Raw genomic sequence first — 113,273 nt, forward strand, 5'->3', positions numbered from 1 at the left:
AGAAGTAGCCGGTGCCGTAAGCGTCGCAGACGCGAACATATTCAACCGGTTCCGGTTCGGCAGCAACGATAGCGTCAGCAGCCTGAGCACCGGAAACTACTGCGAGAGCAGCAGCGGAGCCGAGAAGAAGGCTCTTGATGTTCATAAATGACCTCCAATTCAAAGTTTCGATCGGGTTTGGGATCTTTCGCTGAGCAGCGTTCCCTGCCCCATCCCCGTGTTTCAAGAAGTGGACGATCAGTCGCCCTTGCTTCCGACGCTGAAAATACAAGACGGAAGCCGTCACGCAATCACCAACTTACTCGGATGGGGGATTTGAGGGAGCCTTCCCGACATTCTGTTGCTGAAAGGACACAAGTCGGGCAACCGGCCTCGATTTCCTTTATGCTTTGTTAAGAAAACCCTGATTTTGCGGAGGCTTAGGTTCGGTCAACAAAGAATTGGACATGCGCTTTGCGACACATTCGTGACACTTTTTCGACAAAATGCGGCTCTTGTGGGGGATTCATGATTACAGGAAGCGTAACCGAACGTGCACCAATCCAGCTTTCGCCACTTGCCGGGCGTGAGGGCGGGAGGTGATTCCCGCAGACGATTCTCTCACTTGAGGCAGAGAGATTTTTCTCGTTCGCCCGGCCAAAGGCATAGCCGACTATGAGAACATGATTCCCTGCCGGAAACCAAAGATCGACGCATGCTCAGGAAATCACAATGGCGGAGAAGATGGGATTCGAACCCACGATACGCTTTTGACGTATACTCCCTTAGCAGGGGAGCGCCTTCGACCACTCGGCCACCTCTCCGGTGCGGCCTAACTATGGCGACCGGTCTGTGAATGCAAGGGTTTTTTGAGTTTTCACCAGAAGAAATGCAGCGAGCGGCAATTCGGCTGGTTGCGCAAACAGACCTCGCCTCCGGCCGAGATCCGCGGAGTTTGATCGCGCTTCGTTCTCTTCGATGAAGAGGCCGATCTCAGACGAGCAGGCTCTTGAGGTCAGCAGAAGGGTCGGCGAGAATCGATTTGTCGGGGTTGGTCCCGGATTCCAGCAGTTTTTTGCCGGTCACATAGGCTTTCGCGTCGTTGATGGCATCGACGGCGATCAGCACGCCTTCCCTGAAGTACCAGACCGAATGGGCGCCTTCGCGGGTGCCGGGACGCAGCAACGTCTCGTCATAACCGAGATTGAAGCCGGCAATCTGCAGCTTGACGTCATACTGGTCGGACCAGAACCACGGCTTCGGCGCATAAGGCTCATTGCCGCCGGCGATGACGGCTGCCGCTGCTTCGGCCTGGTCGACGGCGTTCTGCACCGATTCGAGCCTGATGCGGCCGCCCTGCCAGGGAAGTGCGGCGCAATCGCCGGCCGCAAAGATCGCCGGATCGGAGGTGCGGGCGAATTCGTCGACGACAATGCCGTTGGCGACTTCGAGGCCGGCTTCCTTGGCAAGCTGATCGTTCGGCGCGACGCCGATGCCGACGACGGCGAAATCGATGTCGATAACCGATCCGTCGGAAAGTGCGGCACCGGTGACGCGGCCATCCTTGCCAATCAGATGCTTGAGCCCTGTCTTCTCGCGGATCACCACGTCATGTGTCTCGTGAATCCCGCGCATGATGTCGGCGGTCTCCTTCGCCGCGACGCGCTGCAGGATGCGGTCGGCCATTTCGATGACGGTGACTTCCAGGCCGCGATGGCGGGCAACGGCCGCTGCCTCGAGACCGATATAACCGCCGCCGATGATGAGGACGCGGCGACCGGGGCGCATCTCGTCAGCAAGCAGATCGGCATCGCGCTTGTCGCGAGCGACATAGACGCCTTCGAGATCGCCGCCGATTGCGGCCGGGAGCCGGCGCGGCGTCGAGCCGGTGGTCAGCGCCAGCGTGCCGTAATCGAGAACAGAGCCGTCCTGCAGCAGAACCTGCTTGCTGTCCGGCTTGATCTGCTCGGCCCAGGTCGAAAGGCGAAGATCGACATCATTGTCCGCATACCAGTGCTCGGCGCGAAACAGCAGGCGGTCGAAGACCATTTCACCGAGCAGGTATTTTTTCGAAAGCGGCGGGCGTTGATAGGGAGCGACGTCCTCGGCGCCGAGGAGGGTGATCGGGCGCGTATCCTTCAACGCACGCAGCTTGGCCGCCAATGCGAAACCGGCTTGTCCCGCGCCGATGATCACCAGTCTATCCGTCACGATCTCACTCCTGAAGCTGCGCCCGACACCCACGCCAAGGCCTGTCCCCTAAAGCGCCGCGCATCTTTCAGACACGCAAAGGACGCTGTCGCATTTTGAGTTTCTGCATAATCCCTGAAATCGATCCCGATTTCAGGGATTATGCAGTAGCCCGTGCGCCGTCAACGGAAAGCGGCCTCTTACATTCAGCCGATCTCGATCCAGCGGCGCTCGTGGAAGGATTGTGCCATGGCATGCACCGACTTCTCTATCCTGAGACCGTCTTCGAATGTCACGATCGACGACGGCTCGCCTGATATTGCCCGGATCAGCTCACGGCATTCGATGATCTTCAGATCGTTGAAGCCGAGGCCGTGGCCTGGTGCCGGAATGAACCGATCATAAGGCCGATGGGCGGGTGCCGCCAGTATCTTGCGGAAGCCCTGTTCGGAGCCGCGGCCGTCGGCCTGATAGAGCTCGAATTCGTTCATGCGCTCCTGGTCGTAGACGATCGAGCCTTTCGAGCCGAAAATCTGCAGGGCGATGCGGCCCTTGCGACCCCAGGCGGCGCGATTCGCCATCAGCACGGCGGAGATGCCGCCGCCAAGCCGCATCAGCACGTTGGCGCCATCGTGGTTTTCGACGGCACGGCGACCACCCTCGCTCAGCGGGCGATCGGCATAGGGCCTCACCATATCCGTTATGACGGCCTCGACATGGCCGAAGAGATACCAGAGCAACGACAGCGGGTGCACGGCGAAATCATCGAGCGCGCCGTAGCCGGCGGAAAGCTCGCTCTTCCAATAAAAGAAGACATCGGGATCGGCCATGAAGTCCTCATCCATCTCGACGCGGATATGATTGACCGTGCCGATGGCGCCCTCGCCAATCAGCGTTCTGATATGCCGCATGACGGGATTCTGGATGTAATTATAGCCAAGGGCGGCAACCTTGCCGGATCGCTTCGCCGTTTCCAGCATGCGCTCGGCATCGGCATAGGCCGGCGCCATCGGTTTTTCGCACCAGACATGCTTGCCGGCCTCGAGGGCTGCAATCGCCATCTCGGGATGAAACTGATTGGGCGTGGTGACGGAGACCACGTCGACCTGGGGGTCGGCGATCAGCGCCCGCCAGTCGGCCGTCGCCTTCTCGAAACCGAATTCACCGGCACGAGTCTCAGCAAGCTCGGCATTGGCTTCGGCCAGATGCACAAGACGCGGACGCTCGACATCGCCGAACACCGTCTTTACTGCATTCCACGCCAGCGCATGGCACTTGCCCATATAACCGGTGCCGATCAAACCGATGCCGAGTGGCTTCATTTCCGTCTCCTCCAAAGCTGTGCGCGGATTTTTGGAATATTTGGATCATTTTGACAAGGACCTGCTCGCAGGCATTTCTGCGCCCTTCCCGAGAAGATTGTCTAAAAGCCTTCAATTACAGGGGGTTAAAAACAATTAGCCGTGTCGTTTGAAATCGTTTATGTTCGATAATATGGAATGTTTGTTTCATCTCGTGAGCCGTAAGCATGGATAACGATCCCCAGAGGCACGCGCGTGTGCCGCGCGATTTCGAAAGCCTGCGCAGCACCATCATCGAGCGCAAGGCGAATATGCCGAAGCGGCTGGCGCAGGTCGCCGCCTTCGCGCTCGGCAATCCCGACGAAATCGCCTTCGGAACGACGGCGAGCATCGCGGCCGCCTCCGACGTCCAGCCCTCGACGCTGGTGCGCTTGGCGCATCATCTGGGTTATGGAGGCTTTTCCGACCTGCAGAGCATCTTTCGCGAAAGATTGCGGGACCGGACGCTGAGCTACGAAGAGCGCCTCGTCACGCTCGAGCAATCGAACGGTGACGATGAGGACGCCAATCTGCTCTCCGGCTTCATTGCCGCGGCAAACCAGTCGGTCAACCGGCTGGCGGCGACGGTCCAGAGCGATACTTTCACCAAAGCGGTGAATATCCTTGCTAACGCCGAGACGATCTATCTGATCGCCAAACGACGCTCCTACCCTTTGACGGCGCACATGACCTACGCTTTTTCCAAGCTCAACATTCGCCACCAGATCGTCGCCTCGCCGAACGGCGTCGACCCTGAGATGGTGCAGTTCGCAACACCGAAGGATGCGGCGATCGCGGCGAGCTTTTCGCCTTATGCGGCCGACAGCCTCAACCAGAGCCAAGAGCTTGCCGACCGCGGCGTTCCCGTCATCGCGATCACCGATTCGGCCTTTTCGCCGCTTGCCGCCTGCGCCACGCACTGGTTCGAGGTGGCGGAGGCCGATTTCGCCGGCTTCCGCTCGCTTTCGGCCTCGATGGCGCTCACGATGGCACTGCCGGTTGCAATCGCCGAGCGGCGGCGCAAGCGTCAGCAGTCAAAACCTGTAAAAGGCAAAATGGAATAAACATTCCGAATTGACAAAATATCGGAACCGATGTTTCATTATTGAAAATTCGCAGGCACTGGAAGCCGCGCAAAATCTAGCGGGAGGACATCATGGTACAATCGAATCCGGGTTCACAGCCGGAGCCGGCGCTTGATGTGATCACCATCGGCCGTTCCTCGGTCGATCTTTACGGCCAGCAGATCGGTTCGCGGCTGGAGGATATCGGCTCCTTCGCCAAGTCGGTCGGCGGCTGCCCAGCCAATATCGCCATCGGCACGGCTCGGCTCGGCCTCAAATCCGGCCTCATCACCCGCGTCGGCGACGAGCAGATGGGACGCTTCATCCGCGAGCAGTCGGCGCGCGAAGGTGTGGCGACAGACGGCATCGTCACCGACAAGGAGCGGCTGACGGCGCTGGTGCTGCTGGCGGTCGAGGCCGAGGGCGTGTCGCCGATGATCTTCTATCGGTCGGATTGCGCCGACATGGCGCTCGATGAAGGCGATATCGACGAGGATTTCATCAGATCCTCGCGCGCCGTTCTCGTTTCCGGTACGCATTTCTCGCGGCCGAATACGGAGGCTGCGCAGCGCAAGGCGATCCGCATCGCCAAGGCGAACGGCCGCAAGGTGATCTTCGACATCGATTACCGGCCGAACCTCTGGGGCCTTGCCGGCCATGCGGAAGGCTTCGAGCGCTACGTGAAATCCGACCGGGTCTCCTCGAAGATGCAGAAGACCCTGCCGGATTGCGACCTCATCGTCGGCACCGAAGAGGAAATCCTGATCGCTTCCGGCGCCGACGACGTGCTCGGCGCGCTGAAGGAGATCCGTCGGCTGTCGCCGGCGACGATCGTGCTCAAGCGCGGCGCCATGGGCTGTATCGTCTATGACGGGCCGATCGCCGACGATCTCGAAGCCGGCATCATCGGCCAGGGTTTCCCGATCGAGGTCTTCAACGTGCTGGGCGCCGGCGATGCCTTCATGTCCGGCTTCCTGCGCGGCTTTCTGCGCGACGAGCCGCTGAAGACCTGTGCCACCTGGGCCAATGCCTGCGGCGCCTTCGCCGTCTCCCGCCTGCTCTGCTCGCCGGAATATCCGACCTGGGCAGAACTCGACTTCTTCCTGACGACCGGCAGCAAACACCGGGCGCTGCGCAAGGACGAGGCGCTCAACCATATCCACTGGGCATCGACCCGGCGCGGCGAAATCCCGCTTTTGATGGCGCTGGCGATCGACCACCGTTCGCAGCTCGTCAGCGTCGCCGATGAGCTCGGCGTCGGCCATGAGAAAATCGTCGCCTTCAAACGGCTGGCGGTGGCGGCAGCGGCGCGGGTTTCGAACGGCCGCGACGGCTACGGCATGCTGATCGACGAACGCTTCGGCCGCGACGCCTTCTTCGATGCGGCGACGAAGAATTTCTCCTGGATCGGCCGGCCGGTGGAATTGCCAGGCTCGAAGCCGCTGCGCTTCGAATTCAGCCAGGATATCGGCTCGCAGCTTGTGGAATGGCCGCTCGGCCATTGCATCAAGTGCCTGTGTTTCTATCATCCTGATGATCCGGCTGACTTGAAGACCGAGCAGCAGGAGAAGCTGCGGACGCTGTTCGAGGCCGCCCGCAAGGTCGGCCGCGAGCTGCTGGTGGAGATCATCGCCGGCAAGAACGGGCCGCTCACCGACGATACGATCGCGACCGCGCTGGAGGAGCTCTATGCGCTCGGCATCAAGCCGGACTGGTGGAAACTGGAGCCGCAAGCATCCAGCGAAGCCTGGAAGAAGATCGATGCAGTGATCGCCAAAAATGATCCATGGTGCCGCGGTATCGTGCTCCTGGGGCTCGAGGCGCCCGCCGACGAACTGATCTCCTGCTTCGAGGCGACGCTGGCAGCGCCCTCCGTGAAAGGCTTTGCCGTCGGGCGGACGATCTTTGCCGATCCGGCGCGCGCCTGGCTTTCAGGCGAAATGAATGATGAGGAAGCGATCGCCGATATGGCCGGCCGTTTCCGACACCTGACAGAAGCGTGGTTGAAGACCCGCGGGCATCAGTAGGAATCGAAATAAGACCCCTCCCCAACCCCTCCCCACAAGGGGGGGGACTTAACTTGGGGCACCCGCCTCACGCCATGAGCGAGCGTCCCTTCGGACGAGACGTTGCGGCGAGAGTGTGGAGAGCCCGGCAGGTTAGCCCCTCCCCTTGTGGAGAGGAGTTGGGGAGGGGAAAACAGATAGAGAGTCAAAAGTCCGGGAGGACCCGATGGGCAAGACGATACGGTTGACGATGGCGCAGGCCGTCGCGCATTTCTTGAAAGTACAGATGACGATCGTCGACGGCAAGAAAGTGCCGATCTTCGGCGGCGTCTGGGCGATCTTCGGTCACGGCAACGTCGCCGGCATCGGCGAGGCGCTCTATCAGGTGCGCGAGGAATTGACCACCTATCGCGCCCACAACGAGCAGGGTATGGCGCATGCCGCGATCGCCTATGCCAAGGCGAATTTCCGCACGCGCTTCATGGCCTGCACGAGTTCGATCGGCCCCGGGGCGCTGAACATGGTGACGGCCGCCGGCGTGGCGCATGTCAATCGTATTCCCGTTCTCTTCCTGCCGGGCGACGTCTTCGCCAACCGCGCGCCGGATCCGGTGCTGCAGCAGATCGAGGATTTCGGCGACGGCACGGTCTCGGCCAATGATGCCTTCCGTTCGGTTTCGCGCTATTTCGACCGCATCACCCGACCAGAGCAGATCATCTCGGCGCTGAAGCGCGCCATGCAGGTCCTGACCGATCCCCTGGATTGCGGCCCGGTGACATTGTCGCTCTGCCAGGACGTTCAGGCAGAAGCCTTCGATTATCCGGAAAGCCTGTTCGATGAAAAAGTCTGGACGACCCGCCGGCCGCAGCCGGATGCGGACGAGCTGGCGAATGCCATTGCGCTGATCAAGGCGTCGCAGAAGCCGGTGATCGTTGCCGGCGGCGGCGTGCTTTATTCGCAGGCGACGAAGGAGCTTGCCGCCTTTGCCGAGGCCCATGACCTTCCCGTCGTCGTCACCCAGGCCGGCAAGTCGGCGATCAACGAGACCCATCCGCTGGCACTCGGCTCGGTCGGCGTCACCGGCACGTCGGCGGCGAATGCGATCGCGGAGGAAACGGACCTGGTCATCGCTGTCGGCACGCGCTGCCAGGATTTCACCACCGGCTCCTGGGCGCTGTTCAAGAACGACAACCTCAGGATGATCGGGCTCAATATCGCCGCCTATGACGCGGTGAAGCACGACAGCCATCCGCTGGTGACTGACGCCCGCGAAGGGCTGAAGGCACTGTCGGCAGGGCTTTCGGGCTGGAAGGCGCCGGCAGCCCTCGTCGAGAAGGCGGCTGCGGAGAAGAAAGTCTGGATGGAGGCCGCCGACAGGGCGATGGCGACGACCAATGCCGCCCTGCCCTCCGATGCGCAGGTGATCGGCGCGGTGACGCGCACGCTCGGCGGCGAGAATACGACGGTGCTTTGTGCTGCAGGCGGCCTTCCCGGCGAATTGCACAAGCTTTGGCCGGCGACGGCGCCGGGCAGCTATCACATGGAATACGGCTTTTCCTGCATGGGCTATGAGATTGCCGGCGGGCTGGGCGCCAAGATGGCGCATCCGGAACGGGATGTCGTCGTCATGGTCGGCGACGGTTCCTACATGATGATGAATTCCGAGCTAGCGACCTCGGTCATGCTTGGCCTCAAGCTCAATATCGTCGTGCTCGACAATCGCGGTTATGGCTGCATCAACCGGCTGCAGATGGGAACCGGCGGCGCCAACTTCAACAATTTGCTCAAGGACTCCTATTACGAGGTGATGCCGCAGATCGACTTCCGCGCGCATGCCGAAAGCATGGGCGCCATCGCCGTCAAGGTCGCCTCAATCGCCGAGCTGGAGCAGGCGATCGCCGACTCGAAGAAAAACGACCGCACCTCGGTCTTCGTCATCGACACCGATCCGCTTGTTACCACGGAGGCCGGCGGCCACTGGTGGGATGTCGCGGTGCCTGAGGTCAGCCCGCGCGAACAGGTCAACGAAGCGCGCAAGGGCTATGTCGAAGCACGCGCCGCCCAGCGCATCGGCTAATCTATCGCTATCATTTCTCGGAAGAGCGTCCCGGCTCTTCCGCAATGCTTTTAAGGAGAATGTTGATGAAGGCCAAACTCGGCATGTCGCCCATCGCCTGGTGGAACGACGATCTTCCTGAGCTCAGCGACGATGTGTCCCTGGAGGAATGCCTGCGGCAATCACGCGGTGCCGGCTTTACCGGCATGGAAAAGGGCCGCCGCTTCCCCGACGATCCCGAGGTGATGCTGCCCATCCTTCGCGCCGCCGACGTCACGCTGTGCGGCGGTTGGTTCTCGGGCACGCTTGTTGACGAGGAGCTTGCTGCCAACAAGGACCGCATCGCGCCGATGATCGAACTGTTCAAGGCCGTCGCCGCGCCCTGCATCGTTTATGGCGAAGTCGGCCGTTCCATCCAGGGCGACCGCTCCAAGCCGCTCGCGACCAAGCCGCGTCTTTCCGATGACGAGATGAAGGCTTATGCGCACCGCGTCACCCAATTCGGAGAATGGTGCGCCGAGCAGGGCATGCCGCTCTCCTACCACCATCACATGGCCGCCGTGGTCGAAACCGAGCCGGAACTCGACGCCTTCATGCGCCATTCGGGCGAAGGCATCCCGCTGCTGCTCGATGCAGGGCATTTGGCCTTTGCCGGCGGCGACGTGCTGCGCGCCATCGAAAACCACCACGCCCGCATCAACCATGTTCACGTCAAGGATATCCGCAAGCCGGTGGTGGATGGGCTGGATCGCAGCCGGCAGTCCTTCCTCGATGCAGTGGCGCTTGGCGCCTTCACGGTGCCGGGCGACGGCTCGCTCGATTTCGGCGCCATCGTCCAGCGGCTGGCCGATCACGGCTATGAAGGCTGGTTCGTCGTCGAAGCCGAACAGGATCCACGCAAAGCCCCGCCGCAGAAAATGGCCGAGATCGGTCACGCCGAGTTGATGCGCGTCATGACGGCTGCTGGCTATACCGTGGAAACGGAAGGCTTCCCCAAGGGATCATAAAGCCTGGTTGTCCGGAGCCTCCTCCCACAAGCGGCGCGCCTTTTCGGGCCGCTGGAGCAAGAAGCCCCCTCATCCGCCCTCCGGGCACCTTCCCGGTGAGGAGAAGAGGAACAGAAACGGCGCGGCATGTCCCCTCTCCCCTCGGGGAGAAGGTGGCAGCAGCCGGATGAAGGGTCTGCACCCGCCAATTTACGAGGAAAAACACCAATGCCAAATCTCAAGGTGAAACCGTCCGGCACCCACGGCCGCGTCACGCATGTCACCCCGGAAAATGCCGGTTGGACTTATGTCGGCTTCGATCTGCATCGAATGAAGCCGGGCGAGACCGTTTCGGGAGAGACGGGCGATCGGGAAGTCTGCCTCGTCTGGGTGACCGGCAAGGGCAAGGCGTCCGCCGGCACAAAGGATTTCGGCACGCTCGGCGGCCGGATGAACCCGTTCGAAGGCGCACCGCATGCGCTCTACATCCCGATGGAATCGACATGGTCGGTGACGGCGGAGACCGATCTGGAGCTCGCAGTCTGCTCCGCACCCGGCGGCGGCACCTATCAGGCGAAGGCGATCCCGCCCGGCACGCACCCGCAGGTGACACGCGGCAAGGGCACGAATGTGCGCTACGTCAACAATATCATGCCGGAGGACGACAGTTCGGCGCATTCGCTGCTGGTCGTCGAGGTGATCACGCCGGGCGGCCATACCTCCTCCTACCCGCCGCACAAGCACGACCAGGATGACCTGCCGAACGAGAGTTTCCTGGAAGAGACCTATTACCATCGGCTCAACCCGCCGCAGGGCTTCGCTTTCCAGCGCGTCTATACCGACGATCGTTCGCTCGACGAAGCGATGGCGCTCGAGGACGGCGATGTGACGCTGGTGCCGAAGGGCTACCACCCCTGTGCCGCCTGCCATGGTTACGATCTCTACTACCTCAACGTCATGGCCGGCCCGCAGCGGATCTGGAAGTTCCACAATGCCGCCGAGCATGAGTGGCTGATGAAGGCGTGAAGGCTTCTTCAGATCGCTAAATAATCTGACAGCGCGAAACTGCCGCTGATGGTTCACTGCCTCCATCCAAACACGGATGGAGGATCACCATGCACAGCTCGAATTTCACGATACCGGCGCGAAATATTCGCTCTTCGCGCTCTATACGGCCCGGCCTTTTTCTTGCGATCATCACCGCTGCCCACTGGCTGGCACGCAAGGTGAGCGAACGACGCAACCTGAATGCGTTGATGGAACTTTCCGATGAGCAGCTGAAGGATATCGGCCTTTCCAGGGGGCAGACGGAAAGCGACGTCCACGTCTATAGTCGCTACTGAAACGTCAGCGTGATACCATGCCCTACAGCGTAGCGCGTCTTTTCAGACGCGCGAAGAACGTCGTAGCATTTTGAACCGCTGCATAATTCTTTCAATCGATCCCGATTTAGGGAATTATGCGGTCGGTCGCCTCGTCGGGCGGCCGTCTGACCCGGAACACGCAATGTCGCAGTTTTCAACAGCGCCGCTCCTGAAAACGAAGACGGTCACCATTCGTGACATCGTCTGCAATGGCGAGTGCCGTCACAAAAGCGACGAGGAATGCGCCCACAGGACGAGCCTCGTCTATCCCTATCGCGGCGTCTTCATGCGGCATGTCGGTCGCAATGATACGGTGGCCGAAGCCAATCAGGTCTTGTTCTTCAATACCGGCCAGGGATATCGGATCAGCCATCCCATCGAGGGCGGCGACGCCTGCATCGATCTGGCAATCGACGAATCCATGCTCGAAGAGCTTACGCCGAAGGAGCAGGTGCAGCCCGGCCCGCCCTTTGCCTTCCGCCGCCAGCGCCGGCGGATCGATCCGCGCGCGCAGGCCCTGGTCGCTCTCCTGCGTCATGGTCTCAGCCGCAACGTCGCCGAGACGCTGGAGGCGGAAATATTGGCGCTGACGCTGGTGCGCCGTTCGCTCGGCGAGCGCACATCGCATGCGGCGGGTGCCAGTGCCGGCCGGCAGAAACTCGTCGACCGGGCAAAGCTGGTGCTTTCCTCCGATCTCGCGCGGCGCTGGACGCTTTCGGAAATCGCCGCCGAAGTGGGCGTCTCGCCCGTTTATCTCACCCAGGTCTTCCAGCAGGTCGAGGCGACGCCGCTCTATCGCTACCAGCTGCGGCTGCGGCTTGCCCGCGCGCTCGATCTGCTCGGCCAGTATGAGGATCTGACGGCGCTCGGTCTTGATCTCGGCTTTTCCAGCCACAGCCATTTCAGCGCTTCCTTCAAGCAGTCTTTCGGGCAGACTCCAGCCGAATTCCAACGCGCGGCGCAGCTGCGGCGCAGGTAGAAGTCGTCATCGATCGCTAAAGATTTCGACAGCGGCAACGCGGTCATCGATGTCTTATGAGCCTGTCCCGATTGTGGGACGATCAACTGGAGGATCACCAGATGAAGAAGACCACGTGCGCTGCCTGCGACTGCGAACTCGGCGCGGAGATCATCACCGTCAAGCTCGGCGGCAAGACTGTCGAGGTCTGCTGCCAGGAATGCGCCGAGGCGCTGAATGAGGCGGAAGCCGCGACATCGGCCGCTTCGAGCAGCAAGGAATAGACGACATCAGGCAAAAGCCGCGCTCCCCGCGCGGCTTTTCCGTCTATATCTTTGTATTGCGCAATTCCGGACGCAAAACCGCTGCGCACTTTGCTGGAATTGCTTCAGACGGGCAGAAGCCCGTAATGCCAGCCGCGGCGTTTTGCATTCTGCGACAGCACCAGGAAGGCAAGGATGAACATGCCTGCCTCGGCAAAGACCGGCACCATCCAGATCCCCTGCTCGCCGAAGACGAAGGGCAGCAGGAAGGTGAGCGGCAGGGTGAGCAGATAGGGCCGCGACAGGCCGAAGATCGCCGCGCGCGGCGCATCGCCGATCGACTGGAAATAGGATGACAGGATCAGCATCTGCCCGAAGAGAAAATAGGCGCCGATCGTCCAGGTCAGAATTCGCCTGACCTCGGCGATGATCGCCGGATCGGCGACGAAGACGGCGCCGAGACGGCCAGCCAGCAATTCGACGGTGATCTCCACCAGAGTGCAATAGACGAGTGCTGCGAGCATGGCGATCTGCAGGCTGCGGCCGACGCGGAGCCCGAGGCCGGCGCCGTGATTGTTGCCGGCGACCGTCTGCAGCGCGATGCTGAGGCCAAGCAGCGGCAGATAGGTGAAGGTCATGATCCTCGTGATGATGCCGTAGGCGGCCACCGTCGCGACGTAGTCATGCGTGCTCCAGAGCGAGATGTTGATCAGAATGGCGGCCGAGGCCAGCGATATGCCGATGAAGCCGAGGCTCATGGGCGCGCCGAAGGCGACGATGCCGCGCCATTCGGCAAGAGCCAACCCTCGGGAAGGCCTCAGTGCCGCCGGCCGACGCCAGCGATAGGCGAGCACGGCCGCAAGACAGACGAATTGCGATGCGATGGAGCCGGCTGCCGAACCGAGCACACCCCAATGCATCACCGCCATGAACAGCCAGTTGGCGAGGATGTTGAGCAGCGAGGCCGACAGCGTCACCAGCGTCATGAAACCAATCTTGCCTTCGCAGCGCAATCCGTCGAGATGCAGCGACAGGAAGAAGCTGACCGGCGCACAGGCGATCATCGCGCCCATGAACAGCATGGCGCCATGGGCAACAGTGGCATTGCCGGCGGCACCGGCATCGATGATCTGCCGGCCTATCGCCCAGTAGACCAGATTGAGGACGAGGATAACGGCGAGCGCCAGCGCATGCGCGCCGGCAAACACCCGACGCGCGCCATCGCGATTGCCGGCGCCGAGCCGGCGGGCGAGGATGCTCGCCATGCCGTTGGAGACCAGCGATTGCAAGGCGATCAACAACATCAGCCCGGGGAAAATCAGGCTGACGGCGGAAAGCGCGTCCGGGCCGACATAGGCACCGAGGAAGTAGGCGTCGACGACGGTGAACAGGCCGTTGACGGTGGTGATCGCGACGATCGGCGCCGCCGTCCTGATGAAGACGCCCGGCAGCCAGCCGGTGAGAAAGGCATTGCCTTCGGAAAGATCGGTCATGGAGAAATCCGTGCGATAGGAGGCAGGCCCGATCCGGCTTAAAAGTCATGCGGATCCGGACGGCCTCAAAAGGACAAAAACAATCTAGAGATCGAGCACCAGATGCGGCACGCCGTTCGAGGTCTTCCTCGGCGACACGCCGTCGGCATCGATCTGCGCGTTCACACGCCGGCGAAAGGCCGAAAAGCTCTCGAAGGTGACGACATCCACCGGTTCGTCGAAATGGATGGTGATCCTGTGGAGATCGCCGCCCGGCAGGGCCGAAAGCGCCAGAACCTCACCGGTGAACGGTTGGTTGAGATAACGGCCGCGAATATGCGCGCCGACGAAGAGCGGCGTCTTCGTGCTAGCATTGGGCTTTGCCGCAAGGGCTGCGAGCGTGTTCCAATCGCGCGCGCCGTGCTGGCGGGCAATCATTTCCAGGGCCGCGCTGTGGGTGAGCGGGGTGCCGCGATCGTTCATCGCTTGGCGCAGCCGCTTGGCCTGGGCCTTCAATTCGTCAATGGCAGGATAGGTCGTCGTCATGGAGTGAGCCTTCGCAAGGCATGCTCTTCGACTGCAGATGGGAGCTCGCATTGCCGCCAGTCAGCATGCACAAGGGGCCGTGACCATGATTGCGAGGGCTTCACCATGGATTTTCATCCGCGAGCGGCCGGTGCCTCGAACCGACCCTGTGTATGCGCGAACGCCGCCGACATGTCAAGAATGGCGCATGTGCACCAGGAATGAGCAAAGTTGGGGCAAATCTGCACGAAATCGGTGCGATTTTCCCGCAGATTTCACAGAAGCATTCAATCTTAGCGATGTTCTTCAGCAAGTGTCAGCATTCTTCCGCTAATATCCTGTCGTATAACAAGCGGAGGCTAAAAAGGGCCTTTCAGATGCACCTCGACACAGAACACCCCAAGCCGGAACGTGCTTACAGGGAATTCAATCTCGACAGGCCCGGCAACATCATCTTCGTCGGCCATCACCTCAGCACCGGGACGCAGGTGCGCTGCCTGATCCGCACCATCACGCTCGCAGGCGCATTGCTCGAAGTCAGCCCGAACCTGGAAATGCCGAGCCATTTCTTCCTCGAAATCCTTGGCATCCATGACGAGATCGGTGCGACCGTGGTCAAGCGCGAAGGCGAATTGGTGACGATCAGCTTCAACATGCTGATCAATCCGGAATTCCTGCACCACGTGTTACGACTGAACTTCGAAAGCTGAGGTTTTTCCCGATCCGTGAATCATCGGGGCGCGGCACCTTTGTTTCGCCGCCCCGTCTTGCGGCGAGACGCACGATTGCCGGAACAGCCCAGAGAAATCCGCGCCATTCCGGACGATCGAGCGGATCGGCCAAGGGATCGCGGCGGATCCGGCGATTGCGGATTTCGATTTCCCTGAAGAGAACAACCCAGTTGAGATCCATTGCTTCATCCTCCATCTATTGTTGGAGCAATTGAGCTAAGTCTTCGCACCCTTCCGATGTAGAGGCGCGGGGGAAAGGGGGTTTTCATCCATGAAAGATGCCAGCTGGGACGACCTGCAACTTTTCTTCCATGTTGCGACCGGCGGCGGGCTTTCTGCGGCGGCGGTGCGTACCGGGCTCAGCGCGCCGACGATCGGCCGGCGCATGCTGGCGCTCGAAAGGGTGACGGGCCGATCGCTGTTCAGCCGCGGTCCCACCGGTTATCTGCTGGCCAAGGACGGGCAGGAGCTGCTCGATCGCGTGCGGCTGATGCAGGATGCGGCGCGTGCGATCTCCGACTGGCGCGGCGAGGTGCTGACGCTGCCGATCGTCTCGACGGCCGCCGACAGCTGGACCTCGCGCTTCGTCGCCGATCATCTGGCCAGCGTCTGGACGCCGAAGGACGGCTTCCGCATGTGCTACAAGACCTGCGATACGAGCGTCGATTTCACCTATCGCGAGGCGCATATCGCCGTTCGCCACAGCCGGCCGGACAGCGGCAACGTCGCGATCCGCCGTTCGGTCAAGGTGGCGCATGCGGCTTATCAGGCGGCCGGTAATGACGAGGCCAACTGCAACTGGATCTCGCTCGGCACCGATAGCGCCATCACGCCGGCCGACAAATGGACTTTCGAACAGCCGGATTCCTGGATCACCAGTTGGACGAACACGCCGCATATGCTGTTTTACCTGATCCGCGGCGGCGCCGGCCGCGGGGTTCTTCCCTGTTTCATCGGCGATCAGGAGCGCAGGCTCGTCCGCGCCGGGCCCGTGATCGACGAGCTGACTTACGAGATGTGGATCGTTGCGCATGACGACGAACGGCAACGGCCGGAGGTCAGGATTGTGATCGACCGCCTGGCGGCGCTCTTTGCCGATCATGAGGAGCTGTTTGCCGGGCAGAGATCATCGGCATGACACGAAAACGCGGGCCTCTCGACCCGCGTTTCCTCAGGGTGCCGCTAGAGCGGTAACCGCTCTATCCTTCTGTTTCTACGCAATTCCGGACGGAAAACCGCTTCACACTTTTCCTGGAATTGCTCCAACGGCTCAGGCGGCGAGATGCCGCTCGATCTCGTCGACCGGCATATTGGTATAGTCCTTCGCCACTTCCGCGGTGATCATCGCCTGCGTATCGGCGCGGAGTGCGGGCCGCAGGGCGCCAAGCGCCTTCGGCGGTGCAACGAGGACGATGCGACGGGCATTCTTTTCCTGCACCAACTCGTCGAGCTTCTCCGCCACATGTTTCAGAAATTCGACTTCGGCCTGATCCTGCCAACTGGTCTCCTCGACAGCGCTGCCGCTGAGTCCGTCTGCAGCATGGGTTCGGCCAGGCTTATCGGCGCCAATCTCGCGATCCGGCGCGCTCGGCTGCGTCAGGGTTTCCAGCACCTTCAGGTTCACCAGTTGGGCATCGCCGGCATTCTGCATGATCAGAGCCTTGGCTCCATCGCAGACCACGACCCATGATTCCCAAGGGATTTTGACATCAGTCATCTTCAACTCCTCGCTGTCGTCATTCGAAGCGCGCCGTGCTTCATCGATCAAGGCACAACGCTCGGCCATTGAAAGAGTTCGGGAAAATTGCGCCGAAATCGAACGGGGCGGCGATCCGGCCGGCCTTTGCTGCGTAGAAAGGCCAAGTTCGGGAGATTGACGATGAAGACATCACTGCTCGCCTATGCCGGCACCTTTCTCACCCTTCTCATCTGCGACGGGATATGGCTCGGCCTCATCGCCCGCAACTTCTATCGCGACCAGTTGGGAGCGCTGATGCTGCCTTCACCCAATCTGGCGGTCGCCGCTCTGTTCTACCTGTTCTTCGCCGTCGCGGTGGTTGTGCTTGCCGTGCTGCCGGCGCTGTCGGCGGGCTCGATTGCCACCGCGTTTCTTCATGGTGCCATTCTGGGACTGGCGGCCTATGGCACTTATGACATCACCAATCTCGCCACGCTTCGCAACTGGCCACTCGCCATGAGCCTGGTCGACATGGCCTGGGGCACGCTGCTGACGGCGCTGACCGCCGCCGGCGGATATCTCGCCGTCAGATTTTTCGGCTGAAACGGGAGCCTCCTGTATCATTCCTTAAACCGGAATGGAATTCAGGAATTATGCAGCAGTTCAAACCGTTACAGTATGCTTTGCGGCTCTCGAAAAGACGGCGCCGCTGTAGGAGATGAAAGCCGCGTCCCAATAATGAACATCTGGGCGTCCCGCTTGGGAACAAAATTTGAACTCGTTAAAATTGTAATTTTATATTTGACGAATGTGCAAAACATTCATGTGACCTTGGTTGGAGCAAGACCCCAGCTTGAATGAAATCAAGACCCAAAATGTGCCCTGTCTGACGGAGAATGTGAATGACTATGCTCCGCGCTACACACCTTGCCACGGTCAAGTCCGCTGTCTACGACCTGCGCTGGGAAGAATTCAGCGTCAAACGGCCAGCCCGCATCGTCGCCGTCCGGCCGTGCCTCACAGGCGTCTCCATGCGAAGCGCCGAGATCATCGATATCTCCCAGGGCGGCGCCACCTTCATCGTCTCGACCACAGCCGGTCTGCCGAAGCATTATTATCTCAACATTCTCGGCCTCGCCTATCGCATCGGATGTGCCGAGGTCTATCGCCATAAGGAACGCATCGGGGTGCGGTTCATCAACATCATGGACCCCGAGGTTCTGCGCCGCGTCGTGCGCACCGATTTCCTTGTCGGCAACATGGAAGCAATCGCCGCCCGACGCGCGCCGATCTTCCGCGCGTGAACCGGCCCATAACAGGCTTATTGCAGAAATAATCTTGCTTGCGTTGGCCGTGCCCGGGCCTATTGTTGCGCCGATTGTCAATATGTCCGGGAAACTGCCTTCGCATGTCCGCCTTTTCGCGCTTCACACCTCTTGCCAGCGCCCTGCCCTCAACAGTTCCCTTCGTCGGTCCCGAGGCCATCGAGCGCCAGCGGGGACTTGCCGTTTCGGCGCGCATCGGCGCCAATGAGAACGGCTTCGGCCCCGCGCCTTCCGTGTTTGCCGCGATGCGCGAGGAGGCCGGCAATATCTGGAAATACAATGATCCGGAGAATTTCGCGCTCAGGGAAGCGCTTGCCGCCCATCTCGGCGTCTCGGCCGCCAATATCGCTATCGGCAGCGGCATCGACGAATTGCTCGGCCAGATCGTCCGGCTGGTGATCGAACCGGGGGCGCCCGTCGTCACCTCTCTCGGCGCTTATCCAACCTTCAACTTCCATGTCGCCGGTTTCGGCGGCCGGCTGGTGACCGTTCCCTACGCAAACGACCGCGAGGATCTCGACGGTCTGCTCGATGCCGTAAAGCGCGAGAACGCACCGCTCATCTATTTCGCCAATCCTGACAATCCGATGGGAAGCTGGTGGGATGCCGACAGCATCGTCGCTTTCGCCCGGGCGCTGCCCGAGACGACGCTGATGGTGCTCGACGAGGCCTACAGCGAGACGGGACCGGCAGATTCGCTGCCGTCGATCTCTTCGCTCATCGACCTGCCGAACGTCGTTCGCACCCGCACCTTCTCCAAGGCCTACGGACTTGCCGGCTCGCGCACCGGCTACGCGATCTCGACCGCAGGCACGGCGCAGGCCTTCGACAAGATCCGCAACCATTTCGGCATGAACCGGCTGGCGACGGCAGCAGCGCTCGCGGCGCTGAAGGACCAGGTCTATCTCGTCGAGGTGGTCGGGAAAATCCATGCGGCGCGGGAGCGGATCGGCGCCATCGCCCGGGCGAACGGCCTCGTCCCCCTGCCCTCGGCAACAAATTTCGTGGCGATCGACACAGGGCGCGACGGCACTTATGCGCGGTCGATCGTCGACGGCCTGATAGAGCACGGCGTCTTCATCCGCATGCCTGGTGTGGCGCCCCTCAACCGCTGCATCCGCATCAGCGTCGGGCCGGAGGCGGATATGGCGCTGCTCGAACAGGCTCTGCCGCAGGTTCTGAAAAAGATCGGCCGATAAACGGAAGAACCGCGGCCGGTGGAGGAAATCCGGTCGCGGTTCTCTTCTCCCGGCGTCGGCCCCGTCCAAGGCGCCCCGCCAGCCCCCTCTTTTTGAGGTTGTTATTGCTGTTCTTGTCGAATTCCTGATCGGAGACGGTGTTAGAGCGGTTCAGCTTTTCACGAAAACGCAGAATCGCTCTAACTTTTTGTTTTTACGCGATTCCCGGCAAAAGCGCTTCGCGCTTTGCCCTGGGAAACCGCTTCGCACTTTTCCTGGAATTGCTCTAGTGAACCGTCATCCACTCGCGGGCGGCGCGCAGCGCTGCCACGAGCTGCATCTTGTCCATGGCGGCGGCCACGTCGGCACGAAGCTCGGCGGCGCGATCGTTGCCCTTGATTGCGGCGATGTTCAGCCATTTGTGGGCTGCGACGAGATCGACTTCGCAGCCGCGGCCGGTCGCATACATCAGACCCATTTCACAGAAGACATCGGCGCTGTTGTCGCCACCCATGGTGGCCGTTTCAGCATTGTGCATTTCAAAGCGTGCCATCGGTTTTATCCCTGTTAGCCTGTTTATGACTTACCCTGTTTTACCTCTGGGCCTTGCCGTCTATCGCGGCTTGCGGCCCTTGCGGTCCGGCGGGTTTGCCCCGCTCGTTTGATGGCTTCACTATGCCAAGCGGCCTTCAAAAAACGCCTAAAATGCATGATTAATTCTAGACAAACAAAGTGCAAATGCTTGGTAAATTTGGATTTTTGTTAAACATCAGATTCCTTGCGAATTAAGGATTTTCGCTCGAAGTTTACGAAAGATTCAGATTTGAAAATAAACGGATCATTCATCATGAAATCAGCAGGCGATATCTTTACAAGCTCGCCGCATGGCTTTTTTCTCCCCTTTCACCCGATCCGCAGAACAGCGATCGGCTTATTTACCTTTACGTTCGCGTCAGTTATTTTCGCGACGATCAAGGCCATCATGGAGGAAAAGATGATCCGCAGCTTCGTTCTCGCCAGCATTATTGCAGTGATCGCGGGTATCGCGCATGCCGAGGAGCCGATCGTCGGCAACTGGAAGACGGCCGCCGGCGATACGGCGGTGATCGCATCCTGCGGCGGCAGTTATTGCGTGACGCTGAAGACCGGCAAATATGCCGGCCGAAAGATCGGCACGCTTGCGGGAACCGGCGGCAGCTATGCCGGTGAGATCACCGACCCGGCCGCCGAGAAGACCTATAGCGGCGCAGGCAAGGTTTCCGGCAATTCGCTGAGGATGCAGGGCTGTGTGATGAAGGTCCTCTGCAAGTCGCAGACCTGGACGCGGCTCTGAGGCCATAGGGCGCCTGCGCAACGATCTCAAATGCAGAAGCATGCCGACGACGCGGCGGCATGCTTCGAAGCCCCTTGCGGCCACTCCTCCGCTACGCCATCCGGCGAAGTCGAATGGTGTCGAACTCCCCCGGCGAACCATTCCTCATCCTCTTCGCAACCTGGCCGAGCCTGTCCGGCAAGCTGAACGGCGGATGAACCGGTATCTCAGCACTCGTTCAGCCGTCGCATGCCAAAACTCTTCTCACGATAGAGTTGCGTATCGGGGACAAGGGGATGAACATCTATATTCTGGCAAGACGCTTTAGCATCATCACGCTGTTTGCGGCGATCTTCGCGATCACGTTTTCGGCAGTCGTGGTGCATAATGGCGGCGGCGGCGCACAGTCGCATTTCGGGGCAAGCTACACCTGCCTGGAGAGAAACGGTACCTTCTGCGCGCCTACGGTGCGGTGACTAAAGCGCATCGTGCGATGCGCTTTAAGTCTTTGGTTTATGCATGTCGTTATCCCAAAACGGCTGCGCACTTTTGGGCGACAGGCATTCGCACCAGACAGGCAAGAGGATAAAAAATCGGAATCCGCCGGCGCGCGTCGTTTGCTTGTCAAAAACAACTCTCTATAATGCGTCATGAACAAACGAATCTCCCCTTTGTCGCCCCTCGACATATCCTCTCCACCACCTTTCCAGCCGCAGAGCTTTGATGATCCCGCCAAGGCCGTCGAGACGCTGACGGCGCTTTACGAGCGCAATACCGCGTTCCTCATCCAGAGCTTCGCCGAACTTGCGCAGGGCGCTCCGATCTCCTCCCGCTACCGCGCTTTCTATCCGCAGGTCAGCATCGAGACGACAAGTTTCGGCCATGTCGATTCGCGGCTTTCCTATGGTCATGTCACGGCACCCGGCATCTATACGACGACTGTCACCCGTCCGAAGCTCTTCAAGCATTACCTGAACGAGCAGCTGGCGCTCTTGATGAAGAGCCATAATATTCCTGTCATCGTCTCGGAATCGACGACGCCGATCCCCTTGCACTTCGCCTTTGGCGAAGGTGCTCATGTGGAAGCATCGACCAACGCATTCGTCGACATTCCGATGCGCGATATCTTCGACACGCCCGACCTCAACACCACCGACGACGAGATCGCCAATGGCGAATATATCCCGCCGCCGGGAGAGCCCTCGCCGCTCGCGCCGTTCACCGCGCAACGCATCGACTATTCGCTCGCCCGATTGTCGCATTATACGGCGACGCATGCCGAGCATTTCCAGAATTTCGTGCTGTTTACGAACTACCAGTTCTATATCGACGAATTCTGCAGCTGGGCGCGCAAGCTGATGGCGGAGGACAGCGACGGCTATACCGCCTTCGTCGAGCCCGGCAATGTCGTCACCCTTCCCGGCTCGAACGCGCCGGAAACGGATGCTGCCCTCGCCCGCCTGCCGCAGATGCCGGCCTATCATCTGAAGAAGAAGGGCCATGCCGGGATCACCATGATCAATATCGGCGTCGGCCCCTCCAACGCCAAGACGATCACCGACCACGTCGCGGTTCTGCGCCCGCATGCCTGGCTGATGCTCGGCCACTGCGCCGGTCTTCGCAACAGTCAGCGGCTCGGTGATTATGTTCTCGCCCATGCCTATATGCGCGAGGATCATGTTCTCGACGACGACCTGCCGATCTGGGTGCCGATCCCGGCGCTGGCCGAAGTGCAGGTGGCGCTGGAAGCCGCCGTTGCCGAAATCACCGGCTATGAGGGTTTCGAGCTGAAGCGCATCATGCGCACCGGAACCGTCGGCACGATCGATAATCGCAACTGGGAACTGCGCGACCAGCGCGGGCCGGTGAAGCGGCTCTCCCAGGCGCGCGCAATCGCGCTCGACATGGAATCGGCAACGATTGCCGCCAACGGCTTCCGCTTCCGCGTGCCCTATGGCACGCTGCTCTGCGTCTCCGACAAGCCGCTGCACGGCGAATTGAAACTGCCGGGCATGGCGACGGCCTTCTACCGCACGCAGGTCAACCAGCATCTGCAGATCGGCATCCGCGCCGTCCAGAAGCTTGCCGCCATGCCGAAGGAAGCGCTGCATTCACGCAAGCTGCGCAGCTTCTTCGAAACGGCGTTTCAATAAGATATCAGGCGCGGCCCGGCCTTGTCCGCCCGGCCGCGCACTGTTCTCAAGCGCTTGCGGCAAGCTGCAGCGCTTCGATCAGGCCCGCAAACGCCGCCAGCACGATCACAGTCCTCACCAGTACCTTTATCACCTCGGCATTCTCAACCGGCGGCATCGTGCGTGCGCCCCGTGTGACGATCAGATGTGCTATTCCGATTTCAAACATGCTCATTGCTCCATCTCCTCGATGTTGTCAGATGAAGCCTTGTCGAGCGCTGCCTCGGCCTTTCGACATTGCGATCGACGAAAAGATATTTTTCTTCCCTGTCGAAAAGCGCCTAGGCTGTTCGTCCAAGGGCTGTGAAAGCACAGCACGGAGGACAAGGAATGAAATATCTTTGCCAGGTCTGGTTCGACGGCACGGTGCTGTCGGCCATGTCGCAGGAAGAGAAGAACAAGCTCGATCGGGATTCGCTCGCCTATGACCGCGATCTTGCCGACAGCGGTCATATGATCGTTGCCCAGGCGCTGCAGGCGCCGCAATCGGCGGTCACGGTTCGTGTGCGCGGTGGCGAGATGTCGGTCACCGACGGTCCCTTTATCGAGACGAAGGAGGCGCTTGGCGGCTTCATTCTGATCGACGCCAAGGACCTCAATGACGCGATCCGCGTTGCGGCCGGCATTCCGCTAGCAAAGCTTGGCGCGATCGAGGTTCGCCCCATCCATGAATTCGGCTGAGGAGGTGACGCCATGAAGTTTCTGGGCCAGATCTGGTTCGATACCGAAAAGAGCAAGCGGGTTACGCCAGAGGAATGGGAGGCCGTCACCCAAGAATGCATCGTCAGCGACGACAGCTGGCGCGAAAGCGGCCATATGTTGAGCGCGCTGGCGCTCTACGAGCCGGAGCAGGCCGTGACGCTCAGGGTTCGCAATAGCACCGTTGCCGCGACGGACGGTCCTTTCGCCGAAATCAAGGAGCACCTCGGCGGCTTCGTTGTGATCGAGGCCAGGGATATGGAGGAAGCGAAGGCGATCATTTCCACCTTCCCGATCCTCAAATATGCATCGATCGAAATCCGGCCCGCCTATTCGATCAAGGATGGGAGATAGCCATGCGCTTCGTCTGCCTCATCTATAATTCCGCCGATACGGACGGCACACTCAGCCAGGTCGAGGGCGATGAGCTTGTCAGGGCGCATTTCCAGTATGACGAGGAACTTCAGCGCAAAGGCATCATGATCCATTCCGATGCATTGGAAGGTCCTGACTGTGCCTCTGTGTTGAGGGTGCGCGATGGCACTCTGTCTTCGACCGACGGCCCCTATGTCGAGACCAAGGAGCATCTGGCCGGCATCTACATCATCGAGGCGGCCGATCTGGAAGATGCACGCAAGGTCGTCGCGGGCATTCCGAGCGTCCGGGTCGGGTCGGTCGAATTGCGCCCGGTGAGACTGCTCACCCTGCCGCAATGAGGGTCCACCGTTGGAACAGGTGATCGAGGATATCTACCGACAACATTCGCGCCGGGTTCTGGCGACGCTGATCCGCCTGCTCGGCGATTTCGACCGGGCAGAGGAAGCGCTGCACGATGCCTTTGCGGCGGCGGCGCGGACATGGCCGGTTGACGGCATGCCCAACAATCCCGTCGCCTGGCTGGTTTCGACCGGCCGCTTCAAGGCGATCGACCACCTCAGGCGGCGCGCGCGCTTCAACGCCTCGCTGCAGCATATCGAGGACGGCCTTTACCCTGATGGCACAGAAGCGGAGATCGGCGACATGGAACCGATCGAGGACGACATGCTGCGGCTGATCTTCATCTGCTGCCATCCGGCTCTTGCCGCCGATGCACAGACCGCGATGGCGCTGCGCGAGGTCTGCGGATTGACGACGGAAGAGATTGCCCATGCCTTCCTGGTGCCGGCGCCGACCGTCGCGCAGCGCATCGTGCGCGCCAAGAACCGCATCAGGACGGAGAATATCCCTTATGAAGTGCCTGTCGGGGCGGAGCTTCCGGAGCGTCTCGACCGGGTGCTGCACGTCATCTACCTCGTCTTCAACGAGGGCTATTCGGCATCCTCAGGCAGCACGATCGTCCGCGCCGACCTGACAGCCGAGGCGATCCGGCTAGCGCGGCTGCTGGCAACCCTGCTGCCGCATCCGGATGTCGCAGGCCTGCTGTCACTGCTGCTCCTGCAGGAGTCGCGCCGTGCTGCCCGGCAGGATGTCGATGGCGCGCTGGTGCTGCTTGCCGATCAGGATCGCTCGCGCTGGGACCGAAGCAAGATTTCAGAAGGGCTTTCGCTGCTCGCAAGCGCCCTGCGCGCGCCTGATATCGGCATCTATACGGTCCAGGCGGCGATCGCGGCGGAACACGCGAAGACCGGCAGCACCGAGGAAACGGACTGGCGGCGCATCGCCTTCTATTACGACCTGCTGATTGCCGCCCACCCCTCAGCAATTGCCGAGCTCAACCGCGCCGTGGCAATCGCCATGTCCGAGGGGCCGGGAAAAGGACTGGCGCTTGTCGACGCCATTCTCGGCAAGGGGGAACTGACGACCTATCACCTCGCCCATTCGGCGCGGGCGGATTTTCTGCGCCGGCTCGGACGCCGGGCCGAGGCGATTCAAGCTTATGAGACGGCGCTGACATTCTGCCGGCAGGAGCCGGAACAGGTCTTTTTGCGCAAGCGCATTCTGGAGCTTACAACCTAGCCTTGCCGCCACGTCCGAGCGGCAGTGAAATCGCAGTTCCGGTCAGCGCCGAGACGATGATCAGCAGGTGGGCATTGACGCTCGCCTGCGCCAGCGCGGCCAGAGCCAGCCGCTCGCTTGAGGCGCCCAAGGCGATGGCGCCCGCGGTGATGCCGGCCGGATAGGTGCCGACGCCGCCCGGCGCATGCATCGGCAGCACGGAGGAGAGCTCACCGCCGAGCGCGCCGCCGAAGCTTGCCGCCATCGGCAGCACGCCCATCAGGCCGAGCGCCCATGCCAGCACCATCACCTTCACCAGCCAGTTGACGATGGTCATCGCCCAGGCGCGCGCGAAGGCGATGGCATCGAGCGGCAAGCCGTTTTCGATCTCGGCGACGAATTTCTGCGCTTTCTTCGGCAGCAGCTTCGCGGCAAGGCGCAGCAGCGGCTTGCGGGCAGCGAAAGCTGCGACCGGCAGCAGCAGGAAGGCTGTCCAGAGCGACCAGGCAACAGCCGCATCGGCTGAAGCGACGGCAAAGCCGATGCCGGCAGCGGCCAGGAGGGCGTGCAGGTCGAGCAGCCGCATGACGAAGAGCGCCGAGGTTCCGCGCGTCAGCGGAATGCCGAATTCGGTGCGCATCAGCAACGGAAAGCTGGTCTCGCCGGTGCGGAAGGGCAGCATGATGTTCAGCAGGTTGTGGATCTGCGTGACGCGGAAGAGGACCGCGAACCGGCCAGCCGTCTCGTTCGGAAAATAGTCATAGATGCGCCAGGTGCGGAGGAAATAGGTGCTCGTCAGCAGCACAAGTGCGCCGATGACGGGACCTGCGCCGACATCGGCCCACTGCCTGATGATGACAGGCCAACCCCAGAACCATTGGATGAAGAGGCCATAGGCTGCGACGATGACGACCGTCAGAACGGTCATGCGATTGCGCATAAACCAGGATTGCCGGCTTTCAACGATCGAACTCTTCATGTAGTAGGCATTCCTCGCTTGGGTCGGCATGGGCCTGGTCCCGTCGCCAAGCCTTTTAAGAGACCAGGCCTTTTAAGAGAAATGAAGGTTGCGCACAACGGCGGAGTGATGGCGATGGCGGTGAAAACGCTTCCACGCCGACGATCGGAGCGGCCGACCGGTAAATGATGGCGCCTTGCCGGCTTGACGTGGAGATCGATGTTGGAGCGGATTACCAGAAGCGTTACGAGCGCAAGCATTTTTCTGGCAGGCTATTTCCTGCTGAACATCGCGCTGCGCATCGCCTTGCCGCATACGCTCGATCTCGACGAGGCGGAGCAATCCTTCTACTCGCAATACCTGCTTGCCGGCTACGGCCCGCAGCCGCCCTTCTACAACTGGATCCAATATGCCATCGTTTCGGTGACCGGCATATCGATGTGGGTGCTCTCGGTGCCCAAGAACATCATTCTCTTCGGCTGCTATCTTTTCTACGGGCTTGCTGCCCGCGAGGTGCTGAAGAGCCGTTCGCTCGCTGCCGTCGCCATGCTCAGCCTGATTACTCTGCCGCAGGTCGGCCTGATGGCGCAGCGCGAATTGACCCATACCGTCGCCCTGCTGTTTGCGACCTCGCTCTTCCTCTTCGGTTTTTTCCGCACGCTGCGCCAGCCGACGATCGGGAGCTACCTCATCATCGGCATCGCCACCGGCATCGGGCTCATCTCGAAATACAATTTCGCCATCCTGCCGGCGGCCGCCCTCATCGCCGTGCTGCCGGACCGGGAATGGCGCAGCCGTCTCATCGACTGGCGTTTGCTGCCGGCGATCGCACTCGCCATTCTGATCGTGCTGCCGCATGCGCTCTGGCTGCCTGACAATCTCGCCAGCGCCTCTGCGCCGACACTCGAGCGGATGACCGCCGAAGACCTGGCTCCCGCCGGCCTTCCCCGCATCGGGCAAGGCTTGCTGTCTCTCGTCATCGCCGTCCTCGGCTTCGTGGCATTGCCGGTCGTTGTCGTCGCAGCCGTCTTCCGGCGCGACTTCTTTCGCGCGCTCTCCTCTTCCAACCCGATGGTCCGGGTGATCGAGCGAATGATGATCATCAGCCTGATCGCATTCGTCGGCGTGGTCCTCTTCGCCGGCGCGAGCGACATCCACGAGCGCTGGCTCGACCCGTGTCTGCTCGTCCTGCCGATCTATCTGTTCCTGAAACTGGAAACTGCTGGTCTTGATCTTTCCGCCGGTCTTGCCCGCTTCCGGCCCGTGGTGCCGGTCTTCATGATCGTCATCCTGTCGATCCTTCTCTTCCGGATCGTCGGCATTCAATACATCGGCACTTATACGAGAACGAACGTACCCTTTTCCGGCTACGTGGCTGAATTGACAGCGACCCGCAGGCCGGTTCTCATCGTCGCGGGAACCAAGTTCGTGGCCGGCAATCTGAGGCTGGAGTTTCCCGATGTTCCCGTCGTGATACCGTTCTTCCCGGGTCCTGGGGTTCCCGAATATGCGGCTGCGAAGGGGCCCGTGCTCGTCATCTGGCGCGGCGAGACTGCAGATGACCCAACAATTTCCCCCAGCTTCGCCAACGATCTCGTCAAATCGGGCATTCATCTGCAGGAGTTGAACACGCTGACGCTGCCTTATCTCTTCGGTGACGGCAAACGTAGCTTCTCCATTGGTTACTCCTGGGTGGAGGGCGGCGCGAAATAGCGCCCGGTCTGCCCAGCCGATTGCGGGGAAACCGGCATTGCCCGCTGGCAACGGGCGGACACTTCATGTAGTAGCCTTCCGCAAGTGCGGCGACAGCAGTAAAGCTTGCTCGGCCGTCCGGCCTTTTGGAGATGAAAGTTGCAGACAACGGTAGAGCCCATTCGCGGTACGAATGACCCGGTACAATCGCTCGAGCTGTCGCTGGTCGTGCCCATTTTCAACGAAGAGGAAAGCGTCGGCCCGCTTATCGAGCGTGTCGTGGCTGCGATGGCCGCCTACCCCCATCGCTGGGAGCTGATCCTTGTCGATGACGGCAGCACTGATGCGACGCTGGTCAACGCCCGCAAGTACGTCGGTCTTGAGGGGCTGGCGCTCAGGATCGTCGAACTCCAGCGCAACTTTGGCCAGACTGCCGCCATGCAGGCCGGCATCGACACCGCCCGGGGCCGTCTGATCGCGACGATGGACGGCGACTTGCAGAACGACCCGAAGGACATTCCTTCGATGGTCTCCGAGCTGGAACGGCGTGAACTCGACCTCTTGGTCGGCTGGCGCAAGAACCGCAAGGACGGTCTGTTCTTGCGCAAAATCCCCTCCTGGTGCGCCAACTACCTGATTGGCCGCATCACCGGCGTCAAGCTGCATGATTACGGCTGCAGCCTGAAGATCTACCGTGCTTCGATCATCAAGCAGGTGAAGTTGATGGGCGAAATGCACCGCTTCATCCCGGCCTGGGTCGCCGGTGTCGTGCCGAGCTCGCGCATCGGCGAGATGGCCGTCACCCACCATGCCCGCGAGCACGGTGTTTCGAAATACGGTATTTCGCGCACCTTCCGCGTCATCCTCGATCTGCTGTCGGTGATGTTCTTCATGCGCTACAAGGCGCGGCCGGGGCATTTCTTCGGTTCGCTCGGCCTCGGCCTCGGCGCGCTCGCCATGCTGATCCTGCTCTATCTCAGCTTCGACAAGTTCATCTTGGGCAACGATATCGGCACGCGCCCAATGCTGATGGTCGGCGTCGTGCTGCTGCTGTCGTCGGTGCAGATGATCACCACCGGCATCCTGGCGGAAATGATTGCGCGCACCTATTACCGCGACGACGCCTCTCCGAACTACATCGTGCGGCAGATCTTCGACGATCAAAGCCAAGCCTAAGCCGGCAGCACGATGCTGGAGCGCGCGACGAGTACGATCAGAACCGCGGGCCTGCTGCTTGCGGCCTATTTCGTGCTCAACATCGCGCTGCGCATCGCGCTTCCGCATTCGCTGGAGCTCGATGAAGCCGAGCAGTCTTTCTTCTCGCAATATCTGCTGGCGGGCTACGGCCCGCAGCCGCCCTTCTACAACTGGATGCAATATGCCGTCGTTTCGGTGACGGGCATGTCGATCGGCGCGCTGATCGTTCCGAAGAACATCCTGCTGTTCCTATCCTATCTCTTCTACGGCCTTGCCGGGCGACGCGCGCTGAAGGACGAGGCGCCTGCCGCCGTCGGCATGCTGGCGCTGATCACCCTGCCCCAGGTCTCCTACATGGCCCAGCAGGACCTGACCCACACGACGGCGCTGCTCTTTGCCAGCTCGCTGTTTCTCTACGGCTTCTTCCGCACCCTCGACCGGCCTGATATGGCGAGCTATCTCCTGCTCGGGCTTGCGACCGGCATCGGGCTGATCTCGAAATATAATTTCGCGCTGATGCCTGTCGTCTCCTTGATCGCCATCCTGCCCGATGCCGAATGGCGGCGCAGGGCGTGCGACTGGCGCATGCTGGCCGCGATCACTGTCGCGCTCGTCATCGTCCTGCCGCACGCGATCTGGCTGCAGGGCAATCTCGGATTCGCCTCTTCCGACACTCTGGTCAAGATGGCTGCCGGCAGTGAACCGGCCGGCGCCGTGCGGATCGGCAAAGGCCTTCTCGCCTTTCTCGTCGCCATCATCGCCTTTGCAGCGCTGCCGGTCGTGATCTTCGCCGCCACCTTCCGCCGGGATTTTGTCCGGGCGCTTTCGGCGGGCAATCGCTGGACTGGGATGATGGAGCGGATGATGCTCGCAAGCCTCGCCGGCATCGTTCTGATCGTGTTGTTCACCGGCTCCACCACGGTTCGCGAGCGCTGGCTGGACCCGTTCCTGCTGGTGCTGCCGATCTATTTCCTGGCGAAAATGCAGGCGGCCGGGCTCGACCTTTCCGCCGGGCTGCGCCGCCTCCGGCAGGTCGCGCCGGTGCTGATGGCCTGCGTGCTGATCGCACTCGGCTTTCGTGTCGTCGGCGCTGGGCTGATTGGCGCCTACAGCAGGCCGAATGTACCGATGGCCGGTTTTTCGCGCGAGATGACGCGACAGGCGCAACCGGCGCTGGTGATCGCCTCCGACACCTATATCGGCGGAAACATGCGGTTGCAATTTCCCGATGTGCCCGTCGTGATCCCGGATTTTCCGACACCCGGCATTCCGGCCTATGCCGAGGCCAAGGGGCCGGTGCTGATCGTCTGGCGCGGCAAGAAGACGGCGACGGCTGCGGATGCGGTCATGCCGGAGCGGTTCTCATCAGCGCTGACGGCGGCCGGCATCGCGCTGCAGGAGATCGGCTCGCTCTCGCTTCCCTATTATTTCGGCCGCCAAGGCGATAATTTCGCGCTCGGCTACGCCTGGGTTCGGCCGGAGACCAGATAGAATGACCGAGACCAACCGTCGTGACATCAGTTGGATTTTCGTTCTGCTGGCCGCCTATTTCGTGCTTCAGGTCGGCGTGCGGCTCGCAACCTCGCATTCGCTCGATCTCGACGAGGCCGAACAGGCCTTCCGCTCGCAATGGCTTGCCGCCGGCTACGGCCCGCAGCCGCCCTTCTACAATTGGCTGCAATACACCGTCTTCCAGTTTGCCGGCGTCTCGCTTACCGCCCTTTCTATCGTGAAGAACCTTCTGCTCTTCATCTCTTACGTGCTGTATGGCCTGACCGCGCGACTCGTGCTGCGCGACAAGGCGCTGGTGGCGATCGCCACATTCGGGCTGCTAACCATCCCTCAGATGGCTTTCGAGATGCAACGCGACCTGACGCACACGGTCGCGGTGTTCTTCTCGGCCAGCATCTTCTTCTACGGCTTCATTCGCACCCTGAAGCAGCCGAGCCTGGGCTCCTATCTCATCGCCGGCATCGGCATCGGTTTCGGCCTGCTTGCCAAATATAATTTTGCGATCCTGCCGGCGGCAGCCCTGATTGCCGCGCTTTCGGATGCGCGCCTGCGGCCGCGGATCTTCGACTGGCGGCTGGTGCTAACGGCGGCAGTGGCGCTCATCATCATCCTGCCGCATCTCTTCTGGCTGAAGGACAATCTCGATTTCGCCACCGCACGCACCCTGGAGAAGATGACCGCGAGCCGCCATGCGAGCTACCTCACACAGGTCGCCATGGGCGTCAGTTCGCTGGCTCTCGCCATCATCAGCTTTGCCGGATTGACCGTGGCGGTGTTCGCGGTCGTCTTCGGCAGGAGCCTTCGTCCGGCACTGGCTGCCGGTTCGGAATGGACGCGGCTGCTCGAGCGGATGATGCTCGTCTTCCTGGCCGGCATTCTGCTTCTCATCGTCTTCGGCGGTGCAGCCGGCATCAAGGATCGCTGGCTGGTGCCAATGCTCTTCATCCTGCCGCTCTATTTCTGCCTGAAGATCGAGGCCGCAGGCGTCGCGACAGACAGGGCGTTCCGGCGTTTCATACCCATCGTCGCCGTCATCATGATCGGCGTGCCGGCCACCCTTTACGGCAGTGTCGCGGCCGCACGCTTCACCGGCCATTACGAACGGCTGAACAGGCCTTATGCCGGCATGCTGGACATCCTGCGCAAACAGGCCGAACCGGCGGCGATCCTTGCCGGGGACAGCCTGCTCGCCGGTAATCTCAGGCAGGATATTCCCGGCGTGCCGGTCCTCTCGGTGGATTATCCCGGCTTCAACCCGGATCTCTCCAGTCGGCGGCCACTTCTCCTGGTGTGGCTCCTCCCGCAGAAGGGGGGAAGCGAAGCGCTTCCGCCTGATATGGCTGAATGGCTGCAGGCCAATCTCGGCGCGTCCGCACCGCAGGCGTCGGTGATCGACGTGCCTTATTTCTATGGGCGCGGCGACGACCGCTATCGTTTCGGCTATGCCTGGGTCAACCAGCCGGGCTGAGCGGCATCAGGATTTCAGTTCCTTCCAGGCCAAATCCAACGCCAGTTTCGTGATACTTGCTATTTCAATCACTTCAGTGTCGCTGATGGCCAACTACGGCGAGGCCAGCACGCGATTGCGGGTTGCTCTACTATGCTTGGAGACGACTGGGCCATCGGTTCGTTGGCCTATCCATCTTGATTGAGTATTGTAAAAGTATTGTATTTGTCATATAATCAGAGCAGGGAGTAAATTTACATGGCACGGGCAAAAACCTTTTCCCTTGGCGATACCTATGACGGGATCCTATCGGATCTTGTCCGCAATGGCCGGTTCGGCACCGAAACCGAGGCCGTGCGGGCAGGCATCCGTATGCTCGCCGACCACGAGCTGAAAATACAGGCGCTGCGTAGGGACATTCAGGCGGCGGACGCCGAGATCGAAGCCGGCCTCGGCAAGGAATACGCTACCGGCGCGGATCTCCTCAAAGACGTCATGAACGAAAGCTAGGGCCATCAAACCGAAACGCCTGATTATCGCTCCATCCGCCATTGAGGATCTGCGGAATATTCGGCGCTATATCGCCGAGAGCAGCCCCCACTACGCGCAGGAATTCATGGCCGATCTGACCGCGAAGATCGCCTGGATCGCCGAAGTGGACTTCACCGGATCCCCCCGCGACCACATTGCGGAAGGCCTGCGCGGCCTGCCCTATCGGAACCGCTGCATCTATTACCGCTCCTATCACGACCGCATCGTGGTCCTGCGCGTGAAACACGGTGCCGAAGATATCAAGCCGCAGGATTTTGAACTCTAGGCCCGAAGGCTTTCGCTAGACTGATAGCGGCTTTCCCTATGGCTGGCTCGACGAGCCGGGCAGAGCGCAATCAGGATTTCAGCTCCTTCCAGGCCAAATCCAGCGCCAGCCTGGTAATCCTCGCCATCTCGTCCACCTCGGCGTGGCTGATGACGAGCGGCGGCGAGGCGAGCATGCGGTCGCCGGTGGCGCGCAGCACGAGGCCGTTCGCCAACGCGTGGTTGCGCACCAGCGCACCGACCTCATCGGGCTTGGCATAACGGGTGCGCGTGCTCTTCTCGGCGGCAAGCTGCAGGCCGCCCATAAGGCCGATGCTATCGGCCTCGCCGACCAGATCATGTTCGGCGAGCGCTGCCCAGGCCCTGCCGAAATAGGGACCGATATCGTCGCGCACACGTTCGACCAGTCTTTCCTCCTCGATGATGCGCAGATTTTCCAGTGCGGCGGCAGCGCAGACCGGGTGGCCGGAATAGGTGAAGCCGTGGTTGAAGTCGCCGACATCGTTGATCAGCACATCGGCGATGCGGTCGCTGACGAGCACGCCGCCGATCGGCAGGTAGCCGGAGGAAAGCCCCTTGGCGATCGGCGCCAGATCGGGCTCGACGCCGAAATACTGATGGCCGAACCAGGCGCCCAGCCGGCCGAAACCGCAGATCACCTCGTCGGTCACCAGCAGGATATTGCGCGCCTTGCAGATGCGGTCGATCTCCGGCCAGTAGGTCTCGGGCGGGATGATGACGCCGGCAGCGCCCTGCACCGGCTCGGCAACGAAGGCAGCGACATTCTCCTCCCCGAGTTCGTCGATCTTCACTTCGAGCTCGCGGGCAACCTTAAGACCGAATTCGGCGGGTGAGAGATCGCCGCCCTCGCCGTACCAATAGGGCTGGCCGATATGGACGATGCCCGGGATCGGCAGATCGCCCTGCTCATGCATGTATTTCATGCCGCCGAGGCTGGCGCCGGCGACGGTCGAACCGTGATAGCCGTTCTTCCTCGATATGACGATCTTCTTCGACGGCTTGCCGATGGCGCTCCAATAGACGCGCGCCATGCGGAACCAGGTGTCGTTCGCCTCTGAGCCGGAGCCGGTGAAGAAGATGTGGTTGAACCGCTCCCCGGCATGGGAAGTGACCTTCTGCGCAAGCAGCGTCGCCGGCGTCGAGGTCGTGCCGAAGAAGGTGTTGTAGTAGGGCAGCTCATTCATCTGCCTGGTGGCGGCATCGGCGATCTCCCGGCGGCCATAGCCAATATTGACGCACCAGAGGCCGGCGAAGCCATCGAGATATTTCCTGCCGTGATTGTCGAAGATGTAGACGCCCTCGCCGCGCTGGATGATACGCGCGCCCTCGGCATTCAGCTTCTTCATGTCGGCGAAGGGATGCAGGTGGTGCGCAGCGTCGATCGCAGCAAGATTCGAGGGTGGGTAAGTATCGGGCATGACTGGTAAAAGACCCTCGCGGATTGAAAGGCTGATGTCGATGAGATAGGAGCTTGGCCTTGTCCCGGAGGATTTTCAAGGTCATGGCGAGCGACAGGATGGACGGCAAGGCCGACGGCGGCGATCCGCGCTTCGAGATCCTGATCGTCGGCATGAACGGCGACCTGCGCGGCAAGCAGCTTCCGCCCAGCGCCGAAGACAAGATCTGGGCCGGAGATATCCGCCTGCCGACCTCGACGCAATCGCTCGACATCTGGGGCGACGACAATGACGACATCACCGGCCTGTCGCTGACGATCGGCGATCCTGACGGCAAGGTCGTCCCCGACCGGCGCAGCCTGGCGCCGATGCCCTGGGCGCCCGAAGGCTCGATGCAGGTGCTCGCCACCATGCACGAATTCGACGGCAGCCCGAGCTTCATGGATCCGCGCGCCATCCTCGCTTCGGTGCTGGAGCGGTATGCGGCGCGCGGACTGACGCCCGTCGTCGCGACCGAGCTGGAATTCTACGTGATGTCGGGAGACTGGCGCGAGACCGGACGCCCTTCCCCGCCCGAAAGCCTCACCTATCGCGGCGAGCCGAACGGTTTCCAGCTCTACGACATGAGCGCCGTCGACGCGCTCGATGGCTATTTGCAGACGCTCAGGGCCCATGCGAAGGCGCAGGACCTGCCGGCGGATGCGACAACGGCGGAGTTCGGTCCGGGCCAGTTCGAGGTCAACCTGCTGCACCGCGCGGACGCGCTGGCTGCCGCCGACGATTGCCTCTATCTCAAGCGCATCGCCGAACAGGCGGCGCGCCGGCACGGGTTGAAATCGACCTGCATGGCCAAGCCCTATTCCGAACATGCCGGCTCCGGCCTGCATGTGCATGCGAGCATCATCGACGGACAAGGCCGCAACATCCTCGATGCCAGGGGTGGCGAACCGAAGCTGCTCAAATCGGTGATATCAGGCCTGCTCGACTCCATGCGCGCGGCGCAGCTGATCTTCGCTCCCTTCGCCAATTCCTACCGCCGCTTCCAGCCGGGCTCGTTTGCGCCTGTGGATCTGACATGGGGCAGCGGCCATCGCGGCACCGCGATCCGCATCCCCGACAAGGATGGCCCGGCCGCACGCATCGAACACCGCGTCGCCGGCGCCGACGCCAATCCTTATCTGCTGCTCGCGGCGATCCTCGGCGGCATGCTCACCGGTCTCGACGGCGAACTCGATCCCGGCGAAGAGACGACGCCCTCGCACACGCCTGCGAATACGGCGCGGCTGACGCATGATTTCCTCAGCGCCGTCGACACCTTCCGCACCTCGCCCTTCATCGCCGATATCTTCGGCGCGCGTTATCAGGCGCTCTACGGCGACACCAAGCGCAAGGAAGCGCTCGCATATCTGCGCACCGTTTCGGATTTCGACTACCGCACCTATCTGCCGCGGCTCTGAAATTGCGCGGCGGCCGACTTACGCGGCGGGTTCGCGGCGTTCGCTGGCGTCCACCTGCGCGGCGAGACCCTGCTTGACGAGAACCTTCAATTCGCCCGGATGCAGCCGGATCGAGACGTCGCGTTCGAGCGGCAGCAGCTCGCCGTCCATGACGCAATTGGCCTTGGAGCGCAGTTTCGGGAAATGCAGGTGCACTTCGGCCGGGTGCATCACCATGACATCGGCATTCTCGCGGACCTTGCCGCGCAGCATGTCGATGGCGAGACGGGCGACGCCGAGAGGCTTCAGCGGATTTGCCGTATAGAAGCCGAGTTCGCCGCTTGTCAAATTATCGGCGTAAAGCAGCGCGTTCTCGCCGAAGGGATTGTTGGAGACTGAGATCGCCGACACCCTGCGGCGCTCGCGCATGCCGGCCGCCTCGAACTCGACCTCGAACTCCGGCGGATTGAACACGACTCCCAAAGCCGCCTTCGTGCTCGCCCGTATCTTGCCCAGCCGGGAACGATAGCTGTAGGCGTTGCGGTAGCGCACCATGCGGGCATGCAGGCCGGCGGAAAACTGGTGTATGAAGGGCCGGCCGTTGGCGCTGGCGATATCGACATTGTCGACCTCGCCGGAGGCAAGCACATCAAGCGCCTGCCAGATATCGAGCGGCACACGCAGCGAGCGGGCAAAGAGGTTCATCGTGCCGGCAGGCACAACGCCGAGCGCAATGCCGTTTTTCCAGGCGATCGATGCCGCCGCCGAAATCGTGCCGTCGCCGCCGCCGGCGACGATGCCGTCGATATCATCGCGCTTGGCCGCCCGCTCCATAGCGGGGATGATTTCCTTTCCTGAGAAGACGATGGCGTCGAAATCGTGCCCCGCTTCGCGGAAGGCCGCCTCCGCCCTCTTTTCGTAGGCCAGCATGTCGGTGGTCTTGAAGGTACCGCCGTCGCGATTGAAAAAGCCTACAAGCTTCATGAGAGCTCCCGTCTGTGGCGCGGAAATGCTCCTGCCTTGCCCTTGAGATGGTTGCGATATCGGCGATTTCAAGCGCAGCCGTCTTTCCGGAGAAAGGACAGAAATGCAAAAATTGCAATAGACGTATGCACATAGCAGGACGCTGCACTGCAAAAAATGCACTCGACGGCGGCCGAGAGGTCACGGATAGATGGCGTATTGGAGACCTCGTCTCCACCTCCCGCCATTTCCAACGATCGGCTCGCGGCCGCGCCTGCGCCAGGGGCCATTGCCAAGCAGAAACCGCCTCGAGGAGCTCTCGTGAGTGAGATTGCCGCCAATATTTCAGTCGATAGCCGAAACTCCATTGATAGCCAGGATGAAGAGCTGCCGTCGGCAATGACCGTGGCGCTGGTCCAGCTGGCGCTCGCCTGCGGCGGCTTCGGCATCGGCACCGGCGAATTCGCGATCATGGGGCTGCTGCCCAATGTCGCCGAAAGCTTCTCGGTCACCACGCCGCAGGCCGGTTACGTCATCAGCGCCTATGCGCTCGGCGTCGTCGTCGGCGCACCGGTGATTGCCGTGCTCGCCGCGAAGATGGCGCGCCGCACGCTGCTTTTGATGCTGATGCTGATCTTTGCCGCCGGCAATATATCAAGCGCCATGGCGCCGACCTTCGAAAGCTTCACGCTGCTGCGCTTCGTCAGCGGCCTGCCGCACGGCGCCTATTTCGGCGTCGCAGCCCTTGTCGCCGCCTCGATGGTGCCGGTGCATCGCCGCGCCCGTGCCGTTGGCCGTGTCATGCTCGGCCTGACCGTTGCGACACTTCTCGGCACGCCGTTGACGACATTCTTCGGCCAGTCGCTCGACTGGCAGGTGGCGTTTTTCTCGGTCGGCGTGCTCGGCCTGCTGACGGTGGCGCTGATCTGGTTCTACGTTCCGAAGGACAGGGTTTCCGAAGAGGCGGGCTTCCTGCGCGAACTCGGCGCCTTTCGCCGGCCGCAGGTGTGGCTGACGCTCGGCATCGCCGCTGTCGGTTACGGCGGCATGTTCGCGATGTTCAGCTATATCGCCTCGACGACGACTGAGGTGGCGATGCTGCCGGAAACGGCCGTCCCGATCATGCTGGTCCTCTTCGGCGTCGGCATGAATGCGGGCAATTTCATCGGCTCGTGGCTCGCCGACAAATCGCTGCTCGGCACGATCGGCGGGTCGCTGGTCTATAATATCGTCGTGCTGACCACCTTCTCGCTGACCGCCGCCAATCCCTATATGCTCGGCCTTTGCGTCTTCCTCGTCGGCTGCGGTTTTGCCGCCGGTCCGGCGCTGCAGACGCGGCTGATGGATGTCGCCGCCGATGCGCAGACGCTTGCTGCCGCTTCCAACCATTCCGCCTTCAACATCGCCAATGCGATCGGCGCCTGGCTCGGCGGCCTCGTCATCGCCGGGGGCTACGGTTTTGCGGCGACCGGCTACGTCGGTGCAGCGCTATCCTTTCTCGGCCTCTTCGTCTTTGCAGCCTCGCTACGCCTCGAGCGCCGCGACCGGGGCGCGCAGGCCGTCTGAGGCCAGGCGCAGCTCGCGGCCTTCCGGGCTGCAGAAGACATAATCGTCACCCCAGGCGGCCAACGCCTGGATGACAGGCTTCAGCGTCATGCCGAGCGGCGTCATTGCATATTCGACCCTTGGCGGCACGACCGGATAGACGGTGCGTGATACCAGACCGCATTCTTCCAGTTCACGCAGTTGCTTGGTCAGCATGCGCTGGGTCACGGCCGGCAGCTTACGCCGCAACTCATTGAAGCGCAGCGTTCCTTCCATCAGATGAAAGAGGATGACGCCCTTCCACTTCCCGTCGAGGTAAGTCAGCGTCGCTTCGACCGGGCAGCCGGGGAAATTCTTGACGAGCTTGGCGCGCGGCAATGACATTTTACAGTATCCTTTTGGGTACTACGTACAGAATTTGTGCATTCTTGCGTTGTCAGAATATAGTGCGCATCTAGCTTCCGTGCAACGAACACAGGAGTTTCCCATGCGCGCCGTCGCCTACAAAACGCCCCAGCCGATTTCCGCCGAGACCTCGCTGATCGATGTCGAGCTGCCGATTCCGGAGGCCAAGGGCCACGATCTGCTCGTCGAAATCAAAGCCGTTTCGGTCAATCCCGTCGACGTGAAGGTGCGCGCCCATTCCGCGCCGCCCGCGGGCGAGTTCAAGGTCCTCGGCTGGGATGCCGCCGGCATCGTCAAGGCTATCGGCGCTGATGTCACCCTGTTCAAACCCGGCGACGAGGTGTTCTATTCCGGCGTCATCAGCCGCCCGGGCAGCAATGCAGAATTTCATCTCGTCGACGAGCGCATCGTCGGCGCCAAACCGAAGAGCCTCGATTTCGCTGCTGCGGCCGCCCTGCCGCTGACCTCGATCACGGCCTACGAAGCACTGTTCGACCGGCTGAAGGTACAGGACGCCGTTTCGGGAGCGGGACGCTCCATCCTGATCATCGGCGGGGCTGGCGGCGTCGGCTCGATCACCATCCAGATCGCCCGGGCATTGACCGACCTGACCGTGATCGCCACGGCCTCGCGGCCGGAAACGCAGGACTGGGTGAAGGAACTCGGCGCGCATCACGTCGTCGACCATTCCAAACCGATCGCGCCTGAGGTAGCAGCGCTCGGCATCGGCGCGCCGGGGTTTATATTCTCGACCACCAATACCGACAGCCATATCGGCGACATCGTCGAAGCGATCGCGCCACAGGGCCGCTTCGCATTGATCGACGATCCGAAGACGCTTGACATCGTGCCCTTCAAGCGCAAGGCCGTCTCCGTTCATTGGGAACTGATGTTCACCCGCCCGCTCTACGGCACCCCTGACATGATCGAGCAGCACAAGCTGCTGAACAGGGTTTCCGAACTCGTCGACGCCGGAAAGATCCGCACGACGCTTTCAGAGATCGTCGGGCCGATCAATGCGGCGAACCTCAAGACGGCGCATGCGATGGTCGAAAGCGGCAGGATGAAGGGCAAGGCGGTGCTTGCAGGGTTCTGAGATCGCAGCCGGCGGGGCGGCTGTTTCCCGTAAGGTCGCATACCCACCTGGAATGCCGCATCGCAGGGTGCGACATTCTGGCGTTAAGCATTTACCCCGCTTGACTTTTTCCGCGTCCGGGACCACCTAGCATTCACGTGGATGACACTCGTCAGCCACGGATTTCAACGGAGCCATCATAACGATGCCAAGCGACAGTAGCAGTCGATTGCCTTTGCCGTACGCGACCCTCGTGCGCTGACCGACTCCTGTCGGCTCGCCCGATCGGACGCTACGGCGGATCGACGGAAAGGCGAGCCTCAAATGAATATCAATCGCTTCCCTCTTCGGGCAGGCCATGCCGCCCGTGCCTTCATCAACAACAGCCGCGGCGCAACGATCGCCGAACGCGTCGAAGCGTTGAACGCGCTGAGCGTCCAGGACGCCGGGCGTGTGCTATGCGGCATGCCGTTGGACTATGCAGTCAACATTCTCGACCGGCCGGAGCTTCGCAACGCCGCACAGATTCTTGCACTGATCAGCGCCGAGGACGCCGCACGGCTGCTGCACGGCATGTCCAACGACCGCGTCGCCGACGTGCTGCTTGAACTCGACGGCGAGACCCGCGCCCGGCTGTTCTCCAGCCTCGACGAACCGGTGCGCATCGCGATCCAGCACCTGATGGGCTATCCGCCGCGCACGGCCGGCGGCATCATGACGACGGAGTTCGTCAGCGTGCCTGACAGCTGGACCGTCGCCCGCACACTTGACCATGTGCGCCAGGTCGAACGCTCGCGCGAGACCGTCTACGCCATCTATGTGCTCGACGAGGTCAGCCATGCGCTGCTGCATGTGGTGACGCTGCGTCGCCTCATCACCGGCGAGCCGGACGCTTCGATCCTCTCTGTGGCACAGAAGGGCGCGCCGGTTTCGGCGGATCCGCTGATGAAGCAGGAGGATGTCGCCCGGCTGATCCGCAAGCACGACCTGCTCGCCCTGCCCGTCACCGACGAACATGGCCAGATGCTCGGCATCGTCACCGTCGATGACGTGATCGACACGATGATTGCAGACACGACGGAAGCGGCCCAGAGGTTCGGCGGCATGGAGGCGCTCGGCCAGCCCTACATGAAGATCAGCTTTGCCGGCATGATCCGCAAGCGCGCCGGCTGGCTCGCTGCGCTGTTCCTCGGCGAGATGCTGACGGCAAGCGCCATGCAGCATTTCGAAGGCGAGCTGGAAAAGGCCGTGGTGCTGACACTGTTCATCCCGTTGATCATGAGCTCGGGCGGCAATTCCGGTTCGCAGGCGACCTCGCTGATCATCCGGGCGCTGGCGCTCGGCGAGCTGAAGCTTTCGGACTGGTGGAAAGTGCTCTTGCGCGAACTGCCGACCGGCGTCGTGCTCGGCGCGATCCTCGGCCTGGTCGGCTTCATCCGCATCGTCTTCTGGCAGTCGGCCGGGCTCTACGATTACGGCCCGCACTGGCAGATGGTCGCCGTCACGGTGTTTGCCGCCCTGATCGGGATCGTCACCTTCGGCTCGATCTGCGGTTCGATGCTGCCCTTCGTGCTGCAGAAGCTCCGGCTCGATCCGGCCAGCGCATCAGCCCCCTTCGTCGCCACGCTGGTCGATGTCACCGGGCTCGTCATCTACTTCTCGGTGGCGCTGCTCATCCTCAGCGGGACGCTGCTCTAACCCGCAAGCAAGCCCCGAGGGGAATTATTTTCCCTCGGGCAACTTCAACGGCCCATGCGTCTTCATGCTGCGGATGGCGAAGTTCGAGCGGATGTCGCTGACATTCGGCAGGGTCAATAGCGTTTCCGTCAGAAGCCGTTCGTAGGCGGCGAGATCCTCCACCACCACTTCGGCGAGGAAATCGGCCGTGCCTGAAATCAGGAAGCAGGAGACGATCTCGGGGATGGCGAGCAACGCCTTCTGCTGCGCCTCGGAATTTTCGCGGCTGTGCTGGACGACCTTGAATTCGACGAAGACGGTCAGGCCGAGACCGACCTCCTTGCGGTCGATATCCGCCGTGTAACCGCGGATGATCCCGGACCGTTCGAGATTGCGGATGCGGCGCAGGCAGGGCGACGGCGAAAGATTCACCTTCTCGGCAATCTCGACATTGGTAGCCCGCGCATCCTCCTGCAGGCACTTCAGTATGGCGATATCAAATTTATCGAGATTTGGCATTTTCGCGATCCCCATCGGCATCAATTGGCAGAAGATTGCGCATAGCATGCTTTTTGAGCTAGAGATAGCAAGGACATGCCTTGGCCTCTGGCGCTAATCTTTTCCTCAACCGGACAGGCTCCGGACGGAGGAAAGGATTAAAACGATGACCACCATTGCTTTCACGAACGACAAGTCGCCGTCGCAGGTACTGGGTTATGCCGGCGGCACTATTACCGTGCTGATTTGGGCGACATGGTTTCTTGTCACCCGCCACAGCGCCGCAACGCCCCTCGGCTCGATCGATATCGGGCTGATCCGCTTCGGAATTCCGGCGCTGGTGCTTTCGCCTGTCTGGCTGAAGACGGGACTGCTGCCGAAGGGCCTGCCGCTTCACCTTCTGGCGATCATGGTGTTCGGTTCGGGCGCCGTCTTCTTCCTGCTGACCACGCTGGCAATCCATTCCACACCGGCGGCCTCTTCGGGGATTCTGCTCGGCGGCTCGATGCCGCTCGCCGCGGCGCTGATCGGGATTGCGCTGTTTCGCGAAAGACCTGACGGCACACGCATCGCCGGGCTTATCGCAATCGTTGCCGGCGTGCTGATCCTGCTCACGCGCAGCCTTGCAGACGCCTCGCTGCCATGGACGAGCTTCGTGCTGCTGCCGGCCGGCGCCATTCTCTGGGCAAGCTATACGCATGCCTTCCGCCGCTCCGGTCTGACCGCCGTACAGGCAAGCGCCCTGATCGCCGTCTGGTCTTTCCTGATCATGGGCGCGCTTGCCCTCACCTTCGGCATCTCGCTGCCAGAGGCTACTCTCCCGGAGATCGGCCTGCAGGTGCTAAGCCAGGGCGTTCTTTCCGGCCTCGTCGCCATGGTCGCCTACGGCACCGCCGTCAGAACACTCGGCGGAACACAGGCTGCCGCCTTCACGGCGCTGACGCCGGTTCTCGCTACGCTTGGCGGCGGCTTGTTGCTTGGCGAAGCAATCGGCATGACGGAAATCAGCGCCGCCGTGATCACCGGCATCGGCGTGGCGCTGTCAACGGGTATCGCCACGCCACGCCGCTGAAATCCAACAGCAACAGCAGATCGAAAGCCGCCTGCAGCCATCGCTGCGGCGGCTTTTTCAATGGAGAGGGCGTCGTTACCGAGCTTGGAACGGACACGTCAGGCCTGGATGACGACGACCCTGGCGCCGACTTCGACGCGGCTATAGAGGTCGATCACATCGTGGTTCATCATGCGGACACAGCCGCTCGACATGGCAAGACCGATCGATTGAGGCTGGTTGGTGCCATGAATGCGAAAATGCGTGTCGTTGCCGCCGCGATAGAGATACATCGCCCGCGCACCGAGTGGGTTGTTCGGGCCGCCCGGCATGCCGCCGGCAAGCTTGCGATAGCGCTCTTCGCGGCGCTGCATGTTTTCCGTCGGCGTCCAATTTGGCCACTCGGCCTTGCGGCCGATATAGGCGTTACCAGCAAATGCCAGCCCCTCGCGGCCGACACCGACGCCATAACGCATCGCCCTGTTATCACCGAGGACGTAATAGGCGCGACGCGCAGGCGTGTCGACGACCACGGTGCCGGCAGGATGCGTGGTTTCGTAGGCCACCTCCTGGCGGCGGAGCTCCGGCTTGATCTTGTCGATCGGCACCTGCCTCAACGGGAATTTTTCATCCGGAAGTGCGGCGTAATTCGTCTGGCTGTTCAGGCCGGTCGAAGAGCAGCCGGCCACGAAAAGCGGGAGAGCGATCAGGAAGCCCCGGCGCGAGATCGTCATGAATGTGTCCTTAGTGCGTCAACACGATGTCGCAAGCTAAGGAAATTATGGTTAACGAACGGCTAACAGCCTCCAGCAGGAGGCGATCACGAAGTCGTCAGCGCGTGGAAATTGTCGGCCGCGACGATAAATCCGCCTCACATATTCGGGTAGACCGGCCCCTCGCCGCCCTGCGGCGGCACCCAGTTGATGTTCTGGTTGGGGTCCTTGATGTCGCAGGTCTTGCAGTGCACGCAGTTCTGGGCGTTGATGACGAAGACGTCCTTGCCGTCCTTCTCAACCCATTCATAAACGCCGGCCGGACAGTAGCGCGTCGACGGGCCGGCATAGATGTCGTGTTCCGAACTCTTCTGCAGCGCCATGTCCTTGACCTGCAGATGCACCGGCTGGTCTTCCTCGTGATTGGTGTTCGACAGGAACACCGAGGACAGGCGATCGAAGGTCAAGACGCCATCGGGTTTCGGATAGGCGATCGGCTTGTGCTGCGAGGCCGGCTCCAGGCTCTGGGCATCGGTCTTGCCGTGCTTCAGCGTGCCGAAGAAGGAGAAACCGAGGAGCTGGTTCGTCCACATGTCGAGCCCGCCGAGCGCCACGCCGAGCGCGGTACCGAACTTCGACCACAGCGGCTTGACGTTGCGCACACGCTTCAGGTCGCGGCCGATGTCGCCCTTGCGCCATTCATTCTCGATCTCGATCACGTCGTCATGGCTGCGGCCGGCGGTAATCGCCTCGGCGATCTTCTCGGCCGCCAGCATGCCCGACAGCACCGCATTGTGGCTGCCCTTGATGCGCGGCACGTTGACGAGACCGGCCGAACAGCCGATCAGCGCGCCGCCGGGGAAGGAAAGCTTCGGCACCGACTGGTAGCCGCCCTCGGTGATGGCACGCGCCCCATAGGACAGCCGCTTGCCGCCCTCGAAAGTGGTGCGGATCGCCGGATGCGTCTTGAAGCGCTGGAATTCCTCGAAGGGATAGAGATAGGGGTTCTTGTAATTGAGGTGGACAACGAAGCCGACGGCCACCAGATTGTCTTCCAGGTGATAGAGGAAGGAGCCGCCGCCGGTCTTCATGCCGAGCGGCCAGCCGAAGGAGTGCTGCACCAGGCCCGGCCTGTGGTTCTCGGGCTTGACCTGCCAGAGCTCCTTGATGCCGATGCCGAATTTCTGCGGTTCACGATCCTTCGAAAGGTCAAACTTGGCGATCAGCTGCTTGGCGAGCGAGCCGCGCACGCCCTCGCCGATCAGCACGTACTTGCCGAGCAGTTCCATGCCGCGGGTATAGTTCGGGCCGGGCTCGCCGTTCTTCTCGATGCCCATGTCGCCGGTGGCGACACCGATGACGGCGCCTTCGTCATTGTAGAGCACTTCGGTTGCGGCAAAGCCCGGATAGATCTCGACGCCGAGTTCTTCGGCCTTGGTCGCCAGCCAGCGACAGACGAGCCCAAGCGAGACGATGTAGTTGCCGTGGTTGTTCATCAGGGGCGGCATCAGCACATTGGGCAGGCGAACAGAGCCGGCCGGACCGAGCAGCAGGAAGTGATCGGCGGTGACTTTGGTCTTAAACGGATGATCGGCCTCGTCGCGCCAGCCGGGCAGCAGCCGATCAATGCCGATCGGATCGACGACGGCGCCAGAGAGGATATGCGCGCCGACTTCCGCGCCCTTCTCCAGCACGACGACGGAGAGCTCCGGATTGACCTGCTTCAACCGGATCGCCGCCGCAAGACCGGCAGGACCGGCGCCGACGATCACCACGTCGAATTCCATGCTCTCGCGTTCTGGCAGCTCAGTCGTCTCGGTCATTCACTCGTCTCCGCTTGGCGGCACGCGGCCGTCATCCCCGTCATGGCACTTTCTTGTCAAAACGAGAAAGCATTGTCGAGCCGGGATACGACAGCCAATCTTCCAATTCGCACAATGATGACGCCTCGTGCGGCAGAATTACATAACGCTTACGTCAACGTCAATTATCAAACGCTGCCGAACCGGTCACATCCCCTTTCCTTTTCCGCCGCTTGCGCCTTATACATCGCTCAAAGCTATCGGAGGACAATCATGGATCTCGGCATCAAGGGCAAACGGGCACTCGTCCTCGCCTCCTCGCGCGGCCTCGGCCTCGGCATCGCCGTGGCGCTGGCGCGGGAGGGCGCAAACGTGCTGCTCTGCGGGCGCAGCGGCGAACAGCTGGAGGCCAATTGCAAGGCGATCAATGGTGAAGGCAACGGCCGGGCCGACTGGATCTGGGCCGATCTCGGGGACGAACGCTTCGTCGAGATGACGACGACGGCGGTGAAGGAGAGGTTCGGCGGGCTCGATATCCTCGTCAACAATACCGGCGGACCAACGCCCGGCACGACTGAGGACATGACGGGCGAAAAGCTCGAAAGCTATTTCCTCTCCATGGTCGCGCGGGTGATCACGCTCACCAATGCGCTGCTGCCCGGCATGAAGGCGCAGGGCTGGGGCCGCATCCTCACGGTTGCCTCATCCGGCGTGATCGAACCGATCGCCAACCTGGCGCTGTCGAATACGCTGCGCCCGGCCCTTGCCGGCTGGAGCAAGACGCTTGCCTCCGAAGTGGCGGGCTTCGGCGTCACCACCAACCTGCTCTTGCCCGGCAGCATCCTGACGGCGCGGCTCGACGATCTCGACGGCGCTGCGGCAAAGCGGACCGGCAAGAGCCTCGAGGAGATCCGTACCGACAAGGAGGCGCGCATTCCGGTCGGCCGCTATGGCAAGGTCGAGGAATTTGCCGCAACGGCTGCCTTCCTATGCAGCCAACCGGCAAGTTATATCACCGGCTCGCTCATCCGCTGCGACGGCGGCGCGGCGCGGTCCGTCTGACGGCTCTGCGCCCAACCTGTGATTCTACGGCTGCCAATTCGTCATCCGGATGATGTCTCCGCCAAGCTTTTGTAACCCGCGCAAGCAGGATCGTAGTCGCGCCCTGCTCGCGCGTGCTGAGCGAGCAAGGTGATAACGGCGTGTCTTGCTTCGCGCAGCCGACTGGGCAAGTTGCCGGAGAAAGTACCGAAACGCTTGCCGAGATGGAGGCCGCCTGAATGGATAAAGCGGAACATGACTACGCGAGTGACTGAGTGGTTGAAATACGCTGGAGCGCCCTCGCAATTGCTTCGTCCAGCCGTGAACGCGAAACAGCGGCGAGGCGCTCGACGCCAAGAAGACGAGCCAGATCTCGCGCCGGATCTGGCTGATCCAACAAGTCGGGATTGTCTAGCACCACGAAGGCGAGTTCTGCGAGCGGAATATCGGCGATCGACCTGCGTGCATCCTCGCTGGCTGGCTGCCGGTACGGAATGATTTCTGAAACGGTTCCCACCTTCCAGACAAACTCGCCGCTCGATTCTTCGGTCGTGTCGAGACCACGTAAATGAAGGTCGATCCTCTCTCGGATTCGTCCGCCGGTACGCAGCCAGCCGTGGGTGCGAGATAGCCGTTGAGCAAGGATGTCTGTGCGTAGCGGGCTTTCGGTTTCGATGATCACTTCGATCATACCTCGAAGGGTATCGCGATAGCCGAATTCGAAGAACTGATCGGGATCGGCTTGGAAGCCGGACAGATCGGTTACACGGTATCGCCGCTCATCCGAGGCTTCGTCGCCAACCGAAGCGGGAGGCGGTTGCGTTTCCGCCGCCTCGGAAACGCTGAACATTGCCGGCGTCTCCACAGAAACGAGTTCGGTCTCGACCATCTCTGGAGGCGGCATAACCTGCTCGACAGAAGCGGCGGCTTCGTCGCGAATTTCGTCGATACCCTCCACCTCGTGTCCCATGTCCCAATGGGTCGCAGTTTCCTCCATTTCCGCGGCGCGGCGGGCCCTGCTTTCCTCCAACAAGCTTTCAAGGCTGGCGTGAAGCCGTTCGACGCAGCCTGCTGCATCAAACCACCAATCAGTCGACCAGACGCGGAGGATGCTCCAGCCGAGGCCCCTCAATACCTGCTCGCGGACCTTGTCGCGGTCTCTTGCTGTGGCCGATCCGTGATAGGTGGCGCCATCGCACTCCACGCCCGCCAGATAGGCACCAGCCAGATCGGGATGACGGATACCGAAGTCGATCCGGAAGCCGGAAATCCCGACCTGCGGCACGATTCTCCAGCCGCGGCGCTCCAATTGCGCAGCGACGGCCTCTTCGAAGGGGGAATCAAAACCGCCGACAGACCCGATGTCTTGCGCCGGCAGGGCGATTGCGCCACGCTCGGCATAGTCGAGGAACGTCTTTAGATGTTGCACGGCGAGCGCCTTGGTTCGGGTCGGATCGATCTGGTCAGCCGTGAAACCTGAGAAGACGATGAGTTCCTGCCGCGCACGCGTCACAGCGACGTTGAGGCGCCGCTCGCCACCGTCGCGGTTGAGCGCGCCGAAATCCATCGTCAGCTTGCCGGCGGCGTCCTTCCAGAACGTGATCGAAAAAAGGATGACATCCCGCTCATCGCCCTGCACGTTCTCCAGGTTCTTGACGATCGTCGACTCGACGCGTTCCTCGGCGAAGAACCATTCGAGCTCCGGATCGTCTCGGCGCGCGGCATCGAGAAGATCCAGAATCAGCGACTGCTGCTGCGCGTTGAAGGTAATCACGCCGAGCGTCGGGCGATCTTTTTCAGGCAGTTTCAACCACCCCTTCATTCGGGAAACGGCTTCCTTCGCGACAGTCTCCGCCTCGATTCGATTTGTTCGGCTCTTGCCGCGATCGTAAACACCAATGGGTACCTTGCGCAGATGCACAGCGCGGTCTTCGACGGCCGGCGATGGAAATGTCACCAGGCGGTTCTGATAGTAGTGATGATTGGAGAAGGCGATCAGAGATTCGCTTCGGCTGCGGTAATGCCATCGCAGATCGCGGATTGGAATGCCGGCCGCTTTTGTCTCATCGAGAATGCTCTCCAGATCCTTCTCATGATCGGCGACCTCCTCCTCTTCCTCGTTGCGTCCGAAGAAGTTCGTCGGCGGCAATTGCTTCGGATCGCCGACGATGATGGTCTGGCGCGCCCGCGCGATGGCGCCAACGGCGTCCCAAGTTGTGATCTGCGACGCCTCATCGAAGATCACAACGTCAAACAGCGCCTGGTTGGGCGGAAGATACTGTGCGATAGAGAGCGGCGACATAAGCATGCAGGGTGCGAGCTTGGAAAAGCTCTGTGGCATCTTGCCGATCATGTCTCGTATCGACTGGCTCGGCCGCTGCAACTCCATCTGGTAGCGCAGCAGCCCGAGTTCCGAATTGCGTGGTACGCTCTGCACGGGCGGCAAGCCGTGGGCGATCACGCTGATGACACGCTGGGTAGCGTGCGATCGTACGAGATCGTCGATCTCACGGAATTCACTAATGGCGTTTTCGTGCTGGAAACGCCGAAAATTCCGCAGAACAGGATCGGCGTCGAGAACCTTCGGGAGCCACCACTTGGCATAACCGAGGCGAAACGCAGCTCGCGCTTCCTTGGGTCGGATCGTCCCATTCTCAATCTGCTCGACTAGTGAGGATAGGTTAGACGCCATTGCCCGGTTTCTGATCTGGCACCAGGTCGACCAATCTCGAAGTAGATGCCGCGCCTTCACGAGAGCATCAAGTTTCTCTTTTAGCGTCGTGAGATCGGGTGTGTCCCTCCCCGCTAGGTTATCTCGCCCGGCAGCCTCGCTGAAGCGCTGCCGCGCAGTCTGCAAGCCTCCGATTGCGGCGAGAAGTCTATCTCCGGCCTGCCGGACCCCGTCGTTTTCCACCGTCGCGCGTAGGCACGGGGCAACGATACGAAGCACCGATCGTATCTCCTCCTGATCCCGCCCCGGAATGGGCATGGTGGCGCGAAACCCCCGTGCGAGTTCGAGAATTTCCGCGACGGCTCCGATATCGGTCGCCAGACCGTCCACCGGCAGAGGTTTTCCGGCCAAGGGGCTCTGATCGACTGCCGCCAGGCAATCCTTCATGCGGCGCAGTAGCGGGAGATCCCGTTCAGGTTCCGCGGTGCCTTGATCGGCATAGCTTTGCAGCAGCTTCTGAATCTTGCGTTTGCCGAGCATCGCGTTGGGCCAGAACGATGCGTTCGCCTCCCGCCATTGGCGGTCTAGCACTTCCGGTTCGAGGTCGCGGACGGCGGAAGCGCCATAGGATGCCGCAAGTCCCCGCTCTGCTTCGCGATAGGCCTCTATGGAACGTCCAAGACTTTCCAGCGTTTCGGCGCATCGCGCGAAATCCCGATCGTACGCTATCGTAATGTCGCGACCTCGGCATTTCTGCAGTGCTCCTGCAAGAGCTGCCAGTGCTTGGAGTTCGGTTTGTGACGACCGTTCCTGCGGCTTTAGGCCAAGGCTCGCGAGATATCCGTCGACTGAGCCCGTTAACAAATCGATCGCATTCTGCAACGATTGTGCCGCCGCCAGCAACCCGTCCTGCCAGCCGGAACTCCATTCGCCAGCACTGATGAGTTCCAGCGCCGGCTGCCGCTCGACGGATGCGAAGACGAGGCCGAGTTCGGCAGCAAGGTCTTCAAGATCGCGCAGCGTCTGCGCGTCGTGAGCGTCCCGTTCCAGCCATGACAAGGCTGGTGCCGGATCCTCCGCAGCCTTGAGAGCGATTCCCAGCGCCAGATAGGGCGTCCATCCGTTCGGGTAACGCTTGTGCAAGGACTCGACGTAGGCATTGAGCTCATCACGACGCAATCGAAGGCGCTCGTTGATCGCGACCCATTCGGACGCATCGGTTCGGCCGCCATGCTCCCAGGCTGCCTTGAGCTGTCCAAGGAAATGCCGGCGATCAGCCTTGTTCGAGTGCAATTCGATGCAGTGCTCTCCGAGGCCATGCGCACGCAACCGGCGATAGACGACGTCGAGCGCGGCCGTCTTTTCAGCAACGAACAGAACCGTCTTTCCCACCGCAAGGCAGTTGGCGATCATGTTGGCGATGGTCTGACTCTTGCCCGTACCAGGCGGTCCGACGATGACGAAATCTCGCCCTTCGGCAGCCGCGAGGCTGGCAGCTGTTTGCGATGAATCTGAAGGAAGAAGGCAGATGATGTCCGCTGGCGCGTAAGCATGATCGAGCTCACGCTCGTCGCGGAACGTCGATTGTCCGCCGCCTTCCTGGAAAGCTTCCTCCGGCGTATCGATCAGGTGGCGGACCACCCTGTTCTCGCGAAGCGCTTCGGTGCGCTCGACCAGATCCTTCCACATGAGAAATTTCGCAAAGGAGAAAGTCGACAATGCTGTCTCGTCCACAACCTCCATGCCGGGAACGTCGCGGATCGCCTGCCGCATCATGGCGAGAAGACGTGGCACATCTACCCCATTGTCATCGAGCGGCAAATCGCTGCCGAATTGAGGAAGCGTCAGGTCGAAATCTCGCTCTAGGAATTGCAGAAGGGTCGCATTGAATCGCGGCTCGTCCTCATGGAAGCGGATCGTGAAGCGTGAACTGGCGCTGCGGCGCTCAAGCTTGACCGGAACCAATAGAAGCGGCGCTCGATAGCTACGCTCGTCTTCCGGCTTCTTCTTCCAACGAAGGAAGCCCACGGCGAGAAAAAGTGTGTTCGCTCCGCCCTCGGCAAAATCATTGCGAACCTGTCTGTACAGGTCGATCAACCGAGCATCGAGCTGGCGCGCGTCGAGTGGCGAGGGTAGCTCATCCCTAAGTAGAGCTTCGGCCGCGAAGCCGCGCTGGAGGTCATGGCCGTGTACATCACGATAGAGCGCTGCGTCCCGTTCGCCGAGCGGGTTCTGTTCAGGCAACGATATGATCCGAATTGCGGCGCCATTCGCGAGCCGGTCTTCGAGATAGGCCACATCAGTGCAAAGGTACGGAATCGTCTTCTTCGAATCTGGAAAATTGAGGAGTCGGTTGCGAAGGGTCAGATCGAGGAGCTTCTTCTGCCATCGATCGATGCGTCCGGCAGCGCTGGTCGGCTTCACCTCGATGATTTCAGTCGGCAGCTCGCCAAAGTTGGGAGCTGAGGGAAGCGGCAAGTCCACGGCGGGCGCTGCTACGTCGTCGAGGATATTGCGCCGGATCGGTTCGTGCGAGGCGAGCGGCATAATTCCACCGCTTCGCGAGCGTCTGACATCGATCGCCGCGACGAAAGCGCGGGCTTCTTCCTCCCCCAGACGGCCGTCTAGGGCGCTTTGCGCGCTTTCCAATGTCATGGCAGGGCGATGCGTCACGCCGGCGGTTTCAAAGACAATCAACTCGCGCGATGCGAGGGCCTTGCGGACTTCCATCTGATCCGTCTCAATCGGATGGGCGAAGGTCCTCTTCGCCAGCCACACGCCAGCTGCCGCATGCCCATCGAACATTAAGATGACTGGGTGCAATCCGGCGGCTTCCAGCCCGGCGGCAAAAAGAAGGGTGGTATCGAGACAGGTTGCCAGCCGCTCTTCGGTGATCGTGCTCGGACGCCGGATCTTCTGGCCGCGGCTCTCGAAGCTCGCAGGCGGCTCAGCGTAGTGCAACCCGATCCCGGCAATAGCCGAATAGACAGCTGCGGCCAGCATATAGGCTCGCTGGGGATTTTGCGACTGGTAGCCATCCAACCCGCTTGGATGACCATGCGCAGCAAGTCGTTCCGCTGCCATTCGCAGGATCTGGGCCACACCTGGATCATTCGGCATCACAAAGGCTGGCAGCAGTTGCGCCATATCGGCGACACCGCCCCATTCATCCCGCGCAAGTAGTCTGACGGGAAGGCGTTGCTCGTCTAGGATCTCTCCTCCCGAGGATAGGCGCAGCGTGATCTCGCCGCGTTCCGCCTCGTTGAGGCCCGCGAGATAGCCGGCGTCGAACTCGACTTTCCGGTCGATCAAAGGAAGCCTGTCGCCTGGTATTAGCCGATCAACTATCCACAACTTCGGCCGTAGGAACGAAGGCGACGATATCAATTCGATTCGGCAGTTCTCAATGTGCTTATCGGTGTTATTCTCAATCAGAATTGATCGGATGACCGGTACGGCATTTTGGTAGGACGCATAGGTGAAACTGGCGGCAACATCGGCAATAATGGTAGGATTCTTAAATTTGTTGCAAACGTCAGCCTCTTGTTTTTCCGTAATATTACTTTCTGAAACCTGCATTGGCTTGTCCCCCTCACGGGAGATTAGCGCTGTTTTTCAACTTTAAGAAGACCTTTACTGGTGGTGAAGATTCGTTTTTTTAAGCAATGCGGGCCGCTGCGGCGGCCCACGTTGCAATGCTGTGGATCTTCGACTCGATGTAAGCCGGATCATCCGCAAGTTCGGCGAGTTCGGAAAGCCGATGGAATCCCGTCAGGACTGCAATGCGCCGCCGGTCGAGCCTGCGTCCAGTCAGCATTTCATAGGCCGATATGATGCGGGCGGTCAGATCGGGCGAAATGAAATTCGAGTAGATGAATTCCTGATGCAGCGGGCCAAAGCCTGAATCGGCGAAATCATAAATGCCGTTCAGCCTCCTTTGCGCATGATCGAAGGCCATGTTCCAGCCATGACCGTCGAAGAAGCCGTAGATGTTGCCGTAAGGGTCCGGCGGCAAGGCTTCGAAATCTGAAATAATGGCCTGCGCAAAGCTCCTGATGTCAGGCGGCAGCAGCGGCAAAGCCTTTATTCGCACCGTATCGGGCGATTGCCATGGCTGGATCGTTCCTGCACCGGCCGACCGTATGCGATCGACATCGAGCACATGCAACTCGGCGTAAAAACGCGCGAGATCTTCCGCGAGGCGCTGACGATCGCTTTCGCCAAGCGCATCGTAATCTTCGGCAATGAGATGTTCGCCCTCGAGCTTGGCATGGCTGGAGAAGATCGGCGGCCCGTCGTGAATGCGCATGTCGGGAACCGCCATCGACAGCGACGGTCGAACAATGTCGAGCAAGGCGGCTTCCTTCACAAGCGCTCTTTCCGCGCCGAGATTGCGGGGAAACTTGAAGATCAGCGTGTCATCGACGTCGACGGCAAGCGAATCCCAGCCCCTCGCCGCCAGCTTGAAGACGGAGGCCGTGAGTTCAGGAAATATGCTTGTTATGAGAGAGCGAAATTCGCTGGTGTCCAACTCGGTCATGACGACCTGCCTTCTTGGTTTTCCCGTGTTCTTCCCGCGCGCTGAACGGCAGGCGGATCGACATCGCCCTCTGCCGAACCGCTTGCGTCTCTGCCGCCAAACGGCATTGGGTAACACTGACGCTATATTAGTATAGTTTGAATATTACGGAATATTCATTACAAAAATTTAAGCCGTTATAACCACTTAGTGATCACACCCCGGGAATTATGTCTTTTTTGCGCCGCAATATAAGTGGCTCAATCGGGGCATAATATTCGCAACATTGCTCCCGCAACCTTGCCCAAAGACCGGTCTCGCCCATGAAGAAATTTTGGATCACCGTCAGCGTTATCGCAGTTGCCGCCGTCGGCGTCTGGCAATTCGGGAATATGGTCCCTTATGCCTCCCGCATTCCCTACCTCTCGCAGTTCACCAAGCAGCCGGAAGCCAGCAATGGCGGCGGGCAGCAGGCGCAGGCCGATCAGGTGCAGGCCAATCAGGCGCAGGATGGTGGGCAGCATCAGGGCGGCGGGCGCAGACGCGGCGGCGGCCCAACCGTCGTCAAGACTGTTGCAGCCGTGAAAACGACGCTGCCGATGGATGTGACGGCGACCGGCTGGGCCGATGCCGATGACAATACGACCATTGCCGCGCAGGAACAGGGTCTGATCGTCAGCATCGATGCCGAGGACGGAGCGACGGTTAAAGCCGGCGACCTGATCGCCAAGCTGGACGACCGGACGGCCAAGGCGACCGTCGACAAGGACAACGCGATGATCGTGCGCGACACGGCAACCCTTTCGGAAGCCGCGACCGCATTGACCCGCGCGCAAGACCTCTTCGACCAGAAGGCCGGCACCCAGCAGACCCTCGACCAGGCCGTAGCCGCCCGCGATACCGCCGCGGCCACGGTGGAAGCCGACAAGGCGTCCCTTGCCTCCGATCAGATCATACTTGAGCACACCGACATCCGCGCTCCCTTCGACGGCCGGCTCGGCGATATCGCCATCAGCAAGGGCGCTTTCCTCAATGCCGGCGCGGCGATCGTCACCATCGCGAAATACGATCCGATCTATGTGAAATTCCACCTGCAGGAGCGCTACCTGCGTGAGCTGAAGAAAGCCCTGGCGGCCGGCCCGGTCGAGGTCAGCACTTCTCCCGATTCCACCAAGGGCGAAGTTCGCAAGGGCGAAATCAGCTTCTACGACAACACGGTCGATACGGCCTCGGGCACGATCCTTGCCAAGGCGAAATTCGAGAATGCCTCCGGTGCGCTCTGGCCCGGCCAGTCGGTCAATATCGTCGTGCATTTCAACAATGACGAACAGCAGGTGGTGGTGCCGACGGTTGCCGTCAGTCCCGGCCCGGAGGGTTTCTTCGCCTTCGTCGCCAGGGACGGCAAATCGCATCTGACGGCCGTCACCGTTGCCCGCGCAAATGGCGGCTTCACCGCCATAGAATCGGGTCTTCAGGCAGGCGATCACGTCGTCGTCGAGGGCCAGGGCCAGCTCAGCGACCAGCAGGCGATCAACGAGCAGTTCGACGAAAAGGCGCTTGATGTCGCCTCCGCCGAAGAGCCTCGGCAACAGCAGCCCTCCGAGACAATCGCGGTGGGAGCTCAGCAATGATCCCGAATTTCTGTATCCAGCGCCCCGTCGCGACGACGCTGCTTGCGATCGGCGTCATTCTGGCCGGTCTTGCCGGTTATCAGCTCGTACCGGTCGCAGCGCTACCGCAGGTCGACTTTCCCACCATCAACGTTTCGGCGCAGTTGAGCGGTGCCTCGCCGCAGACAATGGCGACCTCGGTTTCGACGCCGCTGATCAAGCAGTTCGAGACCATTCCCGGGATCACCGAAATCAGCGCCTCCAGTTCGCTCGGCAGCACCAGCATCGTGCTGCAGTTCGACCTCAGTCGTAATATCGATGCGGCCGCAGCCGACGTGCAGGCCGCGATTTCGCATGCCACCCGGCAACTGCCCGACAATCTGACGACGCCGCCGAGCTATCGCAAGACGAACCCCGCCGATGCGCCTGTCATGCTGCTCTCGGTGCAGAGCAACACCATGCCGCGCAGCAAGCTTGACGACATCGCCGAGAACATCATCTCGCCGTCGCTTTCGACGCTTCCCGGCGTTGCCCAGGTCAGCGTCTACGGTGCGCAGACCTATGCCGTGCGCGTCGAGGTCGATCCCAACAAGCTTTTGACCCGCGGCATCGGCATCGACACCGTCAACAAGGCGCTTGCTGCCGCCAACAGCCAGCAGCCTGTGGGAACGCTGCAGAACAATTCGCAGAGCATGACCATCACGGCGAACACGCAGCGCACCAGCGCCGAACAATTCCGTTCGCTCGTCATTGCCAATCCGAACGGCGCGCCGATCCACCTCGGCGATATTGCCGACGTACAGGACAGTGTTGAGAACCAATATACCGGCAGCTGGTATGACGGCCAACGCGGCATCATCCTCGCCATCCAGCGCCAGCCGGACGCCAACACGGTCGATGTCGTCGATGCTATCAACGCCAAGCTGCCGCAGCTTCACGCTGAAATTCCGCCCTCGGTCAACACGGTCGTCATGAACGACGCCGCAAAGCCGATTCGCGATGCCATCTCCGATGTGAAGTTCACGCTGCTCCTGACGATCGGCCTCGTCGTTCTCGTCATCTACCTCTTTACCGGCCATGCCACAGCAACGATCATTCCCGGGCTTGCCGTTCCGCTGTCGCTGATCTCGACCTTCGGGATGATGTATGTGCTGGGCTATAGTATCGACAACATCTCGCTGCTCGGGCTGACGCTCGCGGTGGGGCTCGTGGTGGATGACGCTATCGTCATGCTCGAAAACATCCTGCGCCATGTCGAAGAAGGCATGCCGGTGCGGGAAGCGGCGATCAAGGGTGCGGGCGAAGTCAGCTACACCATTATTTCCATGTCGGTTTCGCTGATCGCGGTGTTCATCCCGATCCTGCTGATGGGCGGTGTCGTCGGCCGCGTGTTCAACGAATTCGGCATGGTGGTTGCGATCGCGATCATCTCCTCGGCAATCGTCTCGCTGACCGTCACGCCGATGCTCGCCTCGCGTCTGTCCAACCACCAGAGCCGCCCGCCGCTCATCATCCGCATTTTCGATGCCGGCTTCGAGCGGACGCTGCGCGGCTATGACAGGGCGGTCGGCTGGTGCCTTCAGCATCGCGTCATAATCCTCGGCGTTTTTCTCGGCTCGGTGGCGCTGACGATCTATTTCTTCATGGTGCTGCCGACGAGCTTCTTCCCACAGGAGGATATCGGCCGCCTGACAATCAGCACGCAAGCCCGGCAGGACATTTCCTATTCCGCGATGTCGGCGCTGCAGCAGCAGGCGGCAGCCGTCGTGAAAGCGAACCCGGCAGTCAACCATGTGATGTCGACGATCGGCGGCAACCCCAACAAGCCGCAGAACAACGGCTCGATGTTCGTCGAACTCAAGGACAAGAAACAGCGTGCGCCGCTTGACCAGACGCTGCGCGAGCTGCGCACGGCGATCAACAAGATCCCAGGCTTACAAGCCTTCGTGACGCCGAACCAAAGCCTGCGCTTCGGCGGCCGCCAGACCGCCAGCCAATATCAGTTGGTCGTGCAGGCGCTGAACGTCGACCAGACCAACCTCTGGTCCGGCAAGATCCAGGCAGCGATGCGCAAGGATCGTCTCTTCACCGACGTGACGTCGGACGCCCAGAACAACGCCCTGCAGGCCAATATCGTCATCGATACCGAGCGGGCAGCCGCCTACGGGATCGACAACGACACGCTGCGCACGACGCTACAGGAATCCTTCAGCGGATATTCCGCTGCGGAAATCCAGTCGACCGGCGACAGCTACGACGTTATCGTCGAATACGACACGAGCAAGCCCTGGGATGACCAGAAGCTCTCGGAAATCCGTGTCGCATCGGCCAATGGCAGCCTGGTGCCGCTTTCGAACTTCGCGCATGTCGAGCGCACTGTCGGCCCTGTGACCATCAACCAGACGGGCCAGCTCGTCTCGACCACCGTTTCCTTCAACCTGCCGGAGGGCGTATCGCTCAGCGACGCGACGGCCAGGATTGATCAGATCAAGACGGAACTCAGCATGCCGGCCGACGTCTTCACGTCCTATGGCGGTACGGCTGAGATTTTCGAGCAGTCGCAGGGCAATACGCCTTATCTGATCCTGGCGGCGGTGCTGACCATCTATGTCGTGCTCGGCGTGCTCTATGAAAGCTTCATCCATCCGCTCACCATCCTGTCCGGCCTTCCGGCCGCGGCATTCGGTGCGCTGTTGGCGCTTGATATCATGGGCTTTGACCTATCGATCATCGCCCTTATCGGCCTCTTGATGCTGATCGGCATCGTCAAGAAGAACGCGATCATGATGATCGACGTGGCGGTGGAGACCATGCGCACGACCGGCGAAAAGGCGACGGTAGCGATCCACGAGGCCTGCGTGCGACGCTTCCGGCCGATCATGATGACGACCTTCTGCGCCCTGCTCGGCGCCTTGCCGATCGCGCTCGGCACCGGCGCAAGTTCGGAACTGCGCCAGCCGCTCGGCATCGCCGTCGTCGGCGGCCTGATCGTCTCGCAGATGCTGACGCTCTTCATCACCCCGGTCATCTTCGTCGAGATGGACCGCTTCGGAAACTTCCTCGGCCGCCTGATCGGCCACAAGAAGGTTGAGGAGCCAGAGCTGGAAGAGGCAAGGGCGATGGCCGCCGAGTAACGGCGGTCTGCAAGCCTCGGCTCTGCTGATTTGCCTGGAGACTTGCCTCTTCTCTCAAGCTTGGAGAAGAGGCAACAGCAGCATGTCAGCGAGGATATGGACCTTCAAATCCTCTTGAATGTGTCACGCCCCTGTGGCATCACGCGCCCTCCTGAATCCGGGCGCTCCTGCGCCCTTTCGCGGAGCGATGCTCCGTCTCCAATAACAATCGGCATGAAGAGGTGCGGGCATGGCTCAGGCGCTGGGTTTCGACTTCGGCACGACGAATACGGTTCTCGCCATGGCGGATGGTGGGGCGACCCGCTCGATGGCGTTCACGAGCACGACGGGTACCGCCGACAGCATGCGCACGGCGCTTTCCTTCATGAAGGATGCCCAGCTCGGCGCGTCAGCACTGAAGGTGGAAGCCGGCCATGCGGCGATCCGCCAATTCATCGACAATCCCGGCGAATGCCGCTTTCTGCAGTCGATCAAGACCTTTGCGGCGAGCGCGCTGTTCCAGGGCACGCTGATCTTTGCCAAGCGGCATAATTTCGAGGATCTGATGGAGGTCTTCGTGCGGCGCCTGCGCAACTACGCCGGCGACAACTGGCCTTCGGACGTCAGCCGCATCGTCACCGGCCGGCCGGTGCATTTTGCCGGCGCCAGCCCCGATCCGGCGCTGGCAACCGAACGCTACAATGCGGCGCTGTCGCGCTTCGGTTTTCCCGAGATCCACTATGTCTATGAGCCGGTCGCCGCCGCCTTCTACTTCGCGCAGAACCTGAAGCGGGATGCCACCGTGCTGGTCGCGGATTTCGGCGGCGGCACGACCGACTATTCGCTGATCCGCTTCGAAACCGTCGCCGGCAAGCTGACGGCAACGCCGATCGGCCATTCCGGTGTCGGCGTCGCCGGCGACCATTTCGACTACAGGATGATCGACAACATCGTCGCGCCGCTGATCGGCAAGGGCAGCCATTTCAAAAGCTTCGACAAGATTCTCGAAGTGCCGTCCAACTACTATTCCAGCTTCGGCCGCTGGAACCAGCTGTCGATCTTCAAGACGACGCGCGAATTCGAGGATCTGAAGAAGCTGGTGCGCACCAGCCTAGAGCCGGAAAAGCTCGAAATCTTCATCGACCTCATCGACCATGACGAGGGCTATCCGCTCTATCAGGCGGTGTCGGCGACGAAGATGGCGCTGTCGGCTTCGGAGGAAGCGTCTTTCGATTTCGCGCCGCTTGGTCGCGGTGGACATCGCAGCATCAAGCGGAGCGATTTCGAAGGCTGGATCGCCGACGATCTCGCCCGCATCGAAGGCGCGCTCGACGACGTGCTCGACAAGACCGAGACGAAGCCTGCGGAGATCGACAAGGTGTTCTTGACCGGCGGCACCTCCTTCGTGCCGGCGGTGCGCCGCATCTTCACGGAACGCTTCGAGCACGACCGGATCGAAAGCGGCGGCGAACTGTTGTCGATCGCCCATGGTCTGGCGCTGATCGGCGAACGCGACGACATCGCACAATGGACTGTGCAATAGCGCCGACAAGGGCGGGCAATCTGCCGCCCGCCCTTTCAATGCCCCTGTCACTCCGCTAGACTTGCCGCATGATCTCCGCCAACGACCTTTCCCCCGCCGAGCTTGCAGCGCTTCTGCATTTCCATGCGGATGCCGGCGTGGAATGGCTGCTGGAGGAAGAGGCGATCGACCGCTTCGCCGAGTTCGAGGCGATGAAGGCCGCCCGCCGCCCGGCGGCGGCGCAGGCGCAGCAGCAACATCCTGCCGCTGGGGAACGCCCTGCCCCAGGTCAGGCACCGCCGCGTCCGAATGCAGCGACGCGCCCAGCGCCTGCCGAACGCGCAGCGTCCGGTCCGCAGCCGGCAATCCCGGACGGCGAGGCGGTGCAGCAGGCGCGCTTCGTCGCCGAAACTGCGCGATCGCTTGTCGAACTCAAGACCGCGATTGAAGCCTTCAGCAGCTGCAACCTCAAGCACAGCGCCCGCTCGACCATCTTTGCCAGCGGCGATGCCGAAAGCGGGATCATGGTGATCGGCTCGGCGCCGAGCGCCGAAGACGATCGCGAAGGCATGCCCTTCTCGGGGAAATCCGGCCAGCTGTTCGACAAGATGCTGGCGGCGATCGGGCTGAAGCGCTCAGCCATTCTGCTGACGCAGGTCATCCCCTGGCGCCCGCCTGGCAATCGCGCGCCCTCGGCGGCGGAAATGGACATCTGCCGACCCTTCATCGAGCGGCAGATCGCGCTTGCCGAACCGAAGGCGATCCTGCTGCTCGGCAATTTTTCGGCGCGTTTCTTCTTCGGCGAAAACGATACGATTCACGGCCTGCGCGGCCGCTGGAAGGAGATTGCCGTTGCAGACTGTGTCATTCCTGCCATAGCCAGCCTGCATCCGCAGGATCTGTTAACCGCACCTGTAAACAAGCGGCTGGCTTGGAACGACCTGCTCGCCTTTCAAGCGAAGCTTAAGTCCCTCTCTTTGCTTAGAAATTAGCCAAAGTTGAATAATTTGTGAATCAATCCATGCGTTTTTCGCATGGCTGCATCCCGCCGTGATGCATTGCGGAATCTATGCTGCATCGCAATATCAGCTGTGTCTTGGGAGGAATCACAGGAACCAAGGCCATGAACAAGCGTTTTCGTCCTATCCATAGCGGGTTTGAAACCCTTCGCCTCGCCGGCGACCAGGTTCGTTCCACTCAAGGCTACAGCCGTTTCGGCTTTGCCACGAACGAACAGATGATTGCCCGCGGCACCGGCATCAACAGCCGTACGGCGCGCCCGAACGCGATTTTCTCCGACTTCCAGCAATATTGAGCAGGAATTCAACGTGTCGCAGCGTCCTTTGCGCGTCTTAAAAAGACGCGCAGCGCTGTAAGCGCTTCGCCTACCCTTCGTATCAAGAGTGCCCCAACATGTCGACGATCCTGATATCGCTTCTGCGCAACATCGAAACCTTCGAGCATATCCGCGTTGCCGTCTGTGCTGCGCGGGAATATGAGCGTGAGCTTTCGGTCAAGCCGGCCGACGCCGGATGCCGCATTGGCGCAGGCACTGCGGCAATCGTTCTCTGATCAAATTGCCATTTCCTCGATTTGGGCCTTTGCCCATTCGAAGGCCTCGTCGACATAGGCGAACTTGACCGCCTGCCAGGCGCAATATTCCTCGACGAAATCCCGCGATATCCAAAGATGCGTCTTGCGCGGCTCGTCATACCAGCCGACGCAGCCGCGTTGCGCCGCCTTTGCCAGCAGCCGCTGCAGATGAGTGCGCGACATCATGAAATCAGCAGCAAGCGCGCGAGTTTCGACGCGGCCGACGGACAATCTCCCCGGCTCGCTGCTTTCCATATCCATCCGGGCGATGAAATTGTCGACGACGAGGCCGCCGGCCTCCGTCCAGAGGAACAGCGCCACCTGTTCCGGCGGTTCGCGCCAAGCGGCATCTTCGAGGCAATGGCGGGCAATGCGCGGCTGAATGAGCCGCATCAGTGATGGATTTGCCTGGAAAAAGGCTGCCCTTTGACCGCCGTCGAGCAGGTCGAGTGCACCGAGATTGGAGAAAAGCCAGGCAAACATCCCCTGATGGCTGACATCGGCCGGTTCGAAATGACGAGGTCGCCGCCGCTCGTCGCCGGGCGTGTGGGTTATGAAGCGGTAGGTATAGAGTTCCTCGATGAAGGCGAGCACGGTGTTGCGGCTCGCCACCTTGTGCGCGGTGATGCGCCCCGTCAACCGCACGGCGGTGAAACCCGACGTCGGGTCGCGCGGATCATATTCCAGATGGAGAGCATAGGCAGTCTGGGTCAGAAGCCAGCGTTGATGCGAGGCAAGCAGTCGCGCCAGCCGCGGACCGGCGTCGAACATGCCGCGCATCTGCCCAGCCAAAAAGCGAATGCTCATCAGAAAGGAAGAGTTCCCCACCAATTGCTCCGCTGTGAATGCCATTATGCTTTTCTCCACCTCCGCTCGCCGGCCGGCGTTCGGAGCAACGACACCCAGAGCTCCTCCGGCATCAGCGGCCATTCAGACATGCACAGCTTGGAATAAATGATACTCTCTCATGTTCAACAACCATATTCCTCAGGTCCGCGATATCCCAAGAATTCGCCATTCTTTTCACTCGTTGAGAGCAAGTTTCAAGCCACCGCAATCTTCGCGTTAAAACCGATATTGCGCGCTGGCGGGCGTCAGGCTTGCGGCGTCGTGGCCTTGCGCGCCTCCCTCTGTTCGATGCCCAGCTGATGCTCGCGATAGATGATGAAGATGCCGGCGGCGACGACGATGGCGGTGCCGATCAGCATGGTCACGCTCGGCACGTCGCCGAAGACGAAGTAGGCAACGATGCCACCGAGCAGGATCGAGGTATATTCGAACGGCGCGATGGTGGAGACATCGGCATGGCGGTAACTTTCCGTCAGCAGAATCTGCGCGACGCCGCCGCAGAAACCGGCCGCGATCAGGCAGAGCGCTGTCGGCCATGGCAGGATGAGCCAGCCGAAGGGAAGAGAAGCCAGCGAAAAGACCGAGGCGGTGATCGAGAAATACAGCACGATCGTCGCCGTCTTCTCCTCTTCGACGAGGCGGCGCACCTGGATCATCGCCATGCCGCCGAGAACGGCCGAGAACAGCACGCAGAGCGCGCCGACGGCCTGCTCCGCCTCCATGCCGCCGTCGCGAAACAGCGTCAGTTTCGGCCAGGACACGATGGCAACGCCGACGATGCCGACGAGGACGGCGCTCCAGCGATAGATGCGCACGGTCTCACCGAGAAAAACGGCAGCGAAGATGACGGCGACGAGCGGCAACGCGTAGCCGAGCGCGATCGCCTCCGGCAGCGGCAGATGCAGCAGGCCGTAGAAACCGAAAGCCATCGACAAGATGCCGATCGTGCCGCGCCTGAGGTGACCGATTGGATTGGCCGTGTAGAAGGCGGCGCGCAGCTGCCTGTTATAGGCGAGATAGGCCATGATCGGGAAAAGCGCGAAGAACGACCTGCAGAAGGTGACCTGACCTGGCGGGATGTCTGAGCCGGCCAGCTTGATGAAGGTCTGCATGGCCAGGAAGACCACGACCGACGAGACTTTCAGCGCAATGCCTCTCATCGGGTTTCTGAGAACCGAGTGCATGATCCTGGCTCTTAATACTGCTCAAGCGGAATGGGGGGACGCGTTCGACTCGGGAACGCAGCGGGTGACGTCTTCCATCGTAGCGAAAGAAAAAACCGATTGGCGAAAAAATCGCGAGCAAGGCGGGAGAATCGCAAATCGCCTTTCAGCCGCGGGCTCAATCGTGCCGTATGTGCGCCACAGCTCCGAAATCACCCTCTTTTCAGCCATTCCCCCTAAAATGTTCACCTCTGACTGCTCGGCGTTAACCAATTGAAAACCATAGGCAAGCATCGTTTTTATCGCTGATTTCGAAATTTTCTTCACCACGCAAACAATTGCCCGCTCCTCCCAGGATCCCATTTGATGAAGCCGCTTAGCGCCGAAACCATCGCCCAGTCGCAGAATGCGACACCGCGGTCCATGCGCGTCGTCACCGACGGCATCAGCACCGACCTCGAGCGCTTCAGCGCCGACAACACCCATATCGTCAAGCAGATCAAGCTGCTGGCGATCAATGCGCTGATCGAGGCAGCCAGAGCCGGCGAGACCGGAAAGGGCTTTGCCGTCGTTGCCAACGAAGTGCAGCGGCTGGCGCAGATCGCAACCGACATTACCGGCAGGTTCGAGTGCAACGTGCTCGGCCGCATCGGCCTCAGCCGCGCCATGGCCGATTCGCTGGTCGAAGAGATGGAGGGCGTTCGCCTCACCGATCTGGCACAGACGCTGGTGCAGCTCATCGTCCGCAATCTCTTCGAGCGCACGGCCGATGTGCGCTGGTGGGCAACGGACCCGTCACTCTGGCAGGCGCTGCAGAACCCGAGCCGGGAAACCGCCGCCTTTGCAGCGGAGCGTCTCGGCGCCATCAACCGCTTCTACACCGTCTATCTCGATCTCGTCATGACCGATCTGTCGGGCAAAGTGGTCGCATCCGCCAATCCCAAGTTCCAGCGCAAGCTCGTAGGCACGAGCCTTGCCGGCGATCCGTGGTTCCGCGCAGCGTCGGCCTGCTCCTCCGGCGACGCTTATATCGTCGACGACGTCAAATCGAGCCCGCTGCACGACAACAGGCATGCGCTCGTTTACGCCACAGGCATCCGCAAAGAGGGCAAGCTCGACGGGCGGCTGGTCGGCACGCTCGGCGTCTATTTCGACTGGCAGAACCAGGGCCAGGCGATCGTCGAGAAAGAGGCGAACCTGCCGCCGCAGCTGGCGGAAAGAACGACTGTCATGCTGCTCGACGGCAAGAGCCGGGTCATCGCCACCACCAATCCCGCCTTGCTGTTTTCCCATTTCGCGCTCGCCAATCCGTCCGGCCAGGCGAAAGGCAGTTACTACGACAATAACGGTTCGATCGTCGCCTTCGCGCGCACTCTCGGCTACGAGGATTACGACGGGCTCGGCTGGTACGGCGTCGTCGTGCAGCAGACCGAAAACGACGCGACGATCAAGGCCGCACTCAATCTGAAGTAGAGGACTTCCCCCGTCAGCTGCGTCCATCCGTATCCAATAAGATATTTTGCCCGCGAACTTGGTGTTCGCGGGCAATTTGCTTTAAGTTTAGTTCAGACTTTAATGTAATCATGCCCGGCAAAATTTATGGCAGAGTGCGCCCGCCTCTGTATTCCGCGGTTGTCCAATAACGGTCTTCAGGAAACACCATGCGAACAGATACCGGCCAGGTCATTCATCTGGCAGATTACCGTCCCACCGACTTCGTGCTGGAACGCGTGGACCTCACTTTCGAACTCGACCCGACGGAGACAAAGGTCGAGGCGCGTCTCATTTTTCATCGTCGCCCGGGCGCCGATCCGGCGGCGCCGATCGTTCTCGACGGCGACGAACTGACGCTGTCGGGGCTTCTGTTAGACCAGGTGGAGCCGGACCCTTCACGCTATGACGCAACCCCGGAAAGCCTGACGGTGCGCGACCTGCCGGAGAGCGCCCCCTTCGAGCTGACGCTCACCACCGTCATCAACCCCGAGGCCAATACCAAGCTGATGGGCCTTTACCGCACCGGCGGCATCTACTGCACGCAGTGCGAGGCGGAGGGCTTCCGCCGCATCACCTATTTCCCGGACCGGCCCGACGTGCTTGCGCCCTTCACGGTCAACATCATCGCCGACAAGGACGCCAACCCACTGCTTTTGTCGAACGGCAACTTCCTCGGCGGCGCCGGCTACGGCCCCGGCAAGCATTTCGCCGCCTGGTTCGACCCGCATCCGAAGCCGAGCTACCTCTTCGCGCTCGTCGCTGGCGATCTCGGCGTCGTCGAAGACACGTTCACGACCATGTCCGGCCGCGAGGTGGTGCTGAAAATCTATGTCGAGCACGGCAAGGAACCGCGCGCAGCCTATGCCATGGACGCGCTGAAACGCTCGATGAAATGGGACGAAGAGAGGTTCGGGCGCGAATACGATCTCGATATTTTCATGATCGTCGCCGTCTCCGACTTCAACATGGGCGCGATGGAGAACAAGGGCCTCAACGTCTTCAATGACAAATACGTCCTTGCCGACCCGGAAATCGCGACCGATGCAGACTATGCCAATATCGAAGCGATCATCGCGCATGAATATTTCCACAACTGGACCGGCAACCGCATCACCTGCCGCGACTGGTTCCAGCTGTGCCTCAAGGAAGGCCTGACGGTCTATCGCGACCACGAATTCTCTTCCGACCAGCGCTCGCGCGCCGTCAAACGCATTGCCGAAGTGCGCCACCTGAAATCGGAGCAGTTCCCGGAAGACGGCGGCCCGCTCGCCCATCCGGTGCGGCCGACGAAATATCGCGAGATCAATAATTTCTACACGACGACCGTCTACGAAAAGGGCAGCGAAGTCACGCGCATGATCGCGACGCTGCTCGGCAAGGACGGCTTCAAGAAAGGCATGGACCTCTATTTCGACCGCCATGACGGCCAGGCCGTGACGATCGAGGATTTCGTCAAATGCTTCGAGGATGCAAGCGGGCGCGATTTGACGCAATTCTCGCTCTGGTACCATCAGGCCGGCACGCCGCTCGTCACCGCATCGGGCAGCTATGATGCGGCGGCCGACACCTTCACCCTGTCGCTCGAACAGATGATCCCGGCAACGCCCGGCCAGCCGAGCAAGGAGCCGATGCATATTCCGCTCAGCCTCGCGCTGTTTGGCGAAAACGGCGGCAAGATCGAGCCGACCTCGGTCGACGGCGCGGAATATATCGGCGAGGTGCTGCATCTCACAGGCCGCACCCAGACGGCGATCTTCCATGGCATCGCCTCGCGGCCGGTCGTTTCGATCAACCGCGGCTTCTCGGCGCCGATCAACCTGCATTTCGACCAGAGCCCGGCCGATCTCGCTCTTCTCGCCCGCCATGAGACCAATCATTTCGCCCGCTGGCAGGCGCTGACCGATCTGGCGCTGCCGAACCTCTTGAAAGCGGCACGCGACGCCCGCGAGGGCAAGCCTGTCGTCTGCGAGGCAACCTTCATCGAGACGCTGATCGCAGCCGCCGCCGACGGGGCCCTCGAGCCTGCCTTCCGTGCCCAGGCGCTGGCTCTGCCGAGCGAATCCGATATCGCCCGCGAACTTGGCGGTAACAACGATCCCGATGCCATCCATGCCGGCCGGCAGGCGATCCTGAAACAGATCGCCGATGCCGGAAAGGATGTCTTTGCCGGCCTCTACGCAGCGATGACGACATCAGGCGATTTCAGCCCGGATGCGAAGAGCGCCGGACTGCGCGCACTGCGCAATACCGCCCTCACCTACCTCTCGCATGCCGAGCAGACGCCGGCCCGCGCCAAGGCCGCCTTCGATGCGGCCAACAACATGACCGATCTCAGCCATGCGCTGACGATCCTCGCCCATCGTTTCCCCGACAGCGCGGAGACCAGCGAAGCGCTGGCAAGTTTCCGCGACCGCTTCGCGGAGAACGCGCTCGTCATCGACAAATGGTTCGCGATCCAGGCCGGCATTCCGGGCGCCAAAACCCTGGAACGGATCCGCGCCCTGATGAACGATCCGCTCTTCAAGCGGACCAATCCGAACCGGATGCGGGCGCTGGTCGGCACCTTCGCCTTTGCCAATCCGACCGGCTTCGGCCGCGCCGACGGCGAAGGCTACCGCTTCCTCGCCGATCAGATTCTCGATATCGACGAGCGCAACCCGCAGCTTGCCGCCCGCATTCTCACCTCGATGCGCTCCTGGCGCTCGCTCGAACCGACACGTGCCGATCGCGCCCGCTCGGCGCTGATCGAGATCGAGCGGGCCGCCGATCTTTCGACCGACGTGCGCGATATCGTCGAGCGCACGCTTAAAGGGTAATTTGATTCGACCGGCCGTCCCGAAAAATTCGGCGGCCGGTCGCCCAGCGCCCCGAATCACCTGGAAAAACCCGAAATTATAAATAGTTAACGGATTTTTACCTTTGCCTCTGGACAAGGCGAATCACCCATGATTCTCTAGGTCAGGTTCGAGCGAGCGGCGCGCGAATCACATGAGGGACAAGGCGAAGAGATGATGGACGTGCGGCGGGCAACCGTGGCCGGAGGACGGCTGCGTGTCGATTTTGACGGGCTGAAAGCCTGGCGCGACAGCCTTTCGGGCCATGCGACATCGGAACCACTTCTCCGCTATCTGCCGAAGGCCGAGCTCGTCTTGAAGCGGGCCATTCCGGCACTGATCGTCGCATTCCTCTCCGTCGTCGCCGCCTCGCATTTCTTCGGCATGATGAGCGAATATGGGCGCCTGGAGGCCTCTGCGCGCCATGCCACGGCCCTTTCGGCGGCGACCGCCTCTGCGGTGTTTGCCGATGCGGCCGACATCTTCGACCGCGGCGATATCGCAGGCGCGCAGGCCCGCCTCGCCCAATTCCTGCCGCAGGACCGGCTGGACAGCGGCGCCTTCGTGCTGCTCGTGCAGGCAAGCGGTAAGGTTTTTGCCGCGACCACCGCCGGTCTTTCGCATGTGGGCACCAATGTCGGCGATTTCTTCCCCGAGGTTTCGGCGATCCGGCGTTTCGGCGATCGCGCCGGCGTCATCGAGACGACGATCGGCGGCGTACCGCATTATGCCGAGATCACGCTGATGGGCAATGCCGGCGGTTATATCGTCGCCGCCACCTCGCTCGACGAGATCGGCCGGCTCTGGCGCGAGGAACTGGCGCTCAACGTCACGCTGTTTGCCGGCATCTCCTCGATCCTGCTCGTCATCCTCTATGCCTATTACACGCAGGTGAAGCGCGCCCGCGATGCCGACGACATCTTCCTGGAATCGAACCTGCGCGTCGAGACGGCGCTGTCGCGTGGCCGCTGCGGCCTCTGGGACTTCGACTTCGAGAACCGCGAATTCTTCTGGTCGCGTTCGATGTACGACATGCTTGGCCTGCCGGGTTCGGACAAGACGATGGGCTTCGGCGAAGCCGCCCGGCTGATGCATCCCGATGATGGCGGGCTCTACGAGATCGCGCGCGCCATCGGCAAGGGCGCTTCCGGCCAGGTCGATCAGATCTTCCGCATGCGCCATGCCAGCGGCCACTATGTCTGGATGCGGGCGCGTGCTCAGGTGATCCGCAGCAATTCCGGCCGCATGCACCTGATCGGCATCGCCATGGACGTGACCGAACAGCATCGGCTCGCCCAGCGTTACGCAGAAGCCGACCAGCGCCTGGCCGACGCCATCGAATGCACCTCGGAAGCCTTCGTGCTCTGGGACAAGAACGATCGGCTCGTCATGTGCAACACGCATTTCCAGCAGGCTTATGGCCTGCCGGACAGCGTACTCGTGCCCGGCACCGAGCGCTCGACCGTCAATGCGGCGGCCGCCCGTCCTGTCATCGAGCGGCGGATTTCCGATGCGGACGGCTCCGGCTATTCGCGTACGACGGAAGTGCAGCTTGCCGACGAGCGCTGGCTGCAGATCAACGAGCGACGCACCCGCGACGGCGGCAAGGTCTCGGTGGGAACTGACATCACGTTGATGAAACGTCATCAGGAGCGGCTGCGCGAATCCGAACGCCGACTGATGGCGACAATCGGCGATCTTTCCGCCTCACGCCAGACGCTGGAGACCCAGAAATCCGAGCTGTCGACGGCCAACGCCAACTACCAGGCGGAGAAGGAACGCGCCGAGGCCGCCAACAAGGCGAAATCGGAATTCCTCGCCAACATGTCGCACGAGCTGCGCACGCCGCTCAACGCCATCCTCGGCTTCTCGGAGATCCTGCAGAACCAGATGTTCGGCCCGCTCGGCTCGCTGAAATATGACGAATATGCCCGCGATATCCATGACAGCGGCAAACATCTGCTCAACGTCATCAACGATATCCTCGACATGTCGAAGATCGAGGCGGGCCATGTCAGGCTGCACTGCGAGCGCATCGACCTCGTACCGCTGATCGAGGAAAGCCTGCGCTTCACCGCCATGCCCGCAGCTGAAAAGAACATCGTCATCGAACAGCGCATCTGCTCCGGCCTGACGCTGATGGCCGACCGCCGGGCAATGAAACAGGTGCTGCTCAACCTGCTCTCCAATGCGGTGAAGTTCACCGACAATGGCGGACGCATTGCGTTGCGTACACGCCGCGTCGACGGCGCCGTCTTCGTCACCATTGCCGACACCGGCATCGGCATTCCACGCTCGGCGCTGTCGAAGATCGGCCAGCCCTTCGAGCAGGTGCAGAGCCAGTATGCCAAGAGCAAGGGCGGCTCCGGCCTCGGGCTCGCCATCTCCCGCTCACTGACCTCGCTGCACGGCGGCCGCATGAAGATCCGCTCACGCGAAGCGGTCGGCACGGTGATCTCGCTGCGCATCCCCGACGATATCTAGGCCAGGACCAGAGTCGACCTTTTTTCAGTCGGTCGACGCGGTGGTGAAAACCGCCAATTGAGCGGCGAAAGCACGCTTGTAGGCGGGCCGCGCTTCGCCGCGGGCGACATAGGCGGAGAGGTTCGAATATTCCTCCAGGATAGCAGATCCTTTCAACCTGAGCAGCACCGACACCATTAGCAGGTCACCGGCGCTGAACGCACCGTCGAGCCAGTCGGCGTCGCCAAGGCGACGGGAGAGGTCGCTCAACCGTTTCCGGATGCTGCCCTCGAGGGCAGAAAGGCGCTGGTCGTACCAAGGCTTGTCGCGCTCGAGGATCATGACGAGAGCACGGTCGAAGATCGGTGGTTCCATCGTGTTGAGCGCGGCAAACATCCATGTGAGCGCGCGCGCCCGGGCATTCGCATCGTCCGGCAGCAGGCCTGCATGGCGCTCGCCGATATGGAAGACGATGGCCCCGGACTCGAACAAAGCGAGCTCGCCTTCTTCATAGGTCGGGATCTGCCCGAAAGGCTGCAGCGCCAGATGCGCCGGTTCCTTCATCTCTTTGAACGAAACAAGACGAACGTCGTAAGGCTGGCCAACCTCTTCGAGCGCCCAGCGAACGCGCATGTCGCGCGCCAGACCCCTGCCGCGATCGGGCGACCGTTCAAAAGCGGTAATGGTAATTGTCATTGGTGTTCTCCATCGCTTGCCTGTCCTGAAGACGATTGGCTAAACGAGATTCCGACAGGCGATGCTCGCGATAATCCTCGCGGTCGTTCCATCTGATGTGAGATCAGGCTTTCACGACATTCAGGAATATTTTCCGAACCGCTTTCGAAAGCCGCTTTACCTCCCCTTCCAGCGTCTTGATGTCAGGGCAGTCGCCGGCGCGGCAGACGAGTTCGACGAGGCCCGCCGGTGCGTCCTTCGGATCGAACAGGCCGTCGATGGAGAGGCGGATCAGTTGCGAAAGGCCGGTATAAAGCGTGAAGGCCTCGAGGCATATGTCGAGATCGACGGTTGCCATCAGCCGGTCGCCCAGCACCTTCAGGGCTTCGCCGGTGCTCATCCCATTGACGGCAATGCCGACGCCCCTGGTCGGCGCGATCAGCGCCAGGTACTGGGCGATGAATTCGAGATCGATGACGCCGCCGGGGATCAGCTTCAGGTCCCACGGGCCGGATGGCGGTTTTTCCTTGTCGATCAGTTCGCGCATTTCGGCGACGTCATGCGCCACCTTGGCAATATCGCGATCGGCCGACAGCACCTCCCGGACGATCAGTTCCGCCTCGGCGATCAAGCTCTCATTGCCGCAGATCAGCCGCGCGCGGCTGAGCGCCATATGCTCCCAGGTCCATGCTTCTTCGCGCTGGTACTTGCCGAAGGCGTTGATGCGGGTGGCGACCGGCCCCTTGTTGCCGGATGGGCGCAGCCGCATGTCGACCTCATAGAGCACACCTTCGGCGGTCGGCGCCGACAAGGCGGCCATCAGCCTCTGGGTGATGCGGGTGAAGTAACGCGTCGCGTCGAGCGGCTTCGGCCCATCGGATTCGGAGGCCGCGTCGTCATAATCATAGAGCAGGATCAGATCGATGTCGGAACCGGCCGTCAGCTCGAAACTGCCGAGCTTGCCCATGCCGGCGACCGCGATGCGCCCGCCGGGATAATCGCCGTGTGCTGCCCGCATCTCGCTCACCACGGCATCGAGTGCCGCCGCAATGACGAGGTCGGCGAGATGCGTGAAGGCGCGTGCGGCCATCACGCCGTTGATCGCACCGGTGAGCAGGCGGATGCCGATCAGGAAGCGCTGCTCGGCGGCGAAGATGCGCAGCCGGTCGAGCACCTCTTCATAGTGGCGGGCCTGGGCAAGCGAGCCCTTCAGCCGCTCGCCGAGATAATCGCGCGTCGGCAGCTCGGCCATCAGGCCGGGATCGAGCATGCCGTCGAAGACATGCGGCTTGGCGGCAATCACCTCGGCAAGCCGGGGTGCTGAGGACATGATGTTGACGATCAGCGACAGCAGCGCCGGGTTGCTGCCGAGCAGCGAGAAGAGCTGGATGCCGGAGGGAAGGCCGGAGATGAAGCTGTCGAAGCGCAGCAGCGCCTCGTCGGCGCGCTTGCTTTCGCCGAAGACCCGCAGGAGTTCCGGCGCCAGCTCCGTCAGCCTTTCACGCGCTTCAACCGATTGCGTTGCGCGGTAGCGGCCATAGTGCCAGGTGCGGATGATGCGGGAAATGTCGGACGGCCTGGTAAAACCGAGTTTCTTCAGCGTCTCCAGCGTGTCCGGGTCATCGCCCTGGCCGGTAAAGACGAGGTTGCCGGTGTCGGTGGAAAGCCTGCTCTCCTGTTCGAAGAGGTGAGCATAACGCCGCTCGACCGTCTTCAGCACGCCGACCAGCCGTTCAGAGAAGCTCGGCGTGTCGGAAAATCCCATCATGAAGGCGATGCGCTTCAGGTCGGCATCCGTCTCCGGCAGCAGGTGGGTCTGCTCGTCGCGCACCATCTGGATGCGATGCTCGACATCGCGCAGGAACCAGTAGGCCTCCGTCAGTTCGTCGCGGGTTTCCGCGTCGATCCATTTCGCCTTGGTGAGTTCTCCGAGCGTTTCCTCCGTCGCCCGGCCGCGCAAGGCCGGCATGCGGCCGCCGGCGATCAGCTGCTGGGTCTGGACGAAGAATTCGATCTCGCGAATACCGCCGCGGCCGAGCTTGACGTTATGACCCTTGACCGCGATGGCGCCGTGGCCCTTATGCGCATGGATCTGCCGCTTGATCGAATGGATATCGGCAATCGCCGCGTAATCGAGATATTTGCGGAAGACGAAAGGGGCAAGGCCGCGCAGGAAATCGCCGCCCGCCGTAAGGTCGCCGGCAACGGCGCGCGCCTTGATGAAGGCCGCCCGCTCCCAGTTCTGGCCCCTGCCCTCGTAATAGATCATCGCCGCATCGACCGGGATCGCCAGCGGCGTCGAACCGGGATCGGGGCGCAATCTGAGATCGGTGCGGAAGACGTAGCCGTCGGCTGTGCGCTCCTGCAGGATGCGCACCAGCCGGCGCATCATCCTCGGGAAGATCTCGATCGCGTCATCGGGGTCAGGCACGATGCCAGCCTGTTCGTCGAAGACGACGACGAGGTCGATATCGGAGGAGTAGTTGAGTTCGGATGCGCCGAGTTTGCCCATGCCGAGCACGATCAGCCCGGAGCCGTCACTCGGTGCTGCCAGATCCCGCAGCCGCAGCTTTCCACCCTCATGCGCCGCCAGCAGCAGATGGTCGATCGCGGCGGCAACCGAAGCTTCGGCAAGCTCGCTCAGCCAGGCTGTCGTCGCCCGGCCGTCGAAGATGCGCGCAAGATCGGCAAGTGCGACGAGGAATGCCACCTTGCGCTTGATGATGCGCAGCCTGCTCATCACCACGGATTCCGAAGGCGCCGCCCCCTCGCCGTCCCGTTGCCAGCAGCGCCGCGCCTCGGCGACCAGCGCCTCGATCTGCGGCTCCAGCGGTTCGGTGATGGCGCCGGCGAGGATGGCGGGATCGAGATTGACAATTTCGCGCAGATAAGGCGACAGTGTCAGCACGGCGGCAATGAAATCGCGAAGCGGGCCTTCCGTCTTCAGCATCGCAGCCACCGACGGCTCACTCCTGCCGGCCTCCTGAAGGTCGGCCAGCGCCAGCTTCAACTCCGTCTGGTTCAGCGGACGCAGCAGCCCTTCGGCGACATCCTTCAGGCCATGCGTCGATTTCGTCAGCATACGCTCTCCCTGCTTTCGCGCCTCAGGAGCGGTCCCGCAGAATCGCGGGAACGCCTCCTTCAACCGGCATTAAACTAGGGTCTCGGCGGAAAACCGCCAATACGCGATTCAGCCGATCATCGGCATCGAACCATCAGGCAGCCTTGGCCGGGAAGATCATGCTGACGGTCAATCCGCGCTGTTCCGGCTTATCAGGATCGGTATCGGAGAGTTCCAACCGGCCATTGTGCAGCTCCATCACCGCTTCCACCAGCGAAAGCCCGAGCCCCGTCCCGGGCTTCGACCGGCTTTCATCGAGGCGGACGAAGCGCTTCACCACGTCGTCTCGCCGGTCGGCCGGAACGCCCGGTCCGTAGTCGGCCACGGAAAGGCAGATGCCGTCCGGGCGGCGGGCGAGTTTCAGCGACACTTTGCCCGCGCCTTCGGTATCGGCGGAATATTTGATGGCATTGTCGAGCAGGTTGAAGATCGCCTGGCCGATCAGCTCGCGATTGCCCTGCACCTCGACATCCGGTTCGATGCTGGAGCTCAGGCCGAGCCCGGCCTCCTCCGCCGCCGGTTCGTAAAGCTCGGCGCTATCGGAGACGATGGCCGAAAGCTCGACTGGCGACATTTCAGCCGCGACCGATCCGGCCTCGACGCGGGAGATCATCAACAGCGCGTTGAAGGTGCGGATCAGCTGATCCGATTCGGAAATGATGCCTTCGAGCGCGGTGCGCCGCGTCTCGCCGTCGGCGATATCGAGCGCATCGGCCGCCTTGTTGCGCAGCCGCGTCAGCGGCGTCTTGAGATCATGGGCGATGTTGTCGGAGACCTGCCGCAGGCCCTCGTTCAGCTTCTCGATGCGCTCCAGCATGGTATTCAAAGACATCGACAAGCGGTCGAATTCATCGCCCGATCCGCCCACCGGCAGGCGCTGCGACAGATCGCCGGCCATGATCTTCTTGCTGGCATCCGACATGCGGTCGATGCGTTTCAGCGCGTTGCGGCCGATGGCGAACCAGATGATGATCGCGCCAAGCCCCATGATCGCCAGGGCCACCATCAGCGCCTGGCGCACCAGCAGACGGAAACGCTCGGGGTCGCCGAGGTCGCGGCCGATCAGGATTCTGAGGCCATTGTCGAGCACGAAGATATTGGCGATCGCCCTATGGCGGCGCTCGACGCCGCTGTCGGTATAACGCTGGTAGCCGAAGGGCGCGGAAGTCCAGCCGATCTCCTCGAAGACACCCGGCTGCACCGAGGCGACGTTGCCGGCGAGAATATCGCCCGAGGGGCCGGCGATGATGTAGAGGTTGGCACCCGGCTGTCGGGCACGCCGCTCCATCGTGCGCAGCAGAAGGTTCATGCCGCCGGTGTCGTAGGCGCGCTGCACCTGCTCCACCTCCTGCCTGACGGCGTCGCGGATCTGGCCCGTCAGCAGCCGCTCCGACATCGCCGTCACATAGAAGACGAGCGTCGCGGCGCAGATGGCGAAAAGCAGGATGTAGAGTGCCGAAAGGCGGACTGCAGTGGACTTGAAGAGAACCTTGAAACGGCTCATCCCTCATCCTTGATCATATACCCCGCGCCGCGAATGGTCTTCAGGAGCGGCTGGCTGTAGTCCTTTTCGATCTTCGAACGCAGGCGCGAGACATGAACGTCGATGACGTTGGTCTGCGGGTCGAAGTGATAGTCCCAGACGTTTTCGAGCAGCATGGTGCGGGTCACCACCTGGCCGGCATTCTTCATCAGATATTCGAGCAGGCGGAATTCGCGCGGCTGCAGCAGGATCTCCTTGCCGCCGCGGCGCACCTCGTGGGAGAGCCGGTCGAGTTCGAGATCGCCGACGCGATAGACGACGTCCTGATCCGGCGTGCCCTTGCGGCGGCCGAGCACCTCGACGCGCGCCAGCAACTCGCTGAAGGCATAGGGCTTCGGCAGGTAGTCGTCGCCGCCGGCACGAAGACCGGTCACGCGGTCATCGACCTGGCCGAGCGCGGAGAGGATGAGGACCGGCGTATGGATGGCCTTGCGGCGCAACTCGCTGATGACGGAAAGCCCGTCGCGGCGCGGCAGCATGCGGTCGATGACGATGACGTCGTAGGTATTTTCCGACCCCATGAACAGGCCGCTCTCGCCGTCGCTGGCGTGATCGGCGACGATGCCCGCCTCGCGAAAGGCTTTCGTGAGGTAGACCGCGGCTTCGAGATCATCTTCGATGATGAGAATCTTCATGCGGCCGACATTACCCACCAGCTGCGTTTCGGCAAGGCTCAAAGCATCTTCCTGCGGGGCGGCGCTCATCGCGATCATCCTTCAAAGGTCAGAAGAATCGAGCCGCGCGGACTTTCGTCCGCACGGCTCCAAGTTGTCTTAGGGATCAGCCCTGGCCGTTGATCGGAAGCGCTACGAAACGGCTTCCTTCATTGGACTGGATCTGGAAGAGCGCGCGGGTGCGGCCGTCCTTCTTGGCCTGGTTCAGCACCCTGACGACCTCGTCGGGGCTGGAGACCTCCTGGTTGTTCACCGAAGTGATCTTCTCGCCTTCCTTGATGCCCTTGTCGGCAGCGTCGGAGTCCGGGTCGATGCCGGTGATCGCCAGGCCCTTGCCGTCATCGGAAGGGCCGACCGTCAGGCCGAGATCGGCAAGCGCCTTCTCGGAAGCCGGTGCCTCAGGCTGCTGCGGCTGGCTGTTGTCATCGGCAGACGCATCCTTCTGGTCGATCGGCAGCGTGCCGAGTTCAACGGTGAGAGGCTGGGCCTTGCCGGCGCGCCAGACCGAAAGCTCGACCTTGCTGCCCGGCTGCATCGCGCCGATGCGGCGGCTGAGATCACGGGCATCCTTGATCGTCTCACCATTCAGCGCGGTGACGACGTCGCCGGCCTTCATGCCGGCCTTGTCACCCGGCGATCCGGCCTGCGGGGCAACGACCAGAGCGCCGCTCGGCTCGGAAAGGCCGATGGATTCGGCGATGTCCTTGGTTACCGGCTGAATCTGGACACCCAGCCAGCCGCGCGAGACCTGGCCATCCTTCATCAGATCGGCGACGACGTCCTTGGCGGTCGAGGCGGGAATGGCGAAGGCGATGCCGACGCTGCCGCCCGACGGCGAGAAGATCGCGGTGTTGATGCCGACGACTTCGCCGCTGAGGTTGAAGGTCGGACCGCCGGAGTTGCCGCGGTTCACGGCGGCATCCACCTGCAGGTAATCGTCATAAGGACCGGAGCCGATATCGCGGCCGCGAGCCGAGACGATGCCGGCCGTGACCGTGCCGCCGAGACCGAAGGGATTGCCGACGGCAACGACCCAGTCGCCGACGCGGACATTGTTGTCGTCGGCCCAGTTGACGTAGGTGAACTTCTTGCCCTTGCCGTCGACCTTCAGCACGGCGAGGTCGGTGCGCGGATCCTTGCCGATCAGCTTGGCATCGAGCTCGGTACCGTCATTCATGACGGCGACGAAGGCCTGGCCATCGGAAACGACGTGGTTGTTGGTGACGATATAGCCATCCTCGGAGATGAAGAAGCCAGAGCCCTGGGCAACGGGGCGGAGGCGACCCTTGCCGCCCGGACCATTCGGACCACCATTCGGTCCGTTCTGGCCGAAGCGCTTGGGATGGCCCTGCTGGTCATTCGGATCCTGGCCGAACTGCTTGAAGAACCGCTTCAGCGGATGATCGTCGGGAAGGTCGTCGAAGCCGCGGCCGTTGAAATCGAAGGAGAAGCCGTCATTGTTGTCGGAGACGGGATTGACGCGGTTTTCGACCCGGACGGAAACGACGGCCGGCGAAACGGCGTCGACGACATTGGCGAAGCTCGGAACGGCAGGCGCCTGAACCTTGACAGCTTCGGCATAAGACCGGGTGATTTCGAGCGGAACGCCGGTTGCGAGCACAGCGGCTGCGATACCGGCAACGGTAGAAGCCTTGAGCACGGTGGCGAGGGACGGACGTCCGTTGAAATTCTTGAGCATTGGAGCACCTTCTCTTGTTCTTAGATCTTCAGACCGGCGACGCCGGATCAGTCGATGACTAAGGATATAGGACGCCGCACCTTACTGCGAACTGTCCGGCCAATGAAAAGTTGGTAATGTTTGGCAAAGGGCCAAACGCATATGGTTTGTGCCGCAAGGCTTGACCTCTTGGGTGAAGCCCTCGCCGCTAAACGCGAGACGAGCGATCAGCATATTTTGCATGGTGTAAGTGTCCGTCCAAGAACGGCGGCTGGTCCTGAGGAGTGGCTTAATAGCGGCGATCAGCTTTTGAACCGCGCAATCGTTTAGGGATGTTCTGCGGGCCTAAACCGCCGCCCATCGAATTCAACTAAGACGACGCCATGGAAGGGAAGCCCAGCCACTATCAACTCAGAGGTTAGGCCATTGTCACAAACTGCCACTTTTCGCTGATCGTCAAATTCGCAAGACACTTCGGCTTGACCGGGAGCCCGGTACTTAAACTTTTCACCCTTGAATAAAATTGTCGCGCCATCGTCCGAAAATACCGGTGGCATTCTGGCGCAGCCAGAGAGCAGCCCTGCTGCCAACACCGTCAACACACTAAGGAACTTGGGGATTTTGAGAGCAGCATAGGTCATTGATCTGATTTCCAGCCATAGGGCGCCTCATGTCGTATTCGTCATCGAATGCAATAACATGAATGTCTGGAAGTTCCTGTATTGCGACAAATACGGAGAGGTCGAATGGTCTGGACACCCTCTACCCGGCGTCAACATGATAGAAGCGGCATGCGCTACGCAAGCGATATGGCAGATCGCGAATGGAGCGTGATCGAGCCGTTCACGCCAGCTCATCCACGGCAACGTAGATCTGCGGCCATCCGCCGGACAACTTCAGGAACTCATTGTTGCGACCAATGAATTGCTATCGCTTCTGAAAACTTAGCCTCAAGTCGGCGTCCTTTTATAGCGTTGCCGCCGGCGGGCCGCCTACTTTTTCAAAAGCTCGCTCAGCTTCGCCTGCTCGTCGGCCGTCAGCTTGCTTCCGGTCGGCTTGCCGACCCTGTTGCGGGCAAAGACCAGCAGTGACAGCCCGCCGGCGAGGACCAGCAGCAGCGGTGCGCCCCAGAGCAGCCCCGTCTTCATGCTGACACGCGGCTTCAAAAGCACGAACTCGCCGTAGCGCGAGACGATATAGGTCAGCACCGCTTCGTCGCTGTCGCCGTCGGTGATGCGCTCGCGCACCAGCAGGCGCAGGTCCTTGGCCAGGTCGGCGTTGGAATCGTCGATCGACTGGTTCTGGCAGACCATGCAGCGCAGTTCCGCCGAAAGGGCGCGGGCGCGCGCTTCGAGCGCCGGATCGGCCAGCACCTCGTCCGGATTGACGGCAAAGGCGGGGGCGGCCATCAGCAGCAAAGCGACAGCCAGGAGGAGACGGCGCATCATTCGGCCGGCTCCATTGCAGGAGCTGCCGGCTTTGCCGGCTTCGCCTTGCGGCGCGGGGCGCCGACACGCAGGCGCCGGTCGCTGAGCGAGACAAGGCCGCCAAAGGCCATGATCACCGCTCCACCCCAGATGCAGAGAATGAACGGCTTCCACCAGATGCGCACGACGATGCCGCCATCCTTGGTGGCGTCACCGAGCGATACGTAAAGCTGGCTGAGCCCGAAGGTCAGGATGCCCGCCTCCGTCGTCGGCATCTGCCGGGCGGTATAGAGCCGCTTGGCCGACCAGGTATCGGCAACCGCGACACCGGCACGACGGATGGTGAAGTGGCCGCGCTCCTCGGTATAGTTCGGCCCGGTCCCCGGCTGCATGCCGTCGAAATGCAGGCTGTAACCGCCAGCCTCGGTCACCTCGCCGGGCTTCATCTCGATGACGTGTTCGCTCTGGAAGGTCGTCACCGCGACGATGCCGAGCACGGTGACGCCGAGCCCGGCATGGGCAAGCGCCGTGCCGAAGGCCGAACGCGGCAGGCCGGAAAGCCGGCGCCAGGCAAGGCTGCCCGCGACCTTGCCGATGCCGGCGCGATACCAGAGATCGGCGACCGCACCGAGGACCAGGAACAGCCCGGCAGCCAGGCCGAGGACGGCAAGCACCGGCCCGCCATGTTCGATGTAGAAGAAGACCACTGCGGCAAGGAAGGCGAGGCCTGCGACGACATAGAGCCGCTGCAGCGCGCCGAGCAGATCGCCGCGCTTCCAGGCCAGCATCGGCCCGAACGGCACGATGACGATCAGCGGCGCCATCAGCAGGCCGAAGGTCAGGTTGAAGAAAGGCGGTCCGACGGAGATCTTGTCGCCGGTCAGCGTTTCCAGCAGCAGCGGATAGAGCGTGCCGGTGAGCACCGTGCCGCAGGCGACCGTCAGGATCAGATTGTTGACGACGAGCGCGCCCTCGCGCGAGATCGGCGCAAACAGCCCGCCGGCGGCGAGCTTCGGCGCGCGGAAGGCAAACAGCGACAGCGCCCCGCCGATGAAGATCAGCAGGATGCAGAGAATGAAGACGCCGCGGGAGGGGTCGCTGGCAAAGGCATGCACCGAGGTCAGCACGCCGGAGCGCACCAGGAAGGTGCCCATCAGCGACAGCGAGAAGGTGAGGATGGCCAGCAGCACCGTCCAGATCTTCAGCGCCTCGCGCTTTTCCATGACAAGCGCCGAATGCAGCAGGGCGGTGCCGGCGAGCCATGGCATGAAGGAGGCGTTTTCCACCGGGTCCCAGAACCACCAGCCGCCCCAGCCGAGCTCGTAATAGGCCCAGTAGGAGCCCATGGCGATGCCAAGCGTCAGAAAGGTCCAGGCGGCCAGCGTCCAGGGCCGCACCCAGCGCGCCCAGGCGGCGTCGATGCGTCCTTCTAGCAGAGCAGCAACGGCAAAGGAGAAGCAGACGGAGAAGCCGACATAACCGAGATAGAGCAGCGGCGGGTGGATCGCCAGACCAACATCCTGAAGCACCGGGTTGAGATCGCGGCCCTCGGCCGGCGCCGGGTCAAGCCGCAGGAAGGGATTGGAGGTCAACAGAATGAACAGCGTGAAGGCGACCGAAATCCAGGCCTGCACGGCCAATACGTTGGCCTTCAGCGTCTCCGGCAGATTGCGGCCGAAGACGGCGACCAGCGCGCTGAACAGCGTCAGGATCAACAGCCAGAGCATCATCGATCCCTCGTGATTGCCCCAGACGCCGGAGTATTTGTAGAGCAGCGGCACCAGCGAATGCGAATTCTCCCAGACGTTTTTGACAGAGAAATCCGAGACGACATGGGCATAGGTCAGCACGGCGAAGGAGAAGGTGACAAGCGCAAACATCGCCAGCGAGCCAACCGTCGCCACATCCATCATCGCCCGGTCGTGACGACGGGCTCCGATCACCGGCACGATGGAGAGGATGAGCGCCGTGGCCAGCGCCAGCACCAGCGCGTAGTGGCCGATCTCGATGATCATGGCGTCGCCTTCACTTCCTGCCCCTGAACTTGTTTCCCCTGAGCTTGTTTCCCAGAGTTTTCCTGGCCCTGAGCTTCCTGGCCTTGGCCTTCCTTCCACAGCCCCTGGGCTTTGAGCCTGTCGGCCACGTCCTTCGGCATATAGGTCTCGTCATGCTTGGCAAGCACGGTGTCGGCGACGAAGACGTTCGTTCCGGCAGTGAACATGCCTTCGGTGACGACGCCCTGGCCCTCGCGGAAGAGATCGGGAAGGATGCCGGTATATTTGACCTTCACGGCATTGGTGCTGCCGTCTGTAACGGCAAATTCCACCGTCGAGCCGGTGCCGCGCACGACGCTGCCTTCCCCGACCAGGCCGCCAAGACGGATGCGGGTTTCCGGCGCCACCGGCGTCTTGGCCAGATCCGCCGGCATGTAGAAATAGGCGACCGACTGGCTGAAGGCGAACATCACCAGCAGCACGGCGGCGAGGATGAATCCCATCCCGCCCGCAATCACCGCGAGGCGCTTCTGCTTGCGCGTCATTGCGTCGCTCCCTCCGTGGCTATGCCGAGTTCCCTGGCAAGCGCCAGCAATTGCCTGCCCTGTTCGCCGGGCGGCGGAAAGGCCGCAAGCCCGCGCTTCAGGGCGCCGGCGGCGCGATCCTTATCGTTCAATACGGCGTAAGAGCGGACGAGCCGCATCCATCCCTCGAAATTGTTCGGATCCTCGCTGAGCTTGGCATCGAGGCTTTCGACCATGCCGCGGATCATCTGCTGCCGGTCGCCGGCGTTCATGGTCTCGGCCGCCGCCACATCCTGCTGCGTGGGATTGCCTGGGGCACTTGGATTGGTGCCCGGGGCAGCCGAACCGGCGCCCGGGGCAGCCGAACCGGCGCCTGCCGGCGCGCCGCCGTTCATGGCGATATGCTGGTTGACCAGCGGCAGCCAGGGCGCATCGGCGGGCGATTGTTTCGCCAGCGCCTCGAAGGCCTGGCGCGCCTCATCGGGCCGTCCCGCCTGCTCCATGCTAAGGGCGATATAGAAGCGGGCGCGCGGATTGTCAGGCTCCAGCATCAGCGATTGTTCCAGCACCTGGCGCGCCTCCTCCGTCACCACCCCATCGGAGACCGCCATCAGCGTCTCGGCAAGGCCATCGAGCCGGACCGGGCTCGGGCCGAGAAGCCGGATGGCGTTGCGGTAGGCCACTTGCGCGTCGTTGACGCGCATCGTGCGGAAATAGATCGGCGCCAGCACGTCCCAGCCCTTGCCGTCATCAGGTTTCTCAGCCAGGTGCCGTTCCGCCTTGGTGATCAGCACCGCCACGTCGTTGCCAGGGTTTTCCAGCCGCGCTTCGAGCGGCTGCGAGGGCAGGTCCGGCCTGCCCGTCGTCAAATAAAGACAGAGGCCGAGAACCGGCAAGAGCAGGAGGACGAAGGCCTCGGTGAAACGGTGATGCCGCGCGGGTTTCGGTGTCTCAGCCGGCTCGTCAGCAGACACGGCGATCAGCCGCCGACCGATTTCCGCCCTGGCATAATCAGCCTCCTCCGGGGTGATCAGCCCGCCATCGAGATCGCGGTCGAGTTCGCGCAACTGGTCGCGATAGACCGCCGTCTCGCCCGCACGGATATTATCCGCCGCCTTCGCTCCGCGCAGAAGGGGGTAGAGCAGGATAACGGCGAGGGCTGCCGTCAAAGCGGCAACGAGAATCCAGAACAGCATGTCGCCCAAATACGTGAAGCGCGCCTTCATTCCAACTGCCAAAGCCGGAATGACGAAGATTTGAGGCTAGCACATAATCCCTATGTGCTGGTTTAAAGTGATAGAGCGTCCTTAGCTCGTCCTGTCGGACGCGCGGCGCTCTATAAGCCGCAATTCAGAGCGGTGACCAGCTACCGTCGTCGTTGCGGCAGGCAGCGCCCCGCGCCACCGTGTCCTTGCCGTCGACGGTCAGCGTATGGGTATACTGCCGGCAGTTCTGCGAACCGACCTGATAGGGCGCAGCCGCGACCACCTTGCCGGTGACGTCCTTGCCGGTCCACAGCACCGGCTGGCCGACGGCGGCCCCTTCCAGCGCCCGATATTCCGCCTCGAGCGCCCGCTGCTTGTCACTGTCGGTCAAGCTCACGCCGCTGCGGCCGACGATGCCGCCCTGCAGCGCGGTGATGAAGGCGGCCGATGCCGAGGGCTTGCTCGAAAAAATGCCGCGCGAGGCGGCGCTCTTCGTCGTCGTGCAGCCGGTCAGCGCGACGGCGACGAGAAGAGCGGAAACGATCATGCCTTGCGAGCGTAAAATCATTGCGTCGAACCACGATCAGGGGTCAATTTCAGCCGATCGAAGTGCAGCGTCCCCGTGTCAGCATTAAGGCAAAGCATGCTATGCATTTGCCAGTATCTTTGTGACATCAAGCAGTTGCTCATGCAACATCCTTTGTGACGCCAGGCAGGATAAGCTTCGCCTTCAGCCCGCCCCATTCACCGCGGGAAAGCTCGAGCCGTCCCTGGTACTCATTGGAAATCTCGGTGACGATCGAAAGGCCGAGCCCGGTTCCCGGCTTGCTTTCGTCGAGCCGGCGGCCACGTTTCAGCGCCTCGCGGATCTGATCCGGCTCCAGGCCCGGCCCGTCATCCTCGACGGCGAGCTCCACCCAGTGGCGGCGCGCGCTCGCCTCAACCCCCTTCACATCCTCGCCGGCCTCGACGGCCGAGAGCCGCACCCTGCTCTTGGCAAAACGCGCCGCATTTTCCAGGAGATTGCCGACGGTCTCCTCGAGATCCTGCTGCTCCATGGCAACGGCCAGATGCGGCGGCGAGACGACGAGATCGAATTCGGTATCGACGTTCAGCCGGCGCATGACGCGCACCAGCCGCTCGAGCGCCGGCTCGGCATCGGTGCGGGCGAGCACGGATTCGCGCTGCGCGGCGATGCGCGCCCGATTGAGATAGGACTGCACTTGCCCCTGCATCGATTCCGCCTGGCTGCGGACCAGCTCGCCATGGGATTTCTCCAGGACGCGCGCCTCGTTGAGCAGCACGGCGATCGGCGTTTTCAGCGAATGCGCGAGATTGCCGACCTGCATGCGGGCCCGCTCGACGATGCGGCGGTTGCTGTCGATCAGCGCGTTCACCTCGTTGGCAAGCGGCAGGATTTCGCGCGGGAAGTCGCCTTTCAGCTGCTCGCTCTCGCCGGCGCGGATGCGCTCCAGTGCGGCACGCGCCTTGTCGAGCGGCTTCAGGCCATAGAGAATCGCCAGTGCGTTGACGATCAGGCTGCCGACGCCGAAACCGGCAAGCGCGAGATAGAGGCTGTGGGAAAAGGTGCGCACGTCGTCCTCGACGACATCGACATTGCCGGTGACGCGGACGCGTGCCGCGCGCCCGTCTGTATCAAGCACCACTTCGGTCTCGGCCACCTGCACACGGTTCCCAGAGGCATCCGTCACCTGATAGTACCGCTCGTAATTCTTGTCGAAAGGCGCCTCGACGACGGAGGGAACCGGGATGAGCGCCGAGCCGAGCGAAGGCGAGACCAGCGGAGCTGTCGTATAGGTGCCGAGAGGCTCCACCACCCAGTACCAGCCGGTCTTCGGCTGGGCAAAGCGCAGGTCGCCGAGCTGCGGGCTGCCGCTGAGTGCGCCCTGATCGCCGATCGTCACCGAATTGATGACATTGTAGAGCTGCGCCCTCAGCAGATCCTGGAAACCGCGTTCGGCGCTCTTGCGGTAGAGGGTGGAGATCAAGAGGCCGATCACCACCAGCGCCACCGTCGACCAGACCGTGGTCAGCAACAACACACGTGCGGTGAGCGACTTAATTCGCATGTTTCGGCGCTTGGATGCGGTAACCGAGACCGCGCACCGTTTCGATCAGGTCGACGCCCATTTTCTTGCGCAGGCGGCCGACGAAGACTTCGATCGTGTTGGAATCACGGTCGAAATCCTGGTCGTACATATGCTCGACCAGTTCCGTGCGCGAGACGACCTCGCCCATGTGATGCATGAGATAGGAAAGCAGCCGATATTCGTGCGAGGTCAACTTCAGCGTCGTACCGTTGACCGTCGCCTTCGAGGATTTGGTATCAAGGCGTACCGGCCCGCAGATGATCTCAGATGAGGAATGCCCGGCCGCACGCCGGATCAGTGCCCGAATGCGGGCCAGCACTTCCTCGACATGGAAGGGCTTGGTGACGTAATCGTCGGCACCGGCATCGATGCCGGCGACCTTGTCGCTCCAGCGGTCGCGCGCCGTCAGGATCAGCACCGGCACGCCGCGGCCGGCGCCGCGCCATTTCTCAAGAACGGTGACCCCGTCCATCTCCGGCAGGCCGATATCGAGGATGATGGCGTCATAGGGTTCGGTGTCGCCGAGGAAATGGCCTTCCTCGCCGTCGAACGCCTGGTCGACGACATAGCCCGCCTCCTTCAGCGTGTCGGCCAGCTGCCGGTTCAGATTAACGTCGTCTTCGACTACCAGGATGCGCATCGGTCCGCCTTCGTCCGCTTCAAATCGATCAATGTCCTGAATAAGCCGATTCCGCCTACATCGGAACCTTTACCGTGACTTTGCGTGGTCGCTGGCCGTTGGCCTGCACAAGAACGGTGATGATGCAGGTATCGCCCACCGGTTGCACGGACAGCAGCTGGCCGCCGGTCTGCTCGACGACCTGGGCTGCGGCGGCGCTGCAATCGCCTCCGACACGCACGACAAAAGTGCTCGTGGCGTCCGGTGAGGGCGCCGATACCACCAGTCCGGCGGCCAATGCTGCGACGCTCAGAGGAAAGGCCATGTGTTATGCTTTCAAGGTAATGCCAACTTGCCCCGAATATGTACTCACGCGACCTGAATGGCAAATGAATGCCCCGTAATGCAGGGTGTTTAGAACTGTTCTCGACTGTTCGGGGCGGCCTGTTTCAGCGCCTGGAAACTGCCGCCGTTGCGCCCCAAAACGATGCCCTCCAGCCTTGGAATCCACGCGTTCTTTATCACCTCCCGCACAGGTGGGGAGCCGGCGGGACCGACACCATAGTCTTTGTCTGCGAATCGTCCGCGCTCTTCTCATTCCTGCCGACCGCAGCTTTCACCGGCCGGTTGAAACTGTTATGTCCTTGCTGCCCCCGCAGTTCAGACCGTTTCAGCACCAATGCCAAAATCCTCCCGCTTCCGCTCGGCGCAGACGGTCACCGTCCTTGCCGTTACCCAGCTGATCGGCTGGGGCACGACTTTCGACATGCTCGGGGTCATGGGCCGCATCGTAGCGCCGGATCTCGGCCTGGCGAACGAGGTGGTATTTGCCGGCCTGACGATCATGATGGTGGTCAGCGCCATTGTCGGTCCCGCGACCGGCCGATGGCTCGGCCGCTATGGTGCTGCCCGGGTGCTTTCGGCCGCCTCGCTGACCTTTGCGCTTGGCCTGCTTCTGCTTGCCGCCGCAAACGGCATCGTGCTCTATGCGAACGCCTGGGTCATCATCGGCATCGGTGGCGCATTTGGCCTCTCGGCACCAGCCTATACCGCCGTCGTCGAGCGCGAGGGGGCGAACGGCAAACGCGTCATTGCCATCCTGATGCTGTTCACCGGGCTGTCGAGCGCCATCTTCTGGCCGATCCTCAGCCTGCTCAACGAGACGGTCGGCTGGCGCCTCACCTTTCTCGTCTGCGCGGCGCTGCAATTCTTCGTCTGCTTGCCGCTGCATCTTTTCGCCCTGCCGAAACCGATCGCAACGCATGTCGAAGGCGGGGCGGCTGAAATCGCCCCGGTGCCGCTATCGAAAGCGGCGCAGCGCAAGGCCTTCTTGCTGATTGCCGCGGCGACGACGATCTCGACCTTCATCACCTTCGGCATCTCCCCATCGCTGCTCGAGATCTTCCGCCAATCCGGCGCCTCGCCGGCCTTTGCGCTGCAGCTCGGCTCGGCGCGGGGCGTCCTCGGCATCTCGGCGCGTTTCCTCGACATGCTTCTCGGCCGGCGCGGCAACCCCATGCTCAGCGCGGCCATGGGTATCAGTCTGATGATGTTCAGTTTCCTGACAATGCTGGTCGCCAGCCCGTCGACACCGCTGCTCGTCACCTTCATCCTGCTCTACGGCTTCGGTGCCGGCGTCATGACCGTCGCCCGCGCGCTACTGCCGCTGGCGCTGTTTTCACCGCGCGAATTCGGACTGCAATCGGCCAGGCTGTCGCTGCCGCAAAATCTCGCCAACGCCATCGCCCCGGTCATCTTCACCGCCATCCTCGACCGCGCCGGCACCGGCCCGGCGCTCGCCGCCTGCGCCGTTCTCGCGGCATTGTCGCTCACCTTCGTGCTGATGCTGATGGCGCTGGTGCGCGGCGCCCGCGCATCCGAGTCAGCCATTCTTAATGTCTCCTGATTATCACCCACGCATGGACGAGAGCGGCTTTTCGCCCGCGCGCCGCAACCGCTGCGGCAACCAGACCATGAACCAACAGCCCCTTTTGATGAATCTTTTGAATCGCTTGCCGCCGCTTTTTCGAAAGTTGAGTTCGGTGGCTCAGAAGCTGAGTCAGCTTCGCAACGATCCGAATCCGGACAGTCAGTCATCCATTTGAAATTTCAATTGAATGTAGCTTGGCAGTTAAATGCTTTGGCAATTCAGAGCGGCCGCGTCACCGCCGTGCGGCTGTCGTAATCGGCGGCGATGCGCTTTTCCCGGAGTGGCCGCACGCGCTCGATCGAGAGCTGGTAATCGGGATGCGCCTTGTAGGCGGCAAGGGCCGCCTCATCGTCGAATTCGCCATAGACCACAAGATCGATCTCGGTGCCCAGCTGATCGGTCTTCACGTTGGTGCCGATTTCCAGCAGCCGCGCATGCGGAATGCCGGTCAGAATCGAAAGCCCGGCCCTCACCTCCTGCAGATGTTCCTCCTGCACAGTGAAGAAGACGATATGACGGATCACGCGGAAGCTCCTGTCAGATTTATCAAAATGATGGAGCGACCTTGGCGCATCCTATCGGATGCGTGGCGCTCCAGGCGTCAGCCGGGCGATAACATGCGAGCCCCAGGCCTTCAACCGCGCGAGCATGCCATGCGCAGCATCGCCGCATCGAAATCCATGGCGTAAGCTGCGAGTTTTTCCGCCCGGTCGGTGCCATTGACGATGCGGCGCGCATTCACCCAGTCGGCGGTCGTTGCATTCAGATGATCGGCGAGCTTGTGGCCGGTAAAGCTGCCCTGCAGCATGCCCTCGATCAGGATCGTCACCGCCGCATCCATCTCCATCGCCCGGTCGGGTTCGGCAACGAGGTCGATCCCCGTCAGCGCACTCATCGCCTCATAGTTCCGCTTATGGGTGAGCTGCACCAGGCCGCGGCCGAGCCAGCTGCAGCCATCCTCGTCCGGCCGCCAGTAGGGCGTCTTCACCCAGGAGAGCCGGCCTGCGGCAAAGGCCGTCTCCAGGATCTCGACCGCGCGCGCATCGCTTTCCGCCAGCGTCTCACGCACCGGCTGCATCGTATAGGCAGTCTCGTGATAAGCGGTTGCGAGGATATAGGCGAGCCACCGCCGGTCGGCATCGGCAAACCGTTCTTCCCAAGCGTCGAGAATCGCCGTGATGCCCACTACCTGAGGCTGAGTCAGGTTTCCTTTGAAGAGTAGGTGCCGTACCGTATCGAAAAAGAATGCCCGGTCCATGTGGACAACCATTCCGCGCTTCCCTCGAAATATCATGGTTAAAACCGTCTTAATCGATTAAATTCCATTTAATCGTTTAAAGTGTTTAAACCACTGATTTACACGCCTTTTGTCTTATGCAATGCATCTTCTTGCCCCGAAGCCTTACCACGAACAGAGGAGACTTCCGATGCAGACGCCCGCCAATAGCCAAACCACCATTCCCCAGCATGTCGTCGATCAGATGGAAAACGAATGGCGCCAGGTTCGCCCTGAACGGGAAAATACGCGCCCGGCCCAGCAGCCTCAACAACAACGCTGAAATACACGCAAAACGTTACCAATGTAAGCTCGAGCGCCGCGCTGCGCTCGATCAATGCCCCGGCCAGTCGATGTGGCCGGGTGAATTTTTCACAGTTGCAATCAACGTCCCAGCGGTTTGCCCCCTCATCACATTACCGCCCCTCATCGCATCACAGAATCAAACCGTTTCGCCAGCGTGTCCAATGATCGGGTAAAAACCATCCTGTCGTCCAGCGCGCGCGACAGCACCAGCGCGCCTTGAATGCCCGCGACGCCCTCTTCGGCGAGCGTTTGCGCCTCCCCCTCGGGGCAGCCTGCCCGCATCAGCGCCGAACGCAAGGCGTCGATCCAGCGGATGAAATAATCGCCGATCGCTGCTGAAAACCGCTCGCGGGTCTCGTCAAGCGCAAAGGCGCCGACGAGGCAGATGCGACGACCGGAGCGGAAATAATCGCTCACATTCGTCCACATCGCGGCGATCGCCTGATCGGCGTCGTCCTTTCTTAGCGGCTGATAGATCGCATGTTCGAACCAGGCATCGACATCGGCGAGCACGGCGCCCGCCATCTCCTCCTTGCCGCCGGGAAAGAAGTGGTAGAGGCTGCCCTTGCCGATGCCGGTGCGTTCGGTGATGCGGCTGAGCGACGTGCCCTCATAGCCGAGCTCGCGGAAGATTTCCGCCAGCAGCAGTACGATGTCGGCGCGTTCGTAGACGGTCTTCACCCGCGGCTTCCTTGGCTTGTTTAGAGGCCGAGTTCGGTCAGACCGGGATGGTCGTCCGGCCGCCGGCCGAGCGGCCAGTGGTACTTGCGCTCCGATTCCCGGATCGGCAGGTCGTTGATGCAGGCGAAGCGGCGCTGCATCAAGCCGGCCGCGTCGAACTCCCAGTTCTCGTTGCCATAAGAGCGGAACCAGTTGCCGCTGTCATCGTGCCATTCATAGGCGAAGCGCACGGCGATGCGATGATCGGTGAAGGCCCAGATCTCCTTGATCAGCCGGTAATCCAGCTCCTTTGCCCATTTGCGGGTGAGGAAGGCGACGATCTCGGCGCGGCCGGTGATGAATTCGGCACGATTCCGCCAGCGGCTGTCCGGCGTATAGACGAGCGAGACGCGCTCGGGATCACGGCTGTTCCAGCCATCCTCGGCAAGACGGACTTTCTGGGTGGCGGTCTCAAGGGTGAAAGGCGGGACGAGGCTGGACATGAACTCTCCTGTACTGATTGGTTATTGTTGTACCTATCGGTACACTCGTTGGCAAGCTGGCTCGAAGCGACGTTTCGCCTCAGAGGTCGCGATGCTGGCTCCATCGCAGCGGCAGGGCGTCCGGGCGAAGCACGATCGCTTCGGGCGTGAAGCGCCACAGCCGTTCCGCCCGTTGAAAGGTGGCGATCTCAGGCGAATCCAGCAGCACCTCGACCTTTCCCGTCATCTGCAGCATGTCGCCGCTTTCGAAATCGATGAACACCAGCCCCGCCTTCGGGTTGACGAGGAAATTACCGAGCGTGTTGAAGAACCGATTGCCGGGAAAGTCGGGAATGGTCAGCACGCCGTCGGCGCCGATATGGACGAAGCCGGCATTGCCGCCGCGATGGGACACGTCCACCTGCCGCTCGCCATTGTCGCGGTCGACATAGGAGGCGACGAAAAACGTATCGGCGCCCTCCACCATCTGTCGCGCCCGATCGTCGAGTTGGCCGGAATGAATGGGTGGCATCGTCGTGGGCATATCGGGATCGCGGACGAAGGCGGAAGAGCGAAGCTGGATATATTGCGGACAATTGCCAAAGCTCTGGCCGACGCGCACTTGGAAAGCTCCAGCATCCGTCCTGCGGATCACGCCGTTCAGCCGGTTGCGCCGCCGGGTCTCGAGCTGGATGCCGAGCATCGCGATCGCATCGCCGTCCTCCATGCCGGCGTCGGCAGGATCGGCTGCGTCGCGCGGCAGGCGGACCTCGAGAATCTCCGGCTCCGGCGAAGCCATGAAACCCGGGCGCTCAGCCCGCACCGTTGCCCAGACATCGCCCTTGGCATCGACGGCGCCGAGCACGACGAAAGGCAGCATCGGAAAGAAGGCGCGGTGCTGCTCCGGCATGGCCTTGCGGACGAATTTTCTTCCCGGCCCATCCATGCGTTCAGCGACACCGACACTGCGCTGCATGGCGAGTTCACCCACATGCCAGGGCGATGTGGCGTCCTGTCTTGTCTGCTCGAGCATCACGGCCTCCTTTTGAGCACCATTTGGGGAACCGGGACAGCGACCTGCCCCGGCGGCTTGTCACGCGGCAAGGCCGATCTTGGTCTTGCGAAAACCGACGAAACCCGGCAGCGCCTCAATGCGCGCAAGCCAGGCACGAACGCCTGGATAGGCCGAGATATCGACATTACCCTCCGGCGCATTGGCGATGTAGCTGTAGAGCGCCACGTCGGCGATCACAGGATTGTCGCCGAGCAGGAAGCTGCGGCCGTGGAGCTCCGCCTCGATCAGCGCGAGAATGCGGTGCGCCCGGCCGATCACCTCGTCGGTGCGGAAATCGGCGCCGAATACGGTGACCAGGCGCGCAGCACATGGTCCGTAGGCGATCTCGCCTGATGCAACCGAGAGCCATTTCTGTATCCGCGCCGCGGCCACCGCCTCTTCCGGCAGCCAGTCGGTGCGGCCGTATTTGCGCGCGAGATAGACGAGGATGGCAGAGGAATCGGCAATGACCGTGCCATTGTCGTCAAGCACCGGCACTTGGCCAAAGGGATTGAGCTTCAGAAAGTCCGGAGCCTTGTGGGCGCCTGCCGCCATGTCGACCTCGACCAGTTCATAGGGCACGCCAAGCAGCGACAGGAACAGGTGAGCCCGGTGCGAATGGCCGGAAAGCGGGTGATGATAGAGTTTCATGATGGTTCCTTTGGTCTTCTAATCGACGGGACGCGGTTGGCGATGGCCGCTTCGAACCATCTGCTACATAATTTACTGCCTTCCATCTGACTGCAGTAGAATGCTAATCTGGAAGGCATGTTACCAATTTATGGAAGGATAGAATGGATCGCCTCGACGCCATGACCGTGCTCCTTGCCGTCGTCGAACAGGGCAGCCTGTCGGCCGCCTCACGGCATCTGCGATCCCCGCTCGCAACCGTCAGCCGCAAGGTTTCAGAACTGGAAGCACATCTCAACGCCCAGCTGCTGCAGCGGAGCAACCGGAAGATCACGCTGACTGAAGCCGGCCGCTCCTATGTCGAGGCGGCGCGGGAGATTCTCGATCGGGTGGAAGAGGCGGAACGGACGGCAGCCGGTGAATACAGCACCCCGAAGGGCGAGCTGACGATGACCGCACCGATCGTCTTCGGGCGGCTGCATGTCCTACCCGTCGTCGTGGATTTCCTGAAAGCCTATCCCGATATCAATCTGAGGCTGATGCTTGGCGACCGGTTATCGAACCTCGTCGAGGATCATATCGACGTAGCGCTCAGGATCGGCAACCTGCCGGACAGCAACCTGATCGCCACAAGGCTCGGCGCGATCCGCCGTACGGTCTATGCCAGTCCGGATTATCTGACGCGGCACGCCCTGCCCCGGCATCCAGGCGATCTCGCTGGGCATGACTGCGTCACCTTCGAGGGTATGGCCTCGATGCTAAGCTGGACATTCACCGAGGGGAAACATGATCTCGCAGTGCCGATCCGCTCGCGGCTGGCCGTCAACACTGCCGAGGCCGCGGTCGATGCGGCTGTCGCCGGCCTCGGCATCACCCGCGTGCTCTCCTACCAGGCCGCACGCGCCGAGATGGCCGGCCTGCTGGTGCCGCTGCTCCAAGATTTCGAACCGCCGCCGGCGCCGGTGCATCTCGTCTATCCCGCGCAGGGACTGGTGCCGCTGAAGCTGCGGGCGCTGCTCGATTTCGCGACGCCGCGCCTGCGCGCGACGCTGAACAGGCCCTAAAGCGCGTCGCGATCTTTCAGATTCGCCCCTCGCGCTTTAGGTCTTTGTTTTTACGCATGTCGTTATCGCAAAACCGCTGCACAGTTTTGCGCGACATGCTTAGGCGAGCTTGCCCTCTTCCGCCTTGTAGAAATACTGGCTGGCCACCAGCCAGCCCTTCAGCGGCCGCAGCGGCGGAATGCAGGTGGCGAGCATGAAGGGACCGGTGACCAGAAGCTGCACCCAGATCGGCGCCGAAAAGGCCACCTCCAGCCAGACGCCGAGCAGCACGCTCGGGATGCAGGCGAAACAGATGACGAAGAAGGCCGGGCCGTCGGCCGGATCGGCGAAGGAATAATCGAGGCCGCAGACCTCGCATTCCGGCTGCAGCGTCAGGAAGCCCTTGAACATATGACCTTGGCCGCAGCGCGGGCAGCGCCCCCTGATACCGGTCTGTATCGGAGGAAGTGGGGGATATTCCGTATCCATGACGATCTCGCTTTCCTGTGCCGCGGGCATTGATGCTATCAATGCCCACAATGAATGCATTCAATATAATTACATTGGAAGGAAATTACCAGTCAATTCGTCAGAATGCCGCAGAGCTCCCAGCGCAGGCCGGCAGCAAGCTGATTGCAGATCTCCGAAGCAGCATTTGGGGCCGCAGCCAGGCTTGGCAGCCTGGGCAGATTAAACGTGAACGTGACGGATATGTTTCGCCATGCCCGGACAGCTTAGAGTGCGGCCGATCTGATCCCGACCGCTTCCGGCTTTCGCCAGGGCCTGATCAGCCCGAGGCGGGGTTCTGCGTCAGAAGAACGACGCCGCCATCTCAGGCGGACCTTCCAGCGCGTGGGCCATGAATTCCAGTGCGCCCTGCAATTTCTCCCGGGTAATCGGTCCGCCAAGGCAGACGCGCACGGCCTCGGGTGCCGTGCCCTCGACCGTGAAGGCGTCGCTTGCGACGACGCCGATGCCGGAAGAACGGGTATGGCTGCCGAAGGTAGAGCGGGTCCAGCCGTTGGAGAGCGGCAGCCAGATGTTGAAGCTGATCGGATCGGCGCGGTAGCTGCCGGCCGGCAGGATGGCGGCGACCATTTGCTGGCGGGCGGCGGCCTCGGCGCGGATGAAACGCAGGATCGTATCGGCGGTGCCGTCCTCGATCCAGCGGGTGGCGAGCGCCACGGTCAACGGCGAGGCCATGACATTGTTGGCGCGCATGGCGCTGACGAAGGGCCACACTGCCTTACTGTCAGGCGCCACGACATAGGCAAGGCGCAGGCCCGCGCCGATGCATTTCGCCAGCCCGCCGATATGCCAGGTCAGATCGGGCGCCATGGCGGCGAGCGGCGCCGGGCCTTGCTGCGGAATGAAGCCGTAGGCATCGTCTTCGACGATCGGCACATGATATTTGCGGGCGACCGCGCAGATCTCCTCACGGCGCCTGGCCGGGATGGTCAGCGTCGTCGGGTTCTGCAGCGTCGGATTGAGATAGAGCGCCTTCGGTTTCAATCTCTCACAGGCGTCTGCAAAGGCATCCGGCAGGATACCGTCCTCGTCCATCGGCAAGCCGGCCAGATTGAGCCGCAGCTGGGCGGCGATCGAACGCATGCCGGGATAGGTGATGATTTCCGAAAGCACGGTCTCGCCCGGTTTTGCCAGCAGGCCAAAGATCGCCAGCAGGGCCGGATGGGCGCCGGGTGTGACGAAGATGCGCTCCTGCGAGGGCACCAGCCCGCGACGGCTGAGCCAGGAGGCAGCTGCCTCCTTGTCCATGCTGGAGCCGCCGAAACCCTGGTAGCGCAAAAGCGGAATGAGGCTCGCCGCCACCGCCGACATGCCCTCGCGCATGCGGGCGATCAACTCGGGGTCGTCCGGTTCCGGGGGCATGTTCATCGAGAAATCGACGATGGAGGCGCGGCGGGGATCGGGCGCAGCGTCGGGCGCGAATCCCTGGCGCTCCTTGTCCGCGCCACCGGTGACGAAGGTGCCTCGGCCGACATGCGAATCCACAAGCCCGCGCTTCTGCGCCTCGACATACCCTCTGGCCACCGTCGTGAAATCGACATTCAGCCGCTTGGCGAGTTCGCGTTGCGGCGGCAGCCGATCCCCAACCACCAGATGCCCGCTGCGCAGATCCATTTCAATCACATCCGCGATCGCCATATAACGGGGGCTGCTGCTGCGGCTGAGATCGGGATGCCAGTCTTTCATGTCGTGATCCGTGTCAGTCTGATTCCTGATGAGATTGACCGTATATTGTTGCACAGGGTCGCTGTCACGAAAAATGTCGCGCCTCCGAGTCCGGAGAGCGACGCAGGACGGAATGCCACAGCTTTTTCGCACGCCTTGATACGTTTAATGACGGATTGTCGCCGGATTTGACTACTATTTGCGCAAATACAATCTGGCATGGCGACCGCGCTGTCGCAGGCCGATTTCGGCAGCGTGCGCGCCAATGACGCTTTCACCCGAGAGGGCCCGGGTGAGGCGCGAGGACGGCAAGACAATCGGCCGCGTCTTCAGCGCGCATTGACGAGGGTTTGCCGCGCGCTATGGCTTCAGGCGTGCGCCGCGAAAGCGTCAATGCCGGTCAGCCTTGCCGACAAGATCCACAGGCGTGCCGCCTCCTCGGGATCGACTGCATGGTCGCTGACGCCGCCGGGTTCTCCATCGGTTGCGCGGATGGCGACATCGCAGTCCTCGCAATAGAGGCCTCCGATACCGTCGAGTTGCGGTGAGGTCGCCGCCCAAACCTGGGTGGCGGCCCCCTGGGATGGCGTCTTGAATGTCGGGTCAATCGGATTGCCGTCCGCATCGATCCAGCCGGCACCGACCATTTCCTCCTTTGCGAGATAACGCTGCAAGGGGGTAAAGATCTTGCCCGGGTGCAGCGAGAAGGCGCGGATGCTGGTGTCGCGCCCGAGCCTGTCCAGATGCACGGCGAAAAGTGCGTTGGCGGTCTTCGACTGGCCATAGGCCTGCCATTTGTCGTAACCGGTCTCGAATTGCACATCCTCCCATCGTATGGCCGAGTTGTGATGGCCACCGGAGGAAACCGAAACGATGCGAGCGCCGCGCGAGATCGCCGGCCAAAGGCGGTTGACCAAGGCGAAATGGCCGAGATGATTGGTTGCGAATTGTGCCTCCCATCCGTCGCCGACACGCGTTTCCGGGCAGGCCATGATGCCGGCGCTGTTGATCAGAATGTCGATGCTGCGGCCAGACGCGACAAACCGCTCGGCAAAGACGCGAACGCTTTCGAGGTCGGAAAGGTCGAGCCGATCAATCTCTACGCCATCGATACCGGCGACCGCGCTACGCGCCGCCTCGATGCTCCTTGCGCCGATGGTCACCTGAGCGCCAGCGCCCGCCAGAGCGCGTGTGGTTTCGAGCCCGAGGCCGGAATGGCCGCCGGTAACGATGACGCGCTTGCCGGAAAGATCGAGACCGGCCAGAACCTCGTCGGCAGTCGTGTGGGCTCCAAATCCGGAGCCGATGGGGACTTGTTTGTCACGCATGATAATACCTTTGTTCTGCGACGTTACCGTCGCTCGGGGCGACGGTCGCGAGAATAAGGCGTGGCCTCCAGACGATCCATGCGCTAAAGTCCAACATATCTTCGCCATCGTCCGGATTTTTACATGGACCCGTTATCCGATGTTCTCGCATTGCTCAAACCGCGCAGCTATGTTTCCGCGGGGCTTGACGCTGGCGGCGCCTGGGCGATCGATTTTCCGCCCCCTGATGGCATCAAGTTCAACGCGGTGATTTCAGGCGCGTGCTGGCTGAGCGTCGATGGCGTCCCCGAAGCTGTCCGCCTGGAGGAAAGTGACTGCTTTCTGCTGACGAGCCGCCGAGCTTTTCGTCTCGCCAGCGATCCGGCTCTCGAAGCGATCCCGTCCGATGCGATCTATTCGATCGCCCGCGACGGCATTGCGACTTGCAACGGCGGCGGCGATTTCTTCCTGATCGGCAGCCGTTTTTCCTTTTCGGGAGGAAATTCGGACATCCTTCTCGGAATCCTGCCGCCGATCGTCCATGTGAAGAGGGATTCCGATCACGCCGCCGTGCTGCGTTGGTGCCTCGATCGGATGACGCGCGAATTGCGCGACCAGCAGCCGGGTGGCTTTCTGATGGCGGAGCATTTTGCTCATGTCATGCTCATGCAGGTGTTGCGCCTCCATGTCGCATCGCCGAATGCGCGCGGCGTCGGCTGGCTTTTCGCGCTTACCGACCGGCGGATCGGCGCGGCTATCGGTGCCCTGCATGCCGATCCAGCCCGCAGGTGGACCTTGCAGTCGCTGGCTGAACGGGCCTCGATGTCCCGGTCCAGTTTTGCTCTCCACTTCAAGGAAATGGTCGGACTTGCGCCGATGGATTATCTGACGCGCTGGCGCATGCTTCTCGCAGGTGACCGATTGACAAACTCGGCCGAAGCAATTGCCGGTGTCGCCCTGTCGCTCGGTTATGAATCCGAAAGCGCATTCAGCACCGCTTTCAAGAGAGTGATGGGATGCTCGCCGCGGCAATATGGTCGCGCTCAGCCGCCCGCCGGTGCCATGCGAGATAGTCTCGGCCCTCAGTGAAACCTTGATTGGTGCAGGCATCGGAGGGAGGTCGCGCGTTGGCCTGCCGAAATTCCGTCCGATACGGTCTTGCACCCGCCGTCCATTCTCTTACCTATCAAGGAAGAATGCGCCGGATTTCGGCCTTTCGCGCCGGTGCCCATCGGGATGAAAGCATGAATATCGATCCGATTTTGCGGTCAGTCGTGGCCGTCCGTTCCTCCATTCCGGAAGATGCATTCACGGCGGAGACGCTGGGCACTGTCCGGGAGGGCAGCGGCGTGGTCATTCGCGACAACGGGCTGGTGCTAACCATCGGTTATCTCATCACCGAGGCCGAAGAGGTCTGGCTGACGACCCATGAGGGGCGCGTGGTTCCCGCCCATGCACTTGCCTATGATCAGGAAAGCGGCTTCGGCCTGGTGCAGGCGCTTGGACCCCTGAATGCGCCTGCGGTGGATCTCGGCGACGCGGCGACGGCCAAGGCCGGCGATCCCGTCGTGCTGGCCGATGGCATCGGAGAATTCGTCCAGGCAAATATCGTCGCCCGGCAGGAATTCGCCGGCTATTGGGAATATCTGCTCGACGAGGCGATTTTCACGGCACCAGCCCATCCCTCATGGGGCGGTGCAGCACTGATCGGTTCGGACGGCAAGCTTCTCGGCATCGGTTCGCTTCGCCTGCAGATGAGCGATGGCGACGAGGTCGCCGATATCAACATGGTCGTGCCGATCGACCTTTTGCCACCGATCCTCGACGATCTCTTGAACCGCGGCCAGGTCAACAAGCCGCCGCGGCCCTGGCTCGGCGCCTTCTCCGCCGAGAGCAATGGCGGCGTGGTGGTCATGAGCGTGGCCGAAGGCGGACCGGCCGCCCAGGCGGGCCTGCGTCAGGGCGATATCATTTCGGAGATCCGCGACGAAGAGGTCGATGGCCTGGCCGATTTCTACCGCAAGCTCTGGAGCAGCGGCCCGGCCGGCGCCGAAATCCCCATGCGGATCCTCAGGAACGGCCGGGAAGCCTGGCTGCGCATCAAATCCGCCGACCGCAACAGCTTTCTTAAGAAACCGCAGCTGCAGTAAGGTCGCGCCAACGTCGTGAAAGCCGCTGGCGCTCATTCGAGCGGATTGTCCGGCATCCTTATCCCGCCTCAAAGATTTTCAGATGTGATCGTCAGGAAGCGCACCGGCTCGGCGCTGACCTCCACCTCGATGAGACCCAGCCTGTTCAGGGCCAGGTCTATCGATCGCCTCGCCTGCACCTCCGGCGCCTGGTCGAGCACGATCGACATGATGCCACGGCTGAGATAGTCCTGCGTCTCTCCCGTCAATTCGTGGCCGACCCAGAACGGCCGCCTAGCCTTGTTTGCCTCGAGCACCCTGGCAACGCCCTTGTTGTCGCCGCCTGCACTATAGACGCCGATGATGCCGGGTTCGCGCCGGAGGGCCGCTTGCAGCAGCTCGATGGCATTGTGCTCATCATCAAGGTCGAACATGACCTCGATGAAACGATGCTCGTTTGAACCCTCATTCGAAGCCTTGTCGGCGAGATAGCTGGAGAAGCCGCGGATCCGCTCCTTATGGTTCTCATAGGCGCCGCTGTGGCAGAGAGCGACGAACGAACCGGGGCGCTGCGCCAGCATGCCCGACATGTAGTGAGCCGCGGTGCGTCCGGCAGCGTAGTTGTCGATGCCGACATAGGGCAGTTCCGGGGCAGGACGGGTCATGATCTGGACGACGGGAATGCCGAGACCGGCCGCCTTGCGCACGCTGGTGACGACATCGGCATGGTCGGGCGCAACCACGATCAGCGCCGACCGGCGTGCCGTCGGGTTGGCGATATAGCGAGCGAATTGCGCCGGCTCGTTCTCGCGGACGAAGGTGCGGTGAACGACAATGCTGTCGTCGAGCGAGGCGGCGATGCGCTCGAACGCCCGGTTCAAACGCGAATAGAAGCTGGTCTCCGGACGAACGAGGATCACCTCTATCCGGATCAGGCCGCGATGGGCGACCGGCAGGCTCAGCCGGTATTCAAGCCGTCTTGCCGCCAGGAACACCTTCTCCACCGTTTCAGGCCGCACGCCGCCGCGGCCGTTGAGGACGCGCTCCACGGTCGCGGTGCCAACGCCGGCCTGCCTCGCGACATCCTTCAAAGTCACCTTCATCAAGCTCACTCACTCCCAAAGCTGACACAGCAGAGCACCGGGCTGCTGCGCGGTCAATGATCAAATTTGATCAAGGAAGCATTGGAGCATGGGGGCGCCGCGGCAGTATCGTGCTGGCAATCCGGGAGGAGCACCGGACGTCCGAAACAAACGAGATCAAGGATCATCCGCCGGCCCGATGCGGCCGGGGGATGACGGAGGAACCAGATGAAGATCGCACTCGACCCGCATATGCACCGTCACCTCAACCTGCGCGACCTCTGCCGCAAGGCGGCAGAGCTCGGCTACGAGCATATCGAGCTTTCACCGCGTGACGACTTTCTGCCCTGGTGGGTGCGCCCGCGGGCGCACAAGGAACGCATTGCGGAATTCAAGGCGGCCCTGAAGGATCACGGCGTCCAGCTCGCCTCGATCCTGCCGATGTACCGCTGGGCGAGCCCGCATGAGGACGAGCGGCAAGCGGCAGTGCGCTACTGGAAGGAAGCGATCACGATCGCCGCCGAAATGGGCTGCGATACGATGAACTCGGAATTTGGCCGCGGGCCGTCGCCGGATCGCAGCCACCGCGCCAGCTGCTGCGGCGGCATGCATACCCACGAACACAGCGAGGCTGCCTGGTGGCGCTCGATAGAAGAGCTCGTTCCGGTGTTCGAGCGCGAGGGCGTCACGCTCAACATGGAACCGCATCCGGAAGACTGGTGCGAGACGCTGCATCCGGCGATCGACATGCTGAAGACCATCGGCTCGAAGAACGTCAAATTCCTCTATTGCGCGCCGCACACCTTCTATTTCGGCGACGACATGGCGCGGATGATCCGCGATGCCGGCCCGCTGATTGCCCATGTGCATGTGGCCGATACCTATAACCACAAGGCGTCGTCAGGGCTGCGCTACATCATCAATCCGCCGGGCGCCAAGGTCACCATCCATCAGCACATGGATATGTACCAGGGCGAGATCAATTGGGATGTCTTCTTCTCCTCGCTCGCCGCGGTCGGGTTCGACGGCATCATCACCGCCTGCGTCTTCGGCTGGGAGGAGCGCGCCGACGATTCCGGCCGCTTCATGCGCTCTGAAATCCAGAAATATGTCGACAAATACTGGCCCGGGAAACTTGGCTGATCGTCAGCATCCGCCCCGGCACCCCATTATCAGGAATAAAACCGTGACCATCACGATTACGACCGCCCCCTGCTGCTGGGGCGTGGACGACGTCAACCATCCAAACCTTCCCGCCTGGGAACGCGTCTTCGACGAGGCGGCAGCGGCCGGCTATGGCGGCCTCGAACTCGGGCCTTATGGTTACGTGCCGCTCGATGATGCGCTCGTCGCCAAGGCGCTCTCCGAGCGCAATCTCTTCATCGTCGCCGGCACGATCTTCGACGATCTCGTCTCTTCTCAAAATCGGGAGGCATTGTTGCGACAGACGGACGAAATCTGCGCCGTCATCACCAGGCTGCCGCAGCCGGAACAGATGGCAGGCCAGCGGTTCAGGACCCCCTATCTCACGGTCATGGACTGGGGGCACGACGAACGGGACTATGCCGCCGGCCATTCCGATCGTGCGCCGCGTCTCGACGACAAGGCTTGGGCCGGGATGATCGCCAATATCACGGCGATTGCCGAACTCGCTCGGCGCAAATACGGCGTGCGCGCCGTCATCCACCCGCATGCGGGTGGCTATATCGAATTTGCTGATGAGATCGAGCGGGTGGCCGCCGACATTCCGCAGGAGGTCGCCGGCTTCTGCCTCGACACCGGCCATAGCTATTATGCCGGCATGGATCCCGTGGAGATGCTTCGCCGCTATGCCGACAGGCTCGACTACGTCCACTTCAAGGACATCGACCAGACGGTATTCGACCGTGTGCTTGGCGAGAAGATCCGCTTCTTCCAGGCCTGCGGACAGGGCGTGATGTGCCCGATCGGCCGCGGCGTCATCGATTATCCCGCCGTCAGACGGACGCTCGAGGAGATCGGTTATCACGGCTTCATCACCGTCGAGCAGGAGCGCGATCCGAGGAATGTCGCCGGCAGCCTCGAAGATGTGAAGCAAAGCCGCGATTACCTCAGGTCGGTCGGGTTTTAAGGAAAAGATGATGACGAATGACAGGAGAAAGCCGATCCGCTGGGGCATGGTCGGCGGCGGCAGAGGCAGCCAGATCGGCTATATTCATCGCTCGGCAGCGCATCGCGACGACGTCTTTGCCCTTGCTGCGGGTGCCTTCGATATCGATCCCGAACGCGGCCGCGCCTTCGGCCTCGATCTGGAGCTCGACGAAGCCAGGAGCTACCGGGACTATGCGACGATGTTTGCGACTGAGGCCGGGCGGGCCGACGGCATCGAGGCCGTGTCGATCGCAACACCCAACAACACCCATTTTGCGATCTGCAAGGCAGCACTCGAACATGATCTGCATGTGATCTGCGAAAAGCCGCTCTGCTTCACGACCACGGAGGCTGAGGAGTTGAAGACGCTGTCCCAGGCGCGCGGCCGTATCGTCGGCGTGACTTATGGCTATGCCGGCCACCAAATGATCGAACAGGCGCGTGCCATGGTCAGGAATGGTGATCTCGGCGAGATCCGCATCGTCAACCTGCAATTTGCCCATGGTTTCCATAGCGCTGCGGTGGAGGAGCAGAACCCCGCGACACGCTGGCGCGTCGATCCGAAATTCGCAGGCCCCAGCTATGTCCTCGGCGATGTGGGGACCCACCCGCTTTATATCGCCAAGGTCATCTTGCCGCACCTGAAGATCAGGCGGCTGCTCTGCACCCGCCAGAGCTTCGTCAAAAGCCGCGCGCCGCTCGAAGACAATGCGGTGACCCTGATGGAATATGATAATGGCGCGATCGCCACCATCTGGTCGAGCGCCGTCAATGCCGGCTCCATGCATGGCCAGAAGATCCGCATCGTTGGCTCGAAGGCCAGCATCGAATGGTGGGACGAGCGGCCGAACCAGCTCTCCTACGAGATCCAGGGCGAACCGGCCCGCATCCTCGAGCGCGGCATGGACTATCTCTACCCCGAGGCCAGGATCGACGACCGGATCGGCGGCGGTCACCCGGAAGGTCTCTTCGAAGCCTGGGCGAACCTCTATCGCCGCTTCGGCTTTGCCATCAACAATGTGCGAGGCCTTGCCCCTGCGGGGATCGAAGACCTCGTCTTTCCCGATGTCGATGCCGGACTGGAAGGGGTGCGCTGGGTGGAAAACTGCGTGCGGTCCGCCGATGCTGGCGGGATCTGGCTGGATTACAGCTAGGATCCTCTCCTCAGATGGCACCGTATGCCGGCTTTACACGGCTGCGCTGGAGATCTGTCCAAGAACGCCTTCATACCCCCTCTCAGATAAGCTGATCGTCATCTTCCGTTGCCTGGGGCGCGCGGCGACGCGTGCTGTCGTTGGCGGCTTTCTTATGCTCGTCGGCAGCTGCCTCGCGGATTTTCTGGAAGCGGTTGTCGCCCGCGTCTTCTGCCGCTGGCTGCGGGTCGGTCTTTTTCACGAAACGGATCATGGGTCATTTCCTGCTTTGACAGTGGCAGCGCTCCGCACCATATCGGAGCGCTCTGGAAAATGGTGTCAGACGGCAAGCGCGGTGGCGCAGGCTTGAACACTTCGGCTGTCGGGTGAGGTTTGCCCAGGCATGGTCGCCCAGCCGCCGGCCTCGACAAACTGACGCTGCTTGTAGCCTTCGGTAATCGCCTTGAACTCGATCAGTTTAGCGCTTGCATCCGGCGCCGCATTGAACCGCTCGACGCAAATGGCGGACGCCAGCTCTCCGCGTGCGATGTCGCCGGCGGCGGCTGCCGCTTTGCTTGATGTGCCGCCTGTTACCCAACCTCCCCAGCTGAATCCGATGATCATCGTGGCGATCGCCGTGACGACGCAGGCCCAGGCGAGAAGCGTCTTGGATGGCTGATAACTTTCGAAACGCTGGGTAATCGATGTCTTGCTGCTGCTCTGCACGGACATTGGAATTCTCCTTGTCTGTTGTTCGGATTGTGCCATCCGGCGACGCCGGAACGGTTCAGGCTGGCCTCAGTATCCCATAGCGCCCATGCCGCCATTTCCGGCAGCAGACGCAGTGTCTCTTGCGGGAATGTCGGCGATCATCACCTCGGCGGTGATCAGCAGCGCCGCGATCGAACCGGCGTCCTGCAGAGCGGTGCGCACGACCTTGGCAGGATCGACGATGCCGGCCTCGATCATATCGACATAGGTCTCCGTCTGTGCGTCGAAGCCCTGATTGTGATCATTGCTGCCGGCGAGTTTTCCGACGACGATCGAGCCCTCGAACCCGGCATTGTCGACGATCTGCCGGATCGGGGCTTCGAGCGCCCTGAGCACGATCGAGATGCCCGCCGTCACGTCGGCGTTCTCCCCGGTCAGTCCCGTCAGCGCCGACTTCGCGCGCAACAGTGCCACGCCGCCGCCGGGCACGATGCCCTCTTCGACCGCCGCACGGGTGGCGTTCAGCGCATCGTCGATGCGGTCTTTCTTTTCCTTGACCTCCGTCTCGGTCGCGCCGCCGACGCGGATGACCGCGACGCCGCCGGCGAGTTTCGCCAAGCGTTCCTGCAGCTTTTCCTTGTCGTAGTCTGAGGTGGTGTCTTCGATCTGCGCCTTGAGCTGCTGGATGCGCGCCTGGATGGCCGCTTTCTCGCCGGAGCCGTCGATGATCGTGGTGGTCTCCTTGTCGATCAGCACACGCTTGGCGTGGCCGAGCATATCGAGCGTGACGTTCTCGAGCTTGATGCCGAGATCCTCGGAAATCATCTGGCCGGCGGTCAGCACGGCAATGTCTTCCAGCATGGCCTTGCGGCGATCCCCGAAGCCCGGCGCCTTGACGGCCGCGACCTTCAGGCCGCCGCGCAGCTTGTTGACGACAAGCGTCGCCAGCGCCTCGCCTTCGACGTCCTCCGAGATGAGGAGCAGCGGTTTACCGGTCTGTACGACGGCTTCCAGGATCGGCAGCATCGCCTGCAGGCTGCCGAGTTTCTTCTCGTGAACGAGGATATAGGGCTCCTCCAGTTCCACGCGCATCTTCTCGGCATTGGTGACGAAATAGGGCGAGAGATACCCACGATCGAACTGCATGCCTTCAACGACATCGAGTTCGGTCTCGGCGGTTCGCGCCTCTTCGACTGTTATGACGCCCTCATTGCCGACCTTGTCCATCGCCTTGGCGATCATCTCGCCGATGGTGGCGTCGCCATTGGCGGCAATGGTGCCGACCTGTGCGATCTCGGCTGACGATTTGACCTTCATCGCCCTCGCCTGGATTTCCTTGACGACGGCGGTAACGCCGAGATCGATGCCGCGCCTGAGATCCATGGGGTTCATGCCGGCAGCGACGAGCTTTGCGCCTTCGCGGAAGATGGAGGCGGCAAGCACCGTCGCCGTCGTCGTGCCGTCGCCGGCAAGATCATTGGTCTTCGAAGCCACCTCGCGCACCATTTGCGCGCCCATGTTCTCGAACTTGTCTTCGAGCTCGATCTCCTTGGCGACGCTAACGCCGTCCTTGGTAATGCGCGGTGCGCCATAGGCCTTGTCAATGACGACGTTGCGACCCTTCGGGCCAAGCGTCACCTTGACGGCGTTGTTAAGCAATTCGACGCCGCGCAGCAGGCGGTCGCGCGCGTCGGTGGAGAATCTGATTTCCTTGGCAGACATGATGTTTCTTCCCAGTTCGATCTTGAGATGCGGGTCGGAAATTCGACCCTCAGGCGGCTTTGTCAGCAGCCGCTTCGGTCTTTTCGACGATGCCCATGATGTCGGTCTCCTTCATGATCAGAAGGGTTTCGCCATCGATCGTGACCTCTGTGCCCGACCATTTTCCAAACAGAATGAGATCGCCGACCTCGACATCGAGCGGGACCAGAGTGCCGCTTTTGTCGCGCAGGCCCGGGCCGACTGCGACCACTTCACCTTGCTGCGGCTTCTCCCTGGCGGTGTCTGGAATGATGATCCCGCCCTTGGATTTGACATCGCCTTCCGCACGTCGAATGACGACGCGGTCGTGAAGTGAACGGAATTTCATAGAGGTCTTTCTGCTGCCGGCGCGTATGGCGGCTGCAGTACATAAATAGCACCCGTGGCACTCGATTGATAGGAGTGCTAATAAATATTGTTCACCAAGGGAATTTCTTGAAAAATTCAGGAAATCAATTTGAACGGATATTTTGTATTAATCCAGAAATGAAAAGAATTTTTTCGCCGTCGCGCTCAATTTTATTTAGCATATCGTGACCTTAATTTAGCGTTTTTTATAGATAAATCCGAATTATCTTGATTTGGACTCAATCAAGGCGCAATGATAGGCCTCGTCGATTTGGCCGACTTGGCTTCGCGGTGTCAGAGACCTACGACCCGCCATCACCACTGAATTCTCGATAGCGAATGTATGACGTCGTTCCGGCGTTCATTTCGCCTGTTCCGATCCGGAATGAGCTTGGCGCTGACCGCGGATGTACCGGCAGCCTCGAGTTCGTCCGGCTCGGATCTCAACGATACAGGAACGCTTCAGTGTATTCCTGCGGAGGCCTCAGCCGTGACAAGTCGCACCACAGAAACCGTCGTCCGTTTTTCATCTCCATTCCGCCTGCCCGGTTTCGACGGGGCGCAGCCAGCCGGAGAATACCGCGTCGATTATGACGAGGAATTGATCGATAGCGTTTCCAGGCTTGCCTGGCGACGGGTCGGCGCCTTCATCCACCTGCCGGCGATCGCCGCCCAGAGTTCGACGCAGCAGATGATGCCTGTCCACCTGTCAGATCTCGAAACCGCGCTCGAAAAGGACCACAAACTGTCATGACCGCTACGCGCATCCCGCAACGCAATGGACGCTCGATCCGACGCGAGGCAGCAACACATATCTTCAAGGTGGGGCAGACCGTCCGGGTGAAGGACGGGTTCCTGGTCGTTCCCTCCAAGCTCCCCGAGACATACCGCATTACCGCTACGCTGCCTCTGAGAGGAAATGTGCTGCAATACCGCATCCGCAGTGACGATGAACGTCATGAGCGGGTCGCGACGGAAGACAGCCTGGAACTGGTAAACCTATCGCCCGCCGGCAGCGGCGCAACACTGATCGAGAGGACGTTTGGCCATGGCCACGGCCCGAATGACGAAAGGTTGACATCGTGAACAGCCATGAAGACGAAGCCGAACGAAGACGGAATGCCTTTGCCGTCGGCACATGGGAAGACAAATGTGGCGCGTCCGGTCGCTACTCCATGGAGATCGAACACGACCGCCGGATCGAATCCGCCCGTTCGTCGACCGTCTATCGTGTCTCAGCAGGCGTTCCAGTGCTCGCCGACCATGCCATGACCGGCAAGAGCCGTTCGGAGGCCGGGAAAGAGATGATGTCCTTCAATCTTCTCAACATAGGATACCGGAAGGAATGGCTCAGGCTGTCGGACGCCGCTCGGAGTGCTCGTGAGACCCCGCCGGTTCAACCGTGGCGCTAGCCTTCCTGAACCAAAGCCGTAGCTTCGATGCGGCGAGAAATGCTGTGCGCTTCGTCGGCCATGACGGCATGTTCCAGGTGTTGTTCTTCATCGAGGTTGGCGCTCTGGCGAAATCCGACACCGCATTGCAAAGAACCGAGCCTTCGGAAACGAATTGGCTTTCGTTATTCGACGCCCTGCGCAACTCCATTCAGGACGTGGCACACAAAGCCTATTCCTACCGCCGCCGCGCCTTCTATACTCTAACTGCGGCGGACTTCCGCTAGGCGGATCCGGACGCGCGAGAACGCTCCATGTTGATCCGTTACGGCTATGAAATTACGCTGACCTGCCCGCAGCCGACCGCATTGGTATGCCTGTTGTCGGTTCATGATGATCGTGCGGCCGACATCAGAATTCCGGAAACGGTCTTCACCACGCCCGATGTTCCCACTTCGACTTATCGCGACCTCTTCGGCAACCGCTGTCTCCGGCTGATTGCCCCGGCGGGCGACCTGACCATATGGGGCGATGCGACGATCGAAGACGACGGCAAACCGGACAGGTCGCTGCCAGGCGCCAGGGAACTCCCGGTTTCGGAATTGCCGGATGATTGCCTCGTCTACCTGATGGGCAGCCGCTATTGCGAGACGGATCGTCTCAGTCAAATTGCGTGGGATATGTTCGGCACCGTCTCACCTGGCTGGGGCCGCGTTCAGGCGATCTGCGACTTCGTTCACGGCCACATCCAATTCGACTACATGCAGGCGCGATCGACGCGGACAGCCTTCGAGGCGTTTCACGAACGTGTCGGCGTCTGTCGCGACTTTGCGCATCTCGCGGTGGCGTTGTGCCGTTGCCTCAACATTCCTGCCCGATATATCAATGGCCATCTCGGCGACATCGGTATTCCGGTCGTCGATCCGATGGACTTCAGCGCCTGGATCGAGGTCTTCCTGGACGGTGCATGGCATACATTCGATCCGCGCAACAATACGCCGCGGATTGGTCGTATCATCGTCGCACGCGGGCGCGACGCCGCCGACATACCGCTCATCAATTCCTTCGGTCCGCATGTGCTGAAGGCGTTTCGAGTCTGGACCTATGAGGTGACGAACCTGCAACAGATGCAAAGCGTCGCCGGGGGCGCTGTTTAGAACGAGACCCGGGCGGATGCGCGGCAATGTCCAGCCTCAGGCTTTGCCGCAGGCGCCTGCAGTCGGCGGACTGCCTGTCCCACAGTAGCTCCTGGCCGAACTGCGCCCTCCCCCAAAATCACGTGACAGCGTTGCTCGCCTTGTCTTAACTAGCACATTGCCGGTTCAGGGCCGACTCGCACCGAAAGCCGGTGCGGATGTCTTCGAGTGGAGGGCCACTTCTCGCTCGGTCTCAAAAACATGATGATCGGCCTGAGATCGATCCCGGCGTGCCGGTCCTCGTTGCCGACCGCTCCGGGCCGCTTGGGCTTGCGCTGAAAAGCGGCAATTTCGGCGCCCCCGATTTCTTCGCCAAGGCGCTGGGCAGGATCGCCGGCCATGAATGATCCGCGCCCAAGATACGGGCCCCTTCGTTGACTTAAAGCGCATCGCAATCTTTCAGATTCGCTCCTCGCGCTTTAAGTCTTTGTTTTAAGCATGTCGTTGTCGCAAAACCGCTGTAGACTTTTGCGCGACATGCTTTGGTTGAAAGATGTTGGCGTCGAGCCATCTTGGGTGTGAGCAGTCCTTCGGGGATTAGCGGCAGATAGGGAGTTCGTGTTGATGTTCGATCATATCTCCATCGGCGTAAAAGACCTCGAAAGAGCTCGCCGTTTCTACGATGCGGCGCTGGCGCCGCTCGGATATGAGCGCCTGTCCAATTCCGACACCATGATCGGCTATGGCCCGGAAAGGGTCGGGCTCTGGGTGATGCAGGTCGAACAGCCCGTGGTTGCCGACATGCGATCCGGGCTGCATTTCTGCTTCGTCGCGCCTGATGAGGCCGCGGTCGATGCCTTTCACGCGGCGGCCGTCGCATCCGGCGGCGCGGATAATGGTGAACCGGGTGTGCGGCCGGATTATGGGCAATTCTATTACGCCGCCTTCATCATCGACCCGGACGGCTACCGCCTCGAAGCGTATTTTCACAAAGGTGAGCTGTAACCGACCGCCCTAACCTTTTGTTTTCACGCAATTCTGGACGCAAAACCGCTGTGCACTTTTGCTGGAATTTGCGCTGTCTTTTGTTCTGCGCAATTCCGGACGCAAAACCGCTGTGCACTTTTGCTGGAATTGCTTTAGGCCGCGGCTCTCGAGATCGATACGCAGCAGCCGGAGGCTTCGAGCGCCTGGCTGGCGACGTCGAGGAACAGGCGACGGAACCAGCGCGCCCGGCCGTCGGCCTGGTCGACGCGGCGATAGAGCATGGTTACGGGATCGGCCGGCAGCGAAAGCGGCGGCTCGCAAATCGTCAGCCCATGCAACTGCGCCATGCAGCGGCCGATCGACTCCGGCACGGTGGCGATGGCGGGCATGGCCCGCAGCGCCGTCGGCAAGGCGGAAAAGCGCGGTACCGTCGCCACCACCTGTCTGACGTGCCCGGTGCGGCTCAGCGCGATGTCGATGCTGCTCGCGGCATTGCCTTCGAACGAGACCGTGACATGCGCGACATTGGCAAAATCTTTAAGGCTCAGCGGCGCCTTTAGCCGGAGTTGAGCTTCGTCGTAAATGCAGATCGAGGCCTGGTCGAACAGCGGCGCACGAATGTGCCAGGAGGCCGGTTCGTCGTGCACGGAGACGCTGAAGTCGAAGACGCCCTCGTCCAACCGGCGCGCGGCATCGCGTTTCTCGGAGGCGACGCCGATCAGCCGGGCGCCGGGTGAAAGCTGGAGAAGACGGGCGGCAAGCGGGCCGAAGAAGGCCGATTCGAGATTGTCACACATGCCGATGCGGAACTCGCCCTGCCAGCTTGCCGGATCGAATTCGGCCTGCGGGCGGATGGCGCGCTCGATGCCCGACAGCGCATCCTCGATCGCCGGGGCGATGGAAAGAGCGCGCGGCGTCGGCTGCAGGCCGCGGCCGACACGCACGAACAATTCGTCGTCCAGCGCCTCGCGCAGGCGCCGCAAAGCGGCCGACAGGCCCGGCTGGCCGAGCAGCAGCCGTTCGGCGGCACGACTGACGTTGCGCTCCTGCATCAGCACCGAAAAGGCCAGCAGGAGATTGAGGTCGATCTTGCGAAGAGTGGCATCATTCATCATCGTCAGTAATACCTGGCATGGCTACTATCAATTTGCAATAGGAAAGGAAGCTGTACATTTTCTCGTTCCCTGCCGCCCGGCAACCTCCCCCGATGAGGCGGCAGCAGAGAAGGAACGATTTCGATGACTCTTTCCAAATCGCCAAGCGGGGCGGGGCTGGCATTGCTGCTGCTCTGCGCCGCCAATTTTCTCGACGCCATGGACGTCTCCACCATCGGCGTTGCCTTGCCTGCCATCCAGGCCGAACTCGGCATGGAGGCGACCTCGCTGCAATGGGCCGTCAGCGCCTATGTGCTCGGCTATGGCGGCTTCCTGCTGCTCGGCGGCCGGGTCGCCGACGTCTTCGGCCATCGCCGCGTCTTCCTCTGGTCGCTGGCGATCTTTGCCGCCGCCAGCATCGCCGGCGGCTTCGTTGATAGTGGGCCGACGCTGATCGCCGCCCGATTGATCAAAGGCATTGCCGCCGCCTTCACGGCGCCTGCGGCCCTTGCGCTGCTGCTCTCCGTCTTCGGCGAGGGAACCGCGCGGGCAAAAGCGCTCGGTGTCTTCTCCTCCACCGGCGCCGCCGGCTTCGTGCTCGGCATGGTGCTCGGCGGTGCCGCGACGATCTTCAGCTGGCGGGCGACGCTCGTCATGGGTGCGCCCATCGCCATCCTGACGCTCGTTCTGGCGCCGCTGGTGCTGCCCGCCGACCCGAAAAGGGCGGGACCGAGACCTGCCTTCGACTGGGCCGGCGCGCTGACGATCACACCCGGGCTGCTGCTCTTCGTCTTCGGCATCACCAATGCCGCGGCCGCCGGCTGGCAGGCGTTCCCGACCTGGGGTTCGCTCGCCGCGTCGCTGGTGCTGATCCTGCTCTTCCTCGTGGTCGAAGCGCGTCATGCCGATCCGATGGTGCCGCTCGGCATGTTCCGCCGCGCCAAGCTGCGGCATGCCAATGCGATCGCCGCCCTCTTCCAGGGTGCCTATGTCGGCTTCCAGTTTCTGGCGACGCTCTACTATCAGAATGTCATCGGCTGGTCGGCCTTCACGACGGGCTTCTGCTTCGCCCTCGGCGGTGTCTTCGTGATGTTCCTGGCGCCACGTTTTGCGACGGTCGCGCAAAATCGCGGTGCTACCCGGCTGATGGCAGCGGGTGTCGGCCTGCAGGCCTTCAGCTACATCTTCTGGGTGACCGCACTCGGACATGTCGATCCGATCCTGCTCGTCGTGTTCTCGCAGATCCCGCTCGGCCTCGGTTACGCCCTGACCTACCCCTCGGTGCAGGTTGCGGCCCTTTCCGATGTGGAGGATGACAAGGCGGGGCTCGCCTCCGGGCTACTCTTCGCCTCCTTCCAGATCGGCGGCGGCATCGTGCTTGCGGCCGCCTCGGCGGTCTTCGGCGCCGCACCGCATTTCGGCTGGAACCCCTATGTCGCCGGCATCGCTTTCGTGGCATCGCTTGCGGTGGCGATCACCCTGCTTGCAGCCGCCGGTCCGCGGACATCGGCCGCCCGGAGGCGAACCTATCAAGCGGCGGAATGATCCTCACAGCCCGCACTCTGACCGGTGCGGGCTGCTCATGAACCGGAGCTAAATCTGCGGCAAGAATCCCGTTGCGTTGCCTGGGCGAAAGGCGCATGGTCGCAACTTCGGCAGCCATTGAACGGGCGCTGCCGACTGAGGATCTTGGTATCCTCGCCCCGATGAAAGGAGGACCGATGTCTTCCACTTCCGAAAAATCGCATCTGACCTCATCCGATCTCGACATGCTTCAGGGCGTGCTCGACGACGCCGGTTACGACGCCAGAATCCTGATCGACGACGAAAGGGTCTTCAACGTCGCGGCCGTGCTGCTGATCAGGCTGTTCGAGGAGGGCGTCACCTCTCCGGCCCTGCTCTCGCTGGCGCTCGAACACCATTTCGGCAAGCTGAAGACGCCGCCGAAACCGGTAACCCCCGTCTTTAACCGATATGCGATACAAGGATTGCCCCGCGAAGACGCGCCGGCAAGAGCGCCGCGGGTCTTTTCAGACGCGCTAAGGACGCTCTAACACTTTGAGTTTGCGCGTAATCCATTCGGAAATCGATTCCGATTTCGGGGTTATGCGCTAGCGGCAAGCGAGCCGCTCGGCTCCGAAGGATTATTGTGCGGAAAACCCTCTTGCTTTGTATCTGCGTCGCAGCGGCCGGTTATTTCGGATGGGTGCAGTTCGGGGCTTACCAACAACGGCAGCAAGCTAGGGATTTTGCCGACATCGACAGGGAGCGCCGGGTGGCGCTCCTGGAAATCGATGGCTGCCAGGCGCAAGTGGATATGCTTTTGTCGATGACAGACCGCCTGCTCAAGGCCGGCGGCATGCTGGTACCGCTCGATATCGGACGGGACATAGAACTCTGTTTGGCCCGCGGCATCATGTCGACATCGGGCCGATCGGAGATGGAAAGAACGAAGCTGATCCGCCTGTTTCCCTTAGAATAGGATGTCGTCCGAAAACCGCTGACACTTTTCGGCATCATGCTCTTGCGGATTGAACCCTGTGGAAATATGGCTTTCCTGCGGCGGCGGCCTTAATGGCGACTCAATTT

107 protein-coding genes, 1 tRNA gene and 2 pseudogenes are annotated in these 113,273 nt (G+C 61.7%); 60 read left to right on the forward strand and 50 right to left on the reverse strand.

Annotation, left to right across the window (positions count from 1 at the left end; translation table 11 throughout):
- The 4 genes from C3Y91_RS06105 to C3Y91_RS06120 all read right to left on the reverse strand — a co-directional run.
- The coding region (locus C3Y91_RS06105) for a porin (RefSeq protein WP_174826432.1) at positions 1–145 on the reverse strand (145 nt) is incomplete at its 3' end.
- A gap of 567 nt (positions 146–712) precedes the next feature.
- Positions 713–803, reverse strand: a tRNA-Ser gene (locus C3Y91_RS06110).
- A 169-nt stretch (positions 804–972) separates the two neighbouring features.
- A complete protein-coding gene (locus C3Y91_RS06115; protein ID WP_130763403.1) occupies positions 973–2,190 on the reverse strand; it encodes an NAD(P)/FAD-dependent oxidoreductase in 1,218 nt (405 codons plus the stop codon).
- A gap of 185 nt (positions 2,191–2,375) precedes the next feature.
- Positions 2,376–3,491 carry a Gfo/Idh/MocA family protein gene (locus tag C3Y91_RS06120; protein ID WP_130661298.1) on the reverse strand — a complete coding sequence of 372 codons (1,116 nt, stop codon included), beginning with the start codon at positions 3,489–3,491 and terminating at the stop codon, positions 2,376–2,378.
- Positions 3,492–3,697: 206 nt separating this feature from the next.
- Between C3Y91_RS06120 and C3Y91_RS06125 the strand changes: the two genes are divergently transcribed.
- From C3Y91_RS06125 to C3Y91_RS06160, 8 genes are all read left to right on the forward strand, one after another.
- Positions 3,698–4,573 carry a MurR/RpiR family transcriptional regulator gene (locus C3Y91_RS06125; RefSeq protein ID WP_018071033.1) on the forward strand — a complete coding sequence of 292 codons (876 nt, stop codon included), beginning with the start codon at positions 3,698–3,700 and terminating at the stop codon, positions 4,571–4,573.
- A gap of 92 nt (positions 4,574–4,665) precedes the next feature.
- Entirely contained in the window at positions 4,666–6,600 is a 1,935-nt protein-coding gene (locus C3Y91_RS06130; protein ID WP_075225972.1) for a bifunctional 5-dehydro-2-deoxygluconokinase/5-dehydro-2-deoxyphosphogluconate aldolase, read from the forward strand.
- Between the two features lie 205 nt (positions 6,601–6,805).
- Complete coding sequence (iolD, locus tag C3Y91_RS06135; RefSeq protein WP_024323754.1) at positions 6,806–8,656, forward strand: 3D-(3,5/4)-trihydroxycyclohexane-1,2-dione acylhydrolase (decyclizing); 1,851 nt, start codon at positions 6,806–6,808, stop codon at positions 8,654–8,656.
- A 65-nt stretch (positions 8,657–8,721) separates the two neighbouring features.
- Positions 8,722–9,642: a myo-inosose-2 dehydratase gene (iolE, locus tag C3Y91_RS06140; RefSeq protein ID WP_018071030.1), complete on the forward strand. Its 921-nt coding sequence runs from the start codon at positions 8,722–8,724 to the stop codon at positions 9,640–9,642.
- A 207-nt stretch (positions 9,643–9,849) separates the two neighbouring features.
- Positions 9,850–10,647 carry a 5-deoxy-glucuronate isomerase gene (gene iolB / locus C3Y91_RS06145; RefSeq protein ID WP_018071029.1) on the forward strand — a complete coding sequence of 266 codons (798 nt, stop codon included), beginning with the start codon at positions 9,850–9,852 and terminating at the stop codon, positions 10,645–10,647.
- A gap of 89 nt (positions 10,648–10,736) precedes the next feature.
- Positions 10,737–10,964 (forward strand): DUF1127 domain-containing protein, encoded by a 228-nt coding sequence (locus C3Y91_RS06150; RefSeq protein WP_018071028.1) that lies wholly within the window; start codon positions 10,737–10,739, stop codon positions 10,962–10,964.
- 163 nt (positions 10,965–11,127) lie between these two features.
- Complete coding sequence (locus C3Y91_RS06155; RefSeq protein WP_018482494.1) at positions 11,128–11,964, forward strand: helix-turn-helix domain-containing protein; 837 nt, start codon at positions 11,128–11,130, stop codon at positions 11,962–11,964.
- 101 nt (positions 11,965–12,065) lie between these two features.
- Positions 12,066–12,227, forward strand: coding sequence for a hypothetical protein (locus C3Y91_RS06160; RefSeq protein ID WP_018482495.1), 162 nt, complete (start codon positions 12,066–12,068; stop codon positions 12,225–12,227).
- Between the two features lie 104 nt (positions 12,228–12,331).
- Here C3Y91_RS06160 and C3Y91_RS06165 read toward each other — a convergent pair whose 3' ends face one another.
- A complete protein-coding gene (locus tag C3Y91_RS06165; RefSeq protein ID WP_168575153.1) occupies positions 12,332–13,699 on the reverse strand; it encodes an MATE family efflux transporter in 1,368 nt (455 codons plus the stop codon).
- A gap of 84 nt (positions 13,700–13,783) precedes the next feature.
- Positions 13,784–14,224 carry a glyoxalase superfamily protein gene (locus C3Y91_RS06170; protein ID WP_018482497.1) on the reverse strand — a complete coding sequence of 147 codons (441 nt, stop codon included), beginning with the start codon at positions 14,222–14,224 and terminating at the stop codon, positions 13,784–13,786.
- A gap of 356 nt (positions 14,225–14,580) precedes the next feature.
- Here C3Y91_RS06170 and C3Y91_RS06175 point away from each other — a divergent pair, with 356 nt between their 5' ends.
- A complete protein-coding gene (locus C3Y91_RS06175) occupies positions 14,581–14,913 on the forward strand; it encodes a hypothetical protein (protein WP_024323752.1) in 333 nt (110 codons plus the stop codon).
- On the opposite strand, the gene C3Y91_RS37790 is transcribed toward C3Y91_RS06175, so the two are convergent.
- The gene (locus tag C3Y91_RS37790; protein ID WP_029768330.1) at positions 14,864–15,115 is read right to left on the reverse strand and encodes a hypothetical protein; all 252 of its coding nucleotides are present in this window, start codon (positions 15,113–15,115) and stop codon (positions 14,864–14,866) included. The two genes, C3Y91_RS06175 and C3Y91_RS37790, sit on opposite strands and share 50 nt — an antisense overlap.
- Positions 15,116–15,205: 90 nt before the next feature.
- Between C3Y91_RS37790 and C3Y91_RS06185 the strand changes: the two genes are divergently transcribed.
- Positions 15,206–16,072 carry a LysR family transcriptional regulator gene (locus C3Y91_RS06185; RefSeq protein WP_024323751.1) on the forward strand — a complete coding sequence of 289 codons (867 nt, stop codon included), beginning with the start codon at positions 15,206–15,208 and terminating at the stop codon, positions 16,070–16,072.
- A 132-nt stretch (positions 16,073–16,204) separates the two neighbouring features.
- On the opposite strand, the gene C3Y91_RS06190 is transcribed toward C3Y91_RS06185, so the two are convergent.
- The gene (locus C3Y91_RS06190) at positions 16,205–16,651 is read right to left on the reverse strand and encodes a baeRF12 domain-containing protein (RefSeq protein WP_024323750.1); all 447 of its coding nucleotides are present in this window, start codon (positions 16,649–16,651) and stop codon (positions 16,205–16,207) included.
- A gap of 162 nt (positions 16,652–16,813) precedes the next feature.
- Between C3Y91_RS06190 and C3Y91_RS06195 the strand changes: the two genes are divergently transcribed.
- The 3 genes from C3Y91_RS06195 (at position 16,814) to C3Y91_RS06205 (ending at position 19,136) form a co-directional block, all read left to right on the forward strand.
- On the forward strand, positions 16,814–17,215 hold the full coding sequence (locus C3Y91_RS06195) for a DUF2177 family protein (protein WP_018071019.1): 402 nt from the start codon (positions 16,814–16,816) through the stop codon (positions 17,213–17,215).
- 299 nt (positions 17,216–17,514) lie between these two features.
- Entirely contained in the window at positions 17,515–17,916 is a 402-nt protein-coding gene (locus C3Y91_RS06200) for a pilus protein PilZ (RefSeq protein WP_003558031.1), read from the forward strand.
- Positions 17,917–18,020: 104 nt separating this feature from the next.
- Complete coding sequence (locus C3Y91_RS06205) at positions 18,021–19,136, forward strand: pyridoxal phosphate-dependent aminotransferase (RefSeq protein WP_168575154.1); 1,116 nt, start codon at positions 18,021–18,023, stop codon at positions 19,134–19,136.
- Positions 19,137–19,401: 265 nt separating this feature from the next.
- On the opposite strand, the gene C3Y91_RS06210 is transcribed toward C3Y91_RS06205, so the two are convergent.
- Positions 19,402–19,668: an SEL1-like repeat protein gene (locus C3Y91_RS06210; RefSeq protein ID WP_018071017.1), complete on the reverse strand. Its 267-nt coding sequence runs from the start codon at positions 19,666–19,668 to the stop codon at positions 19,402–19,404.
- A gap of 441 nt (positions 19,669–20,109) precedes the next feature.
- Between C3Y91_RS06210 and C3Y91_RS06215 the strand changes: the two genes are divergently transcribed.
- From C3Y91_RS06215 to C3Y91_RS06225, 3 genes are all read left to right on the forward strand, one after another.
- Positions 20,110–20,448, forward strand: a complete 339-nt coding sequence (locus C3Y91_RS06215; protein WP_024323749.1) for a DUF2147 domain-containing protein — start codon at positions 20,110–20,112, stop codon at positions 20,446–20,448.
- A gap of 275 nt (positions 20,449–20,723) precedes the next feature.
- The gene (locus C3Y91_RS06220; RefSeq protein ID WP_018071015.1) at positions 20,724–20,903 is read left to right on the forward strand and encodes a hypothetical protein; all 180 of its coding nucleotides are present in this window, start codon (positions 20,724–20,726) and stop codon (positions 20,901–20,903) included.
- Positions 20,904–21,077: 174 nt separating this feature from the next.
- Positions 21,078–22,580 carry an AMP nucleosidase gene (locus tag C3Y91_RS06225; protein WP_130791323.1) on the forward strand — a complete coding sequence of 501 codons (1,503 nt, stop codon included), beginning with the start codon at positions 21,078–21,080 and terminating at the stop codon, positions 22,578–22,580.
- Positions 22,581–22,626: 46 nt separating this feature from the next.
- Here the strand turns inward: C3Y91_RS06225 and C3Y91_RS06230 are convergent, their stop codons facing one another.
- Positions 22,627–22,794: a hypothetical protein gene (locus C3Y91_RS06230; RefSeq protein ID WP_018071013.1), complete on the reverse strand. Its 168-nt coding sequence runs from the start codon at positions 22,792–22,794 to the stop codon at positions 22,627–22,629.
- Positions 22,795–22,949: 155 nt separating this feature from the next.
- Between C3Y91_RS06230 and C3Y91_RS06235 the strand changes: the two genes are divergently transcribed.
- The 4 genes from C3Y91_RS06235 to C3Y91_RS06250 are packed head-to-tail and all read left to right on the forward strand — an operon-like array spanning position 22,950 to position 25,274.
- Positions 22,950–23,300, forward strand: coding sequence for a YciI family protein (locus C3Y91_RS06235; protein WP_018071012.1), 351 nt, complete (start codon positions 22,950–22,952; stop codon positions 23,298–23,300).
- A 12-nt stretch (positions 23,301–23,312) separates the two neighbouring features.
- Positions 23,313–23,672 carry a YciI family protein gene (locus C3Y91_RS06240; RefSeq protein ID WP_024323748.1) on the forward strand — a complete coding sequence of 120 codons (360 nt, stop codon included), beginning with the start codon at positions 23,313–23,315 and terminating at the stop codon, positions 23,670–23,672.
- 2 nt (positions 23,673–23,674) lie between these two features.
- A complete protein-coding gene (locus C3Y91_RS06245; RefSeq protein WP_024323747.1) occupies positions 23,675–24,034 on the forward strand; it encodes a YciI family protein in 360 nt (119 codons plus the stop codon).
- 10 nt (positions 24,035–24,044) lie between these two features.
- A complete protein-coding gene (locus C3Y91_RS06250; RefSeq protein ID WP_024323746.1) occupies positions 24,045–25,274 on the forward strand; it encodes an RNA polymerase sigma factor in 1,230 nt (409 codons plus the stop codon).
- Here the strand turns inward: C3Y91_RS06250 and C3Y91_RS06255 are convergent.
- The gene (locus C3Y91_RS06255; protein WP_168575174.1) at positions 25,264–26,232 is read right to left on the reverse strand and encodes a lysylphosphatidylglycerol synthase domain-containing protein; all 969 of its coding nucleotides are present in this window, start codon (positions 26,230–26,232) and stop codon (positions 25,264–25,266) included. The genes C3Y91_RS06250 and C3Y91_RS06255 overlap by 11 nt on opposite strands.
- 198 nt (positions 26,233–26,430) lie before the next feature.
- On the opposite strand from C3Y91_RS06255, the gene C3Y91_RS06260 reads away from it, so the two are divergent.
- The 6 genes from C3Y91_RS06260 (at position 26,431) to C3Y91_RS06285 (ending at position 32,876) form a co-directional block, all read left to right on the forward strand.
- Positions 26,431–27,924: an ArnT family glycosyltransferase gene (locus tag C3Y91_RS06260; RefSeq protein WP_024323744.1), complete on the forward strand. Its 1,494-nt coding sequence runs from the start codon at positions 26,431–26,433 to the stop codon at positions 27,922–27,924.
- A gap of 138 nt (positions 27,925–28,062) precedes the next feature.
- Positions 28,063–29,079, forward strand: coding sequence for a glycosyltransferase family 2 protein (locus tag C3Y91_RS06265; protein ID WP_130688013.1), 1,017 nt, complete (start codon positions 28,063–28,065; stop codon positions 29,077–29,079).
- Between the two features lie 12 nt (positions 29,080–29,091).
- The gene (locus C3Y91_RS06270) at positions 29,092–30,591 is read left to right on the forward strand and encodes an ArnT family glycosyltransferase (RefSeq protein ID WP_018071005.1); all 1,500 of its coding nucleotides are present in this window, start codon (positions 29,092–29,094) and stop codon (positions 30,589–30,591) included.
- 1 nt (position 30,592) lies between these two features.
- Positions 30,593–32,080, forward strand: coding sequence for an ArnT family glycosyltransferase (locus tag C3Y91_RS06275; RefSeq protein WP_168575155.1), 1,488 nt, complete (start codon positions 30,593–30,595; stop codon positions 32,078–32,080).
- 237 nt (positions 32,081–32,317) lie between these two features.
- Positions 32,318–32,569 (forward strand): ribbon-helix-helix domain-containing protein, encoded by a 252-nt coding sequence (locus C3Y91_RS06280; protein WP_018071003.1) that lies wholly within the window; start codon positions 32,318–32,320, stop codon positions 32,567–32,569.
- 25 nt (positions 32,570–32,594) lie between these two features.
- Positions 32,595–32,876 (forward strand): type II toxin-antitoxin system RelE/ParE family toxin, encoded by a 282-nt coding sequence (locus C3Y91_RS06285; protein ID WP_280763773.1) that lies wholly within the window; start codon positions 32,595–32,597, stop codon positions 32,874–32,876.
- 70 nt (positions 32,877–32,946) lie between these two features.
- Here the strand turns inward: C3Y91_RS06285 and C3Y91_RS06290 are convergent, their stop codons facing one another.
- Positions 32,947–34,314: an aspartate aminotransferase family protein gene (locus C3Y91_RS06290; RefSeq protein WP_130655064.1), complete on the reverse strand. Its 1,368-nt coding sequence runs from the start codon at positions 34,312–34,314 to the stop codon at positions 32,947–32,949.
- Between the two features lie 83 nt (positions 34,315–34,397).
- Here C3Y91_RS06290 and C3Y91_RS06295 point away from each other — a divergent pair, with 83 nt between their 5' ends.
- Positions 34,398–35,750 (forward strand): glutamine synthetase family protein, encoded by a 1,353-nt coding sequence (locus C3Y91_RS06295; RefSeq protein ID WP_168575175.1) that lies wholly within the window; start codon positions 34,398–34,400, stop codon positions 35,748–35,750.
- Between the two features lie 18 nt (positions 35,751–35,768).
- On the opposite strand, the gene C3Y91_RS06300 is transcribed toward C3Y91_RS06295, so the two are convergent.
- Positions 35,769–36,713 carry a diacylglycerol/lipid kinase family protein gene (locus tag C3Y91_RS06300; protein WP_130655063.1) on the reverse strand — a complete coding sequence of 315 codons (945 nt, stop codon included), beginning with the start codon at positions 36,711–36,713 and terminating at the stop codon, positions 35,769–35,771.
- Between the two features lie 300 nt (positions 36,714–37,013).
- Here C3Y91_RS06300 and C3Y91_RS06305 point away from each other — a divergent pair, with 300 nt between their 5' ends.
- Positions 37,014–38,258, forward strand: a complete 1,245-nt coding sequence (locus tag C3Y91_RS06305) for an MFS transporter (RefSeq protein ID WP_130771292.1) — start codon at positions 37,014–37,016, stop codon at positions 38,256–38,258.
- Here C3Y91_RS06305 and C3Y91_RS06310 read toward each other — a convergent pair.
- Complete coding sequence (locus C3Y91_RS06310; RefSeq protein ID WP_075225983.1) at positions 38,217–38,621, reverse strand: winged helix-turn-helix transcriptional regulator; 405 nt, start codon at positions 38,619–38,621, stop codon at positions 38,217–38,219. The genes C3Y91_RS06305 and C3Y91_RS06310 overlap by 42 nt on opposite strands.
- A 103-nt stretch (positions 38,622–38,724) precedes the next feature.
- Between C3Y91_RS06310 and C3Y91_RS06315 the strand changes: the two genes are divergently transcribed.
- Together C3Y91_RS06315 and mgtE are read left to right on the forward strand one after the other, a co-directional pair.
- Positions 38,725–39,738 carry a zinc-binding alcohol dehydrogenase family protein gene (locus C3Y91_RS06315; protein ID WP_075225984.1) on the forward strand — a complete coding sequence of 338 codons (1,014 nt, stop codon included), beginning with the start codon at positions 38,725–38,727 and terminating at the stop codon, positions 39,736–39,738.
- Positions 39,739–40,041: 303 nt separating this feature from the next.
- The gene (gene mgtE / locus C3Y91_RS06320) at positions 40,042–41,415 is read left to right on the forward strand and encodes a magnesium transporter (RefSeq protein ID WP_027685343.1); all 1,374 of its coding nucleotides are present in this window, start codon (positions 40,042–40,044) and stop codon (positions 41,413–41,415) included.
- Positions 41,416–41,439: 24 nt separating this feature from the next.
- Here the strand turns inward: mgtE and C3Y91_RS06325 are convergent, their stop codons facing one another.
- Positions 41,440–41,961, reverse strand: coding sequence for an Lrp/AsnC family transcriptional regulator (locus C3Y91_RS06325; protein WP_018070994.1), 522 nt, complete (start codon positions 41,959–41,961; stop codon positions 41,440–41,442).
- A 97-nt stretch (positions 41,962–42,058) separates the two neighbouring features.
- Between C3Y91_RS06325 and C3Y91_RS06330 the strand changes: the two genes are divergently transcribed.
- Positions 42,059–42,964: a DMT family transporter gene (locus C3Y91_RS06330; RefSeq protein WP_018070993.1), complete on the forward strand. Its 906-nt coding sequence runs from the start codon at positions 42,059–42,061 to the stop codon at positions 42,962–42,964.
- Positions 42,965–43,062: 98 nt separating this feature from the next.
- On the opposite strand, the gene C3Y91_RS06335 is transcribed toward C3Y91_RS06330, so the two are convergent.
- Entirely contained in the window at positions 43,063–43,677 is a 615-nt protein-coding gene (locus tag C3Y91_RS06335; RefSeq protein WP_018070992.1) for a L,D-transpeptidase, read from the reverse strand.
- Positions 43,678–43,814: 137 nt separating this feature from the next.
- Positions 43,815–45,479 carry an electron transfer flavoprotein-ubiquinone oxidoreductase gene (locus tag C3Y91_RS06340; RefSeq protein WP_130725844.1) on the reverse strand — a complete coding sequence of 555 codons (1,665 nt, stop codon included), beginning with the start codon at positions 45,477–45,479 and terminating at the stop codon, positions 43,815–43,817.
- Positions 45,480–45,731: 252 nt separating this feature from the next.
- Between C3Y91_RS06340 and C3Y91_RS06345 the strand changes: the two genes are divergently transcribed.
- Positions 45,732–46,520, forward strand: a complete 789-nt coding sequence (locus tag C3Y91_RS06345) for an SDR family oxidoreductase (RefSeq protein WP_130771290.1) — start codon at positions 45,732–45,734, stop codon at positions 46,518–46,520.
- A 238-nt stretch (positions 46,521–46,758) separates the two neighbouring features.
- On the opposite strand, the gene proA is transcribed toward C3Y91_RS06345, so the two are convergent.
- Both proA and C3Y91_RS06360 read right to left on the reverse strand, forming a co-directional pair.
- Complete coding sequence (gene proA / locus C3Y91_RS06355; RefSeq protein ID WP_130681427.1) at positions 46,759–52,749, reverse strand: anti-phage protein ProA; 5,991 nt, start codon at positions 52,747–52,749, stop codon at positions 46,759–46,761.
- Between the two features lie 79 nt (positions 52,750–52,828).
- Complete coding sequence (locus C3Y91_RS06360; protein WP_130681425.1) at positions 52,829–53,710, reverse strand: phosphotransferase family protein; 882 nt, start codon at positions 53,708–53,710, stop codon at positions 52,829–52,831.
- Between the two features lie 302 nt (positions 53,711–54,012).
- Between C3Y91_RS06360 and C3Y91_RS06365 the strand changes: the two genes are divergently transcribed.
- The 6 genes from C3Y91_RS06365 to C3Y91_RS06390 all read left to right on the forward strand — a co-directional run bounded on the left by C3Y91_RS06365 (position 54,013) and on the right by C3Y91_RS06390 (position 61,506).
- Complete coding sequence (locus tag C3Y91_RS06365) at positions 54,013–55,320, forward strand: efflux RND transporter periplasmic adaptor subunit (RefSeq protein ID WP_168575156.1); 1,308 nt, start codon at positions 54,013–54,015, stop codon at positions 55,318–55,320.
- Positions 55,317–58,433, forward strand: coding sequence for an efflux RND transporter permease subunit (locus C3Y91_RS06370; protein WP_130664352.1), 3,117 nt, complete (start codon positions 55,317–55,319; stop codon positions 58,431–58,433). The genes C3Y91_RS06365 and C3Y91_RS06370 overlap by 4 nt, the downstream gene beginning before the upstream one ends.
- Positions 58,434–58,662: 229 nt before the next feature.
- Entirely contained in the window at positions 58,663–59,955 is a 1,293-nt protein-coding gene (locus C3Y91_RS06375) for an Hsp70 family protein (RefSeq protein ID WP_075224856.1), read from the forward strand.
- A 68-nt stretch (positions 59,956–60,023) separates the two neighbouring features.
- Positions 60,024–60,926 (forward strand): uracil-DNA glycosylase, encoded by a 903-nt coding sequence (locus tag C3Y91_RS06380; RefSeq protein ID WP_024322871.1) that lies wholly within the window; start codon positions 60,024–60,026, stop codon positions 60,924–60,926.
- Between the two features lie 131 nt (positions 60,927–61,057).
- The gene (locus C3Y91_RS06385; RefSeq protein WP_003546802.1) at positions 61,058–61,249 is read left to right on the forward strand and encodes a hypothetical protein; all 192 of its coding nucleotides are present in this window, start codon (positions 61,058–61,060) and stop codon (positions 61,247–61,249) included.
- Positions 61,250–61,347: 98 nt separating this feature from the next.
- Positions 61,348–61,506 carry a hypothetical protein gene (locus C3Y91_RS06390; protein ID WP_165410320.1) on the forward strand — a complete coding sequence of 53 codons (159 nt, stop codon included), beginning with the start codon at positions 61,348–61,350 and terminating at the stop codon, positions 61,504–61,506.
- Here the strand turns inward: C3Y91_RS06390 and C3Y91_RS06395 are convergent, their stop codons facing one another.
- Together C3Y91_RS06395 and C3Y91_RS06400 are read right to left on the reverse strand one after the other, a co-directional pair.
- Positions 61,507–62,379 (reverse strand): hypothetical protein, encoded by an 873-nt coding sequence (locus tag C3Y91_RS06395; RefSeq protein ID WP_024322870.1) that lies wholly within the window; start codon positions 62,377–62,379, stop codon positions 61,507–61,509.
- 242 nt (positions 62,380–62,621) lie between these two features.
- The gene (locus C3Y91_RS06400; RefSeq protein WP_130664351.1) at positions 62,622–63,560 is read right to left on the reverse strand and encodes a DMT family transporter; all 939 of its coding nucleotides are present in this window, start codon (positions 63,558–63,560) and stop codon (positions 62,622–62,624) included.
- Between C3Y91_RS06400 and C3Y91_RS06405 the strand changes: the two genes are divergently transcribed.
- From C3Y91_RS06405 to C3Y91_RS06420, 4 genes are all read left to right on the forward strand, one after another.
- Positions 63,559–63,816, forward strand: a complete 258-nt coding sequence (locus C3Y91_RS06405) for a hypothetical protein (RefSeq protein WP_029768235.1) — start codon at positions 63,559–63,561, stop codon at positions 63,814–63,816. The two genes, C3Y91_RS06400 and C3Y91_RS06405, sit on opposite strands and share 2 nt — an antisense overlap.
- 89 nt (positions 63,817–63,905) lie before the next feature.
- A complete protein-coding gene (locus C3Y91_RS38380; RefSeq protein ID WP_029768234.1) occupies positions 63,906–65,012 on the forward strand; it encodes a methyl-accepting chemotaxis protein in 1,107 nt (368 codons plus the stop codon).
- 188 nt (positions 65,013–65,200) lie between these two features.
- Complete coding sequence (gene pepN / locus C3Y91_RS06415; RefSeq protein ID WP_130800670.1) at positions 65,201–67,849, forward strand: aminopeptidase N; 2,649 nt, start codon at positions 65,201–65,203, stop codon at positions 67,847–67,849.
- Positions 67,850–68,041: 192 nt separating this feature from the next.
- Positions 68,042–70,351 (forward strand): PAS domain-containing sensor histidine kinase, encoded by a 2,310-nt coding sequence (locus C3Y91_RS06420; RefSeq protein WP_130664350.1) that lies wholly within the window; start codon positions 68,042–68,044, stop codon positions 70,349–70,351.
- Between the two features lie 24 nt (positions 70,352–70,375).
- On the opposite strand, the gene C3Y91_RS06425 is transcribed toward C3Y91_RS06420, so the two are convergent.
- From C3Y91_RS06425 to C3Y91_RS06450, 6 genes are all read right to left on the reverse strand, one after another.
- Positions 70,376–71,026, reverse strand: coding sequence for a glutathione S-transferase family protein (locus C3Y91_RS06425; protein WP_024322864.1), 651 nt, complete (start codon positions 71,024–71,026; stop codon positions 70,376–70,378).
- Positions 71,027–71,129: 103 nt separating this feature from the next.
- Positions 71,130–74,087: a bifunctional [glutamine synthetase] adenylyltransferase/[glutamine synthetase]-adenylyl-L-tyrosine phosphorylase gene (locus tag C3Y91_RS06430; RefSeq protein WP_130691164.1), complete on the reverse strand. Its 2,958-nt coding sequence runs from the start codon at positions 74,085–74,087 to the stop codon at positions 71,130–71,132.
- A 133-nt stretch (positions 74,088–74,220) separates the two neighbouring features.
- Complete coding sequence (locus C3Y91_RS06435; protein ID WP_018070975.1) at positions 74,221–75,630, reverse strand: sensor histidine kinase; 1,410 nt, start codon at positions 75,628–75,630, stop codon at positions 74,221–74,223.
- Positions 75,627–76,382: a response regulator transcription factor gene (locus tag C3Y91_RS06440; RefSeq protein WP_018482543.1), complete on the reverse strand. Its 756-nt coding sequence runs from the start codon at positions 76,380–76,382 to the stop codon at positions 75,627–75,629. Before C3Y91_RS06440 ends, C3Y91_RS06435 begins: the two co-directional genes overlap by 4 nt.
- A gap of 67 nt (positions 76,383–76,449) precedes the next feature.
- Positions 76,450–78,042 carry a Do family serine endopeptidase gene (locus tag C3Y91_RS06445; RefSeq protein WP_018482544.1) on the reverse strand — a complete coding sequence of 531 codons (1,593 nt, stop codon included), beginning with the start codon at positions 78,040–78,042 and terminating at the stop codon, positions 76,450–76,452.
- A gap of 305 nt (positions 78,043–78,347) precedes the next feature.
- Entirely contained in the window at positions 78,348–78,662 is a 315-nt protein-coding gene (locus C3Y91_RS06450; RefSeq protein ID WP_024322862.1) for a hypothetical protein, read from the reverse strand.
- 105 nt (positions 78,663–78,767) lie between these two features.
- Between C3Y91_RS06450 and C3Y91_RS37800 the strand changes: the two are divergent.
- A pseudogene (locus tag C3Y91_RS37800) lies at positions 78,768–78,872 on the forward strand (IS5/IS1182 family transposase); the annotation flags it as partial.
- A 141-nt stretch (positions 78,873–79,013) separates the two neighbouring features.
- Here C3Y91_RS37800 and C3Y91_RS06455 read toward each other — a convergent pair.
- The 8 genes from C3Y91_RS06455 to C3Y91_RS06490 all read right to left on the reverse strand — a co-directional run bounded on the left by C3Y91_RS06455 (position 79,014) and on the right by C3Y91_RS06490 (position 86,226).
- A complete protein-coding gene (locus C3Y91_RS06455; RefSeq protein WP_018070971.1) occupies positions 79,014–79,469 on the reverse strand; it encodes a cytochrome c-type biogenesis protein in 456 nt (151 codons plus the stop codon).
- Positions 79,466–81,463 (reverse strand): heme lyase CcmF/NrfE family subunit, encoded by a 1,998-nt coding sequence (locus C3Y91_RS06460; RefSeq protein WP_024322861.1) that lies wholly within the window; start codon positions 81,461–81,463, stop codon positions 79,466–79,468. Before C3Y91_RS06460 ends, C3Y91_RS06455 begins: the two co-directional genes overlap by 4 nt.
- Positions 81,460–81,987, reverse strand: coding sequence for a cytochrome c maturation protein CcmE (ccmE, locus tag C3Y91_RS06465; protein WP_130661272.1), 528 nt, complete (start codon positions 81,985–81,987; stop codon positions 81,460–81,462). The genes C3Y91_RS06460 and ccmE overlap by 4 nt, the downstream gene beginning before the upstream one ends.
- Positions 81,984–83,162, reverse strand: coding sequence for a c-type cytochrome biogenesis protein CcmI (ccmI, locus tag C3Y91_RS06470; protein ID WP_422921328.1), 1,179 nt, complete (start codon positions 83,160–83,162; stop codon positions 81,984–81,986). The genes ccmE and ccmI overlap by 4 nt, the downstream gene beginning before the upstream one ends.
- Positions 83,163–83,316: 154 nt before the next feature.
- A complete protein-coding gene (locus C3Y91_RS06475) occupies positions 83,317–83,739 on the reverse strand; it encodes an RT0821/Lpp0805 family surface protein (protein ID WP_130655039.1) in 423 nt (140 codons plus the stop codon).
- Positions 83,740–83,857: 118 nt separating this feature from the next.
- A complete protein-coding gene (locus tag C3Y91_RS06480; RefSeq protein ID WP_018070966.1) occupies positions 83,858–85,261 on the reverse strand; it encodes an ATP-binding protein in 1,404 nt (467 codons plus the stop codon).
- Positions 85,251–85,922: a response regulator transcription factor gene (locus C3Y91_RS06485; protein WP_003546765.1), complete on the reverse strand. Its 672-nt coding sequence runs from the start codon at positions 85,920–85,922 to the stop codon at positions 85,251–85,253. The genes C3Y91_RS06480 and C3Y91_RS06485 overlap by 11 nt, the downstream gene beginning before the upstream one ends.
- 55 nt (positions 85,923–85,977) lie before the next feature.
- Positions 85,978–86,226, reverse strand: a complete 249-nt coding sequence (locus tag C3Y91_RS06490; protein ID WP_168575157.1) for a hypothetical protein — start codon at positions 86,224–86,226, stop codon at positions 85,978–85,980.
- Positions 86,227–86,580: 354 nt separating this feature from the next.
- On the opposite strand from C3Y91_RS06490, the gene C3Y91_RS06495 reads away from it, so the two are divergent.
- Positions 86,581–87,807: an MFS transporter gene (locus C3Y91_RS06495; RefSeq protein WP_168575158.1), complete on the forward strand. Its 1,227-nt coding sequence runs from the start codon at positions 86,581–86,583 to the stop codon at positions 87,805–87,807.
- A gap of 242 nt (positions 87,808–88,049) precedes the next feature.
- On the opposite strand, the gene C3Y91_RS06500 is transcribed toward C3Y91_RS06495, so the two are convergent.
- Positions 88,050–88,355: a Dabb family protein gene (locus tag C3Y91_RS06500; RefSeq protein ID WP_007626707.1), complete on the reverse strand. Its 306-nt coding sequence runs from the start codon at positions 88,353–88,355 to the stop codon at positions 88,050–88,052.
- A gap of 51 nt (positions 88,356–88,406) precedes the next feature.
- A pseudogene (locus tag C3Y91_RS06505) lies at positions 88,407–89,101 on the reverse strand (hypothetical protein).
- A gap of 157 nt (positions 89,102–89,258) precedes the next feature.
- Between C3Y91_RS06505 and C3Y91_RS38385 the strand changes: the two are divergent.
- Positions 89,259–89,390, forward strand: a complete 132-nt coding sequence (locus C3Y91_RS38385; protein ID WP_003546730.1) for a hypothetical protein — start codon at positions 89,259–89,261, stop codon at positions 89,388–89,390.
- 143 nt (positions 89,391–89,533) lie between these two features.
- Here the strand turns inward: C3Y91_RS38385 and C3Y91_RS06510 are convergent, their stop codons facing one another.
- The 4 genes from C3Y91_RS06510 to C3Y91_RS06525 all read right to left on the reverse strand — a co-directional run bounded on the left by C3Y91_RS06510 (position 89,534) and on the right by C3Y91_RS06525 (position 92,260).
- Entirely contained in the window at positions 89,534–90,094 is a 561-nt protein-coding gene (locus C3Y91_RS06510; protein ID WP_024322855.1) for a TetR/AcrR family transcriptional regulator, read from the reverse strand.
- Between the two features lie 20 nt (positions 90,095–90,114).
- The gene (locus tag C3Y91_RS06515; RefSeq protein ID WP_017963583.1) at positions 90,115–90,576 is read right to left on the reverse strand and encodes a nuclear transport factor 2 family protein; all 462 of its coding nucleotides are present in this window, start codon (positions 90,574–90,576) and stop codon (positions 90,115–90,117) included.
- Between the two features lie 79 nt (positions 90,577–90,655).
- Positions 90,656–91,588 carry a pyridoxamine 5'-phosphate oxidase family protein gene (locus C3Y91_RS06520; RefSeq protein WP_018070962.1) on the reverse strand — a complete coding sequence of 311 codons (933 nt, stop codon included), beginning with the start codon at positions 91,586–91,588 and terminating at the stop codon, positions 90,656–90,658.
- Positions 91,589–91,648: 60 nt separating this feature from the next.
- Positions 91,649–92,260, reverse strand: a complete 612-nt coding sequence (locus C3Y91_RS06525; protein WP_018070961.1) for a glutathione S-transferase family protein — start codon at positions 92,258–92,260, stop codon at positions 91,649–91,651.
- A 143-nt stretch (positions 92,261–92,403) separates the two neighbouring features.
- On the opposite strand from C3Y91_RS06525, the gene C3Y91_RS06530 reads away from it, so the two are divergent.
- Positions 92,404–93,303 (forward strand): LysR family transcriptional regulator, encoded by a 900-nt coding sequence (locus C3Y91_RS06530; protein ID WP_018070960.1) that lies wholly within the window; start codon positions 92,404–92,406, stop codon positions 93,301–93,303.
- A 99-nt stretch (positions 93,304–93,402) separates the two neighbouring features.
- Here the strand turns inward: C3Y91_RS06530 and C3Y91_RS06535 are convergent, their stop codons facing one another.
- The 3 genes from C3Y91_RS06535 to C3Y91_RS06545 all read right to left on the reverse strand — a co-directional run bounded on the left by C3Y91_RS06535 (position 93,403) and on the right by C3Y91_RS06545 (position 96,803).
- Positions 93,403–93,771: a DUF983 domain-containing protein gene (locus C3Y91_RS06535; protein WP_017990843.1), complete on the reverse strand. Its 369-nt coding sequence runs from the start codon at positions 93,769–93,771 to the stop codon at positions 93,403–93,405.
- 321 nt (positions 93,772–94,092) lie between these two features.
- Positions 94,093–95,496, reverse strand: a complete 1,404-nt coding sequence (locus C3Y91_RS06540) for an aminotransferase-like domain-containing protein (protein WP_024322851.1) — start codon at positions 95,494–95,496, stop codon at positions 94,093–94,095.
- Positions 95,497–95,843: 347 nt separating this feature from the next.
- Positions 95,844–96,803, reverse strand: a complete 960-nt coding sequence (locus C3Y91_RS06545; RefSeq protein ID WP_168575160.1) for an SDR family NAD(P)-dependent oxidoreductase — start codon at positions 96,801–96,803, stop codon at positions 95,844–95,846.
- A 123-nt stretch (positions 96,804–96,926) separates the two neighbouring features.
- Here C3Y91_RS06545 and C3Y91_RS06550 point away from each other — a divergent pair, with 123 nt between their 5' ends.
- Positions 96,927–97,871 carry an AraC family transcriptional regulator gene (locus C3Y91_RS06550; RefSeq protein WP_168575161.1) on the forward strand — a complete coding sequence of 315 codons (945 nt, stop codon included), beginning with the start codon at positions 96,927–96,929 and terminating at the stop codon, positions 97,869–97,871.
- A gap of 155 nt (positions 97,872–98,026) precedes the next feature.
- Positions 98,027–98,932, forward strand: coding sequence for a S1C family serine protease (locus tag C3Y91_RS06555; protein WP_024322849.1), 906 nt, complete (start codon positions 98,027–98,029; stop codon positions 98,930–98,932).
- Between the two features lie 68 nt (positions 98,933–99,000).
- Here C3Y91_RS06555 and C3Y91_RS06560 read toward each other — a convergent pair whose 3' ends face one another.
- On the reverse strand, positions 99,001–100,014 hold the full coding sequence (locus C3Y91_RS06560; protein ID WP_018070954.1) for a LacI family DNA-binding transcriptional regulator: 1,014 nt from the start codon (positions 100,012–100,014) through the stop codon (positions 99,001–99,003).
- Between the two features lie 207 nt (positions 100,015–100,221).
- On the opposite strand from C3Y91_RS06560, the gene C3Y91_RS06565 reads away from it, so the two are divergent.
- Genes C3Y91_RS06565 through C3Y91_RS06575 form a run of 3 tightly spaced genes read left to right on the forward strand, consistent with a single transcriptional unit; the run spans position 100,222 to position 103,277 of the window.
- Positions 100,222–101,136, forward strand: a complete 915-nt coding sequence (locus C3Y91_RS06565) for a sugar phosphate isomerase/epimerase family protein (protein WP_018070953.1) — start codon at positions 100,222–100,224, stop codon at positions 101,134–101,136.
- Between the two features lie 43 nt (positions 101,137–101,179).
- The gene (locus C3Y91_RS06570) at positions 101,180–102,103 is read left to right on the forward strand and encodes a TIM barrel protein (RefSeq protein ID WP_130661262.1); all 924 of its coding nucleotides are present in this window, start codon (positions 101,180–101,182) and stop codon (positions 102,101–102,103) included.
- 7 nt (positions 102,104–102,110) lie between these two features.
- On the forward strand, positions 102,111–103,277 hold the full coding sequence (locus C3Y91_RS06575) for a Gfo/Idh/MocA family protein (protein WP_168575162.1): 1,167 nt from the start codon (positions 102,111–102,113) through the stop codon (positions 103,275–103,277).
- 82 nt (positions 103,278–103,359) lie between these two features.
- Here C3Y91_RS06575 and C3Y91_RS06580 read toward each other — a convergent pair whose 3' ends face one another.
- From C3Y91_RS06580 to C3Y91_RS06595, 4 genes are all read right to left on the reverse strand, one after another.
- A complete protein-coding gene (locus tag C3Y91_RS06580; RefSeq protein ID WP_018070950.1) occupies positions 103,360–103,530 on the reverse strand; it encodes a hypothetical protein in 171 nt (56 codons plus the stop codon).
- A gap of 65 nt (positions 103,531–103,595) precedes the next feature.
- A complete protein-coding gene (locus C3Y91_RS06585; RefSeq protein WP_168575163.1) occupies positions 103,596–103,988 on the reverse strand; it encodes a hypothetical protein in 393 nt (130 codons plus the stop codon).
- 66 nt (positions 103,989–104,054) lie between these two features.
- A complete protein-coding gene (groL, locus tag C3Y91_RS06590; RefSeq protein WP_130699884.1) occupies positions 104,055–105,689 on the reverse strand; it encodes a chaperonin GroEL in 1,635 nt (544 codons plus the stop codon).
- Between the two features lie 49 nt (positions 105,690–105,738).
- A complete protein-coding gene (locus C3Y91_RS06595; protein ID WP_018070947.1) occupies positions 105,739–106,056 on the reverse strand; it encodes a co-chaperone GroES in 318 nt (105 codons plus the stop codon).
- 510 nt (positions 106,057–106,566) lie between these two features.
- Here C3Y91_RS06595 and C3Y91_RS06600 point away from each other — a divergent pair.
- The 6 genes from C3Y91_RS06600 to C3Y91_RS06625 all read left to right on the forward strand — a co-directional run bounded on the left by C3Y91_RS06600 (position 106,567) and on the right by C3Y91_RS06625 (position 109,608).
- Positions 106,567–106,830 carry a hypothetical protein gene (locus C3Y91_RS06600; protein ID WP_026170811.1) on the forward strand — a complete coding sequence of 88 codons (264 nt, stop codon included), beginning with the start codon at positions 106,567–106,569 and terminating at the stop codon, positions 106,828–106,830.
- Complete coding sequence (locus C3Y91_RS06605) at positions 106,827–107,162, forward strand: hypothetical protein (protein WP_018070945.1); 336 nt, start codon at positions 106,827–106,829, stop codon at positions 107,160–107,162. The genes C3Y91_RS06600 and C3Y91_RS06605 overlap by 4 nt, the downstream gene beginning before the upstream one ends.
- Complete coding sequence (locus C3Y91_RS06610; protein WP_168575164.1) at positions 107,159–107,488, forward strand: hypothetical protein; 330 nt, start codon at positions 107,159–107,161, stop codon at positions 107,486–107,488. The genes C3Y91_RS06605 and C3Y91_RS06610 overlap by 4 nt, the downstream gene beginning before the upstream one ends.
- Positions 107,479–107,754 carry a DUF1488 family protein gene (locus C3Y91_RS06615; protein ID WP_075224839.1) on the forward strand — a complete coding sequence of 92 codons (276 nt, stop codon included), beginning with the start codon at positions 107,479–107,481 and terminating at the stop codon, positions 107,752–107,754. Before C3Y91_RS06610 ends, C3Y91_RS06615 begins: the two co-directional genes overlap by 10 nt.
- A gap of 27 nt (positions 107,755–107,781) precedes the next feature.
- Positions 107,782–108,624: a transglutaminase-like domain-containing protein gene (locus C3Y91_RS06620; RefSeq protein WP_018070942.1), complete on the forward strand. Its 843-nt coding sequence runs from the start codon at positions 107,782–107,784 to the stop codon at positions 108,622–108,624.
- Between the two features lie 603 nt (positions 108,625–109,227).
- Positions 109,228–109,608: a VOC family protein gene (locus tag C3Y91_RS06625; protein WP_168575165.1), complete on the forward strand. Its 381-nt coding sequence runs from the start codon at positions 109,228–109,230 to the stop codon at positions 109,606–109,608.
- 134 nt (positions 109,609–109,742) lie between these two features.
- Here C3Y91_RS06625 and C3Y91_RS06630 read toward each other — a convergent pair whose 3' ends face one another.
- On the reverse strand, positions 109,743–110,705 hold the full coding sequence (locus tag C3Y91_RS06630; protein ID WP_168575166.1) for a LysR family transcriptional regulator: 963 nt from the start codon (positions 110,703–110,705) through the stop codon (positions 109,743–109,745).
- A gap of 123 nt (positions 110,706–110,828) precedes the next feature.
- On the opposite strand from C3Y91_RS06630, the gene C3Y91_RS06635 reads away from it, so the two are divergent.
- The 3 genes from C3Y91_RS06635 to C3Y91_RS06645 all read left to right on the forward strand — a co-directional run bounded on the left by C3Y91_RS06635 (position 110,829) and on the right by C3Y91_RS06645 (position 113,166).
- Complete coding sequence (locus C3Y91_RS06635) at positions 110,829–112,229, forward strand: MFS transporter (RefSeq protein ID WP_168575167.1); 1,401 nt, start codon at positions 110,829–110,831, stop codon at positions 112,227–112,229.
- Positions 112,230–112,324: 95 nt separating this feature from the next.
- On the forward strand, positions 112,325–112,738 hold the full coding sequence (locus C3Y91_RS06640) for a hypothetical protein (RefSeq protein WP_018070937.1): 414 nt from the start codon (positions 112,325–112,327) through the stop codon (positions 112,736–112,738).
- Between the two features lie 95 nt (positions 112,739–112,833).
- A complete protein-coding gene (locus C3Y91_RS06645; RefSeq protein ID WP_018070936.1) occupies positions 112,834–113,166 on the forward strand; it encodes a hypothetical protein in 333 nt (110 codons plus the stop codon).
- Positions 113,167–113,273: the final 107 nt, after the last annotated feature.

The organism is Rhizobium ruizarguesonis (assembly GCF_012349115.1).
Classification (GTDB): Bacteria; Pseudomonadota; Alphaproteobacteria; order Rhizobiales; family Rhizobiaceae; genus Rhizobium; species Rhizobium ruizarguesonis.

Bases quoted from the DNA above. Each gene is read 5' to 3' on its own strand.
- C3Y91_RS06120 (WP_130661298.1), bottom strand. From the start codon at position 3,491: ATGAAGCCACTCGGCATCGGTTTGATCGGCACCGGTTATATGGGCAAG.
- C3Y91_RS06125 (WP_018071033.1), top strand. From the start codon at position 3,698: ATGGATAACGATCCCCAGAGGCACGCGCGTGTGCCGCGCGATTTCGAA.
- C3Y91_RS06130 (WP_075225972.1), top strand. From the start codon at position 4,666: ATGGTACAATCGAATCCGGGTTCACAGCCGGAGCCGGCGCTTGATGTG.
- iolD (WP_024323754.1), top strand. From the start codon at position 6,806: ATGGGCAAGACGATACGGTTGACGATGGCGCAGGCCGTCGCGCATTTC.
- iolE (WP_018071030.1), top strand. From the start codon at position 8,722: ATGAAGGCCAAACTCGGCATGTCGCCCATCGCCTGGTGGAACGACGAT.
- iolB (WP_018071029.1), top strand. From the start codon at position 9,850: ATGCCAAATCTCAAGGTGAAACCGTCCGGCACCCACGGCCGCGTCACG.
- C3Y91_RS06150 (WP_018071028.1), top strand. From the start codon at position 10,737: ATGCACAGCTCGAATTTCACGATACCGGCGCGAAATATTCGCTCTTCG.
- C3Y91_RS06155 (WP_018482494.1), top strand. From the start codon at position 11,128: ATGTCGCAGTTTTCAACAGCGCCGCTCCTGAAAACGAAGACGGTCACC.
- C3Y91_RS06160 (WP_018482495.1), top strand. From the start codon at position 12,066: ATGAAGAAGACCACGTGCGCTGCCTGCGACTGCGAACTCGGCGCGGAG.
- C3Y91_RS06165 (WP_168575153.1), bottom strand. From the start codon at position 13,699: ATGACCGATCTTTCCGAAGGCAATGCCTTTCTCACCGGCTGGCTGCCG.
- C3Y91_RS06170 (WP_018482497.1), bottom strand. From the start codon at position 14,224: ATGACGACGACCTATCCTGCCATTGACGAATTGAAGGCCCAGGCCAAG.
- C3Y91_RS06175 (WP_024323752.1), top strand. From the start codon at position 14,581: ATGCACCTCGACACAGAACACCCCAAGCCGGAACGTGCTTACAGGGAA.
- C3Y91_RS37790 (WP_029768330.1), bottom strand. From the start codon at position 15,115: ATGGATCTCAACTGGGTTGTTCTCTTCAGGGAAATCGAAATCCGCAAT.
- C3Y91_RS06185 (WP_024323751.1), top strand. From the start codon at position 15,206: ATGAAAGATGCCAGCTGGGACGACCTGCAACTTTTCTTCCATGTTGCG.
- C3Y91_RS06190 (WP_024323750.1), bottom strand. From the start codon at position 16,651: ATGACTGATGTCAAAATCCCTTGGGAATCATGGGTCGTGGTCTGCGAT.
- C3Y91_RS06195 (WP_018071019.1), top strand. From the start codon at position 16,814: ATGAAGACATCACTGCTCGCCTATGCCGGCACCTTTCTCACCCTTCTC.
- C3Y91_RS06200 (WP_003558031.1), top strand. From the start codon at position 17,515: ATGACTATGCTCCGCGCTACACACCTTGCCACGGTCAAGTCCGCTGTC.
- C3Y91_RS06205 (WP_168575154.1), top strand. From the start codon at position 18,021: ATGTCCGCCTTTTCGCGCTTCACACCTCTTGCCAGCGCCCTGCCCTCA.
- C3Y91_RS06210 (WP_018071017.1), bottom strand. From the start codon at position 19,668: ATGGCACGCTTTGAAATGCACAATGCTGAAACGGCCACCATGGGTGGC.
- C3Y91_RS06215 (WP_024323749.1), top strand. From the start codon at position 20,110: ATGATCCGCAGCTTCGTTCTCGCCAGCATTATTGCAGTGATCGCGGGT.
- C3Y91_RS06220 (WP_018071015.1), top strand. From the start codon at position 20,724: ATGAACATCTATATTCTGGCAAGACGCTTTAGCATCATCACGCTGTTT.
- C3Y91_RS06225 (WP_130791323.1), top strand. From the start codon at position 21,078: ATGAACAAACGAATCTCCCCTTTGTCGCCCCTCGACATATCCTCTCCA.
- C3Y91_RS06230 (WP_018071013.1), bottom strand. From the start codon at position 22,794: ATGAGCATGTTTGAAATCGGAATAGCACATCTGATCGTCACACGGGGC.
- C3Y91_RS06235 (WP_018071012.1), top strand. From the start codon at position 22,950: ATGAAATATCTTTGCCAGGTCTGGTTCGACGGCACGGTGCTGTCGGCC.
- C3Y91_RS06240 (WP_024323748.1), top strand. From the start codon at position 23,313: ATGAAGTTTCTGGGCCAGATCTGGTTCGATACCGAAAAGAGCAAGCGG.
- C3Y91_RS06245 (WP_024323747.1), top strand. From the start codon at position 23,675: ATGCGCTTCGTCTGCCTCATCTATAATTCCGCCGATACGGACGGCACA.
- C3Y91_RS06255 (WP_168575174.1), bottom strand. From the start codon at position 26,232: ATGAAGAGTTCGATCGTTGAAAGCCGGCAATCCTGGTTTATGCGCAAT.
- C3Y91_RS06260 (WP_024323744.1), top strand. From the start codon at position 26,431: ATGTTGGAGCGGATTACCAGAAGCGTTACGAGCGCAAGCATTTTTCTG.
- C3Y91_RS06270 (WP_018071005.1), top strand. From the start codon at position 29,092: ATGCTGGAGCGCGCGACGAGTACGATCAGAACCGCGGGCCTGCTGCTT.
- C3Y91_RS06275 (WP_168575155.1), top strand. From the start codon at position 30,593: ATGACCGAGACCAACCGTCGTGACATCAGTTGGATTTTCGTTCTGCTG.
- C3Y91_RS06280 (WP_018071003.1), top strand. From the start codon at position 32,318: ATGGCACGGGCAAAAACCTTTTCCCTTGGCGATACCTATGACGGGATC.
- C3Y91_RS06290 (WP_130655064.1), bottom strand. From the start codon at position 34,314: ATGCCCGATACTTACCCACCCTCGAATCTTGCTGCGATCGACGCTGCG.
- C3Y91_RS06295 (WP_168575175.1), top strand. From the start codon at position 34,398: ATGGCGAGCGACAGGATGGACGGCAAGGCCGACGGCGGCGATCCGCGC.
- C3Y91_RS06300 (WP_130655063.1), bottom strand. From the start codon at position 36,713: ATGAAGCTTGTAGGCTTTTTCAATCGCGACGGCGGTACCTTCAAGACC.
- C3Y91_RS06310 (WP_075225983.1), bottom strand. From the start codon at position 38,621: ATGTCATTGCCGCGCGCCAAGCTCGTCAAGAATTTCCCCGGCTGCCCG.
- C3Y91_RS06315 (WP_075225984.1), top strand. From the start codon at position 38,725: ATGCGCGCCGTCGCCTACAAAACGCCCCAGCCGATTTCCGCCGAGACC.
- mgtE (WP_027685343.1), top strand. From the start codon at position 40,042: ATGAATATCAATCGCTTCCCTCTTCGGGCAGGCCATGCCGCCCGTGCC.
- C3Y91_RS06325 (WP_018070994.1), bottom strand. From the start codon at position 41,961: ATGCTATGCGCAATCTTCTGCCAATTGATGCCGATGGGGATCGCGAAA.
- C3Y91_RS06330 (WP_018070993.1), top strand. From the start codon at position 42,059: ATGACCACCATTGCTTTCACGAACGACAAGTCGCCGTCGCAGGTACTG.
- C3Y91_RS06335 (WP_018070992.1), bottom strand. From the start codon at position 43,677: ATGACGATCTCGCGCCGGGGCTTCCTGATCGCTCTCCCGCTTTTCGTG.
- C3Y91_RS06340 (WP_130725844.1), bottom strand. From the start codon at position 45,479: ATGACCGAGACGACTGAGCTGCCAGAACGCGAGAGCATGGAATTCGAC.
- C3Y91_RS06345 (WP_130771290.1), top strand. From the start codon at position 45,732: ATGGATCTCGGCATCAAGGGCAAACGGGCACTCGTCCTCGCCTCCTCG.
- proA (WP_130681427.1), bottom strand. From the start codon at position 52,749: ATGCAGGTTTCAGAAAGTAATATTACGGAAAAACAAGAGGCTGACGTT.
- C3Y91_RS06360 (WP_130681425.1), bottom strand. From the start codon at position 53,710: ATGACCGAGTTGGACACCAGCGAATTTCGCTCTCTCATAACAAGCATA.
- C3Y91_RS06365 (WP_168575156.1), top strand. From the start codon at position 54,013: ATGAAGAAATTTTGGATCACCGTCAGCGTTATCGCAGTTGCCGCCGTC.
- C3Y91_RS06370 (WP_130664352.1), top strand. From the start codon at position 55,317: ATGATCCCGAATTTCTGTATCCAGCGCCCCGTCGCGACGACGCTGCTT.
- C3Y91_RS06375 (WP_075224856.1), top strand. From the start codon at position 58,663: ATGGCTCAGGCGCTGGGTTTCGACTTCGGCACGACGAATACGGTTCTC.
- C3Y91_RS06380 (WP_024322871.1), top strand. From the start codon at position 60,024: ATGATCTCCGCCAACGACCTTTCCCCCGCCGAGCTTGCAGCGCTTCTG.
- C3Y91_RS06385 (WP_003546802.1), top strand. From the start codon at position 61,058: ATGAACAAGCGTTTTCGTCCTATCCATAGCGGGTTTGAAACCCTTCGC.
- C3Y91_RS06390 (WP_165410320.1), top strand. From the start codon at position 61,348: ATGTCGACGATCCTGATATCGCTTCTGCGCAACATCGAAACCTTCGAG.
- C3Y91_RS06395 (WP_024322870.1), bottom strand. From the start codon at position 62,379: ATGGCATTCACAGCGGAGCAATTGGTGGGGAACTCTTCCTTTCTGATG.
- C3Y91_RS06405 (WP_029768235.1), top strand. From the start codon at position 63,559: ATGATCCTGGCTCTTAATACTGCTCAAGCGGAATGGGGGGACGCGTTC.
- C3Y91_RS06400 (WP_130664351.1), bottom strand. From the start codon at position 63,560: ATGCACTCGGTTCTCAGAAACCCGATGAGAGGCATTGCGCTGAAAGTC.
- C3Y91_RS38380 (WP_029768234.1), top strand. From the start codon at position 63,906: ATGAAGCCGCTTAGCGCCGAAACCATCGCCCAGTCGCAGAATGCGACA.
- pepN (WP_130800670.1), top strand. From the start codon at position 65,201: ATGCGAACAGATACCGGCCAGGTCATTCATCTGGCAGATTACCGTCCC.
- C3Y91_RS06420 (WP_130664350.1), top strand. From the start codon at position 68,042: ATGATGGACGTGCGGCGGGCAACCGTGGCCGGAGGACGGCTGCGTGTC.
- C3Y91_RS06425 (WP_024322864.1), bottom strand. From the start codon at position 71,026: ATGACAATTACCATTACCGCTTTTGAACGGTCGCCCGATCGCGGCAGG.
- C3Y91_RS06430 (WP_130691164.1), bottom strand. From the start codon at position 74,087: ATGCTGACGAAATCGACGCATGGCCTGAAGGATGTCGCCGAAGGGCTG.
- C3Y91_RS06435 (WP_018070975.1), bottom strand. From the start codon at position 75,630: ATGAGCCGTTTCAAGGTTCTCTTCAAGTCCACTGCAGTCCGCCTTTCG.
- C3Y91_RS06440 (WP_018482543.1), bottom strand. From the start codon at position 76,382: ATGATCGCGATGAGCGCCGCCCCGCAGGAAGATGCTTTGAGCCTTGCC.
- C3Y91_RS06445 (WP_018482544.1), bottom strand. From the start codon at position 78,042: ATGCTCAAGAATTTCAACGGACGTCCGTCCCTCGCCACCGTGCTCAAG.
- C3Y91_RS06450 (WP_024322862.1), bottom strand. From the start codon at position 78,662: ATGACCTATGCTGCTCTCAAAATCCCCAAGTTCCTTAGTGTGTTGACG.
- C3Y91_RS06455 (WP_018070971.1), bottom strand. From the start codon at position 79,469: ATGATGCGCCGTCTCCTCCTGGCTGTCGCTTTGCTGCTGATGGCCGCC.
- C3Y91_RS06460 (WP_024322861.1), bottom strand. From the start codon at position 81,463: ATGATCATCGAGATCGGCCACTACGCGCTGGTGCTGGCGCTGGCCACG.
- ccmE (WP_130661272.1), bottom strand. From the start codon at position 81,987: ATGACGCGCAAGCAGAAGCGCCTCGCGGTGATTGCGGGCGGGATGGGA.
- ccmI (WP_422921328.1), bottom strand. From the start codon at position 83,162: ATGCTGTTCTGGATTCTCGTTGCCGCTTTGACGGCAGCCCTCGCCGTT.
- C3Y91_RS06475 (WP_130655039.1), bottom strand. From the start codon at position 83,739: ATGATTTTACGCTCGCAAGGCATGATCGTTTCCGCTCTTCTCGTCGCC.
- C3Y91_RS06480 (WP_018070966.1), bottom strand. From the start codon at position 85,261: ATGCGAATTAAGTCGCTCACCGCACGTGTGTTGTTGCTGACCACGGTC.
- C3Y91_RS06485 (WP_003546765.1), bottom strand. From the start codon at position 85,922: ATGCGCATCCTGGTAGTCGAAGACGACGTTAATCTGAACCGGCAGCTG.
- C3Y91_RS06490 (WP_168575157.1), bottom strand. From the start codon at position 86,226: ATGGCCTTTCCTCTGAGCGTCGCAGCATTGGCCGCCGGACTGGTGGTA.
- C3Y91_RS06495 (WP_168575158.1), top strand. From the start codon at position 86,581: ATGCCAAAATCCTCCCGCTTCCGCTCGGCGCAGACGGTCACCGTCCTT.
- C3Y91_RS38385 (WP_003546730.1), top strand. From the start codon at position 89,259: ATGCAGACGCCCGCCAATAGCCAAACCACCATTCCCCAGCATGTCGTC.
- C3Y91_RS06515 (WP_017963583.1), bottom strand. From the start codon at position 90,576: ATGTCCAGCCTCGTCCCGCCTTTCACCCTTGAGACCGCCACCCAGAAA.
- C3Y91_RS06520 (WP_018070962.1), bottom strand. From the start codon at position 91,588: ATGCTCGAGCAGACAAGACAGGACGCCACATCGCCCTGGCATGTGGGT.
- C3Y91_RS06525 (WP_018070961.1), bottom strand. From the start codon at position 92,260: ATGAAACTCTATCATCACCCGCTTTCCGGCCATTCGCACCGGGCTCAC.
- C3Y91_RS06530 (WP_018070960.1), top strand. From the start codon at position 92,404: ATGGATCGCCTCGACGCCATGACCGTGCTCCTTGCCGTCGTCGAACAG.
- C3Y91_RS06535 (WP_017990843.1), bottom strand. From the start codon at position 93,771: ATGGATACGGAATATCCCCCACTTCCTCCGATACAGACCGGTATCAGG.
- C3Y91_RS06540 (WP_024322851.1), bottom strand. From the start codon at position 95,496: ATGAAAGACTGGCATCCCGATCTCAGCCGCAGCAGCAGCCCCCGTTAT.
- C3Y91_RS06545 (WP_168575160.1), bottom strand. From the start codon at position 96,803: ATGCGTGACAAACAAGTCCCCATCGGCTCCGGATTTGGAGCCCACACG.
- C3Y91_RS06550 (WP_168575161.1), top strand. From the start codon at position 96,927: ATGGACCCGTTATCCGATGTTCTCGCATTGCTCAAACCGCGCAGCTAT.
- C3Y91_RS06555 (WP_024322849.1), top strand. From the start codon at position 98,027: ATGAATATCGATCCGATTTTGCGGTCAGTCGTGGCCGTCCGTTCCTCC.
- C3Y91_RS06560 (WP_018070954.1), bottom strand. From the start codon at position 100,014: ATGAAGGTGACTTTGAAGGATGTCGCGAGGCAGGCCGGCGTTGGCACC.
- C3Y91_RS06565 (WP_018070953.1), top strand. From the start codon at position 100,222: ATGAAGATCGCACTCGACCCGCATATGCACCGTCACCTCAACCTGCGC.
- C3Y91_RS06575 (WP_168575162.1), top strand. From the start codon at position 102,111: ATGATGACGAATGACAGGAGAAAGCCGATCCGCTGGGGCATGGTCGGC.
- C3Y91_RS06580 (WP_018070950.1), bottom strand. From the start codon at position 103,530: ATGATCCGTTTCGTGAAAAAGACCGACCCGCAGCCAGCGGCAGAAGAC.
- C3Y91_RS06585 (WP_168575163.1), bottom strand. From the start codon at position 103,988: ATGTCCGTGCAGAGCAGCAGCAAGACATCGATTACCCAGCGTTTCGAA.
- groL (WP_130699884.1), bottom strand. From the start codon at position 105,689: ATGTCTGCCAAGGAAATCAGATTCTCCACCGACGCGCGCGACCGCCTG.
- C3Y91_RS06595 (WP_018070947.1), bottom strand. From the start codon at position 106,056: ATGAAATTCCGTTCACTTCACGACCGCGTCGTCATTCGACGTGCGGAA.
- C3Y91_RS06605 (WP_018070945.1), top strand. From the start codon at position 106,827: ATGACCGCTACGCGCATCCCGCAACGCAATGGACGCTCGATCCGACGC.
- C3Y91_RS06620 (WP_018070942.1), top strand. From the start codon at position 107,782: ATGTTGATCCGTTACGGCTATGAAATTACGCTGACCTGCCCGCAGCCG.
- C3Y91_RS06625 (WP_168575165.1), top strand. From the start codon at position 109,228: ATGTTCGATCATATCTCCATCGGCGTAAAAGACCTCGAAAGAGCTCGC.
- C3Y91_RS06630 (WP_168575166.1), bottom strand. From the start codon at position 110,705: ATGATGAATGATGCCACTCTTCGCAAGATCGACCTCAATCTCCTGCTG.
- C3Y91_RS06635 (WP_168575167.1), top strand. From the start codon at position 110,829: ATGACTCTTTCCAAATCGCCAAGCGGGGCGGGGCTGGCATTGCTGCTG.
- C3Y91_RS06640 (WP_018070937.1), top strand. From the start codon at position 112,325: ATGGTCGCAACTTCGGCAGCCATTGAACGGGCGCTGCCGACTGAGGAT.